Source organism: Pradoshia sp. Z3_51 (genome assembly GCF_058215915.1).
In genome coordinates, this window is record NZ_JBZAJC010000003.1 from 345104 (window position 1) to 460446 (window position 115343).

Consider the following 115343-nt stretch of genomic DNA (forward strand, 5'->3'; position numbering starts at 1 on the left):
AATTACAGATGTCATCAACCCTGCCATAAAGCTGCGCAAATAATTTGCCTTTAAATAGGCTAACTGATATGCAATTAGGCTGTAAGCGACTGCATGACTCCTATTAAACCCATAATTTGCGAACCGGACGATTAAGTCATATACTTCATTTGCCGTATGCTGTTCGTGCCCTCTAGCCATAGCCCCTTTTACAAAATGAGCTCTTTGTTCATCGAGAACGTCTTTTTTCTTCTTACTTACAGCTCTTCTCAGCAAATCAGCTTCTCCTAAGCTGAAACCGGCCATTGTCGAAGCAATCTGGATTATTTGTTCCTGATACACAATGATCCCGTAGGTAGGCTTCAGAATTGTTTCCAATTCAGTAATAGGAAAAGTAATAGGTTCAATTCCATGTTTACGATTTATGAATGTCGGGATATTATCCATAGGGCCCGGCCTATACAGGGCATTGACCGCTACCAAATCCTCAAAAACAGTGGGTTTTAGCTTTTTAAGGACATTTTGCATGCCAGCTGATTCAAACTGAAAAATCCCTGATGTTAGTCCCTTACTTAATAACTCAAATGTGGCCGTGTCATCCAATGGAATCTGACTTAACTGAATCTTCTTACCCGATGAACGATTTACCTGTCTCACAATCTGATCAAGCAAAGTTAAATTTCGGAGTCCGAGAAAATCCATTTTCAAAAGACCAATTTCTTCTAAAATTTCCATCGGGAACTGGGTCAAATAAACACCCTCATGCCCTTCCTGAATCGGAATTAAATCGGTCAGCGGTTGATCGGTAATAATTACCCCTGCGGCATGTATGGATGTATGTCTTGGAAGCCCTTCCCACTTCTTGGCGATTTCAAAAATCCGCTTATGAAGTGCAGATTCTGCAATCCATGTACGGAAACGGCTGGATTCAGAATGCGCCAATTGTATGGTCAGTCCGTTAATAGGAGGAAGCGAACGAGATAGCTGGTCCAACTCCTTCGTGTTCAATCCACAAACTCTGCCCGCATCCCGCAAAGCAGCCTTTGCTCCAAATGTACCAAAGGTTATAATTTGTGCCACATGAATGGGTCCATATTTCTTTGCTACGTACCGTATCATTTCTTCTCTGCGATTGTCTGGAAAGTCGATATCTATATCAGGCATCGTAATCCTTTCCGGATTCAGAAACCTTTCAAACAATAGATTGTATTCAATAGGATCGACATTGGTAATTCCAAGCACATAAGCAACCATCGAACCTGCAGCAGATCCACGTCCAGGACCTGTTAATATCCCTTGTTTATTAGCATGATTCATAAAGTCCCAGACAATCAGGAAATAGTCACTGAACCCCATATCAGCAATTACAGTTAATTCATATTCCAATCGTTCAAAGTGCTTTTTATCGGGAGTTGGATAACGCTTGGCAAATCCTTTTTTGCAAATCTCTATCAAATATTGATGTGCGGACAAATCATTAGGAACGGGATACTTTGGAAGTAATTTTTGATTAAACTCTAAGTTTACACAGCATTCTTTGGCTATTTGAATCGTATTTTCAAGAGCAGCCACATCGGATGAGTACCACTCCATCATTTCAGAACGGCTCGCAAAATGCTTCCTTTCATTCTCAGACAACTCGATTTTATCCAATTCTTCTATCTTTATATTATCTTTTAAACAAGTCAATGCTTGATAAGCCAGTGAATCTTCTGGCTTCAAATAACAAATATGGTGAGCTGCAACAAGCTGGGTGTTCGTTTTGTCAGCCAGTTGTTTGATCTTCGCCCTCTCCATTCCTTCCGTAGACGGTTTAGGCAATGAAAGATAAAAAGATTGATTACCAAACAAGGTTTTATATTTCAAGAGGACTTTTTCTGCAGCTTGCTCATTGTGGAAAAGTGTACTTTCAATTTCACCTTCTATTCCCGGTGTAATGGCAATGAGGCCTCTTGCATATCCTTTCAACCATCTGAATGGCAAACCATCAGGAGACTTCGTTTGAATTGCACTCGATATCTTCATTAGGTTATGATATCCTTCATTATTTTTAGCCAGCAAAATAAGAGGATAACTTTTATGCTCTTCATCATCAAATATATCTGCAGTCAAACCTATGATTGGCTTGATTCCCTGTTCCATGCATTCCTTGTAAAAAGACACAGCCCCATACATAACATTTCGATCTGTTAATGCGATACTGCTGAAACCATTATTCTTTGCCGAGGTAACGATATCCCTGATTGATAACGTACTCTCCAGAAGACTATACGCGCTATATACATGAAGATGGATTAATGACATTCTTTCGTCACATCCTTGTTATCATTTTTGTATTTAGGAGAAATTCTCTCTTATTCTCTATTATAGAAGTCCAATGCTCAAAAAGAAAATATGTTCGATGCAAGTTGAAAAACTTTTTAGCCTAATTACATATTACTCATCCCTCCCTCATATATATGTAAAAAACAAAAAGGACGAGGTAAATGAACCAGGCTTTCTTACCAGCATTTATAAACAGTTTCTTCATTTCATTTGGCGTACTGCTTGGCGGATCTTTGATCGGTGGACTGGCTGCTTTCATAACAGGTCAACCCCCATTAACTCAAGTGTTTCGCCTATCCGAGGGTTTAAGAATTTGGGCTATTGTGGCAGCTATTGGCGGAACTTTCGATGCGGTCTATTCATTTGAACGAGGAATCTTTCATGGTGCGACAAAAGATTTATTCAAACAAATCCTGATTATTATTTCAGCCCTTGGAGGAGCTCAAGCCGGTGCTCTCATTATCCAATGGCTGACACAGGAGCAGTTAAATCCATGAGAATCCCTCCATATTATCGAAATCCCTTATGGCAACGCTTTTTCGCAGGAGTTATTATAGGGGCGATCATAAGCTGGGGGCTTTTTTTGTATATGTTCGGTGATCTGCAGGAAAAGCAAATTCAGTTAATAGAAACACAGCAGGATGCTATTAAAGATTTACACGATGAGCTTGAAATATGGCAAAATGAATACGAAATTTTAAATAAAAAAAATGAGAGTAAATTACTCGTACAGGAAGTAACCGTTCATATTACAAACTATAAAAAATACAGATTGGATCCACTCAGTATTTTTGAGGTAGAGCAAAGTATTAAGAAAGATTTCGAAAGCTTATTAGGTAAGGATTTGGAAAGTGTGAGTCATGGAAAAGAACTCCTTAAAAGAGCAATTATTAATAAGAATATCAAATTAAACGGCAGGCACTATCAATTGGAAGTCCAGGAATTAATTCTATACACGCATATCGAAATTTCATTGTCGCTCAAACAAATTTAAGAACAGCCGGGTACTCCTCTGGGTACCTGGCTGTTCCACTTAATTATTTGGATCCATAGTTGGAACAAACCTGTACGAGATCTGCAAGGACATTATTCATGTCCTCCCAATTGTAAATGGTTGCGCCAGATGCTAAGGGATGCCCGCCTCCATTATATTTCATAGCTACACCATTAATAACAGGGCCTTTTGATCTGAGACGAACTCGAATTTCATCATTTTCTTCAATGAAAAATACCCATGCCTTGATTCCCTTTACAGATCCCAAAGTACTGACAAGTGAAGATGCTCCGGAGGATTTTACACCAAATCGTTCCATGACTTCCTTCGTAATTACGACTACCCCAACTCCTGAATCAATTATTTTAAAGTTTTCAAAAACATAGCCATTCAAACGAACGACCGCTTCATCAACATCATACATACCATCGTATATATCCGTGCGATTAAATCCGTACTGAATAAGCTCGCCGGCATACAGAAATGTTTTATCGGTAGTACTTGGATATAAAAATCTACCCGTATCACCTACGATTCCTGCATATAATAATCGCGCTGCCTCCTGATTCATTCGTAATCCTTTATCCTTACCGTACTCATATAATTCATAAATCATTTCACTGCAAGAGCTTGCTGATGTATCAACCCACAAAAAATCTCCGTAAGGATCCTCATTTGGATGATGATCTATTTTAATCAAAAGATCCCCCCTCGTATACCGTTGATCACAGACCCTTTCCTGATTGGCTGTATCACAAACAATCACTAATGCTCCTTCATATGCTTCATCCGGAATCACATCAAGTCGCTTTAGAAAATGTAAAGATTCCTCTTCTTGACCAACCATGAATACTTGTTTTTCTGGAAAGGAATATTTAATGATTTCTCCCAATCCACATTGTGATCCATATGCATCAGGGTCTGGCCGAACATGTCTGTGCAGAATAATCGTATTGTATTTTTTGATTGCATCTATAATCTGTTCCTTCATCACTTTTCTCCCTTTATCTTTTGTATTTTTTATGTATGGTCATGCATATGATACCCGCAACCAAGGATAAGGAATCGAATTCCAAATTGGTACAATATTTCAATATCTTGTACAATATAGGCATACAACCCAATTGGAGGCACAGTGCATGATAATATTTGTATTTTTAATTGTAATGTCTTTTTCGTTTTTTATTTACTATAAGACAAAATACTTCAGAACCAAGTTACCTATGCAAAGAGCATATCTGTCCGGTAAATCATCCATCTCTTTAGGTGTATTTGTTGCTCTTTTCGGTCTTAATCAGCTATTCCTTTTTCATACAACTGTCACCTATATCGTCGCTGCTATTTTTATCATAGTTGGCGGATGGAGTATATATGGCGGTGTAAGAATGTATAAATATTATGCTCCCCTTGCTGAGGAAGAATATCAGGCGGCACTAAAATAATCGTATCATAATCATTACGTGAATATGCAAAATTGCCTTTATAGTTCCTATAAAGGCAATTTTTTATCGTTAACTACGCTCCAATAACTGGCAGGTCATCATGGCCTTACCGACCAATTTTCCTTCATTGAAGACTTCTATATCTACTTTTCCAAACTTCCGTCCAATTTCCAGTACCTTTGGTACAATTTCGAGTTTGCTCTCAAGCTGAACAGGCTTTAAGAAATAGATCGTCATATTCTCTACAACTAAATCACCGCGTTTATATCCTCGCAGCACTCTATTCGTTGCTTCAATTACCATAGCTGTAAATACACCATACGAGATCGTTCCCAAGTAATTAGTCATCTGAGGTGTCACCTCACACTGATAACTATCATTACCCTGAACAGCCGTCATTTGATTGGCGATGACATCATCAATCGTCTCACCGACCTGTGGTTGCCGCTGGCTCATTTGCAATGCCTTTAAAACATCTTGTCTGCTTATAATTCCGATTAAAAGATTGCGGTTATCAATGACTGGCAAGAGCTCAATACCCTCCCAAACCATCATATGAGCGGCAGATGCTACACTCGTCTTTTCACCTACAAAGATAGGATTTTTAGTCATAACTTTATCAATCTGTACGGAAGCATCAACCCCAAGAATATCCCTAGATGTAACCATTCCCTGCAGGCGCAAATTATCATCTACCACCGGAAAACGGCTATGCTTTGTCGCTTTATTCAGTTCAGTCCAACGTTCAACTGTATTTCCTGCTTTCAGTACTTCTGTTTTCTCAATTGGAATAAGAATATCTTCGACAAGTAAAATCTCTTTTTTAATCAGCTGATCATAGATTGCTCTATTAATCATTGTTGCAACAGTAAAGGTATCGTAAGACGTAGAGATCACAGGCATTTGCAATTCATCCGCAAGTTTTTTAACTGAATCCGCTGTATCAAATCCACCGGTGATGAGCACAGCTGCCCCTGTGGTTAATGCAAGTTCATGTGCTTTCACACGGTTCCCGACAATCAAAAGATTGCCTGCCTCTGTGTAACGCATCATCGCCTCAAGCTCCATAGCCCCTATGACAAATTTATTCAGAGTTTTATGAAGCCCTGATCTACCACCGAGGACCTGTCCATCAACGATATTAACAACCTCAGCAAATGTCAGTTTTTCTATGTTTTCTTTTTTCTTCCGTTCAATACGAATGGTTCCAACTCTTTCAATCGTACTGACATACCCTTTATTTTCAGCTTCTTTAATTGCTCGATAGGCGGTTCCCTCACTGACGGTCAGTGCTTTTGCAATTTGCCGTACAGAGATTTTTTGGCCAATCGGTAGTTCATCAATATATGCCAATATTTGTTCATGCTTAGTAGCCAAACTATTCACCCTTTTTCGTTATCCATTATTACTATTATAATGGGAAACGTTCCAATCAATCAATGTGACCTTTTATATTGTCTGGAAATATGGGGATTTTTTGTACCTTTTGACTGCGCAATTGTTCGTTTATTACCCACACTGTACAAAATAGCTGAAAGGTTCCCTCCCAAAACACTAAATGCGAGCGCAAGCCATGCGAATGAAAAAATGGTTTCTTCCATATTACCTTCAAATGATAGATATGGAAGTGCCCATAATAACATCGCCAGGCCAATTACCAAACTGATACCACAACGAATTTTCATAGATTTATCCCTCCTATAAGATAAATATATGAATAAACGAAAAAAAAAGAAGTACACATAAAACTAACAGGTTCGGTTTTAAGAACAAAATTAATTATGGATACATGCAGAAGTTAATTCAATTCACATTGAATTTGCTCATTTTTGCGTGCAATAAAGGATTTTTTCAGTTGAATTCTAAGTGTTTTAGAAATTTATGTTAAACTATTTTAGTGATTGATTAGTAAATTATTCCATTAAGAGGGAAGCGTATGAAAAAGTACTTGGTTACATTGATTGTATTGATTACTTTAAGTATGGGTGGCTATTTTCTTATTGGACTATTAAACGTAACACCACCTTCACCAACCATAACTGTTGAAGATAAAAATGTAGAGGTCGCACAAGGCTCGTATTGCTGGAATGGACTCATAAATGCTGGTTGTGTTGATATGACTTCTCCTCCAGAAATCATTAAAGATCACGAATTTAAACCTGTGGTTGCATCACCTGAATCTGAATTGAACATAGAATTCAAAAACACACCGCAAGAAAATACATTAAATGTAAATCAATGGCTTACCAATGAAAAAACAGCGAATGTACATATTAGGGATAATAAGATCGTATTGCCAAAAGAAAAAGGCGTATATGGTTACGATGTATCGGCAAGATGGGAAAAGGGCGACTCAAGTTATGCTTTTGTAATAGAAATCCGCTAGTTAAAATAAATCAAGTTAAAAAGCATCGGCATAGTACCGATGCTTTTCTTGGTTACACTATGAAAAATGGTTAGATTTTAATGCTAATTCTAGTATTAATTATTCTGATATTTAGCATTTTCTACTTAAAAAACAATCCGTTCACATAAAACTCTATTTTTATAATTCAATAGATTCTCCCGGATTCAGAACCCGAACGAGTTCTGAATCACATAAGGAAGCAAAATAATATGGATCCTGCTTAATCGGTGGGAACGTATTATAGTGAATTGGAACAACTTGTTTAGGGTGCAGGAATTCTGCAGCCAGCGCAGCATCTTCTGGCCCCATCGTGAAATTATCTCCAATCGGCAGGAATGCTAAATCAATCGGATGACGGTCACCAATCAACTTCATATCTGAGAATAAGCCTGTATCTCCGGCATGGTAAATCGTTTTACCTTCCGCTGTAATCAACAACCCTGCAGGCATCCCTCCATATATTAATTGGCCATTATCCTCAAACCCCGTTCCGTGAAAAGCTTGGGTTAATTTCACTTTTCCAAAATCAAACTCATAAGCTCCACCGATGGACATGCCATGTGTTTTTACACCTTTCCATCCCAAGTATGTACTTAATTCAAAATTACAGATTACCAACGCATCATGTTTTTTGGCCAACTGAACCGTATCACCCAAATGATCATCATGTCCATGTGTAATTAAAATATAATCCGGATTTACATCCTCCACTGTTAAATCTGTCAATTCATTTCCCGTAATAAATGGATCAATCAGCAATTGTTTCCCCTCTGTTTCGATTTTCACTACGGAATGGCCATGAAAAGATACTTTCATCTCCTTCAGTCCTTTCATTGTTTTTTCAATAAATACCCGTTAAATTAAGTTTTCTAACAATTTACATTATCCTGCATAATTGATACTCTACTTTCATAGTAACATTTACATAAAATATTATGGAGGTCCAATATGAGTAACTTAAATCACTTGGCAAATTGGCTTACCGAAAAACAGGCTGATGCTGCTTTTATCACGTCTACAGAAAATGTTTTTTACCTAAGTGGGTTCTATAGCGATCCTCATGAACGCTTATTGGCAGTAATTACTTTCCCTACTGAAGAACCTATTTTAATTTGCCCGCAAATGGAGGTTTCAGACGCAAAACAGGCTGGCTGGGGGTATGAAGTGCTTGGCATTTCTGATACCCAAAATCCATGGGAAGTTATTAAAGAAACACTGAAAAAAAGAAACATTTCTATTCAAACTCTGGCAGTGGAAAAAGAACATTTAACTATGGAACGACTTGAAGGACTTAATTCAATTTTAAACCAGCCGACATATATATCGGCGGAAGAAAAAATGCGTCAACTGCGTATGATTAAAAGTCCATCTGAATTAAAAATCATTAAAGAAGCTTGCCGTCTTGCTGACTATGCCATAAAAATCGGAACTGAAGAAATTGCAGAGGGTAAAACAGAAATGGAAATCCTGGCTGCTTTGGAGTATCAATTGAAAAGAGAAGGCGTATCCGAAATGTCCTTTGCAACAATGGTGCTAACTGGTGAAAACGCCGCTTCCCCTCATGGAGTTCCTGGACAAACGAAAGTCAAAAAAGGTGACCTGGTTCTATTCGACTTAGGTGTTGTGGTAGATGGATATTGTTCTGATATTACACGTACAGTTGCTTTCGGACAAATTAATGAAGAACAAAGGGAAATTTACAACACTGTTCTTGAGGCTCAAATTGCTGCAGTTGAAGCATGCCGACCTGGAAAAACTTGTGCCGAAATAGATTTAACAGCACGTAATATTATTAGAAATAAGGGATATGGTGACTATTTCCCTCATCGTCTTGGTCATGGCCTTGGAATTAGCGTTCACGAATATCCTTCCTTGACCGAAATCAATACACTGTCTCTTCAGGAAGGAATGGTCTTTACGATTGAGCCGGGTATTTATGTTCCTGGCAAAGCCGGCGTTCGCATAGAGGATGATCTATATGTGACTGAAAACGGGGTAGAAATTCTTACTAAATTCCCGAAAGAACTAGTAACTATTTAAGAGCACTATATAATAAACCAACAGACAGCGGGGATGAACTGCCCCTTAAAAGTTAGACACCAATCTAACTTTTAAGGGGTGTTTTTTATGTATTAAAAAAGAATACTAATCGGATTGAGAGACATTATCTTTCTTGAATCATTAAGTATTTCAAAATAATATTCAATAAATTAAGATATTCGTTATTGTATTATTTATAATATTTATAATTCATTTCAAAATATGTTCATATAATATTCCGACTTTTCGTGTAATTTATAGTATAATATAAATATACTTAAAGGAGGAGATTAATATGGCATTAACCTATAATAATATCCTTGTGGCAGTTGACGGTTCACAGGAGGCAGAATGGGCTTTCAAAAAAGCTATTGACGTAGCAAAAAGAAATGACGCTAGGTTAGTTTTAGCTCATGTTGTCGACAACCGTACATTTGCTGCAGTTGAGGCATACAGCATTTCTATTTCTGAGAGCGCTGAGCAATATGCAAAAGACCTTTTAGAGGAATATAAACAAATTGCTCTTGATGCTGGTGTTAGAGATGTAGCTCTATCTATTGAGTTTGGATCTCCAAAAGTAAAAATTCCTAAAGATATCGCTAAATCTTTTAATGTTGACTTAATTATTTGTGGCGCAACCGGTTTAAATGCTGTTGAGCGTTTCTTTATCGGAAGCGTATCTGAACATATTATTCGTTATGCAAAATGCGACGTAATGGTTATTCGTTCCGATGATAAACCTGTGGATCAAGCTGCAGCAAAGTAAGTATACACGTAATTAACAATAAAAATCCCATGCGCCGCGCATGGGATTTTTATTGTATGAGGCTCTTATTCCACTAAACTCTTTGCTTTATCAATAGCCAGTCTTACCTGATTAAAGCCAGTACCACCAGAGCTGTTTCTTCTTCTCACAGCCTCTTCCGGTTTCAAAGCTTCATAGATATCTTCCTCAATTAGATTGGATGCTTCTTTTAATTTTTCTAATGGAAGATCGAGTAGATAGTACCCCTTTTGTATACAATATAGAACTAATTTACCGACAATTTCATGCGCTTCACGAAAAGGGATTCCCTTAGCTGCCAAGTAATCAGCCAACTCGGTCGCATTTGAAAAATCGTTATAAACTGCTTCCTTCATCACATTTGTATGAACCTTCATAGTCTCTATCATTCCATTAAAAATTTTCAAAGATCCTTTTAGTGTGATAACCGTGTCAAACATGCCTTCTTTGTCCTCTTGCATGTCTTTATTGTAAGCCAGTGGCAAGCCCTTTAAGAGAGTTAATAACCCAAAGGCATTTCCATACACACGTCCGGTTTTACCGCGAATCAACTCTGCCATATCCGGATTTTTCTTTTGTGGCATAATACTTGATCCTGTTGAAAACGTATCATCCAATTCGATAAACCGATACTCTTGGCTGGACCACAAAATAATTTCTTCACTGAATCTGGATAGATGCATCATGATCAATGATGCATTATTCAAAAACTCTGCGATGAAGTCACGATCACTTACAGCATCTAAGCTATTTTCATAGATTCCATCAAACCCCATCAGCTGAGCAGTCAATTCCCGATTAATTGGGAATGTTGTACCAGCCAACGCGCCTGCTCCAAGAGGCGAGAGATTAATCCTTTTCAGGCTGTCCTGTAAACGTTCTTTATCTCGCTGAAGCATCCAAAAATAGGCCATAAAGTGATGCCCTAATGAAATAGGCTGGGCTCTTTGTAAATGAGTATATCCCGGAACAACTGTCTCGATATGCCTTTCGGCCACCTGAATCAGCGTGTTTTGGAATTCTGTAATTCCGCCGATGATTTCATTGACCTGGGAACGTAAATATAAATGCATGTCCGTTGCCACCTGGTCATTACGGCTTCTGGCAGTATGCAATTTACCTCCAACCGGCCCAATTTCATCAATAAGTAATTTTTCCAAATTTAAATGGATATCTTCAAAATCTACAGAAAAAGAGAGCTCTCCTTTTTCCGCCTTTTCTTTTAAAGAGTACAATCCATTCTTAATTAACTCGACTTCCTCTTTCGAGAGAATCTCACAGGCTCCAAGCATTGTCACATGAGCAAGGCTTCCTTCGAGGTCTTCCATCACTAATTCTTGATCAAACGCGATGGAGGCGCCAAAGGAATCAATCCATTCTTCGGCAGTTTTCGTAAATCTGCCTCCCCACAGTTTTTTCACACTGTCACCTTCTTTTGATTGTGAACCTGACTGTTTACTTTTGTAGGCAGTCCCCATAGATTGATAAATCCAACCGCACTCGCATGGTCAAATTCGTCAGCTGAAGTATAGGTTGCCAGGTTTTCATTATAAAGAGAGTATTCAGACTTTCTACCTTCCACAATAGCATGACCTTTAAATAATTTCACACGTACTACGCCAGTCACGAAGCTTTGAGATTGTTTCAAAAAGGCAATCAAAGCATCTTTCAGCGGTGAAAACCATAGGCCCTCATAAATGAGTTCAGTTAATTTCTTCTCAATTACAGGCTTAAAATGTGCCAATTCTTTAACCATTGTTAGGTCTTCCAGTTCTTTGTGCGCTTTAATTAAAGTTAATGCACCAGGACACTCGTATACTTCCCTTGACTTAATTCCAACCAAACGGTTCTCCACATGATCAATTCTGCCAACACCATGTTTACCAGCAAGATTATTAAGATTCTGGATTAATGCGGCTAAAGGAGATTCAACTCCATTTAATGCAACAGGTACTCCTTCTTTAAACGTAATCTCAATAATATCTGGTGTATCAGGAGTATGTTCAAGAGCTGTTGTTAAATCATACGCTCCCTCCGGAGGGGCTGCCCAGGGATCCTCAAGAACTCCGCATTCATTACTGCGTCCCCATAAATTTTGGTCAATTGAGTATGGGCTATCTAAATTAATCGGTACAGGAATATTATTTTGTTTTGCATATTCAATCTCTTCCTCGCGAGACCAGCTCCAGTCTCTAACCGGTGCAAGTACCTTCAAGTTAGGGTTCAAAGCTTGAATTGATACTTCAAAACGTACTTGATCATTCCCTTTTCCTGTACAGCCATGTGCCACAGCAACAGCATTTTCTTTTTCCGCTACTTCAACAAGTTTTTTTGCAATCAATGGTCGGGATAAAGCAGAAATCAATGGATATTTCCCCTCATACATTGCATGCGCCTGAAGAGCTACTAACGCATAATCATTAGCAAATTCTTCTCTGGCATCTATAACATAGGAAGAACAGGCACCAACCTTAATAGCCTTCTCTTTTATAAAATCTAAATCTTTGCCTTCGCCTACATCCAGGCAGCATGCTACCACGTCATACCCCTTTTGTTTTAACCAGGAAATAGCAACTGATGTATCTAATCCTCCTGAATAGGCAAGTACTACTTTATTTTTATTCATGAACGTTCCCCTCCGATGTATATTTATTCAAATAAAAATGTTTTTATGCAATTAGAATATGTTATTCACTTTACCAACATTATGTGACTTTTTCAAGTATTTCCTGAAAATTTATTTTATGCCGAATCATTGTAACTTTCCGCTATTATAAATTACAAAAGAAATTCGTATATATTAGCCAGATTGTGTAAACTATTTGTATGAATGAACATTGGGAGTGAATTAAAATGGAGGATTTTTTCATATACGATGAACGTCTGGGTATACCGATTCCTCACCTGAAATTGGACTTTGCTGTCTACCCTCCTATTGTACAAAAAGCCATCCTAAACCGTTGGGAACAAATTAGAGGGGAGATCCCAGAGCGTATACAGGATATTGAACGGATTATTAATCATAAATTAAATCAGTTAAATGATGAAGATGATTTTGAGGTTTCATGTACTCTAAATTACGAAATTGCTGAACATGCCTCAATCATAAATGATTTATGGATTTGGTACAGAACTGAACAGGATTTAACAGGAAAAAAACATTTATAATTTGTGGTCTATTATCAAAAAAACCGCCCATTATTGTGGGCGGTTTTTTTGATAATATTCATAAATTATGCAATTTAATCTTCCCTTACTTCCCGATGAAATGTCCATGCTCTGGAAAGTTAATTTCTCCAATACTAATTTACAAACTTTTTTAGATCCGGGTATTTTAAATAAATCAGTTGAAATCTGCTGAAGACCTATATCAGTTACAACCATATCCATTCGAGAGCTTACTCCCTATATGTAGCTACACACGGTTGATACATCTATCAAAGGTTCTCTTTTTCACTTAAGTAACGATATTTATAAAATTTATCTGCAAAATCCGTAACTTTTTTTGTTAGACGATAATTAGCACCTGAACCGATAGCCATGCTTAGAATTGGTATTCCCTTAAATACCTTTTTCCTAAAGAAATATATAGCCATCACCTTCATCATTTGTTTAATAGGCTGATCAAACCAAAAAACATTGCTCAACTCATCTTCCCCTTCATAGAAATAAGAAGGTGAATGATCCAAATCCTCCATTAAGGTCTCCCAGAAATACTTTTGCATACGTTCTGGCATTGTACCAGCATGGAATACCTTTAGTGAAATCATAATTTCATATGGGGTGTTCATTTCAAAACCATATGAAATTCCAATCAGCTGAATACTCCTTAAATTGATCACCATTTGAGCCGGCAAATCCGCTGCTAAAGCCACCCCTCCATTTACAGCCGAAATACCTCCCTGAACGAGAGAATACATCCGATGTCTGGCCACTTGCTGTTCAGCGATATAGGCCAACTGATCAATGGAAAGCTCTTTTAAGTCTTTTAGTGTTGATATATTTTCATCAAAAACGCGGGCATTTGTAAGTATACGATTCCTTGCATCAAGTTGGAATTGAGACTCATGAATCATGGAGTGCAGGTGAAATAACCAATTATCCATTTTCGAGAAAAACTCCTGTTGTGTACTCTCCGGCAACAGCGTGAACATATTCTCTATCCACCGATCATAATATGTTTCAAAATCGGTTGGCTCACTTGCCTTCATCTCCGCTTCCCACTCTTTTATTTCCATCCAAATTTCCTGATCCCGTTTCGTCAACGCCATATAATGATCACCTCTTTAAATGGTCTGATACAAAAAGTATATCACATATCGTACCAATTCCTATATTCTCGAAAATAGCTGTACAGAAGTCCTATGAATGAACAGATATAAGAATAACGCAAGATAACATCATCCATTTGAATACTCCTGAGTGAATTTAATAGCACTAAACACAAAAAAGGAATTCAGACTAGGAGCTATAAAGCTCTAGTCCGAATTCCTTTTATCATTAAACTAAAATTATGCAAGTTATTAATGTGTTAAACGTACCACATCACGGGCAATCATTACTTCTTCATCAGTTGGGATAATGATAACTTTAACTGGTGAATATGGATGGTTCACAAATTGCTCTTTTCCACGTACATTGTTTAAAGCTGGATCCCAATATACGCCCATGAATTCTAAACCTTTTAATACACGCGCACGGATTTCAGAACTATTTTCACCAATACCAGCTGTGAAGATAATTGCATCTACCCCGTTCATTTTCGCTGCGTAGGATCCAATATATTTGTGAATACCATCAGCAAATTTAGAGATAGCCAATTCAGCGCGCTCGTTACCTTCTTCAGCCGCTTGTTCAATATCACGTAAGTCGCTGGAGAAACCGGAAACACCAAGCATACCGGATTTTTTATTAAGAATATTGATTACATCATCAGCTGTTTTACCTGTTTTAGCCATTAAGAATGGGATTAAGGCAGGGTCTAAGCTTCCGGATCTTGTTCCCATTGTTAAACCTTCCAATGGAGTGAATCCCATAGTTGTATCGATAGATTTTCCGCCTTCAATTGCGGTAATACTTGCTCCATTACCTAAGTGGCAGGAGATTAAACGCAATTGCTCAAGAGGACGTTTTAATAGCTCAGCTGCACGCTCGGATACATATTTATGAGAAGTTCCGTGGAAACCATATTTACGGATTCCGTATTCTTTATAATAGTCGTATGGCAAGCTGTACAGATAAGAGCTTTCAGGCATTGTTTGGTGGAATGCTGTATCGAAAACAGCAACCGCTGGTACGTTTGGCAATACTTCACGAAAAGCTCTGATACCAGTTGCGTTCGCACGATTGTGAAGCGGCGCTAATTCAGCCAAGTCTTCAATTTGCTCCAATACTTCATCCGTAATAACAGCAGAATCCTTAAAGATTTCTCCGCCATGTACGATTCTGTGTCCAATTCCTTCAATTTCTTCAAGGGAATTGATGATTTTATATTCAGTAAGCTTTTCAAGCAAAAGCTTTACAGCAACGGAATGGTCAGGTATTTCTGTAACCATCGTTTTCTTTTCTCCATTTACTGTAATTGTAAAAATGGAGTCTTGAAGTCCGATTCTTTCTACAATCCCTTTAGTGATTACAGTTTCCTCAGGCATCTCAAATAATTGAAATTTCAAAGAGGAACTCCCAGCATTAATCGCGATTATTTTTGACATATATTCTCTGCTCCTTACATTTATGAATAGCATCGATGTTACACGGTAACTGCTTATTTTATATGTTCTCGATTCCAATTAAAACATTGAACAAGCGTTCTCGCAAGCCGAAATTACTTTGTTACCGTTTTCACAATAATATTATTTTATTTAAACAATTCTAACTTGTCAAAAAATTTATATAACGGTAATAAAACTTTCTTTTACTTTTCTTCTTCTATCCATGCATCAATTTTACTTAACATGGAAGCTGTAGCTGCCCTGTCAGATAGCTTCGGCATATTGACGAGCAAAACCTGCTTTGGTGCTTTTATATCTTTCCCTTTTTTCTGCAGGATAAGAATACTTTTAGCCGATTGCTTCGATTGGAATAAACTTTCAGGCAGCTGAATCATCCCCTGAATATATCCCTCTTCGTTAATAAATTGATGAAGAGCCTTTGCTTCAACTGTGTTGAAAAGATCATTAGGAATCAGGAAAAATAGATATGCCCCTTCTTTTGAATACGTGAAGCTTTGTTCAATTAATAAATGATGGGCATATGACATACCATTTTCAGATTTCACTTTAAAATCGGCTGCTCTCTGATCGTTTGGATAATAGCCTACCGGTAAATCACAAACTACTGCATCTGCAGGGTTAATAAACAACGGCTGCAGGCTATCCTGATGTAAAAATTGGATAGGATGGCCGATGAGATTAGCTCCACAATAGGCGAGTCGAATTAAAGTTTCATCGACCTCAACACCTGTAGCATCTAGCTCCTTTTTATCCAGTGAATTTAAAATAGAAAACAGAAGGTTACCTGTTCCGACTGCCAAATCAGTAATCGTTAACGTATCTTGATTTTTGGTGAATTTTTCGAGCAGATAAGCAAATAGAAATCCCAAGGCATCCGGAGTCATTTGATGATTTGCCTGAACATTAGATCTGCTGGATTTCAATACTGCCAATTGCCAACCTTTACGGATATCTTCTTTACTAAACTGCTCCAAAGGTTTATCCTGATAGCTGTTTTTCAAACGTTTGACTGCCAGTTCACTCAATTCTTCCTGAAGCACGGCATTATGGAACCAATTTTCTCCTGTTTCAGCGATGGCTTCCAACTCTGTAATCCCTAGTTCGTCCTGTATTATAGTTGCGGTAGATGTTATCAATTCGTATATAGATTCAACATTTGTTGTGATCATTTTAAGTTCCTCCAGCTTTTGTGCATTTTACTTTCCCCATTGTAGTATTACGTTTCATAAAGGACAAGTCTAATCATTCAAAAAAAATACGTTCATTAAAAACGCCCCTTAAACGTTAGAAAAGCCTGTCTAACTTTAAGGGGCAGAAAGTTTATATAGAGCTTTTTACTTTGCAGCTTTAGCTGCTTCAAGCGCTGCTTCATATTGCGGATGCGTAGTGCCTTCCGGTACATATTCCACATATGTCACTTTATTATTGCTGTCAACTACAAAAACAGCACGTGCCAATAAACGTAATTCTTTCATTAGTACTCCGTAAGCCTCTCCAAAAGAAGCGTCTCGGTGATCAGAAACCGTTATGACGTTTTCTAAACCTGCTGCTGCACACCAGCGTTTTTGAGCAAAAGGAAGATCCATACTTACTGTCATTACAACAACATCCCCTGCTTTTGCTGCCTCTTCATTGAATTTTCTTGTTTGAGTATCACAAACGCCTGTATCCAAAGAAGGTACGACACTAATAATTCTTACTTTTCCATCTGTATCTTTCAATGTTACTGGGGATAAATCATTAGCCAACACTGTAAAATCAGGTGCAGTGTCACCTACTTTTACTTCCTTACCAATCAATGTAACCGGATTACCTTTAAATGTTACTGTTGCCACACCAATTCCTCCTTATATTCCGATATATTCTCTACATTCTTAAGTATAGAGATATTCAAACTCTTTGTAAAAAAATAACCACATTCGCATGGAATGTGGTTATGATAAAACTTTACTAACAATCACATAAAGCTATTCCCTGATTCATTGGAAGAGGAATCTGAAGCATCCTGAGAATTAGAGTTATTTTTTTTATTGTTTTTCCCTACCTTCGAAATCATTGATTCTACCTTATCCATAGCAATCGGAGCTGAATCAAGAATTTTTTCGATTAGATGTGTACTCTCATTAAGATGAAGCATTTTTACACCATGAGCATTAACAATTAGAAACGCAATCGGTGTGATTGAAACACCACCTGCAGCTCCTCCACCGAATGGATGACGCTTCTCCTCGCCAGTACCCTGGCTTCCTCCTCGGCTAATTTGATAGTCACTGCCTCCAGCTGCATAGCCAAATCCAACCTTTGACACAGTCATTATCACACTGCCATCAGGAGTTTCTACGGGATCACCAATAATCGTATTAACATCAATCATACTTTTTAAGTTTTCCATTGCTGAATTCATAAGACCTTCAATTGGATGATTGGACATTTTATAACCTCCTGCATAGTTTTGCTTATTTCAAATTTTCATTTCCTATTCCCTTAGCATTAAACGCGCTAGCTTCCATCCTGCAACTATAGTTTTTGCCATTCGGACACGGGCTATGCATTCGATTTTCGTTTCAAATGGTTTCTTGACTGAGAAATATGGGATAATATCGATTTTAGGAGGTATCATTAATGAAAAATACTGACTGATGATACCAATAGCTCCGCCAGTTAACCCCCATAATGCTCCGGTTGCCACTGCTGTTGTTGATGCTTCACCTGTACCGTAATGAATTTCCATTTGCAAATCTGTCATTTGTATTTTAGAGGTGAATTTTTTTACAGTTTCTTGATAACTTCTAAATTGTGAAAGCATTTCCTTCAGATTCTGAAAGGCAGCTTGAACACCATCCATAGATAAAGATTCATCAGCAGAGGATTCACTTTGGTTTGATTGATTTTGTTGTCGATAAGTACTTTCTCGATAAGAAGAAGGCTGATATTTTTCGTCAGACAGCTGTACTACTTTAGAATAGTGGATAAGGCCTCTCCATAATTGAATCTTTATAATTGCCTTATTCTTTTCCTGAGTGTGATGATATTCAATATGTATCGTTACTTTCGAAAGCAAAAAGACGGATATAAGGATTAGCACAACTATACAAATCAGTAATAAAAGCTTCATCGTTTATATCCTCCCGAGTACGTCATCAAACAAACAGTATGGTCAATCATAACTGAATCTAAACTTCTCATTGACTTTTTTAACGTCGAGATAGCAAAAAGACCCCTTCTAACAGAAGGAGTCCTTTATAACCTGTATTTATTTACCGCGCTCTTCCAACACAACAACTGTATCACTGAACATATCATGAAAGCCCTGTTTCTTTGGATTAAATGCAATAACGATATAACCGAGCATAAGTACAGCGGAGATATATCGGCCAATCCATTCTCTAAAAATTACTGTTTTCCAATCCAAAGGCGTTCCATCCAATGATACCACTCTAAGACCCATAATCATTTTTCCTAGAGATTGGGCTAAAAATTTGGAAGTAAGAATGAAATACCCGAAAAATACTATCGAATCAACTATGGTATAAGCTGAGAAGATACCCGTATTATCCATAGAAATATCAAACAGTCTGAATATCGGATTGATAAATAATCGACTTATGCTGCCAATTACTATAAGATCGATGAGATAAGCCCAGAATCTCATCCAAAATCCTGCACGCAGATGGTTTGGAATAGAGTCAGGAGGCTGTATCTGTTCGTCTAAAGTCAGTTCTTCTTGATAATCTTCCATTTTCCACCCTCCTTAATTCGCAGAATATAGATACATCATCCGTGGCGATTGATTTTCAGTCATTAGGCTTTTGATCGTGCTTACCTCATCATTCACGCCTGCCCATTGCTGCATTTTCATCGAAAATAATGAGCTTAGGCTATCTGATCCAACTAAACGAACCACTTGTGCACCTTTTAGATTTTCACTTTTTTTCATATCGGCAATTACATCCTCTAAATAACCAAGCTCATCAATTAAATTAATCTCCTTTGCTTGACGGCCATCGTAGATACGCCCATCAGCAATTTTTCTTACTTCATCCTCAGGCATACTGCGCCCTTCCGCAATGACCTTCACGAATTGATCATAGGAGCTGGTAACCATCGATTGAAGAATTTCCTTTTCATCCTCTGTCACTTCTCTAAATGGATTCATAAGATCCTTAAATTTACCGCTTTTAATAGTGACCATGTCGATTCCATACTTTTCAGCTAACCCTTCAAAGTTATAGCTTTGCATAATGACTCCGAGTGACCCTGTCATTGTTTCCGGACTGGCAAATATCTTGTCGGCCGGTGTTGAAATATAATAACCTCCAGATGCAGCCTGTGAACCCATTGATACATATATTGGTTTCTTTGTTTCCTTTTTAATTTGCATTAACTTATTATGTATTTCCGCACTTTCCACGACACCTCCACCTGGGCTGTTGACGCGTAAAATAATTCCTTTGACCGTATCATTGTCCTTAATGGCATTCAATCTTTCCATAAAGGATCGGTGATTATAGGCTTCAGCCGTAAAATAACTTTCTTCCTCACCTGTGTCCTGAATGACTCCTTCTACATCCATGACAACAATTTGACTGTTCACATCCCCTTCTTCAATGATATCCTCCTCAAATAATGTATCCTCAAACAAATTTGTCATAGCAGACTCTTCACTTGAAAATGTTGAGATAGCATTCATAAGAACGGATACAAAAAATATCACCGCTGCTATTCCAAGTGCCAACCATCTTTTTTTACTCATACAAATTGTCCCCCAATCATGCTTTAAGTAGTTTTAATGTTCTTATTATTCATGATAGAATTATTATAGCACCTTATTTTGGTAAACCTATAATCAGGAGTACCAATACTAACCTACAAGGAGGGAACAAAATGGGGGAACGCAGAAATATCTTTTTTTATTACAAGCAAGGTCAAGAAATGGTGGATCAGGTCAATAAATTAAAGGATAATGCAAGCAACTACGGATTCGAACTTGTAGATGAACATAAAGATGCTAATATTATCGTTAGTGTAGGAGATGACGGAACATTTCTTCAGGCAGTACGTAAGACAGGCTTCAGAGAGGATTGCCTGTATGCAGGCATTTCATTAAACAAGCAATTAAATATGTATTGTGATTTCTACATAAATGATACGGAAAATATGGTGGAAGCAGTCACAAAGCCCGTCATTGAAGTAAGAAAATATCCTACAATTGAAGTAACGGTTGATAACCAAATAAGTTTTGATTGCTTAAATGAATGCACATTCCGTTCTGCTTTAATTAAAACAATGGCTATCGATGTTCACATTGATGACATATTATTTGAAACATTCCGTGGGGATGGGATGATAATTTCTACACCTACTGGAAGTACTGCCTACAACAAATCGGTCAACGGTGCAGTTGTAGACCCTTTGCTTGACTGTATGCAGGTGAGCGAAATAGCATCGATGAATAATAATCATTATCGTACGCTTGGTGCTTCATTTATTTTGGCTCCAGATCGTACTCTTTCTCTTCAAGTATTAGATAATGAAAACGATTACCCGATTATCGGGATGGATAATGAAGCGATGAGTATTCATCTTACCGAACGATTGGATATTAAACTGAGCGGAAGATATATCAAGACGGTAAAGTTACGTAATAATTCTTTTTGGGAAAAAGTCCACAGGACATTCCTTTAAATTTTCATACGAAGGAAACAAAAAAGATGATTCCGCTGGTCGGAATCATCTTTTTTTGACGAAAGAGGATTTTGTTTACGCCTTATATACTTCTTTCTCCTTATTTCTTAATTCGACACGCATTATTTTGCCGCTGATTGTTTTCGGCAAATCTTCCACAAAAGTAATTTTTCTTGGATATTTATATGGGGCTGTAAGCTCTTTAACATGGTTCTGCAAGGTTTGCACCAATTGAGGATCATTGACATCAACGCTATCTTGTAAGACTACGAACGCTTTTACGATTTGCCCTCTTACCTCATCCGGACTCCCTACTACAGCGCACTCCTTCACATATGGATGTTTAACAAGTGCATCCTCCACTTCAAATGGCCCAATGGTATAACCCGAACTGATAATAATATCGTCACCGCGTCCTTCAAACCAAAAATACCCGTCCTCATCTTTTTTAGCTTTATCTCCTGTAATATAAAAATCGCCTCTAAACTGCATTGCTGTCCGTTCCGGATCCTTATAGTAATTTTTAAACAACGCGGGAGTTTTAATGTGGACAGCTATATCGCCTACTTCGCCAGGTTGGCAAATCTGCCCCTCCTCATTAATAATTTCTACGTTATTTCCAGGGGTTGGTTTCCCCATGGAACCCGGCTTCACATCCATCCCCTTCATGATACCGACCAGAAGGGTATTTTCTGTTTGCCCGTATCCATCACGAACGGTGACCCCGAAATAGTTTTGAAACGTATCGATCACTTCTCTATTAAGCGGCTCACCTGCTGAAACGGCACTATGTAGGCTTCCCAGGCTATATTGATCGAGGCTGTCTACCTTCGCCATCAATCGATATTCCGTAGGGGTACAGCATAAAACAGTAATTGAATGCTGATCAATTAATTTTAAATATTTCTCTGCTTCAAACTTTCCGTGATATACAAACCCAGTAGCTCCCGATCCAAGAACAGATAAAAAGGGACTCCAAATCCACTTTTGCCATCCAGGTCCGGCTGTAGCCCATACAACATCATCTTCACCTATTGATAACCAGTTTGAGGCAGCTGTTCTGAGATGTGCATAGGCCCAGCTATGAGTGTGGACAACTCCCTTTGGTTGCCCTGTTGTACCTGAAGTATAGGATAAAAAGGCCATATCATCTCCCATGGTTTTCACCATTTGTAACTCTTCTGAAGCGTCTTTCATTCGTTCATCCAGTTGAATCCACCCATCTTCATTTCCATTTATAACAAATGATTTCAGTGAATCCTCCGATATAATTTCTGTAAATAAAGAGGTATGAGGCTTATGAACAATTACCGCTTTTGCTTCTGCATGCTTGCTTCGATAAACAAGATCTTTTTCTCGAAGCATTTCAGAACATGGTATGACCACTGTACCTATTTTTAAAGCAGCTAAGTAAATCACATACGCTTCAATAAAGCGAGGAATCATGACGAGAATTTTATCCCCCTCCCTCAACCCTTCCTCTAACAAAATATTGCCAACTCTATTCACCCTTTTAATCAATTCTCCATACGTAATTTTTTGTGTTTCCCCGTATTCATTTTCCCAAATCAAAGCGATTTTGGTTTCGTTCTTACTGTTATTTTCTACCTCGCTGACTAGATTATATTGTTCTGGTGCGATCAGGTTCTGTTGATTCATATCCTTCTCCTTCCTTAAAACAAATAATGTTAATCAAACTCTATTATACATTGTTTTACAAATAATGGATTAAGAGAGTGGAAAAAGATTGGCTCTTACAATGGCTTTCAACATACAAAAAAAAGAAAGCGGACTAAAAATCCGCTTTCTTGTAGCCATGTTATTTAATTATCTGGAGAATCCTCCACCCAATTGTTGTTCAGCCATTTGAACAAGACGCTTAGTAATCTCTCCTCCAACAGAACCGTTAGCACGAGAAGTTGTTTCTGCTCCAAGTTGTACACCGAACTCAGAAGCGATTTCATATTTCATTTGGTCAAGAGCTTGTTCAACTCCTGGTACCAAAAGATTGTTTGAGTTATTTGACATGTGTTTTTCACCTCCTTGTGATAATAGAGTGTGTAAAAACACATATCTTCATTCCGGATTTAAAATGGTAATTGTTCACAAATAAATTTAGAATAAATCCTCTGTTTCCGATTCTTTCTCCTTACCTGTGAAAACTAACATTTCTGTTTTATCCAATGCCTCTTTAATTAAAGGTTCAAAATCGACATAGCTCTCATAATGACCGACTTTTTCTCTTTTTGGCTTAGTTTTGGGATTAGCTGGTGTAAACACCGTACAGCAATCCTCAAAAGGACGTATGGATATCTCATGAGTATCAATTTTCTCTGCAATTTCAATAATATCTGTTTTATCCATTGCTATAAGCGGCCTCAGAATTGGTGTATTTGTAACCTCATTAATTGTAAACATGCTTTCCATCGTCTGGCTGGCTACTTGGCCTAAACTTTCACCAGTCACAATCGCGAGCGCATTTTGTTTTTCTCTGATTGCATCAGTAATTCGCAGCATCAATCTGCGTGTGGTTGTCATTGTGTAGTTATCAGGTATTTGCTTTTGAATCAATTTTTGAATTTCGGTAAATGGCACAACATGCAGTACCATACGTCCATTGACTTCTGCCAGCTTATTCGCTAAATCAATTACCTTTTGTTTCGAGCGTTCGCTTGTGAAGGGAGGACTGTAGAAATGTACACATTCAATCTCTACTCCCCTTTTCATCGTTAAATATCCCGCAACCGGGCTATCAATCCCTCCAGAAAGCATGAGCATTGCTGAGCCGCTGCTTCCTATTGGCAATCCGCCAGCTCCAATAATTTTTTCACCCGTAATATAAGCAGCATCCTGGCGTACTTCGACTCTCAATTTCAAATCTGGATTGTGAACATCGACCGTTAAACCGTCTACATGCTGCAAGCAATATCCCCCTACCAAGCCATTTAAATCATATGTTGAATAGGGATAGGTTTTATCAGCACGCTTAGCATCAATTTTAAACGTACGAATTTTTGTTGTTAGATGATTTATATAAAACAAAGCTGATTCCTGAATGGCTGAGATTTCTTTATCAACCTTTAAAGCCGGACTTATCGAAGAAATGCCATATATTTTTTTGAGAATATCCATAATCGGCTTGTAATCTGCACCTTGTAAGTGAACATACATTCTCTCGTGCTGCGCCTCAATACGAACCTCCGGATAATCTGACAATGCTTTTTTTATATTTTTACGTAATTGAACAATAAAGCCTTTACGATTCCTTTTCTTCAATGTAATCTCACCATAGCGGATTACGATATGATCAAATCTTATCATTTCTTTCTTACCTCACTTAACATTTGGATTGCTCTTTCAATTTCCTTAAGTGCCTGCTCTATTTCTTCCTTCGAATGATCATAATCTAAGCTTATTCGTATGGAACTGCCGGCTATTTGCTCATTTTTTCCCATAGCGAGAAGTGTTTGGCTAACCGTTTTTTTCTTTGATGAACAAGCACTGTTTGTTGAGACATAGATTCCAAACTCACCCAAAGTATGAACGAATGTCTCTGATTTAAGTCCCGGAATTGAAAAATTAATAATATGTGGAGCTGCATGTTCTATAGGTGAATTGATGACAACATTCTCCATTTTGGATAGCTCTTGAAGTATCAGAGTACGGTACTCGTTCATTCTTCTACTGCCGTCCCTGCTCTTTTCGATTGCCAATCTCATTGCTTTTGCCAAAGATACGGCCCCAGCCAAGCTTTCCGTCCCACTGCGCATGCCTCTTTCTTGGTTCCCCCCGGCAATTAACGGTGAAAGTGTAATTCCCTCTCTGGCAAATAGAATTCCGGTGCCTTTTAATCCATGGAATTTATGTCCTGATAAAGAATATAAATCGATATGAGCATCACGTAAAGAGAGTTCGACTTTACCAAAGCCCTGAACCCCATCTACATGAAAATGTATTTTAGGATAACTCTTCAAAAAATGTCCTATTTCATAAATTGGTTGTACAGTTCCCACTTCGTTATTAACATGCATAACTGACACCAATATTGTATCTTCTCGGATTGCTTCCTTAACTTGCTCAATTTCAACTCTGCCATCTTGATTAACAGGCAAGTACGTTACGTCATAGCCAAGTTCCTTTAGCTGTTCAAACGGTCTTTTTACGGAAGGATGCTCGATTGAGGTGGTAATAATATGCTTCCCTCTGTTTCGATAATTTTCTGCTATTCCTTTTATGGCCAGATTATTGCTTTCAGACCCTCCTGAAGTAAAGATAATCTCTGTAGCCTTTACTCCCAGAAGACCCGCGACCTGTTCTCTAGCCTGTGCTAACAGTTTTTCTGACTTCCCTCCGAAGCCATGTAAAGAGGATGGATTCCCCCAGAAATCGGCAGTAACCTTTGCGAAGGAATCAATCACTTCCTTATAGGGTTTTGTTGTCGCGCTATTATCTAAATAAATCATGCTTTTTCCCCTTCCTATCAATAAGAAAATGTAGCATATCCTGTCCTGTTTATAAAGTAATTTTCTCTTATGCCTCTATCTTATGCTGGATTGAACAAAGAAAAAAACCAGACTGGTAAGTCCAGACTGGTCTATACATTGCTATGTTCAAGATACTCTTGGATTTTTTTTAACGAACCCGGTTCAACTTTTTCAATTGCCTCAGCTGCATGCTCTAAAGCATCTTGGTATTGATAATTGCGGAATTGCTTTTCTGCTTCGGTCAGGGCAATAGCAACTGAAGGGAATTTGCTTCTATATCGATTGCCGTATTGAATAACCTTCTCGGCCAACATTACTTGTTCAGTCAATTCAACAGTAGCCTCCTGAACACGACTAACCGCAACACTTGCAATATCCAGATGGTGCATGACTGCATTCATATTCAATGGTTTTTCTTCCAATTTCTCTTTTACTTCTTCAATGCTTTCTTTTGCTTGTATAACCATTAATTCATAAGAAGTTGGAAGACCCGGTAAATTGCTTCCTTTGATGATTCGTAAGGATTCCGTCATGCTTTGATGCAACTTCCTTATCGTTTCTCTTGATTCCAATTCATCCTTACGCAGAGTATTTAATTTCTCTTCAAATTCTTTTTGTAAGTCTTTCAGTTCATCCAATTTGGATTCAAGCTCAACGATGTCCTCTTTTAATACCGTATAAGCTGTCTCTCTTTCGTATATTTTCTCTTTAAGCATTTCCCATTTTGATTTCAATGTAATCAGTGTTTTATCAAGATTAGAACGTGCATCAAGTTCCTTCTCCGGCATTTGATAGATTTGTTTCACCAATTCTGTCTCTTCATCAAGTCTCTCAAGCTGATCAATTGATTTATCTAGCTTTTGCTGATACAAATCCTTAACTGATAAAACATACTGACGTGCCACAACCTCTTTTTCCAACAAATCATAATAGGATTGAATGGATTCGTTTAATTCCTCGATTCCTTTTGCAGCTTCTTCGGTGTTTATGTCAACAATATATTCCTTATATTTTTCTAGATTTTCTTCCATTTTTTCAATTTCATTTTCAAAAAACATATGACTTAACGGATATCCTTGCTCACACATTTCCGCATATCCCATTTTAAGTTCATGCAAAAGTCCCGGTATATGTATTTGGCAATGCCCAATTAAATCAGGAATCAAATCCAATTTTTCTTTCAGGTTTTGCAATTTAGCCTGGATGCCCAGTACTTGCTCTCTAGCCTCTAAGTAATCACCTGATTCTGTTTGGTTATTGAATGTGTCAAAATCCAGAGCAAGCTTATCAAATTCCTCTTCCAATTTACCCGCAGCTTCACCAAATGAATGACGGTGTGCCAATAAACGTTTCTTCTGTTCACGATAAGCTAATAAAAGCTCTTCAACTAATTTTTTATTTTGCTCCTCGCTGCCCACCAATTCATTTAATTCATGCAGCATCGCTGAAAGTGTAATTTCGATTTCTTCAATAATATGCTCAATCTTCTTTTGAACCTGCACTGATTTATTAAATCGGTACTTGTCAGCATATTCTTCTGCATCAAACAGCAGGGTCTCAACATCGGCAAGGCGATCCGTTTGGATTGTATCCCATTCGTTACGCCATCTTTCAAACATTCTCTCTGTTTGACCAGTCATATTCAAACTTTTTACCCTGGCTAATTCTTCTGCTATCGGCCTGTTCATGATGTCAATTTTTTTCTCTGCAAGTCTATCTATTTCTTTGTAGTGTTTCTTCCTTGCCAATATTCCAATAATAAAGGCAATAAAGATAATCACCAATATCCCTATTACATACTCCATATGAAGCCTCCTATTCAAAACGAGACAGATAATATATATAAATAAGTTCAATATCAATGATTTAATGATAACATGGTATAAAGTATTTTTAACTAATAAAATCTACTTTTTCTACAAAAAATTATTCAATGCCCTCTTTTAATGTCCAGAAAATATATTTTATTTAAAATATTTGTCGAAAAGGAGGCTTTCTCGATGAAATTTAAGGACGGACATGTACATACCCCATATTGTCCGCACGGAACAGATGAACCCGTTTTTGCTTATATTGAAAAAGCGATAGCGCTGGGGTACGAAGAAATCACCTTTACCGAACACGCTCCTTTACCAAAAGGGTTTATTGATCCGGCTCCAACACGGGATAGTTCCATACAAATGGATCAGTTATTCACATATATAGAGGAAATAAGGCGTTGTAAAGAGAAGTATAAGGCGAAGGTTGCTATTAATATTGGTTTGGAAGTGGATTATATAGATGGCTGGGAACAGGAAACAACAGAATTCCTGAATGAAATTGGCCCTTATTTGGATGACTCGATTCTGTCGGTTCACTTTTTAAAGAATCAAAACGACTGGTATTGCCTGGATTATAGTGAAACAGAATTCGGTCATATGATAGAACAATACCAATCTGTTGATCAACTATATAAGGCTTATTACCATACCCTTCAAAAATCGATTATAAGTGATTTGGGGACATTTAAGCCCAAACGGGTAGGCCATATTTCTCTAATTACAAAATTCCAGAAAAAGTATCCAAGCAATGCCCCATTAGAATCCTATTTACTACCAATACTTTCATTAATAAAAGAACGTGGGTATGAACTGGATTTAAACACGGCCGGCCTTTTTAAACCCTTGTGCGGTGAGACGTACCCTCCCATCCCCTTTATTCAGGCAGCCATAAAAATGGGGATCCCTCTCTGTTATGGATCTGACGCTCACCATCCGAAAGATCTTGGAAGAGGATTAGATGTACTAAAAACAAAAATCTTAACAAACGAATAATCGCTTAGCATCCAGTCAGATGGGGACAGGGCAAACACGCTCCTCAAATAAGCAGTCATTAAGAAATCGTTCAATCTCTAACTGATACTTGTTTATAAAATACAATTCGTTCGTAAATAATTGCCAAACCTCACTGAAGTATTGGGCCTGAATAAAGGGTTCATTCAGTAATGCTTTTAGCTTCATGACAAACATAGATGGATTAATCTTTTTTAATTCACCGCAATCCATACCAGCATCAAGGAATAAATTAATATAAAATTTTTCTTTCGATAAATAGGTTGTATAGATTTCTCTGTTCAGGCTTGAGTCTACTGATATTTCTCTTAATACAAGACGTGTTAATAGGAACTTTTCTCTGTAATAATGCAAGCAAAATTTGGTATACTTTAAGACACATTCTTTCGGACCAATGAGTGGGAGTTGTTCAGCGATATTTTCAATACCGCTTATATAGCCTTCGAAGAAATCTGTAAAACAATATTCAAGGAGACCTTGCTTATGCTGAAAGTGATAAGCTATATTTGCTGAATTACCTCCGGCACGGCCAGCGATATCTCTGATTGAAGTTGCTGAATAACCTTTCATATAGAATAAATAGACAGCAGCTTCAAAAATATCATCTTTTTTATTCGATAGTTTATCCATAAATTTATCTTCCCCCTTTATGATTAACATTCTCTAGGAATGTCAGATGACAAAGTGAAACCTTGCTCGGCGGGGAGTTCTTTCATCCAACACCGAGTATTCGTTGAACCAATCGGGGATATTGCGCTAAGACCTACACAGAACCGTAATAGAAGTGAAGTCTTCGTGCTAATTTGAAAGGAATAAAAGCCGTTCTAGCATAAGCTGTGCGTTCACATGTATTTTCTCTTATACATGAAGTAGTTCTTCTTTTTAGAGACTTATCCTTCTATAACTTCTCGACAAAAAAGACAGTACTGACTATGGTTAGAGGTTATTCTCTATTGAGGGTAACAATGAAAGGAGAATGATGATGTTTCAAGTCGGAAAATATAAAAAAACGAAACCAGAAAACTATCAAATGGTTAGCAAACAGCTGGAAGCCCTAATAGATGGTGAAACAAATTTAATTGCCAATTTGAGCAATGCTTCTGCCCTTTTAAATCAATTTTTGGACGACGTGAACTGGGTAGGATTCTACCTATATGAAGAGGAGCAACTGATACTTGGACCATTTCAAGGTCTCCCAGCCTGCATTCGAATTCCTTTAGGCAAGGGAGTATGCGGAACAGCGGCAGAAAAAAGAGAAATAATCAGGGTAATGGACGTACATCAATTCCCTGGACACATCGCCTGTGATGCTGCCACTCAATCAGAAATCGTTTTGCCGATTCTGAAGGATGGCCGTCTGATTGGTGTACTTGATATAGACAGTCCATCAAAGAATCGTTTTGACAAAGAAGATGAACATGGATTAAAACAATTTGTTGATATACTTGTCCAATCAATTTAAAAAACAAAAGGCTAAGCCAAAAATGAGCTTAGCCCTTTTGTATTAACAGGATACAATCACCTGATTTTTACCTGATCGCTTAGCTGTATACAGGGCATCATCTGCCCGCTTGAAAAGGTTTTTAATCGTATTGTTATTTTTCTGATTGGATTCCCAATACGATACACCGCAAGAAATGGTAACCGGAGGATTTGTTTCTTTTCTTACTTTTTCAACAAGTCTTTCCGCAACTGCTTTACCAGCCTCTATCGGTGCCTTTGGAAGGAAAATAGCCAGTTCTTCCCCGCCCCACCTTGTACCTATATCGGTGTCTCTAATACTATTTTTAATTAAATCAGCTACCTGAATAAGGACCTCGTCTCCCTTTTGGTGCCCATATGTATCATTTGTCAGCTTGAAATTATCTATATCTATTAATATAAACGTTCCCTCAGTTTCAGAATTTATCAGTTCAAGCATTCTTCCTTCAAGATAATTTCTCGAATATAGACCTGTTAAATAATCAGTTATGACCATCTTTTCAAGCTCTTCTCTTAATATTGAGTTCACAAATGCCATCGAAGAATGATGAATAAGAGACTGCATTAATTTAAACATATCAAATGTAAAATGATACGGTACTCGATGAAGAACAATACAAAAACCATCCATCTTTCCACTATGTATCATAGGGAAAGCCATAAGGGATTTATAAGGGCCATCCTGCCCGACTTTATCCGAATCCATATCCCCAATATATAAAGCCTCCCGATCCTGCTCTAAGCTGCCTTTGACATATTGGATGTAGTGTTTAGATGTCTCTTCAGTGAAAAAAGGTGAACTTCCCGGGACAAGTTTTGTCTGTCCATTCCTAATCATAAAAAAGCCTACTTCGTCTGCGAGGAATGATTTATTTATTTGTTGCTTCATATAACTAACTGTTTCACTAAGCCTCAAGGTAGAATTTAGACGATGCGATGTTTCATTAATCAGACGTAAATCCGCAATTAAGCGTTTGGATTGTTCATATAATTGGGCATTCTCCAGTGCCCCGCCTGCCGTATTCGCGAGGAGAGAGATGAATTCGATTTCCGTATCAGGAAATATGACTGCTTCAGGTGCAATAACTTGTAAAACCCCATAAACACCCTGCTTGCCTAATAAAGGCGCATACAACACAGAATTTTTCACTTCCATTGAATCCTCAAATTAAACACGACCGGAAACATATGCCTGCATGGCAGATAAATTTTCCCCATCCATTTCCAAACTTTTAATTGGAAGATTTAATGTGTTATCGCTATCCTGAGACATTAGCAAATAGTAAACAAAGGACGGATATACTTCACGCAGGGTTTCTATTACCTCCGCCAAAACGGAATGCATATTCATAGAGGAATGAAACTCTGTCGTAATCCGTTGCAATAGTTTATATCGTTTCTCTTCCTTTTTTCGTTCTGAAATTGCAATTGCCTTGTGCAGTAATTCTCCTATCACTGTCCTCAATTCAGATAAATCAATTCTATTATCATTTTTCAACTCTTTATTTTCAGAAAGAACTACAAATAGTCCCAGTAATTCTCCTTCATGATATAAAGGAATTCCCAAGGGGTATAATGTATCAGTTAATGATACACAGGCTTCCGTACATAAATCTTTCATTGAGGAGTTTAGTAAAGCATCAAGTGAAATGGTGCTAGCAAACTGATTTTGGAGTTCTGTTTTCGAAGCCGCTTTTTCCAGATAGAGCTTTTGTTTCCAAGGATCATTATAATAACAGGCAATCTCATCCACCCTTAATAATTCCAATAAGAAGTCGACCATTTTATCTGTAAATCTATCTAAAAAGAGTTCATTATCATCTTTAATCATACATTCAACAAATAGACTTTTTAAATTTGTTTCCCAGCTCAGATTTAATTGATTATCTACCATCACATTAATCAACACCTGTTGTCATATTTTATTTCGTATTTTTTATAAATTTAGATTGATTTTAAAAAAAATAATACTTTATACCTGCATTTTACCAATATATGCTAAAATAATCATTACTTTCTTTCAATATAATTACATTTTTTATTTAAACCTGTGAAGGAAGCATCATATTGTAACGATTCCATTTAAGAGAATCCCTTGACTTATGTAACAATAAATTATACAATATTCTTTGTGTAAAATATCGCAGCTTATGTTCACATCTTTATTCGTTCATTTCATTCCTCTACCATGAGGTGTATCTTGTAACCCGCTGCTGCTAGGGCGAAGGTACATGAAAATGAAATGGCAGTAATGTTTGTAAACATCAGTTTTTATTTTACAAAAATAAAAACATTCAAGGAGGAGTCTTCTTATGGCTCGTTATACAGGTCCAAGCTGGAAACTATCCCGTCGTTTAGGAATTTCCCTAAGCGGTACAGGTAAAGAATTAGAAAAGCGTCCTTACGCACCAGGACAACACGGTCCTAACCAACGCAAAAAGCTTTCCGAATACGGTTTGCAATTGCAAGAAAAACAAAAACTTCGTCACATGTACGGTGTGAACGAACGTCAATTCCGCACAATGTTCGATCGTGCTGCTAAAATGCCTGGTAAACAAGGTGAAAACTTCATGATTCTTCTTGATTCTCGCCTTGATAACATTGTTTACCGTTTAGGTTTAGCTCGTACTCGTCGTCAAGCTCGTCAGCTTGTAAACCACGGGCACATCTTGGTTGATGGACGTCGCGTTGACATCCCATCTTACCGTTTAGCTCCTGGTCAAGTAATCGGAGTACGTGAAAAATCCCGTAACCTTGATATCATCAAGGAAGCTATGGAAGTAAACAACTTCGTACCTGACTACCTAACTTTCGATGCTGACAAGTTAGAAGGTACATTCACTCGCTTACCTGAGCGTTCTGAATTACCAGCTGAAATTAACGAAGCTCTTATCGTTGAGTTCTACTCTCGTTAATTAATACGCTTTGTAAATAGCGTATTCAAAAACCCTGGAAACCTTGTTTCCAGGGTTTTTATTTGTGTAGAAAATATAATTACTAAACTTATAATCAGACTCGAAATATTATTTATAGGAATTATGAAGCAAATGACACTTAATTCTCTCTTTGTTTTTGGAAAAACGAAGACCAGGCAATACCTTAAAAATTTACCATGACATCATCTGTAAACACCATTAAACGGGACTCCAAACCTAAAACAGATCTTAGGTTTTTCATCCTAACAAGATCTGTTTTGGTGTACTTAACATAGCTGTGGACATATCTATTAAATCAATTTCTTTTGGAATACTTTTCAATCACATAAAGTAAAAGCCAGCATCAAACTCACTAAAAATCGGAAATTAAATCCCCTCTAACTTTATCTACAAATAGAAATTAGTCACCTCTTCAGATGTATTATAAAAGAACTATATTGTGGATCAAATTTATCATTCACTTATTAGACAGTACAGTAGAATAACGGTTTGTTACCTCCTTCATTTCAAGACTATCCCAACTATTAGAGTAACTGATACTTATACCAATCTATACATATTGTAGTAGGCGAGAAAATGAAAAATGAAAAAAATAAAAATCAGAAAAAATATAATAGTTTATTTAATATTTTATTAACAAACTATTCAAAAATTGTGATAATATAGTTAATTGTGTAAATTATTACTAACAAAGAGGAGGGGAATTTGTTGGCTTCTTAATTTTAATGAGGAATACCAACAACTAAGATGAAAAAATATATTGCTGGAATTTTAACTGTTTTCTTAAGTTTTACTGTACTATTTTTAACGAATAGTAATCAGGTTGAGGCTGCTTCCAAAACGATGTACGTAACTGCAGACAATTTAAATGTGAGGGAGAAAGCATCATCATCGTCAAAAATTATTACGGCCGTAAAGAAAAATACAAAATTGATTGTAACTAAAAAGAGCGGTAACTGGGGATATGTCAAAGTTAACAAAAAAAATGGATGGGTATCAATAAATTATTTAACATCCAAGGCTCCCGTAACAAATAAAACAATGTACACTACTGAAAAAACAACCCTGAAAAAGCTAGCAAAAAATAACTCCGGCACGCTGAAAACGATTAACAAAGAGGCAACAATAATTGTTTATTCAACTACTTCCGATAAATATGCCAAAGCAAAGTACGGTGGAAAAACGGGATGGATTTTAAAATCTAAAGTGAAAGATTCGAAGACAGTTACAACAACTTCAAAAGCAGCAATAAAATATAAAACAATTAAACAAAATGACAATACTTTAGCAAAAGGCACTACGAAAGTCGTCCAAAAAGGAAGCAACGGAAATCAAACGATCATATACAAGAAAACGTTAAAAAATGGAAAGCTAATTAGCACAAAAAAAATATCGTCTAAAGTAACAAAAAAAGCAGTGAATCAAATTATTAAAGTAGGTACTAAAGAAACTAAAGCATCTAATTATGCAACCGAGGTTCTTCGATTGGTTAACCAAGAACGCGCAAAAGTAAATATAGCACCTTTGAAAAATTTAAATAGTCTTTCGAAAGTTGCCGAAGTTAAATCAAAAGATATGCGTGATAACAATTATTTCAATCATACAAGCCCCACATACGGGTCTCCGGGAGAAATGGTAAAAAAATTCAATATTTCTTTCACGATGCTTGGTGAAAATATTGCAGCTGGACAAATTACTCCTGCATCTGTAGTGAACAGTTGGATGAATAGCCCAGGGCACAAAGCGAATATTCTCGATGCACGTTATACCCATATCGGAATTGGGTATGCCGAAGGTGGTTCATGGAAACATTATTGGACACAATTATTTTTAAAACAGTAAGTAAAAATACTTAATATTCATTTCAATTTTATTTCTTTCAACCATTTATAATAAAGCACAATAAGAAAAATATCTTACTATACATTAAAAGGGCTGCCTAACCGAGACAGCCCTTTCTTCTTTCTATCATGCGTACTTAATAAGCGTGTATTTCTTTTTACCGCGGCGAATTACCGTGAATTGTCCTTCTAGCTTATCATCCTCTGTCATCGTATGAGCGAGGTCTGTGACTCTTTCACCGTTGATGTAGATCGCACCATTTGTGATATCCTCACGCGCCTGACGTTTAGAAGGAGAAATTTTTGCATTTACTAGTAAATCTACCAAGAGCAGTTCCTCATTGCTGCCCACTTCAAAGCTTGGTACATCCTTGAAGCCCTGGCGAATTTCTTCTACAGATAATTGCTTAATATCACCGCTGAATAAAGCTTTAGAAATATTGATTGCTTGTTGTAAAGCTTCTTTACCATGAACAAGTTTCGTTACTTCCTCAGCAAGCGCCTTCTGAGCTGCCCGTTTTTCCGGAGCTTCAGCAACCTCTTTCTCAAGCGCTTCGATTTCTTCTTTGCTTAAGAATGTAAAGTATTTAATGTATTTAATAACATCACGGTCATCTGTATTAATCCAGAACTGGTAGAACTCATATGGAGACGTTTTTTCACGATCTAACCATACCGCTCCGCCTTCTGTTTTACCAAACTTAGTTCCATCTGATTTTGTAACTAATGGAACCGTTAAACCATAGGCTTTTGCATCTTCCTTCGTTTTACGAATTAATTCCAGACCTGCGGTAATATTTCCCCATTGATCACTTCCGCCGATTTGTAAACGGCAGCCTTGAGTTTCGTATAACTTCAGGAAATCAAGAGATTGCATGATCATGTAACTGAATTCAGTAAACGAGATACCAGACTCAATACGGGATTGTACAGAATCTTTAGCAAGCATGTAGTTGAGTCCAAAATGTTTCCCAATATCCCGAAGGAACGTAATTAAGTTCATGTTGCCAATCCAGTCATAGTTATTAGCCATGATTGCTTTATTCTCACCAGTTTCGAAGTCGAGGAAACGGGAAAGCTGATCTTTAATACGTGCAGTCCATTGGTGAACAACATCCTCTGTATTTAACGTACGCTCAGCTTTTTTACCACTTGGGTCTCCTATCATACCTGTCGCTCCGCCGACTAATGGGATTGGCTGATGTCCTGCTAACTGGAATCGTTTCAGGATTAAAATAGGTAACAAGTGACCAATATGCAAGCTATCGGCAGTCGGATCGAAGCCAGCATATAGTTTCACGCTTTCTTCCTGTAATAATTTTTCCAATCCCTCTTCATCTGTAAATTGATTCACGAGACCTCTAAAACGTAAATCATCTAAAATATTCATCCTTCTCCACCTCTTACTGTTTAGATTAGATTAAAATAAAAAACGCCCCTTCATCTAAATGAAGGGACGATTACTATCGCGGTACCACCCAACTTGCGAAACATATAACTGTCTCGCCGCTTATCCTTTTAACGGAAAGGTTCCGGCATTCGCTACACAGCTTTACATAAAGCATTCCCGAATGCTGCTCGAGGAGGTAATTCATCATTTCGCTTGTACCGGTTTACACCACCCACCGGCTCTCTTAAACATTGGCGAACTAACTACTGAAATCCTGTTATCGCATCAAATATATAATATTGGTTATGCTTTTTTTACCATAATAACAAACTGTTTGTCAAACCCAATAATTGTATTGTTTCGCTAATATAGAGAAACTATACCTACCTGAAACACTTGCTTATGCTATAATGTATGTGATTTGTTGGGGGAGTGAATGAATGAAAGATATTTTTATAAAACTTAAAGAAAGGCTTGCGCCATTGTGGGACTTTGTAAACAAACCCGTTGTACAGCGAAGAGCACGTATTTCCTATCAGGTTATCTGGAATAATCTATTAATCTTCTTAATTGTATCTGTCATCGGGATGGCATTTGCTGGCGGAGTTGGAGCTGGTTACTTTGCATCTATGGTAAAAGACGAACCAATCAGGAGCAAGGAACAGCTTAAATCAAGTGTGTCCAGTTATGAAGAAACATCTGAGATTTATTTTGCAAGCAATGTATATATGGGGAAAATGCGTTCTGATCTTGAACGTAAAGCAGTGAAACTGGAAAATGTTTCGGATTACGTTAAGACAGCATTAATTTCCACAGAAGATTCCTATTTTTATGAGCATAAGGGTGTTGTACCAAAAGCCATCATTCGAGCTTTACTTCAGGAAGTGACAAATTCTTCTGTCCAATCAGGAGGAAGCACACTGACACAACAATTAATAAAACAACAAATCTTAACGAATGAGGTTTCCTTTGATCGTAAGGCGAAGGAAATCCTGCTGGCATTACGCCTTGAAAAATTCATGAAAAAAGATGAGATTTTAGAAGCTTATCTGAATGTCTCACCGTTTGGCAGAAATTCCTCCGGCCGTAATATTGCCGGTGTCCAGGCTGCAGCGGATGGCATTTTCGGGGTAGATGCCAAAGATTTAACTCTGCCACAGGCTGCCTTTATTGCGGGATTACCAAAGAATCCATACCTTTATACACCATTTACACAATCCGGTGAAGTGAAGGAGGACCTTTCCCCAGGTATCAATCGTATGAAAACAGTTCTTAAAAGAATGTATACCAACGATGCCATTACAAAGGAAGAATATGATAAAGCATTAAAATATGATATTAAGAAAGACCTTGCAAAGAAACAAACATATCCTACTGAAAAGTATCCATACTTAACATATGAAGTAGAAAAAAGAGCAATTGAAATCATGATGCCAATATTGGCAAAGAACGATGGGCTTTCAAGCAAGGATTTAGAAAAAGACGATGACCTATATAAGCAATACTATACTCTGGCTGATCAGGCCATCCGACAAAATGGCTATCAAATTCATACAACCATAAACAAAAAAATGTATGACAATATGCAAAAAGTCACTAAAAATTACCCTTATTATCAGGGTACCCGCCAGGTGGAGAAAAAGAATCCGGATACAGGAGAAACCTATATAGAGAATGAACCAATTGAAGTTGGCGCCATGCTAATTGAAAACTCTACCGGAAAAATACTCAGCTTCGTTGGAGGCCGTGATTTTAAACGGGAGCAGCTTAATCATGCTACATCAGCTGTACGTTCAAATGGTTCAACAATGAAGCCACTACTTGTATATGCACCAGCAATGGAGTACGGAGTTTCCTATCCAGGCAAAACTTTGGTCAATGCACCTGTGAACATTCGCGGTTGGAGTCCAGGAAACTATGCTGGCGGCGGAATTACCGGTATAACCTCTGCACGTGAAGCATTAAAGAGATCCTATAATATACCGGCAGCGGTTCAATATGCGGAAATTATAAATCGCAACCCAGTAAAATATCTTGAAAAAATGGGCTTCACCTCTTTAGAAAAGCAAGATTATACAAACCTTTCCACGTCTTTGGGTGCATTAGCCAGAGGCGTAACCGTAGAAGAGAATACGAATGCCTATGCAACATTTGCAAATGGTGGACAATTCGTAGATAGCTATATGATCGAAAAAATAGTAGATTCTAATGGAAAGACCATTTACCAACATAAAAAAGCGAAGACGGATGTATTCAGTCCACAAACAGCTTATTTAACAATTGATATGATGAGGGATGTCATCACCTCTGGAACAGCAGCAGGTTTAAACAGTAAATTGAAGTTTTCAGCCGACTGGGCCGGCAAAACCGGCACTAGCCAGAACTTTCATGATGCCTGGATGGTCGCGACCAATCCAAATGTCACATTTGGAGTTTGGATGGGATATGATTCAAATGCATCTGTGGATACATATGGAATGAGTTATTCACAGCGAAATCAAACATTATGGGCACAATTAATTAATTCAGCTTATGATGTTGCACCAAACTTAGTCGGGACTTCGAAGCGACACCAAATGCCAGGTGGAATTGTATCCAGATCCTATTGCACATTGACCGGTTCCCTGGCATCCAAATCATGTATAGATGCAGGACTCGCAAAATCCGATTATTTCAATGCCAAATATCTTCCTTCATCTGAGAACGGCAATTTGGCAACATCAAGCGAAAGATATGTGTTCATAAATGGTAAGAAATATGTGGCACTGGGGTCTACTCCAGAGGAATTCACAGAAACCGGTCTTGTGATCAATGCCGACTTTTCTAACATTACAGGAGCAAAATACCTTATTGATAAATCATCTATTACGCCAAAAGGCTCTGAATTTGAAGGGGCAGTTATCGGAGCTTCGAAAATGAATGATAACGGGAAAGTACCTGGAGCACCGGCAGTTACTTCAAAGGAGAAAGTCATCAACTGGAAATCTTCTGGTGACTCTGACATAGTTGGATATCGTGTTTATAGAAATGGTGCTAAAGTAGCCAGTATCAAAGCTGACAATACACTCAGCTTTAAAACAGATGGAAATGGAAAGTACTACATTACTGCAGTGGATATAGCTGGTAATGAATCTGCTCCATCCTCTATTATCGAATATAAACCAGCTCCTAAGCCGGAACCTAAGCCTAAAGAAGTAAAAAAAGAGAAGGCAGAAGATAAAAAAGAAGACATAGAAGATAAAAAAGAAGAGAAGAAAGATCCAAAAGAAGATGAAAAACCAGTTCATGCCGAAGAACAAGAGCATGATGAAAATACAGAGGAATAAAAAAGAGGCTGTTCCAGGTCGGTATCACACTCGACTATCGGAACAGCCTTTCTCTATATCTATCAAACAACTTTTTTTTACAATCCCCGATATATATAGGATTACTAGAATCCCTTCATATATATTGAATAAGAAAATCTCTGTCCTCAGGATATGTTAACTTCAGTGTTTTTAATTCCTCAAGGTCTTTCCAGGCAATATCATAAATAAGACCGTCCGGATCCCGAATATTTCTTTCACCACCCATAATCCTCACTATATAGTAGCGAACTTCAGCAGTAATATTGTGTGTTTCATATATTACCCTTTTTACCTTAACTTCTTCAACAATTTCTGTTAAATATCCCGTTTCTTCTTCCATCTCTCTAATACAGCACTGTTCAAAACTTTCATCTACTTCTTTACCGCCCGATGGAATAGACCATAATTTTTCTCTTCAGGTTTCCCCTGCAGAACCATTAACAATTAACCATTGTCATTGATACATAGACCTGAAGAACCAAACCATTCTTTCACTTTATCAAGCCCCTTTTAAACTACAATCTTTAATTTCTATATAGCAAAATGATGTTACTTTTCTTCATCATTTAATAAAAATAACTCAACAATTTATATGCAATTGCTTTTAGGTAATTTGTTCAATAGTTTCATCGGCATCACTCCATTTCTTTTCTGGCTAATCAATTATCAATTTATCTATTTTTACTATCCTATTAAAATTAAAAAACTTATGTAATTGGTAAATGATTTTTTATAAAAGTTTACTCATAATTTCCCCTGGTAACCCATCTATCGCACAGACCTTTTCAGATTTGAATCCAAGATTAGCTAATATTTTTCTCGAAGGAATATTATTAGGGTCTATTATCGCCACTAATTTCTTCAATTCCGATTTCCTTACTTTTCCAATTAATACTTCGGCAATATCTGTCCCATACCGTTGCCCCCAATGTTCAGGTAGAATCATATAGCCAATTTCAGCTTCGTCAGTAAGTTTTTCATTTAAAATTAAAGATCCGAGTCCAATGAATCTCTGAACGGAAGCATCAAAAATTTTAAAAGTCCCAAAGTTTTCATGTTTCTTATTACGTTGCAATATCTTTTGATAGTTCAACCTTGCCTCCTCTAAAGGCAGAGCCCGTTCTGTTATTTGGGCCATAACCTTCTCATTACTTACCAAACTATAATAATCCTTAAAATCGGTTTCTTGAAACTTCATTAGGTTAATATTCTTCATTTCCCCCACTCTTCCTGCTAAATGGAATGATATGTATTCCATTTGCTCATATCCTTTGTAAAAACCAAAAAAAGGGGTGTTTATAAGGGTTAAATCACCTTATAAACACCCCTGTTTTAATCTTCCATCGTTGATAAGTCGCCTGTTGGCAATTCAAGCTCCCAAGCTTTTAATACCCTGCGCATAATTTTACCACTGCGTGTTTTCGGCAGTTTATCCTTGAACTCAATCTCTCTTGGTGAAGCATGTGCAGCAAGCCCTTGTTTAACAAATAGCCTGATATCCTCTTTCAGCTCATCCGAAGGCTCGTATCCAGACCTGAGGGCAATAAATGCTTTAATGATTTCACCCCGTACAGGATCCGGTTTGCCTATTACACCCGCTTCAGCAACCGCCGGATGTTCTACCAGCTTGCTTTCAACCTCAAAAGGTCCTACCCGTTCTCCGGATGTCATAATAACATCATCAATTCTGCCCTGGAACCAGAAGTACCCATCTTCATCCATATAAGCTGAATCGCCTGAAACATACCATCCTGATGGCATAAAATAGGATTCATACTTTTGTGGATTATTCCAGATTTGCCTCATCATGGATGGCCATCCTTTTTTAATTGCTAAATTGCCCATACGATAAGGCGGTACTTCATTCCCTTGGTCATCTACGATGGCAGCCTCGACTCCAGGAATTGGCTTACCCATAGAACCCGGTTTAATCTCCATACTTGGATAGTTACAGATTAGTTGTGCACCGGTCTCTGTCATCCACCATGTATCATGGATACGTTTGGAGAATACTTTTTGTCCCCATTTAATAACTTCAGGATTTAAAGGTTCACCTACACTTAGTAAGTGGCGAAGGCTGGATAAATCAAATTGTTTTACTACCTCATCCCCTGCACCCATCAGCATACGGAATGCAGTAGGGGCACTGTACCACACGGTTACATGGAAATCTTCAATGGTTTGATACCAAGCTTCCGGGCTAAATCGTCCACCTGTGACCACAGAAGAGGCTCCATTTAGCCACGGAGCAAATATCCCATAAGACGTTCCTGTGACCCAGCCTGGATCCGCTGTACACCAATATACATCCTCTTCTTTTAGGTCGAGTACCCATTGTCCGGTTTTCAGATGCTGAATCATTGAATTATGCGCATGCAGAACACCCTTTGGCTTACCGGTTGAACCGGAAGTATAATGTAGAATCAGACCGTCTTCCCGATCTACCCATTCTATATCTAATTTTTTAGATGCATTTTCATATTTGCTGTTAAAATCTATATATTTACCAGTTTCCTCTACATTATCTCCTACTACAAAAATATGTTTCAATGCTGGCAGGTCATCTGCAGGAATTCTAGACAATAATTCAGGGGTAGTGACGATTACACTGGCTTCACTATCTTCCAATCGATCCTTAACCGCCCCTTCCATAAATGCCTCAAATAACGGGCCGACAATAGCTCCCAATTTTATCGCACCCAGCACTGTGAAATACAATTCCGGTGATCTCGGCATAAAAATAAATACCCTGTCACCTTTTGTTACATTCCCATATTCCTTCAGAACATTTCCTGCTTTATTCGATAAATCTTTCATATCACTATATGTATACTTCTCATAGCGATTAGGGTCCTTATAATATAATGCTACCTTATTGCGCCTGAAATTTTCAGTATGCCTGTCAATACATTCGTATGCCGCATTCACTTTACCCGTTTCATTCCAAGAGAATTCCTGCTCTACATCCTTCCAGTCAAATGATCTGTAGATTTCCTCATAGTTTGCTAAATTATAATCCCCTTGCACAACAGAAAGCGCTTCCAGTTTCATAATTATTCCCCCCTGATCAAAGATAATATATTGATAGTATAGTACAAAATCCATTTTATCTCAATTTTTAAAATATTTAATAAGTTACACTAATATGTTACAATTTTTATAATTGTAGTGTTTTTAAGATAACATCCCCATTAAGTGTTTAAAATAATTATGCCAGTAAGCTTCTTAATTTCCACTACATATGACTTAAAAAGTTCATATCATGAAGCATTTATGGATTTAAAGTGCTGTATAATAGCTTTAAAATGTGACCTGGGTGGTGTATGGATGGAGCATAAAAAAACGTATAATTTGAAGGAATTGCAAACCCCATGTGGGCCGTTAGTTATCGAGGGCCCGGTATCTCGAGATCAATTAGAAAATCTTGAATTTCATGAGGGTCTCGTTGCCTTTAGGGTTCCTGAGAAGCAGCATAAGGCTTTAATTCAAATCAGCAGCCTTCCTGAAGGCCGAATTATTATTGCGAGGGCCGGCGATGTCATTGTCGGATATGTCACTTATTTATACCCAGATCCTCTTGAAAGATGGTCTGAAGGGAAAATGGATGACTTACTGGAATTGGGTGCTATTGAAGTAATCCGTGAATATCGCGGATGTGCGGTCGGGAAAAACTTGATCCGCGTGGCTATGATGGATGAGTGGATGGAAAATTACATTATTATTACCACAGAATATTATTGGCATTGGGATTTAAAAGGCAGCGGATTAAATGTATGGGAATATCGAAAAATGATGGAGAAAATGATGAGTGCCGGTGGCTTGGAATGGTATGCCACTGATGACCCTGAAATTTGCTCCCATCCAGCCAATTGTTTAATGGCCAGAATCGGGAAAAACGTTAAAAAAGAGAGTATTCAAAAATTCGATCAATTACGATTCATGAATCGATATATGTATTGAACGAACTGATTTTTGAGGAGGGCTACTTGTGATTATTGAGGATATCATGATCAAGGATGTTATTACGCTTCAAAAAAATGCTACACTCCAGCAGGCAATTGATTTAGTAAAACAAAAAAAAATCAGGCATATACCAATAGTAGATGATGAACAACGGTTAATCGGCCTGTTATGTGATGTCGATATCCGCTCTGCAACTCCATCTATCTTCCATCTTGATGAATATAAGGAAGACCTTCTAAAGCCAATAAGCGATATCATGATTACCGATATTTATACAGCACACCCACTTGATTTCGTTGAAGAGATTGCATTTGTATTCTATGAACAAAAGATATCTTGTATGCCTGTGATCAGCGACAACAAATTAGTCGGGATTATTACTGAAACAGATCTTCTGCATACATATGTAGAACTTACTGGCTCAAATCAGCCTGCATCCCAAATAGAGGTAAAGGTCACTAATAAATCAGGTACGCTCAGTGAAATAGCCGAAGTCATCAAAGGCCACAATTCCAATGTAAATAGCATTTTCATTTATCCATATAAAGAAGACCCGGCATTTAAAGTCTTGGTACTAAGGATTCAAACAATGAACCCGCTGAAAATCGTACAGGACCTACGGTCATCCGGATATGAGGTATTATGGCCAGATATACCGGAGAGCACTCTATGAAGGAAGCCTCATTTGTTTATTCAACCGATTTACTTTCCTACAAATTTAATGATAACCATCCTTTTAACCAAAAACGGCTGCAAATAACAGTAGACTTATTAAATAAAATGAATGCCCTGAAAGAGGATGACTGCATCAAACCACGAATGGCAACAGATGAGGAATTAAGCCTGGTGCATGATCCCGATTACATCAGTGCGATTAGATTAGCCGGACAAGGAAAGCTTGACCAGGATAAAGCATTAAATTATGGAATTGGGACCGAAGACACCCCCATTTTCTCTGGAATGCATGAGGCAAGCGCCTGGCTTGTGGGAGGAACATTGTCTGCCGTTGATGAAGTAATGGAAGGGCGTGCTCAGCATGCCATAAACCTGGGCGGTGGTTTGCATCATGGCTTTAGAGGGAAAGCCTCCGGATTCTGTATCTATAATGACAGCTCTGTTGCCATTAAATATATGCAAAAAAAATATAATGCCAGAGTTCTCTACGTAGATACGGATGCCCATCATGGAGATGGTGTTCAGTGGACTTTTTATGATGATCCTTCTGTTTGTACACTGTCCATTCACGAAACAGGTCGCTACCTATTCCCTGGAACTGGCAATATTACTGAACGTGGAAATGGAAAAGGATATGGTTATTCATTTAATATCCCCCTCGATGCCTTTACGGAGGATGAATCATGGCTCGAGTGCTATGAAAAATCCTTTAAATCTGTCATAGAATTTTTTCGCCCAGACGTTATTTTAACTCAAAACGGCGCTGATGCTCATTACTATGATCCATTAACGCACCTTTCTGCTACCACTGCAATCTATCAATCCATCCCAAAACTGGCCCATAAGCTTGCACACCAGTACTGTCAAGGTAAGTGGATAGCAGTTGGTGGCGGTGGATATGATATCTGGAGAGTGGTTCCGCGTGCCTGGTCCCTAATATGGCTAGAAATGACTAATAATTCGAATTGTTCAGGTGAGTTGCCTGTTGATTGGGTCAATCATTGGTCAGCATTAGCACCCGTTACATTACCCACTACATGGGAAGATCCACCTGATATGTACAAGCCCATCCCACGTAAGGCTGAGATTACTGAAAAAAATGCAAAAACTCTAGAAAAGGCATTATACACGATTCTATCCTAACCCTATGAATCTGCTGAATTTCAAATACCTGATTATTTAAATTTCTTATATAACTGGTCACAGACACCAAGTTACACACTAAAAAGATGAGGACTGGATATAATGTATACTACCTGTTTTACTAAAATAAAAAGCTGAACCATTTGTAGAACTATTCACAAAATGGCTCAGCTTTTTTTATTTTTTATTTTGTTGAATCTCTCTCTTCAATTCTGTACGGCAGAATTACGGAGGATTCATCTACCTCTTCTTTGTTCATAAGCTTTGTCAGCAAGCGCATGGAAACAGCACCAATATCATATAATGGCTGAACAACCGACGTTAGGCGAGGTCGCACCATTAAAGATAATCTCGTGCTATCCGAACTGATTACTTCAAGATCCTCCGGTATGGAGATACCTTTATCTTGTGCTGCATGAATGATACCAAGAGCTGCCTCATCTGAACATACAAAAATAGCTGTCGGTTTATTATCCAATTCCATTAGCTGGTTCAAGGCTTCGATTCCGTCATCATAGGATGCATCTGTTTCTACTAGATATTCTTCATTATAAGGAATATTAGCTGCCTCCAATGCTTTTCGGTATCCCGGCACCATTTTTTTCTCTATAATTGCATTTTGAAAAGATCCTGATACCATGGCAATATTCTTATGTCCACGATCAGCAAAAGATTTAATCGCATCCATCACTGCTTGTTCATAATCAATATTCACAGATGGAATTTGAGCAGAATCTTCAATTGTACCTGCCAATACAACAGGAACCGGTGATTTCTTGAATTCTTCAATATGCTCATCCGTAATATTTGAACTCATAAAGACAAGTCCATCGACTTGTTTGCCAAGCATCGTTTGGATTAGTCGGCTTTCTTTTTCTTCATTTGAATCCGAGTTACTTAAAATAATATTATATTTATACATGGTGGCAATATCTTCAATCCCTCTTGCTAATTCAGCATAGAAGATACTGGAGATATCTGGGATAATAACTCCGACTGTTGTTGTTTTCTTACTTGCTAATCCGCGTGCCACAGCATTCGGTCTGTAGCCAAGTCTTTCAATTACTTCATTTACTTTTTTACGTGTTGCCGGTTTAACGTTTGGATTACCATTGACAACACGTGATACAGTTGCCATGGAAACATTTGCTTCACGAGCTACATCATAAATTGTAATATTCATTTTTTACACCGCCCAAATTTCTCTATTCTAATCCTAATAGTATTCAATTAAGTACCATTTAGTATGTTATTATAATAATACTCTACCCTCTAAATTCGTGCAAATAAACACTTTATCTATTTTCTTACTATTGTATACATAACAAATCCAATTTTCACTAAGACTAACTCAGTACTTCTTTAAAATGATAGCATTTGAAAATAAATTATAAAAATTCCACTGAAAAATTCAGGGACTATTGATTCGTTAATCTATTGGAGAAAAATGAAAAAGAGTTGCCAAATAGCAACTCCATATTTATTAAATTCTGATACCTGTCTGCTTGGTAAATTGATTAATCTCGTTTACAAACGTATCAAATTGGTTTAGATCCATCTGTTGTGCGGAATCGGAAAGAGCAACTGCCGGATCCGGATGAACTTCAGCCATAACCCCATCAGCACCGATTGCCAATGCAGCTTTAGCAGTTGGAATTAGCAGATCTCTTCGGCCAGTCGAATGCGTAACATCCACCATTACCGGTAAATGCGTTTCCTTTTTCAGTATAGGTACAGCTGAAATATCCAATGTATTCCGTGTAGCTTTTTCATACGTACGAATTCCGCGTTCACATAATATGATATTTCCATTTCCCTGCGCCATTATATATTCAGCTGCGTTAATGAACTCTTCAATTGTCGCTGCCAGCCCTCTTTTTAGCAGAACGGGTTTATTTACCGCTCCCGCTGCTTTTAACAACTCAAAGTTCTGCATATTACGAGCACCAATCTGGATCACATCAATATACTTAACCGCAGTCTCAATATCCGCCGGGTTTACAATTTCGCTTATAACAGCCAAATCGAATTCATCAGCAACCCTTTTCAGGATTTTTAATCCTTCTTCACCCAACCCTTGGAAATCATAAGGGGATGTTCTCGGTTTATAAGCTCCGCCTCGAAGTAATTTATATCCTTTATCCTTAACAGCTTTTGCTACAGTCGCTACTTGTTCATAGGATTCTACCGCACATGGGCCAAACACAAAGGACGGTTGTCCATTTCCCACTTTCTCACCCTTCAAATCAATTATAGTATCATCAGGATGCTTTTTACGGGAAACAAGCAATGCTTTACGATGATCATCTTCCTGTAGTTCAAGGCTTGCTTTAAATATTTCCTTGAAAATATGTTCAATGGTTGATTTTTCAAATGGACCATCATTATTTTGGATAAGTGTATTAAGCATTTCTCTTTCTCTAACAGGATCAAAACGATACTGGCTTTGCTTACCTTTTAATTCACCGATTTGTTGTACAACTTTTCCTCGTTCATTAATAAGCTTTAATAATTGCAAATTCAAATTATCCAGTTGTTCTCTTAATACATCCAGTTCCATATTACTCAATATCACTCATCCTCTCTGTTCTGCATTGCATGTTTTAGCCTGGGTTTCATATACTTTAAAAATTTCTAAATCACTTAGTAAAATATTTTACATTTCAGTATATAATTGAAACTATTATAACGGATTAATTCGGTATTGTCACTATTAAACCTTTATCAATAAACCGCTTTTAAGTGTTAAAGCATAAAAGGAGAGACGAATCCTTGACCAAAAAAATTTTTGCTCTCGATATTGGCACTCGCTCAGTTGTAGGAATCATATTAGAAATACGCCTCGATCAATATGTCGTTACAGACGTCATCATTAGAGAACATACTGAGCGTGCCATGCTGGATGGCCAGATTCATGATGTCGTAGCTGTTTCCAACGTTATACTCGATATTAAGCTTACACTTGAAAAAAAGCACGGTCCTCTTACTAAAGTATGTGTAGCAGCTGCAGGACGTGCTTTGCGTACAGAGATTGGGAGATCATCTATTCCCATATCCGGCAAGCCTCTCCTGTCTGCCGATGACCGCATTCATCTGGAATTAGCTGCTGTACAACAAGCACAGTTTCAGGTAGCTGAAAAAGAAGACATCCAAAGTAATTATCATTATTATTGTGTAGGCTATTCTGTTCTCCATTACTATCTTGATGGTCAGGAAATCGGAAATTTACTTGACCAAAAAGGGGATGAAGCAGAAGCAGAAATTATCGCTACTTTTCTGCCGCGAGTGGTCGTTGAATCACTGTTTGCTGCACTCAAAAGAGTAAATCTTGAGCTAGAAGCACTTACTCTTGAACCAATTGCTGCAATTCATGTCCTTATTCCACCCTCTATGAGAAGGCTCAACGTATGCCTTGTTGACATTGGAGCTGGTACTTCTGATATAGCGATTACAGATGAACGAACCGTTATTGCCTACGGAATGGTCCCTGTTGCTGGAGATGAGATAACAGAGGAAATCAGTGATCAGTATTTACTTGATTTCCCGAATGCGGAAGATACCAAGAGATCCATAAATGAACAGGAGTTTGTCAAAATCAGTGATATTCTTGGTTTCGAATCAGAGATCCCAAAAGAAGAAATGATTACAGCCATCTATCCCGCCATTGAAAAATTAGCAGATTCCATTAGCCGAGAAATTTTGCAACTGAATAATGCTAAGCCTCCGCAAGCCGTTATGCTTATTGGCGGAGGTAGCTTAACACCGCGCTTACCAGATATTTTGGCAAAGAAATTAAATCTGCCTGCCAATAGAGTTGCTATACGCGGAATAGACGCTATCAAAAATTTAGTGATTGAGTCAGATTACATTAAAGGACCCGAACTCGTTACGCCCATTGGAATAGCCATTTCATCAGATGTTAATCCAATTCATTATGTTTCTGTTGAAGTAAATGGGACCCCAGTTCGTTTATTTGATCTTAAGCAACTGACTATAGGAGATGCCTTGCTTGCAGCAGGACTTCATTTAACAAAGCTATACGGTAAACCTGGAAATGCGAAGATTGTTAGTATTAACGGCAGAAATATTACCATACCAGGTACACACGGAGAGCCTCCGCAAATCAAAAGAAATAATGTGTCTTGCTCTCTTGATTCCCCATTAACCCCTGGAGATCAGCTATGGATAGATAAGGGAAAAGACGGTTCTGAAACATCTGTGATATTAAGAGAATTACTTGATGAACTGCCTATGAGGGAGATTTATATAAACGAAGAGAAATATGAAATTCCTTGTACCCTATTTATGAATGGTTTTCCTGCTGATGGCCACGAAGATATTCATGATGGTGATCGGATTGCTTTTAAAATGCCAGAGACTGTGCAGGATGCACTATTGTTCGCTGGCTTGAATTCTATACTGGACGAACTTGTCCCGTTTAATCTAGTTATCAATGGCCGGCCGGAAAGCTTCGTCTCGTTTTCAGGTGCCATATATGTTAACGGAAAAGGTGTATCTTTTAACCATCGGATAGCCGATCATGATCGCCTCACCTTAGTTCGTAGAAAAGCAATCACAGTCAAAGATTTAATAGGTGTCTATAAGGCTGAAGAGATTAATCAAATATCTGTTACGTTTAATGGTCAACCACTTACGTTGACAAATAACAGCTATACAGTCTATCGAGAAGATAAGTCCTTAAGTGATACAGATATCCTTTTTAACGGGGAGCAACTAAAAATAAACTTTAATAAAGAATCCGCTTTTATATTCCAGGATCTATTTCGGTACATAGAAATAGAACTTCCCAAGAATAATCCGGGCGGCTTTCACCTTATGCGGAATAAACAGGAAGTCACATTTTACAATGAAATCCAAGATGGTGATCAACTTGAAATTGTTTGGTTCAACTCACAGAATTATCCGACCAAAGTAAACCGGTAAGGAATTAAATTCCTTACCGGTTTCTATTTAGATATATTCTTTAAGTGCCTGTTCTAGATTTTGGGCTGTAATTCTTCCATGAGATGTATTCCACACAGCCTCACTATTTTTAAATAATATAGCTTGCGGTGACTCATGTTTAATTCCGGTTAAATCTCGAACATGCTCTGATAGTGGTTTGGCTTCCTGTACAGCTAGATAAGCTGTAGCTATAGCAGGATGCTCAGCGACAAACTGGGAATACTCATCAAAAGCTGCACCACTAATTGGACATGTAAGGCTATGCTTCAGAAGCAGAAAAACATCATGCTCTAAAAGTTGCTGTAATTCCTCTTCGTTAGTAATCTTTTTCATCCATATCCCCCCATTTGTGTTTATTCCAAACCACTTTTATTTTTTATTCGTTGTGTTTTTCGAATTGGTTGCTGAATTATTTTTATTTCCAGTTGAATTAGAAGAATTAGAACCTAAATCAACTTTTATTGTATTATTCGAGCTATTGGACGGTGTTTTACCTGAAGATGTATTTCCGCTGGCTGTAGAATTGAAACCAGTTTTTTCAGAAGCATACGTTTCTTCTTTAGCAGTATTTTTACTGTCTATGTTTTCTTCTCCAACATAAACGTCATCTGGGGAATCAACTACAACATTACTATCCATCTTCTTATCTGTTTGATTTTCCTTTGTATCAGATGATTGACTGTTGCTTTCTTCATTTGTCGTGCTTCCAAACTTTTTCTTAACCGCTTCTGTTAATGGTGCACCTTTTTCTCTTGCGACAGAAATCCATTCTGTTCCTTTTTCTTGAGCTGTTTGTTTTAGAGCAATTCCTTTTTCAGTGGCTGTTTGTTTTAAAGCAGATCCCTTTTCTGTAGCCGTTTGTTTTAAAGCAGATCCCTTTTCAATCAATGGAGTTCCTTTTTCCATTAAAACGCTGCCTTGTTCAGATAAATCATGACGAAGTTCTTTACCGGACTTAGGTGCTAAAAACAGTGCAGTAGCTGCTCCAACAAGCCCGCCTACTATTGCTCCTACTACAAAATCTTTTGTTGACATACCATTATCGTGATTAAAATTATCATTTTTATTATTCATTCTTAAACATCTCCTTTTTTATGGTTGATTAAGATTGAGAACGTTGATATCTGGTTTCTTGTGAAGGTATAGTAACATCTCTGCCTGCTTCAGATTCGGTATAGATTGCTGTACTCTGTTCAGCTTTATGCTTTTTCCACTTATTCACAAGCTCAATGCATGCATTTCCCCATTGAACTACTTGGGTAATTTTTTCGTCATTTTGACTCGCTGCTAATTGAACTCGGTTTGTAATCTGGTCAATGGTTTGATTCACACGTTGAATCGATCCTCCCACACCTTTAACTGCATCAACAACCGTATTTAGATTCTCAGATTTATGCTGAATATCTTCAGCCAAAGCATTCGTCTTATGTAGCAGCAGTGTTGTCTCGGTTGTTATGCCTTGCATCTGAGTTTCTAGGCCTGTTAATGTGCTAGATACACTCTCCATTGTTGTTTGAAGGGATTTTAATGTTCTTGAAAGATAAATAACAAGAACCAGGAACGCTATGGCAATCAATGCCACGCTTAAATATAAGATAATTTCCATCGTCTTCACTCCATCTCTAAATTATAATTAGTTTTTACCCTTTATCTCCTTATTTAAACTATATAGGAATTTATTCTGATCCACAATGTTCCTTCCACCTTAATATTATTACTAAAGTAAGATACAATTAAATTAAAGTTTAGAGATGAAAGGAGATTTTTTTTATGAGGGATCCAAGAATTCAGCAATTAGCTCATAATCTAATTAACTATTCTGTAAAATTACAAAAAGGTGAAAAAGTACTTATAGAAAATTTCGGTATACAACCAGAATTGGTTAAAGCATTGGTAAGTGAAGCATATGAGGCAGGTGGATATCCATTCGTTTCAACAAAGGATCAAACCATTGAAAGACAGTTACTATTAGGTGCAACTGAAGAACACTATAGATTAATCGCCGAATTTGAATCACAGGTTATGAGTAAAATGGATGCATACATAGGTCTTCGTGCAGGCGATAATATTTCAGAACATTCTGATGTCCCTGCTAATAAAATGAAAATCTATGGACAGACCGTACAAAATAAAGTACATAGAGACATCCGAGTTCCAAAAACGAAATGGGTGGTCCTTCGTTACCCAACCAATTCAATGGCTCAGCTGGCAAAAATGAGTACAGAAGGATTTGAAGATTTTTATTTTAATGTATGTAATCTTGATTATGCCAAAATGTCTGAGGCGATGGACAGCCTAGTCGAGTTAATGAATCAAACGGACAAAGTACGCATTACAGGTCCAGGAACAGATTTACATTTTTCTATTAAAGGCATTCCTGCCATTAAATGTGCAGGGGAGCGTAATATCCCAGATGGTGAAGTGTATACCGCACCTGTACGTGATTCTGTAAATGGCACCATTACGTATAATACCCCATCTCCATATCAGGGATTTACATATGAAAATGTATGTCTAACATTCGAAAACGGAAAAATCGTTAAGGCAACAGCGAATGACACAGAAAGAATCAATAAGGTATTTGATAGTGATGAAGGCGCACGTTATATCGGCGAATTTGCGATAGGGGTTAATCCATATATAACCAATCCAATGCAGGATATTCTATTTGATGAAAAAATTGATGGAAGCTTTCACTTTACACCGGGTCAAAGCTATGATGAGGCGCCAAATGGTAATCACTCCAGCATTCATTGGGATTTGGTTAATATCCAACGTAAAGATTATGGAGGCGGCGAAATATATTTTGATGATCGACTAATTAGAAAAGACGGCAGATTTGTTCTCCCAGAATTAGAGAAATTAAATCCTGAAAATCTAAAATAAATAAAAAACCCTTCAAGAGTACTTACTGATTACTCTCGAAGGGTCTTTATGTGCATTTATTTCGTTATAAAGCTCTCATAGGCTGCTTGCACTTTTTGAATATCTCCAGCACCCATAAATAATAATACACCATTGTGATGATTTTTAAGGATAGACGGATCTTCCTCCTGAATAATTTGAGCACCGTCCACCTTATTACAAAGATCTTTAACTGTTAATTTCCCATTCAACTCTCTTGCTGATCCGAAAATTTCACATAAGTATACTTTATCTGCTTCTTTTAAGCTTTCAGCAAAATCATCCAAAAACTTCTGAGTTCTAGAGAAGGTATGCGGCTGAAATACAGCTACAATCTCCCGATCAGGATACTTTTGTCGAGCTGAATCAATTGTTGCCTTTATCTCTGTTGGATGATGGGCATAATCATCAATTAAGATTTGATGATCAAGTTGTTTTTCAGAGAAACGTCTCTTAACGCCAGTAAATGACATTAGGCGTTCCTTAATGATCTCCACATCAATATCCTCATATTGACAAAGTGCAATAACAGCTAGCGCATTTAAAACTGTATGGCGCCCAAACATTGGAATCGTAAATGTCTCATAATAATTATTTCTTACATGCACATCGAATGTAGTTCCAGCTTCTGAAGTGACAATATTTTTAGCCTGGAAATCATTTTCTTCGTTAAACCCATAAAATATGACCGGTACTTTCGCCTGGATTTTTTGTAGCTGCTCATCATCACCACAGGCAATAATTCCTTTATTTACTTGCAGTGCCATCTCTTGAAAGGCAGAGAACACATCATCAAGATTTGCAAAATAATCCGGATGGTCAAAATCAATATTGGTCATAATGGCATAATCCGGATCGTAGGATAAAAAGTGTCTTCGGTATTCGCAAGCTTCGAATACAAAGTATTTAGAATCTGCTTCTCCCTTACCCGTTCCATCTCCAATTAAAAATGACGTTGGCTCAGCTCCGCTGATTACATGAGACATTAAGCCGGTAGTCGATGTTTTTCCATGCGCGCCTGTAACAGCTATGCTCACGAACTTTTTAAGGAAATCTCCAAGAAATCGTGGATAGCGAATGACTGGCAAACCAAGTTCTAAAGCTTGAACAATCTCATCATGACTATCAGGAAAAGCATTTCCTGCAATGATTGTCATACCTGGTTTAATATTTTCTTTATTAAATGGCAATATTTTTATACCGGCATTTTCAAGTGCGATTTGGGTAAAAAATCTTTTTTCATAATCTGAACCCTGTACCTGATATCCCATATCATTTAGGATTTGGGCTAACGCGCTCATCCCGGATCCTTTTATACCTACGAAGTGATAAACTGTCATAGAATGAACCTCCAACATACGTCAATGCTGTAAAACAGTATATGACGGTCTCTTTTTTTTGCTAATTGCAATTTGCCTGCTATGCCTGTTTAGGCTTTACTAATTGAAACAATATAAGTATTTAAAACCAGTTAGATTACTATTATAACGAGCACATGCAATCAATATCTTCATTGCGTTAAAGATATAACTTGTATGATTATAAACCTATAAATCGATTTCGTACAATTTTTCTAACTGATTTTCTCATAAATATAGTATTACCTTTTCTGGGAAATACTCATAATTAAATTATTATACAAAAATTTTTCCTCTGTTCAAAAAGGGGATTGAGATTCATGTATAGCCTCTAAATCAGATTCAGATATAAGCACATCACGAGGTTTACTTCCTTTTGATTCTGATAAAATACCTTCTTTCTCCAGCATATCAATCAGCCTCGCTGCCCTGTTATAACCAATCCTAAAGCGCCTTTGCAGACTGGATATGGATGCTCCTCCCATCTCAACCGCAAATTCACACACTTCGTAATAGAGTTCATCCTTTTCTTCTATATGTTCACTTGTTTTTACCAATTCATTTGGCTCAAACATAAAGGACGGTTTAGCCTGAGCCATTACATGTTTTACGACATCCTCAATCTCATCATCAGTTACAAAAGTTCCCTGCAGGCGAACTGTTTTAGAAGTTCCATTTTCCAAAAACAGCATATCTCCCCGTCCAAGTAATTTTTCAGCTCCACTTTGGTCCAAAATCGTACGTGAATCTACCTGTGAAGAAACGGAAAAAGCAATTCTTGTAGGAATATTTGCTTTGATTAACCCGGTAATGACATCTACAGATGGTCTTTGTGTTGCCACCAGTAAATGAATCCCGCATGCTCTGGCTTTCTGCGCAATACGGCAGATCGCTTCCTCTACGTCAGCAGGAGACATCATCATTAAATCAGCCAGCTCATCAATCACGATAACTAAATAAGGCAGCTTATGCTCCATTTGCCCGGATGATAGTGCCTTTTCATTATATCTGACAATATCTCTCACTCCTGAATGGGCAAACAACTCATATCTCCGTTCCATCTCTTCTACTGCCCATTTCAGTGCAGCTGTTGCAGCTTTTACATCAGTAATAACCGGTGCTGCCAAATGCGGAATATTGTTATATGGCGCAAGTTCAACCATTTTCGGATCAATTAATAAGAGTCTGACATCAGATGGGTGTGATTTATATAATAAACTGATTAAAACAGAGTTAATAAATACACTTTTTCCAGAACCTGTAGAGCCTGCCACCAAACCATGCGGCATTTTCTTTAAATCTGTTACAATCGGGTTTCCTGAAATGTCCAACCCAACTGCCACTGAAAGCGGTGAGGTATTCTCAGCAAAAACTTTTTCCTCCAAAACCTCACGCAGATAAACAGGACGTGTATTTATATTGGGAATTTCAATTCCAATCATTCGTTTCCCGGGAATCGGTGCTTCTATACGAATATCTTTAGCAGCCAGGCTTAGTTTTAGATCATCATTTAAATTTGTGATTTTACTAACCTTAACACCAGGATCCGGCTGAACCTCAAATCTTGTTACAGAAGGTCCTTGAGAATACGTATGTACTCTAGCCTTAACATTGAATTGTTCAAGTGTATCATCTAGCAATGCTGCTTGTTCTGCAAGCCAATCAGCATCTTCTCTAATGTCCACTCGTGGCTTCAAAATTGAAATATCCGGATATTGATAGGAATCATTCAGTTTTTTTTTAGGTTGCTCCGAAGGCTTTTCCTCTTTGCCGGCAATCGTTTTTTGATTGCGATTTGCTGCAATATGATCTTTATCATTCTTAAGCATTAAAACGTTAAAAGGAATGTGTTTTCTGCGCTCCCTAATGCGCTTTTCTCTTTCTATTTTTCGTCTCTCTTCTTCATCCATAGCATCGCTTGTCACTGTTGCTTCCATTGGACTGTTCGGCTCTGATAAAGAGACTTCTCTATCTATATGGTTCTCCGTATCATCCAGTTGCGCGGATTTCTCCAAACCATTAGTTCGATCGATTGACTGCGTTTCGAACGAAGCTATAGATTCATTCGAAACTGGCTCATTCGTTTGAATGTCCTTGATTGAAAACTCATCCTCAGTTCCGTCAAGCAAAATGATATCCTGCCCATTTTTCTCATTGTGACTGATGTCTATATTTTTCTCATCATTTCCGCTTACCTGATGATTTTCTTCTATATTCATTGCAGATTCATGGGTCTGCGTGATTAAATCATGAGCTTGCTGAATTTCATCTCTCTTGTATGGTTGGTCTTCCTCCATATCAGAATCAGCTTCCTCAATATCCTCATATACCTCACTGCCTGAAGGGGAATGGTAGTAATCTTCAACTGGTTCCTCCGGTTGTAATCCAAAGTTGTTCTCCAGATTTTCATCATCAGCTTGTTCGTCAAGATTCTGATGAATCATTGGAATCGACTGAAATTCCTCCTGCTCCATCTGTGAGCCAGAGTGCATGATCAGCTTATCTTCTTCCACGATTCCTTCTTCTTGAGTTATTTCATCTTCGTAATCAGCGTTCAAAATTGCTTCATTCATTTCCTCTATTATCTGATTCTCGCTGACTGGATTCCATGCTATTTCACTTGTGGCTGCAACCTCTGTATCTTCTGCTGAAACAGTATCCGGTAATAGCGGAGCAATCACACTCTCGATATCCTCCGTATGTCTATTTCCATCATTAGTCGAGACTTTTTGCTGTTCCTCTTTTATCTCTTCATCTGAATGCTTGAAATCGGAATTCAGCGGCAGCTCATTCTGTCTTTCCATTTCAAATGATGGTTCTTGATTGACACTCGGTGGATTCACTTTCTTTCCATGCATTAAAGCAAGAACGGAATCTAAGGTCGTTTCAGGTGGTAATTCGTATTCGACTGTTTTTTGATTTTTAGTGCCGGCCTGTCGATTTTGAAATCCATAAATAGGCGAAGGTATTTCTGTTCTTCTAAACGGCTTTTTATTCGGAACAACTTCGTTCTGTTTTGGTTCTGGCTTAGGTATTATTCTTTGATTAGACACTTTCAATTTAGGAACAGCAGCCGGGGATTTCTCAAATCTCCTCACGTGCACTTCCTTCTTCACACCCAACTCATTTTGCTTCTTTTTTTGTTCTTTTAATCTTATTAACTCTTCATCTGAGATTAATGGGAATTTGAAATTATCCTTTGGGTATCTATATTGAATTCTTGCTTCAATTTCAATTTGATTTTCTTTTTGTCTTTTTACTTGTTTAGGTTTTTTTTGAATGTTTTCATGGCTATTACGAGGTTCTACTTCTACTTCCTCTTCTACATCCTCATAGAACCAATCAATGATTTTTTTGAAAAAGCTCATAGCCTTCCTCACACTTTCTATGGTTGTTATAAATTAGTATTACAAGTATCTATTTTATCAAAAAATTTACTCATTTAAGACATATTCCTTGTAAATGGTATCAATTTCCTATTATATTATTGGTCTTCTACCGGTCGATTCTTTGCTAAAATAAAGATTGGCTCCAATTCTCCATTTTCATAAAGGAATGGCAGAGCGGTGACCGGAACATTTCCATTTGTAAAAAAGTGCATATTCATTTGTGCTAAAATGTCATAACCTGCATCATTTTGTATGTCTGCAATGATTAAGACATCCTGATGTGGAATGGCCACTGCCATTGTCCCTTTCATATCTTCCTTCCATGTTTTCATTTGTGAATCAATCAGGACTCTTGAAGCATCGTATCCATCGTTATGATTAATAAAATAAAAGTCATTTCCGCGTACACTGTCTTTTTTAGACTTAATCGGCAATGACCTGACATTAAACATAGCCATTGAACGTATGGAATCTTGATCCCAGCCTTCTTTCCTCATTAGCTCCTCATCAATCAACCTATACGTATTACCCAAATCAAGAGCATAATAAACTCTCGTTTCGGCTGTATGCTCATCTGTAATAAACGGTGTATTTTCACGGGACTCCATTGGGAAGGAAGTCGAACGGATAACAGGGTAAATTAATTTTTCATTTCCCTTCAAAGATTGTTCCGTACCCATTACTTTCGTTGATTCTTTTATATAATAAAGGACTTCATCAATCGCTTTTTGACCAGATTGCTCATACTTCGATACAAGCGGCGCCAATCCAATTGTTATTCCCTTGCCAGTTTCTTCATTTTCAATTCTTAATTCCTCTTTATCACGATTATAATTAAATTTTGAATTTGTATCAGCTAAGCTTTCCATAAGTAAAGATTTCATTTTAGTAGTCGTCATTTTCATAGGGATTCCTCCTTAACATTACTATAGCTTAATTAAACTCATGCTGCTAAATAAAGTGTAACTTTGTTGGTTGGGTTCCTTCATTCCAAAGAGCACCAACGGAGTCAATCGGGTTCATACGGGCGATTATCTCCACTTAATCGTTCTTTTTTCTGCTTTTTTTGAAGTAAGAACGGAATAAAAAAATCCCCCGAATAGGGGGGAGTATAATAGTTTATCATAATGAAGCAATGAAATCTTCAATTTGCTCTTGAGTCTTCCGGTCCTTATTTACATATCGGCCGAGCTCTTTTCCATCTTCAAATGCAATAAAGCTCGGTATTCCAAAGACATCCAGCTTTATGCACAGATCAAGAAATTGATCGCGGTCCACATAGATAAAGGTATACTCTTTATTTGCGGCCTCAATGTCACCTATAAATGGTTCGATGAATCTGCAATCCGGGCACCAATTTGCAGAAAATAAAAGCATCACTTTCCCATTTGACATCAATTCATTATAATGTTCCATACTTTCTAATTTTTTCATATCAAAATCATCCTCTCGAGTAGCCTCTTGTATGAGTTATCATACCCAAATCTACAGAGGATTGCTATTCTAACGTCACATTTTTAGTTTCCTTGCCAAGAATCAATACAGACAGCATCCCAATTATAATGGCAATGCTAAAAAGTAAGAAGATTTTATCAATAGATGTATGAGAAGCCAGTAAGTTTCCGACGGCAAGCGGGCCAAGGATACCTCCTATTCTCCCCACAGCTGCTGCCATTCCTGTGCCAGTCCCTCTTATAATAGTTGGATATTGTTCAGGTGAGTAGGCATAGAGCGCTCCCCAAGCTCCCAGGTTAAAAAAGGAAAGAAAACACCCTGAAATCATTAAGGCTGTTAATGTTTCTGCATTACCGAAGAAATAAGCACTTACAGCTGTTCCAAACAAATATGTAACCAATACAAATTTACGTCCAAATTTCTCTATAAACCAGGCAGCCGTGAAATACCCAGGCAATTGCGCCAAGGTCATCATAACAACATATTGGAAACTTTTTATGAGTGTAAAACCTTTCAAAATCATAACACTGGGAAGCCACAGAAACATCCCGTAATAGGAAAAGACAACACAGAACCACAGAATCCAGAGCATCAAAGTCTTTACCGCATAATCTTTAGTCCATAGTGTCTTAAGCGAATTTACGATTGAGATGGATTTCTTTTCCTTAACCATTTGAAACTTCTCAGAATCAGGTAGATGTATTCTTAAATAAATCGCATAAAAAGCAGGAAGTGCACTGATTAGTAAAGCAATTTGCCAGCCATAAGTTGGAATGACAAAGTATGAAATAAGCGCCGCAATCAGCCAGCCTGCAGCCCAAAAACTTTCAAGCAGCACTACTACTCTGCCTCTTCTCTCTGCAGGCACACTTTCCGACACCAACGTAGAAGCAACTGGCAATTCACCGCCAAGCCCCATTCCAATTAAAAATCTGAAAACCAGAAAAATAGATAAGCTTGTCGTCAAAGCAGAAAATCCGCTTCCTAAGGAAAATAATAATAGCGTAATAATTAATACATTTTTTCGGCCGATACGATCAGCCCAAATCCCAAACACTAAAGCACCTACTGCCATGCCGATAGAGTTCACACTTCCTATCCACCCCATTTGTTCTGAGGTTAAATTCCACTCCTTCTGCAGAGCCGCGATAATAAACGAAAGCATTCCAACATCCATAGCATCGAATAGCCAAGCGACCCCGGCAATCCCCAATAGTTTCCGTTCTTTTACCTTTCCCTTCCCCATTCATTGACCCTCCCCATCACAATCTCAATGAAAACTATTAAAATGAAATCTCTAATTTGTATATTAACTTCTGTCTTGACAGGTGTAAACAACTATTTAAATTATTTTCTAAAGAATAATACTCGTCTAAGTCTCTTTGATTCTACAAGGCTGTTATCTCATAGATTGTTCCTCCTGAATAAATAAGTTAATCACCATTCTGTGATATCGCCAGAATAAAGATAGCTTCTTAACTAAGGGCAGTGTTAATGTTTTATAAAGACATTTATTGTAGAAGGGGAATGTTATGAATAGAAAAATCCGTGTTTTTTTATTTGTTTTCTTCTGTTATTTATTGTGGCTATACTTCGCTATATATGAATCTTCAATTTATAACTGGTGGACAGTAAATGTGATAAAACACGCAACTGATGATACTGTTCAAATAGGTGTCTCATTAGTAAAGGTGTTTGTTGGTACGGTTATATTTACTCTTAGTGGATTTATATTCTATTTATTGTTGAGAAAGAGAAGTTAGTTCTTATTGACTAAGGGGGTTTTAGTTGAATATCCGAGATAGCAAAAACACTGCCTCTGTTTATGGCATTAGCAACAATCTTTACGAAAACATCCAATAGACATTCTCTAATAGGATAAACGGCTATTGAATACAAATAAGCTGGGAGAAAAATAGTTATAATTTATAAAGAAATCCCCTTTATCCTCACCACAAATATCTTCCATTCTGAAAAGGATATACACCGTTCATTGAAGAATTAATATGGAAGTAACTACAACATGCATAAAGATATAATCCTAACAGAATGGTTTTCACCCCATTATTCTGCTTTATTAGAAAGGCGGATTTATTTGTTAAACTCACTAAAATGTATTCAAGAAGTAAAGATAGGAAATACAAAGGTATTAAGAAATCATAAGTGGATACACTTTCTCTACCTTACAAAAGAACAACACGTAAATTTAGAGCAAGTAGAATCTTTAGAGAAATTGCCGCCAAATCCGGTTCTATCCTATGTAGAACGAACCCTTTGGTTATTGAACGAGATGAATCTTCCCATTAATGAAAGGTCAATTATTGAAGATGTCTTGATTTGGTCTGAGGTATCAAAAGGCGGGTTGAAGCACAAACGTAGAGAGTGGGAGAAAAAAGGATTCCAATTGGCCATTCATAATATTGGCTCAGCTCAAATTTATGCTGATGAACAAATGAACCTGCCGTTACACTCCCGCAATTTAGATAGAGAGGAACTTGTTTATCTTCTCATATTAACACATGGGTTAGCCGGTCAATTTATCAGAGGAGAAATCCATTATTCTCAATTCCGTCCCTTAATTTATTGGATTGAGGAACATAAAAACTTAGAATATAACATAGAAAGGATTCTCTATTCCCTAAATCAGTGTGTTATTCAAGCGGTTTCAGATCAGTTGTGGAACAACGTCCATAAGGAAGTAGAAGAAGTACTATCCTGGATAAACAAAGGTGAACAGGCAAAAGAGCTTCCCCTAAAAGAGCGGATGAGAAGATTAAGAAGATCTTCAATCCAGCGCGGGGAAAACTTCGATGATTTATACAATCAGTATTTTGAAAACAAACAATTAGAGAGATACATAGAGTTGTTCTTCAGTAAAATAGATATGTGGTATCTTGAATCTGCTTTACAAGAGTTTTCTTTAGAAGAGTTTTTGAAAATTTTCTTATTGATATTCCAGAAAATTAATCCCCTTACTATACAACAGGTTAGCTTTGAGTCTTTTATGAAGGATATTTACTATGATTACAAGGGGCAAAAAGTAATCAATCTATACAAAAAAAGAATTATCGAGACATTCCTGAATGAGTTTACAATTGATGATTTACTAAAAGGAAAGATGCCTGTAAACGAACACGTTCAAATTCAAATTGAACCCTCAGACTTACTAGGTCAAATTGTAGGGGTTTATTTTAGTTATTCAAGTGCCGGTCAGAAATTAATTGAATTTTGCCAGGAAGCCGAAAAGTCTCCGATCTATGAAAGAGCAATTATCTTACTTTATGACTTTTTTGGTTTCAGGAAAGATGCCTTTGATCGCTTGCAGAATGAAGAAAACTATTTAACCGATATGAATAATGGTCAAGATCATAAAAAGGTCATATCTGATTTTGCTGTAGGGAAGGTAATGCTGGACATTGGAGCCGGAGGCGGTGTGATGCTTGATATCCTATCTGAAAATCACCCAGAAGCAACTGTAATCGGAATTGATATCTCAATTAATGTAGTAGAGGAATTAAACAGGCGAAAATTCAGGGAAAATAAATCATGGCACGTAAAACAGGCAAACGCCTTGGAATTAAAAGACTATTATGAGCCAGGAAGCGTGGATACCATTGTGTTTTCTTCTATCCTACATGAAATGTATTCTTATATTCCGTACAAAGGCAGGAAATTCAATCGAGATGTAGTTATCCAAGCACTGAAAAGTTCTTTTGAAGTATTAAACAAAGGCGGAAGAATCATTATTCGAGACGGAATTATGACTGAGCCTATAGACCAATGGAGACTACTCGAATTTGAAGACCCAAAGGGCATGGACTTCTTTATGAGATATGTTCATGACTTTAGGGGAAGGACTATCAATTATGAAAGACTGGAGAGTCTTCTTATCAAACTGCCTGTTAATGATTTAATGGAATTCCTCTATACGTATACTTGGGGAGAAGAGGCTTATCCACATGAGGTACAAGAACAATTTGGGTATTTTACTCCAAGTGAATATGAAGAAGTTATTCATGTATCTTTAGGTCAAGAGGCAAAAATTATAAAACTTCATCATTATTTACAAAACGGATACGAAGAATTTCTTTTACCTAAAGTAAAAATTATGAATGAAAAAAAAGAGATTGTACCGCTACCGGACAGCACCTGTTTAATTGTAATTGAGAAAACATAAGACAAGAAAAGAGGAGAAATTATCTCTCCTCTTTTTATATGGCTGTTTTCGTAAGGATTTATATGGAAACAACTGCCTCCAGAAAGGAAGTGGCTGTACATCCGTAACTTTTATCCAGGAGCAGCAATCATGCGAAAGCCCGCTGAGTTGTAGAATCACCTTCTTCAATCAAAAGGTGATTTGGCTTTTGACTCTTAGTAGCTATGAGAGATCATATAGTATATTCCCAGCTCTTAATAGCCCTTAGAAAGGATAAAAACAAGCAACTACCCTTATTTGACAAAATTCGGCAGTCCTCAACGTTTTTAGCAGTATTTTTTTATCACCTATGTTATCATACTAGTAAAATCATAGATAAAGGTGAGAAATTACATGAAAAATAGTATTATCTCCCTCGTCGGGTTTATTATTTCGAAGCTCTTCTCTTCCAAAATAAAGAAACATGAAGAAATTCAGCGTCTATCAGAAGATGAAAAATACTAAGACTCCTAAACTCTCCTCATCACGACTTCTTTACTGTTAAATGATACTCATACTGACCAACTAATAATTCAATAATGTGCTCAAACATACGATCTCTTGTTATACGGCCGTTTGAGAATACACCAACAGCTCCTTCTGACTTCCTGATATCCTGTTTCTTTGTATATTCATCCATAACCGGCCCAAGCTCTCTGCCCGAGTATAACTCCTCAGCAATACTTTCCGGTAATTTGATACGTGCACCGCCACTGACAAAGCTTTTGCCTTCTTTCGTGACTAGTGCTCCCCAATTGCATATAAACAATCCATAAGGCGTTTTCACCACTCCGCCTTCAAGACCCAGCCCAAATTCAGCCTGAACTTCCTTCATCGCATTTCTTGCTCTATTTAAAGCACCCTCAATTGTTTCTTCATCCGAGAATGGCTGTTCATTTACCTCAGATGATACATTAACCGGAACAAGCTCAGCTGATAACTCCCGGCCCGCTAATTCTCCAGCCTTAATTTTCGCCGGATTTTTAGTGCCCAAAGCAATTTTAACCATTAATCTGCATCCTTTCTTTAAAAAAGAAGACAGATAGATGCCTCTGCCTTCTCAACTCTTTTATTAACCGTTTTGTTTAATCGTTTCAACGGTTGTTTTATCACAGCTTCTAACTAATTTAACCAATAATTCTTTTGCTGCAGCATAGTCATCAATATGAATAATGGAGGCATGCGTATGGATATACCGTGAACATATACCAATTACGGCACTTGGTATACCGCGATTTGTAATATGTACTTTCCCTGCATCTGTCCCCCCATTTGGAGCAACAAAATATTGATATGGAATATGATTCGATTCCGCAGTATCCAAGATAAATTCTCTCATCCCTTTATGCATGACCATTGTACGGTCATATATTCTAAGTAATGGACCTTTTCCGAGATAACCGAATACAGATTTACTGCCTGACATATCATTTGCAGGACTTGCATCACATGCAAAGAAGATATCAGGATCAATCATCGTCGCCGCTGTACCCGCGCCTCTCGTACCGACTTCTTCCATAACAGTAGCACCGCTGTATAGGATATTAGGCAATGTCTCATTTTGAAGCTCTTCCAGTAGTTCAATCGCCAATCCGCAGCCATACCGATTGTCCCATGCTTTTGCCAGAATTTTTTTAGGATTGGCCATTTGAGTGAATTCACTATATGGGATGATTTGCTGACCTGGTTTCACTCCCATTGCAATTGCATCCTCTTTATCATCAGCACCAATATCAATCAGCATATTACCGATTTCCATAGGTTTGGACCTTTGGGCCTCACTCAGCAAATGTGGCGGAATCGAACTGACAACACCGATAATAGGGCCTGATTCAGTATATACCTGCACTCTTTGTGCCAGCAACACCTGACCCCACCAGCCTCCAAGCGTTTGAAAACGAAGTAACCCCTCAGGAGTAATAGAGGTTACCATAAAACCAACCTCATCCATATGTCCGGCAACCATAATTTTTGGTCCTTGGTCATTTCCGCGTTTCACACCAAAAATACTGCCAAGGCCGTCCTGAATGATTTCATCTGTGTATTTGGATAATTCCTTTTTCATAAACGAACGAACTTCATGTTCAAATCCAGGTGCTCCTGGAATCTCGGTAAGAGTCTTAAATAAATCTAGAGTAGATTGCTTCATATATGTATCCCCTTTACCATGTTATTTTCTATAATCTCTATTCTCATTCTACAGAATCATACTTCCAAATACCACATACATGGAGTTTGTTGGTTAAAAGATGGCACTATTTAAGCTTAAAATGTATAATGAACGGGAATAGATTAACCAAGCAAATGTTAAATAACAGCTATTACCCATTTGATTGGAGGAATATAAGTGAATTGGAAAACATTTATTTCAGGTGTTGCAGCAGGATTTGCAGCAGGTTATGTCGTTAAAGAATTAACAAATCAAAGCAATATTACTTCTCCTGAAAAGATTTTGTCCACTATTAAAAGTACACTTGGACAAGGCGGAGAGACCATCAGAGGCTCATGGATTATGATGAAGCCTGAAAAGTATACAAAAAATGAATTGGATTATGATGTATACAAAGGTGGGCTTACAAAGCAAGAAGGCCTTGAATCTACGCAGTATGAATTTATAGCGGATGCAACAACAGGAACAATCATCGATTTTTACGAACAAGTACATTAATTAAAAATGGTAGAAGGAGGAAAATCACTTTTCCCCCTTCTATTTTTTTATTTCATTAGGCGTTTCAATAAGATAGTAGTAATTTTGAAGGAGAATTATATGTTTTCCCTATTTTATGCGCGAAATCAGGAATTATTGAGCGATTTCCCTTTTTTAAGAGCGAAAACAGTGATTATTGAGCGATTTCCCCTTTTTATGAGCGAAAGCAAGGTTTATTGAGCGATTTCCCCTATTTTATGCGCGAAAGCAGAATTTATCGAGCGAATTTCCCCTCTTATGAGCGAAAAAGATATTGATTGAGCGGGAATTTTAGATATTGGATGCCTCATAACCGCAGCATACCACCACATTAAACTAATAGCCCGTAAAAAAAAGCGCCGATAAGTCACCAACAAGTGACCTACCGGACAGCCTTTATTCTGGTCGATTTCGCTCAACTTTTTCGATTATTCCTTTTCCGTCTGCATCCCATTTGATGGCACGGTAAGCATAATCATGATAAAAAGTGAACCATGCTTTATTTTCAATTCCTTGTTTAATCCATTTCTCTTTTGCATGTATGGAATCCATCGGGTAATCATCATAAGCCAGCACCCATAGAGGATTCTGATGGGCATGCGTTGGCATAAGGTCTCCCATATGAATTAATTGTTGATTATTGTCCTCGAGCACGATAATGCTGTGACCGTCACTGTGGCCGCCTGTATGAATCATCCTCAGTCCTTCAGTGATTAATACTTCACCTTCAAATGTTTCGACCTGTGTAACAATTGGCTTCCAATTTTCTTCCCAGTAGGTATTACGGGAACGAATATTGGGATTCTGAAGTTCTTCCCATTCAATTTTCGAGGTATAAATCGTTGCCTCAGGAAATAGGCTGATCAATTCGCCTTCCTGATAACCAGTCAGCCCACAGGCATGATCAAAATGCATATGAGTCATCAGAATTGCATCGATATCCGAATAGGTCATTCCGAGCCTGCTCAAGGATTCCTCGAGCTTGGACTCTTCACTGACACCATAATTTCTAATTTGTTTTTCCGACAGCTTCCCTTTGCCGAGGCCAGCTTCGATTAAATAATTTTTATGATCTGTCTGTACTAAGATGGGGTCCGACCTTAACTCTATTTGGTTCAATTCATTAACAGGATAACGTTTTGACCATAATGGTTTCGGAACCACTCCAAACATGGCTCCACCATCCATATGAGTATCTCCGCCATTCAACCAGGTTAATGTAAACTTACCAAATTGCAAAGTTTCCATAATCTATAAGCCCCTTTTTATAAGTGTGTTGACAGATCAAAAAACCATAGGATTAAAAGGAGACTTCACAACGATAAATTGGATTGCCCTTTGCTGAAAATTTTTGTTCATATTCAGTCATAATATTGCCTTCCATATCACTGTTGTGTAAATCCAAGCTCACTTCATTTAATGTCATCCCATAATGCGAGAAGCTTACAAGTGAGTATTCAAATAATCCTCTGTTATCTGTCTTAAAATGAATTTCGCCATGCTCCGGCAAAATTCCTTTATATAGATCAAGGAATGTCTTATACGTCAATCTTCTCTTTTCATGACGTTTCTTAGGCCATGGATCAGAGAAATTCAGATAAACACGGGAAACTTCTCCCTCTGCAAAAATATTTGGAAGCTCTTCGGCATTCACATTCAGCAACTTCACATTTGGAAGATTAGAATCCAGCAATCGATCTAGTGCTGTAACAATCACACGCTCTGCCAATTCAATACCGATATAATTAATATCCGGATTTTGTGCAGCCATACCATTAATAAATTGTCCTTTACCAGTACCTACTTCTATATGAATCGGATTATTATTCCCAAACACTTCATTCCATGAACCCTTTTTAGTAGTCGGCTCCTGAATGCAATAATAAGGATTGGCCATTAGCTTATCCTTAGCCCATGGTTTATAACGTTGTCTCAAATTTGTGCACCTCCGCTAAAATACGTAAAAAAAGAGTAGCATAACATTTCATAAAATACCATGCTTATTAGTTAAAACATAATAAAAACCGGCATATGCCGGTTAAATATGAATAAATTTGGCTAAACTTTCACAACCTAAAATTGAATATGAAGAGAAGGGTTGTGGATAATTTGCCATTATCACAAAATCATCATTGGATGTTAGTAAAAGATATTTTAAATAATCATCAAGAAGATTGCTGCGGTTCACAATCAGAAGTTGAACAGCTTGAGAGAACTGTTAAATCCCTGATGGTTCAACCCGGTCTTGATGTAAATACAAAAGCTGTACTTGATGAGATTTACCAATACAGCCAAAGCGGTATACATGCCGCCAACCTAGAAAGTCATATAGAAGCACACCAGCAGCAACTCTCTGGCTGGGTTCGAGACATTGATCAATATTCCTGAGCAAATTTTAAATATTCGATATACCGGTTCATTTCATGCAACCGGTTTTTTCGTTTGTGCAAGACTATATTTTGTATAACCTGTGCAAGCACATGCCATTTCATCCTTAACTTAAGGTCTTCAGTGAGCTCTAATCCGTATTTGGATAGCCATTCCTTCCAATGCTCTTGTTTAACATAGGAATATAATAGCATACCGATATCCATAGCCGGATCTGCGATAATTGCACCGTCCCAATCAATCAAATATAGATCACCATTGTCAGAAATAAGGAGATTATTATGATTAATATCACCATGGCATACAACTTGCTGGTCACTGTTGACATCCTGTATATGTCTTTCCATAAATTCAATCGTATTTTGAATACTTGGATGATTTTCTAATTCCTTATCAAGGGAATTTTTTACGGACATTAGGATTTGTGTAGGTGTTTGGGCTGTCTTACCTAGGCGTCGAAGCATGTTTAATAAAGGTTTAGAAAGATGGATTTTCTGAAGCAATTCAGCAACCGCTTCTTCACTCATCTCAGTAGGATGTAATTCTCTACCATTCATCCATTCCTGAGCAGTAATCACGTCTCCATTTTCAAGCCTCTTGGTCCAGATCAGTTTTGGCACTATTCCTTCAGCGGAAAGCACAGCTAAAAAAGGAGACGAATTCCTTTTTAAAAATAGTCTTTGCTCATCATGCCTGGCAATAAACGCTTCACCTGTTGCTCCTCCGGCAGGGGTTATCTCCCACTCTTGCCCTAAATAATCCATGGTATTCACCTTCAATAATCTAATCTATTCTGGCATGGTTGTATGTAAAAATAAAAAAGACAGCCATTGACTGCTTTTTTCCAATAGCCATCTTATTAAATTTTAGTAGGTTAGGGACACATTCGTCAAGTGTTCCTGACTATTATTCCTGAACAAACACATATGTTCGCAAAGGTTCAAGGGTATAATCTCTTATGCTTTTCCTGATTATACGGTCTCCTTGTCCATCAGCACAACTATCACAAAGAATATCCCATTCAGTATCATTTGGCAGAGTGATTGCTGTTTCCTTTTCAGCATGGTGGAAGATTACTAAAATATTTTTCCAGCTTCCATATTCACCGACATTTTCATACATCAGGGCATGACAATTAACATGAATATCGACAATTTTCATATGTCTTTCTATTTCTTCACGTGTTCGAAAACGGAATGCACCATGGCTTTTTCGAATTTGTATCAAGCATTTTAAATAAGATATTGTTTCATCATGTTGCTCTCTTAGATCCCAATTAAGTTCATTTATCCAATCCGGTGAACAATAACTATTTTCGATTCCTTGTTTTGTTCTAAAAAATTCCTGTCCACTATGCAAAAATGGAATACCTTGTGAAAGCAAGACAATACTTGTAGCAAAAAGATGACGGCGCTGCCTTAATTCATTTGACTCCAACCCATTAGCCACCTGAAGGCGATCCCATAATGTGTGATTATCATGACATTCCACAAAATTGACTGATTGTACCGATGTCAATGGATATTCGGTACCTGTATTGGTCACAAGCTCAAAGAAATCATGCGGCTCTACTCTTTTACCGGAAATATAGCCGATATCTTTTAAATCAAAATTACTTCCTTTAATCGTATCTCTAAAGCGATCATTAAAGAATCCAATACCCGTTAATTTATGAGCATTTGCAATCGTTGATTTTTGCTCAGCAGGGAGTGCTGTGTGTAAATCCCAGCCTTCTCCGATGAGAATGGCATCCGGTCTTATTTCTCTTACCACACGTTCTATTTCCTTCATCGTATCCAAGTCTAGTAAGCCCATTAAATCAAATCTAAATCCATCAACCTGAAAATACTCCAACCAATATTTAATGGAGGCTATAATGAATTTTCGGACCATAAATCGTTCTGATGCTACATCATTTCCACAGCCGCTGCCATTTGAAGGCATTCCGTTTGAATCATAGCGGAAATAATAGCCAGGTACGATTTTCTCAAAGTTAGACAATTCCTTTTGAAATACATGATTATAAACAACATCCAAAATAACGCCAAGTCCATTTTTATGAAGACTCTTAATCAATTCCTTTAATTCTTCTATTCGATTGAACGGCAGATGCGGATTTGTGCTGTAGACTCCTACTGGAGAATTAAAATGACGCGGATTATAACCCCAATTATACTCCTTACCAATGACTGTTTCATCAACCCCTGAGAAATCATTAACCGGCAAGAGTTCAATATGAGTAACTCCAAGTTCCTTTAAATAACTGATCCCGGTTGAATATCCTTTGTTTGTTTTCGTATTTTCTTCTGTAAACGCCAAGTATTTCCCCTTGGCATCCATGCCGCTGTTGTTATGATGAGAAAAGTCGCGTACATGTGTTTCATAGATAATTGCATCGACATGGCTGTCTAACGTAGGAATTTTATAGGAATGTCTTTCGATTTTTTCGGGATCTATAATAGCGCTGTATTGGCCATTTACAGAAACAGCCTTCGAATATGGGTCGGTTGCTTCTCTCCAAATATAATTGACACGAACCAAATAAGAATAAAAATAACCCTTTAAATCATTATGAATCGTTAATGACCATACTCCTCTTTCCCCCCGCTGCATCGCCACAGTTCCTTTTTCGGCCCCAAAATCATTGATTAGCTTAACCTTTACACTGGTAGCAGTTGGTGCCCATAGCTTAAACACTGTCTTTTCTTTTGTATAGACAGCGCCTAAATCATTTCCATCATAATGATAATGTTCATCAAATTCAGGAGTCCGGATTACTGCACCTGTCCGAAGTCCAAAGGCTATTCCTTTATCATCCTCTATTTGATACTCTTCACCGAGCGGTATTTCAAATGGAGCCGTACATATATATTTAATGTAATGCTCTATTCGAACGACCTCTTCAACCTTTAATACGCCAATTTTTTGACCTTCGAAATAAATCGTAAAGGTCGGGGTTTCGTTATCACGATAATTAAGTGGAATTAAGATGGTAATTTTGTTTAATGCGTCCAAAAAAGCTGAAAACCTATCTGAATACACAATACTCACTCTCCTAAAGCTGCAATATTTACTTTATGATGATGCATATTAACGACTACCTTATCATTGCCAATATAATCGCCATCTGCATGAATAAATGCTGGTTGCTCAGAAGAAAGTTTTATATTCTTCCCTTGTAATTCCTGTACTCCCCTTATTTTGAGATGGCCGCCCCAAACTACTGTGACGAACATAAGTATCAGTTTCCATTTGGAAATATTATGTACGATTATGATATGAAAAAGCCCGTCATCTGGTTTCGAGTTTGGTGAAATCTTTATTCCTCCACCAAAATAGGGCTGATTGGATGTCGTAACAAGCCAAACATTTTTATAGTTGAGGTCCCGGCCATCTATCGAAAGAGAAACATCAATTGGTCTATATGTTAACCATTTAATAAAAAAGAAATATAAATAAACAAGCTTTCCAGCGCCTATTTTATTAAAGTAATATTTTGATTTCGACTCATTTACAGCTTTTGTAACTGCTGCATCCAATCCCATACCCAAACTGTTCATAAAATACCCTTGTTTGTCAGTTTTATAGGATCCTAGATCGATTGGTGTCATTTTTTCACTATTTAGACACAATTTTTTAAATGCTTTAGTCGGATTTTTATCAATCTGGTATCCTCTTGAAAAATCATTTCCGGATCCTGCAGGAATATAAGATATCCTGGCTTCTTTATATCCGACAGCACCATTAATGACTTCATGAATCGTCCCGTCTCCACCTACAGCAATAATTAACGAATCACTCTCCTTTTCCAAAATTTCTCTAGTGATTTTACAGGCATGTCCTTCATATTCTGTATACCTATATTGGTAATGGATATTTTCACGTTCTAGGTATTTTTTTACCTTTTTCCAAATTTTTAAGCTTCCCCTATTCTTCGCGGCAGGATTTATAATGAAATTGAACTTCTCCTTGCTCATTAAAGCTTCCCTATAAACCGCTCTCTCTATCAAGCTCCTCCAACTCCTCTTCCAAATCCATTCTAATAGTGTAGGCTGTACTGCAGTAGTCCAATAGAGCCTGACCTGACTTAAGCTGTTGGTTTTTTATAGGAGACTGATTATTACGTATGCCCTCAAACCATCTTGCATAAGAACGCTTGTAGATGATTATCTCTGTATGGTTGGCATTTACATCATCGATATATCCATTACGACAAATGATTCCTTTCCTGATTGGCATATCAATCTCCTTGCTTTCTAAGATCCTCTTAATGATTCTTTCCATACGATTTATGGATATATACGGGTTTAACACTTTTTTGTCTGCCCGATTATGATGTTTTCTTGTCCAAAATCTTCCCCTGTCCGCCAAAAATACGGCATCCTCTTCTGCTTCAAGAAAAGTTAAGCACCATATTTCCGTAGGCGTCATAAGCAGAATATCCAATTCGACCGGTGCATTTTTAAACTGAAAGACAGGCTTGTAAAGAATTAAGCAGTTATCAGGAAAGCATTGCAAAAAATAACGCAGTTTCTGGTCATATACATAATTGGCATTTACTTACAGATTTTTCTCTTAAGGTTGAACTCGCCCATTTAAGCTGAAAATTAAAAATCCGATCTAAAAATTGCCGTTTTAAATCGCTCTCTATTCGTGGGGGGAATTTCAAAAACCGTCCCAATTCCTGTTCTCTGTTTGAAACAGTTTGCCCTTCATGAACGTGAAAAGGTTCGCTTTGTTCTCTTTTAGTAAATATCTTCTTAAACGTCTCCGAGAGAGTTCTCTTTTTAATGGGATCATCCTGATTTTGATATATCTCATTGTTTTCTCCGCCAATCAGCCAGTCATTGATATCTCCTTCTTCATAAGCCTGCTTTAGTTTAGTCCACTGCTGTTTTTTTAAGCGGACAAACTGAGAGGAATAATGATAAATATCCTGTTCATAACGGGATACATAATCCTGCAGTTTAATTAATTGTCCCATCCCGTTTCCCCTGCCCTTTTCTAGTCTCTTTAAAATCTATATGGTCATTTTAGATGTGCATAATCATGACCAATAAAGCCTTCATGTTTTAATCAATTCAACCTACCATTACGTTTATGAATATCTTACACCAATGGAAATTTAATGATCGGTTCATATTTAGGAATAGATTGGCTATTGGTTTGATATAGAACGAGATGCTGTACCTGAAATTCTGGTATAGATGGGAGAGAGTCTTCTAGTTGTCTTAGACTGTCTTTTTCCATTGCCTCCATACATCTTCTTGCTATCGTAGCATGCGGTGTAAACGGCTTTGTATCCAACTTAAAGCCGATACTTGTACAAGCATTCCATACGTTCTTCTGCACTTCATATAAGATCGGCTGTTTCCTCACATCTGCCCATAGAATTCTTGGCTGATTCACCATACCAAATGTACCCAATCCTTTAATCGTTAATGGAAATGAAACAAGTTGCTCTGCTCTTGACTTCAATAAATTCACAGCACCATCCAACATACTATGAGAGGCACTGCCAAGGAATGCTAAAGTAATATGATAATCGCTTGGATGAACCCAGCTTTTAAATGCATACATACGTTCTAATTCAGCAGCCCATTGGTGCAATGATTCTTTAATCTCCTTAGGTAATTCAATTGCAAAAAAATAATGATTCTGTCTATTCATCGGCCTATCTCCTTCATATTTTAACATAATGTCCATCCTTCTATTTTAACTATTTAGACGATTTTGAATAAAAATGTTTATTCAAAAAAGAGTTCAGGGTTAGTATTCCCTGAACTCTTTTCCATTTACTTTAATCTTCCGCATTCATTTTCAATTTTAGCAAGGAAGGCTTTCTGAAGCTTTCTTGTTGTAGTATATGGGGCTTTTCCAACCGCTTGTCCGTTGGTTTTTACAACGGGTATAATTTCTAATGTGGTACCAGACAGAAATACCTCATCAGCCGACATTAATTCCCCAGGTGTAAATGGTCTTTCTTCGTAAGGAATTGAAAGCTCCTCACAAAGCATTAAAACCAACTGCCTGGTAATCCCATTTAAAATTAGATTGTTTGCAGGATGAGTAATCAGAATACCATCCTTTATAATCGATACATTCGTATGACTGCCTTCTGTTATCATGCCATCTCTGTTTAAAATCGCTTCCTTACATCCCTGTTTAACCGCCTCTTCAAAGGCTAGGATATTACCGAGAAGGTTCAAGCTTTTAATATCGCAATTAAGCCACCGTTTATCTTCAATAATACAGACTTCAGCACCTGACTCCATCAGTACAACAGGACGTTCAGATTCTCTTGTATAAGCGATAAAGGTCGGTACCACCTCTTTACCTGGAAAAGCATGATTCCGCGGTGAAACCCCCCGTGTAAATTGCAGATAAACAGTACCGGTAGTCAGCTCATTTTTAAGAACCAATTCCTCAATAATCTCCTTAAGGCGTTTCGGACTGTAGGGTATCTCTATGCCGATCTTTTGTGCGCTTGCAAACAGACGCCTGCTATGCCCTTCCCACGCAAATAGCTTTCCATTATAAATCCGTATAACCTCGTAGATACCATCCCCAAATTGATACCCACGATCTTCTATATCGATGGCAATTGTTTCTCTTTTCGAAAGGACGCCATTGTGAACAATATAATCCATTTCCCCCAACTCCCCTTGTGATAGATTATCTTGTTAATTCATAGATAGCTTGTGCATACATAGCTGTTGCTTTTAATAAATCGTCAATCATGATGTATTCGTCTTTTTGATGAGCTACATCTTCCCTCCCCGGAAATAAAGGGCCAAAGGCAACCGCATTTTTCAGCGCACGCGCATACGTCCCGCCGCCAATTGCCAATAGCTCAGGTTCTTCCCCTGTGTGCTCGTGATAAATTTTTTGCAAAGTTTTAACCAATTGGCTATTTGCATCCACATGGTGAGGTCCCAAATGGGTTTTTATAGTCGCAGTAAATTGATGCTTATCAGCGATTTGCTCAATCGTTTTCCATCCATTCTCAAAATCATATGTCACAGGATAACGCATATTGAAGGCAATCTTACCTAATTCGCCATTTCTATATGTAATAATTCCATAATTAATGGTTAAATCACCGGTAATATCATCCGAATAAGCTACACCAAGTTTTCTTCCTCTGGATTCACTGCTCAAATACTGATGGATGAATTCAAAAAATGCACGGTCATCCCCACGTAAAGGCATGGTGAATAGAAAATCCGCCAGCTTAAGACCTGCATTAAGTCCAAGATCAGGCTCCATACCATGGACAGATATCCCTTCCATCGTTAAGATGACCTCATTATCTAACATGGAATATGTACCTTTTAAATTATGATCTTTCAAGTACATTGCAAATTTTTCTTTCCACTCTTTCGCCTCATCGAAATTAAGAGAAATAGTTGCTTTAGCTGCCTCTGGTACCATATTAAAACGCTGGCCCGCTTCAAAGCTTTTCACAACAAAGGATTCAGCCGGTATACTTTTTGATTTCATATCCATTGTGAAATCTGCTATCCCCTTTTCTGCATAGATAATTGGAAAATCAGCATCCGGCACGAACCCTACCGTTGGCATTTCTTCTTTTTCAAAATAATAATCCATACAGCGCCAGTCACTTTCTTCATCCGTACCCAAAATCAATCGAACTCTTTTATTTAAATCGATGCCCATTTCTTTAATGATCTTCATCGCATAATAGGCAGCCATCGTTGGTCCTTTATCGTCGATCGCGCCACGTGCAAATATTTTTCCATCCCGAATATCTGCTGAATAAGGGTCGCTGGTCCAGCCCTCTCCCTCAGGCACTACATCCAAATGTCCAAGTATACCGAGGAGCTCATCTCCGTTTCCCATTTCCAAATGAGCTCCATAGTTATCAACATTTTTAGTGGTAAAACCGTCTTTTTCTCCAAGCTGAAGCATAAAATCAAGCGCTTCCTTTATTCCAGGACCAAAAGGAATATCAGTAGTTGATGCAGATTCATCCAGTGTACTTTTAATTCGAAGTAATTTCTGGGTGTCGGCAATCAAATCATTTTTTCTCATTTCCACTTCTTTTTGCCAATTAAGATCCATAAAAGTGACCCTCATTTCTTTGTCATATCATTTATCGTTATTATATCGAATTTCAGCATGATTAGCATTTTTTGTTGAACCACATGACTGTGCCGTTCATATTTTATAGTGTAATAAATAAAATATATCGTATTGTTGTCATAGTGCCTGTATCGCAAAAATAGATATAGTTAAGTGAATTTTCATTTTATTTTATTGGAAAATATGGATTTAAAATTTAGAGAGGGGTATTATAGTACTAGAAGGACTTGTATTTTGAAGTCCTAAAAAAGGAGTGCTGTATAGGTGATAACTTAGTTAAGTGGGATGGTTAACAGCCTTTATACCTTGCAGGTTGGAATGTTGCCATTGGAAACTATCCATAAGGAGTGGTTTTTTGAAACCTTCAACAAACCGTATGCTTACCAGAATTAAGTCCATTTATATGTTCATCGTCCGCAACGGCACGGTAACAACCCAAGAATTAGTGGATGAATTTGGAATTACTCCACGCACCATTCAGAGGGACTTAAATGTGTTGGCTTATAACGAACTTGTTGTCAGCCCCAGTCGTGGAAAGTGGACCACCACTCAAAAGAAAGTTAAATTAACCTCGTAATGATTTAAACAGTTTTTCCTACAAAAAGAAGACCGCTTTTTAACGGTCTTCTTTTTCCGGAGTACGTGTATTCAATAGGTTGATCTCTTCTTCAGTCATTTCTCTGTACTCTCCTGTTTTCAAGCTCTCATCCAACTCAAGCTCGCCCATCTTAATTCTTTTCAAATACACTACTTTTTTTCCTACAGCTTCAAACATCCGTTTAACCTGATGATATTTTCCTTCTGTTATGATGACTTCTATTTCAGATCTTGGACCACTTGTAAGAATCCTTAATTTTCCCGGTTTCGTTACATATCCATCATCCAATGTAACTCCCTTAGCAAACTGTTCAATATCTTCCTCGGTTACAATCCCCTGAATAACTGCGTAATAGGTTTTAGGAACATGTTTTTTGGGAGCAAGCACCTCATGAGCAAGCTGCCCATCATTTGTAAGAACCAACAGCCCTTCAGTATCCCGATCCAGCCTTCCAACAGGGAATGGTTTTTTACTTGCATCTTCAGGTTCCAATAAATCAAGCACCGTTTTCAGCCTGTCATCTTCTGTGGCAGATATGTATCCGGCCGGTTTATTCATTAACAAATAAATGTATTCCTTATAGTTGACTTGCTCTCCATAAACGGTAATTACATCCTCATCCGGATTGACATGCTTTTTAGCATCGCTTATTTTTACATCATTACAAAGAACTGCCCCTGATTTAAGTAATTGTTTAACCTCTTTCCGGCTTCCATAACCGGAGTTAGCCAATAATTTATCAATTCTCATCCTAAAATCACCCATTTTCCTTTTTTGAATAGACTAATGCTGAATATAAATTGAAGGAGTGTTCTAAATTTATGGATTATCAACAACAACCCTCTAACGAACAAGATGATAGACAATTGCCACAGCCAGCCGGTTTTCCTGGACCAGGAGGCCTATTTCCTGGCTTAGGTGGAGTTAATGCCCGTATAGATCGGCTTGAAAACCGCTTTGAACGTCTGGAGCGCCAATTTGAACGCCTTGATCGACGTGTATCCCGGATTGAACGAGCACTTGGAATGCGATACTAATTATGAGAATGGCCTGCTTTAAATAATAAGCAGGCCTTAAAGTTAAACTTTCACATTTTAATTTGATTAATTCCCTCTCGTGAAACGGCTCAATTTTAGCTTGCGCAATAGTCCATCCGTTCGCTCTCCAAAAATGACATGTAATAGACCACTTTTAATGGATAAGAAAAAGTAGATTAGGACCCCGACTGGAACAGTAATCGCCACCCTGAAAACCGCATCCATCTGACCTTTTGAACCTATCCAGGAAGACAGGACCTGATCCAGACTCCATACAACCAAGGCCATAACCCCAGCAAATATGAGTGATAATAATCCCCTTCTCAGCACAGATTTTATTCGATAACCAGTAAAGTAATAAATTACATATAAATTAATAAGTGTACTGACCGTATATCCAATTGCAGTCGCATAAACTGCCCCATTCGTTTCAAACATTTTTATAAACGGAATATTAAGGCTCAGTTTTATTAATATCCCAGTCAATAAACTAAGGACTGTAAAACGCTGCTGGCTTATTCCCTGCATGATTGCAGCTGTAACAGAAAATAAAGCAAATAGAATAGCAACCGGTGCATAAACTTTCAATACTTCTGACCCTAAATCAAGAAATCCATAAAACGATCCATATACGCTCTCAGATAAAACACTGATTCCTACAACTGCCGGTATCAAAATAAACAGCAAAGTTTGGAACGTTTCTGTTAATTGTTGTTTGTATAGCTTCCAATTCTTTTCAACAAACGATTTCGTTACACTAGGAACAATGGACAACGAAAAGGCTGTAGCAAGTGTCATTGGAATAAGGACAAGCTTTTGAGTCGATACATTTAAAACACCAAAAGCCACATCTGTTGTTGCCTTTTCTCCAATTGATACCATCGCTCTGTTAAAAGTAACCGTATCAACTAACTGGAATAGAGGCATAGCCAAACCAACAAAAATAAATGGTATTGAGGAAACAATGATTTCTTTATAGATCTCTTTAAGAGATATATCTATTTCATTTTTACTTTCGCTCAAAAGTTTATCGAGATGACGTTTCCGCTTTTTCCAATACCATAAGAGAACAAGAAATCCGAAAACCGCTCCAATAAAGGCTGAAAATGTTGCCACACTCATAGCCTGTACGACATCTCCGCCCATTAAATTCAGGACAATATATGCACCGCCCAGCAGGAATATAATTCGTGCTATCTGCTCGATAACCTGGGAAACAGCTGTCGGCCCCATTGACTCATTTCCTTGAAAGAACCCACGCAATATACTTTGCGAAGGTACAAGGATCAGAGCAAAGCTAACAGCCCGTATAACCGATGTAACATCCTCAACGGAAAATTTTTGCGTATCCATCATGGCAGCCAATCCAGGGGCGCTAACATACATAATGAGAAAAGCCGAAATCCCCGTTAACATCATTATTTTTCGGCTTGATTCAAATAGCTTACGCCCAACTGCATATTCACCCATTGCATTATATTTGGCCACAAATTTGGCCACCGCGAGGGGAATCCCTCCCGTTGATATACTGATGAAAATCGTATAGGGGATATACGCAAAGCCGTATAACGCCATTCCTTCTTTGCCGACAATTTGATTAAAAGGAATAACATAAAACAATCCGAGTATTTTCGATAAAACCATACCAACTGTTAGAATAAAAGTGCCTCTAATAAGTTTCGATGACATGTAACAATCCCTTTCACTCTTTCCCTTAACCTGTAAGAAATATATTTTCATGAGTCTTTTTGTTTATTTGTTCACTATTCTGTAGTTTACTCTTTTCTATCCTTTTTGACAATTGAACTTCAATTTGTTTACGACTTTTGCCTTATTCATAAAATCACTTATAATAGAACATATTAGCATGTTTTAGAAAAGAGATGGAATAATGAAATACGATGTAATAATTATAGGCGGAGGCCCCTCCGGTTTAATGGCTGCCATAGCAGCTGCAGAAAACGGCGCTTCCACCTTATTAATAGATAAAGGATCCAAGCTTGGCCGAAAGCTGGCCATTTCAGGCGGAGGCCGATGCAATGTCACAAACCGTCTGCCGATTGATGAGATTATCAAGCATATTCCCGGTAATGGCAAGTTCCTGTACGGTGCATTCTCTGAATTTGATAATGAGGGAATTATTTCTTTCTTTAAGAAACTGGGAGTTGAATTAAAAGAGGAAGATCACGGAAGAATGTTTCCAGTTAATGACAAAGCTCAATCCGTTGTGGATGCAATGATGAATCGTTTGAAGCAATTGGGTACCGATATACGCACAAACTCACCTATAGCTGATGTTTTGTATGATTCAGGGAAAGTAATTGGCGTTCGGACACAAACAGGCGAAACGATCGAAGCTGACTCCGTTGTCATTGCTGTTGGCGGTAAATCCGTTCCTCACACCGGGTCAACCGGTGATGGCTATGCTTGGGCGGAAAAAGCTGGACATACTGTTACAGAGCTATTCCCAACTGAGGTTCCGCTCACGTCAGCTGAAAATTTTATCAAACAGAAAACATTACAGGGTCTTTCACTTCGCGATGTCGCAATCAGCGTAATGAATCCTAAAGGAAAACCATTAATTACCCATCGTATGGATATGATTTTCACACATTTTGGTCTATCAGGTCCAGGTGTCCTGCGATGCAGCCAATTTGTTGTAAAGGCCCTCAAAAAATGGAATCTTAAAGAGGTCGTTGTCCAAATTGACGCGCTCCCTGATTTAAATGAAGAACAGGTATTCCAACAGATTATTAAAATTATTAAATCGGATGACAAAAAAGCTGTCAAAAACAGCTTAAAAGGTTTAGTGCCTGAAAGATATTTATTATTTTTACTGGAGCGTAACCAGATTGACCCTTCTTCCCAGGGGGCAGTCATCGCCCATGAGAAATGGCGTTCTTTAAGCAAAGATATTAAAAAATTCCCTGTCCGTGTTAATGGAACACTTTCTTTAGAGAAAGCATTTGTGACTGGCGGAGGAGTATCGGTTAAAGAAGTTGAACCAAAAACAATGGCCAGTAAATTCATGAATGGCTTATATTTCTGCGGAGAAATTTTGGACATTCACGGATATACGGGCGGCTATAATATCACTTCAGCTTTGGTAACCGGCCGTTTAGCAGGATTAAATGCTGCAGCAAAGAATAATTTCCTGGCATAAGAAAGGATGGTATAAGTGCAGGATATAGCCCAAACGATAAAAAACAATAAGCTGTTTTCGCCGCTTATTTACATGTTGTTTTTCATCTATTTAGCCATCCTTTCCTATCTTTTGTTTTTTGGATACTACAGACAAGAAGACAGGATAGAATCTTATAATCTTGTTCCCTTTAAAACAATCAATATGTATATTACGTTTGCTGATTACTTCAAATTTAAAATATGGTTTTCGAATCTATTCGGTAATATTATCGCTTTTATGCCATTTGGATTTTTTCTGCCAATCGCCTTTAAAAAGCTGAGAAATTTACTGATTATCACATTTCTGTCCTTCTTGTTTTCTTTATTTGTGGAGACGATGCAGCTTACCTTCCATGTCGGTGGATTTGATGTAGATGATATTCTATTAAATACAATCGGAGGTTTCTTTGGCTACATGGTTTTCAAGCTCATGTATAAGCTTTTCAAAAAACCCGTAACCTAATAAGTTCAAACCTAAAAATAAGTGGAGAAACAAGTTTGTTTTCTCCACTTATTTTTACTATATTCAATTGTAATTTTAGCTGTAACGATTGAGTTAGCAAAAATTAAATTCATCAACCTATGGATTATTTCTTAGATGTTCCGCTTCATCTGGGAATAGACTTGTTCCTACGGGTAAATATGAACCAAGAATTAATTTTACCAAAAATGATAACTACTCATTTTTTATAGATAACCATTGCGCTAAAACAATAGATTTGGTCTTCCTCATCCTCTTCACCGAAAGCTGCTATATTATATTTTATATCTACAATGCTGTCCTCATCTATTTTTCCGAGAAAATGATTCATCCCTTTTTCCAGGTCTTTTTCATGTTCATAATCAAACATTTTTACTTGGATCACGGCAAAGACTCCTCCTGTTTTTATATATCTTTGCCAGACTTTTATATTTTTATACTATTCAGAATACCATTTCCCCTTGCCAATGCATCATACCGCCCTCCATTGAGGCTGTCTTATATCCCTTCTCCTGCAGAAAATAAGCCACATTTTCACTTCTTACTCCTGCATGACAGATTAGAATATACTCCTTTTCTTTATCAAGCTCATCAAGCCGATCGGGTATTTCTCCCATTCTCATATGAATAGCACCTGGTACCATGCCATTTATAACTTCATAATCCTCCCGTACATCAATGATGGATAATTCCTCTCCATTTTCAATTCTGATCTGCAGCTCTTCGGGTTGGATAATTTTTATTTCTTCCATCTCCATTTTCCCCCTTTATAAAAAAGCCGTCTTACGTTTTATTAAACGTAAGACGGCCACACTTGTTAGTTTGCAACGATATTTACTAATTTTCCTGGAACAGCAATAACCTTACGGATTGTTTTACCGTCAATTTGCTCTTGGACCTTTCCGTTCTCCATTACGATTTTTTCCATTTCTTCTTTCGTAATGCCGGCCGGTACCTGAAGTTTTGCTCTCATTTTACCGTTTATTTGAATAACAATTTCAATTTCATCATCAACCAATTTGGACTCATCATATGCAGGCCATGAAGTATAGGCAAGTGTTTCATTGTTGCCCAGTCTGCTCCAAAGTTCTTCACTGATATGAGGGCAAATAGGTGACAAGAGCTTCACGAATCCTTCCATATATTGAATTGGAAGGATTTCCGCTTTATACGCTTCATTAATAAACACCATCATTTGAGAAATAGCTGTATTAAAGTGAAGTGCTTCCAAATCTTCTGTTACCTTTTTAACCGTTTGATGATAGATTTTCTCAAGGTGAGTATCATTGGATTCAGTGATCTTATCATTTACTGTACCGTCATCGGTAATAAACAATCTCCAAACACGGTCAAGGAAACGTCTGGAACCATCAAGTCCGTTTGCAGACCAAGCAATGGATGCATCAAGCGGTCCCATGAACATTTCATAGAGACGAAGTGTATCCGCACCATGGCTTTCTACGATATCATCCGGATTTACTACATTTCCTTTGGATTTACTCATTTTTTCGTTATTTTCTCCAAGTATCATTCCTTGGTTAAATAGCTTTTGGAAAGGTTCCTTTGTAGGAACAACACCAATATCATACAAGAATTTGTACCAGAATCTTGCATAAAGCAAGTGAAGTACAGCATGTTCTGCTCCGCCAATATACGTATCTACTGGCATCCAATGCTTAAGCTTTTCAGGATCAGCAATCGCGTTTGGATTTTTCGGATCGATATAGCGCAGGAAGTACCAGCAGCTGCCCGCCCATTGAGGCATTGTGTTTGTCTCGCGTCTTCCTTTACGGCCGTTCTCATCTACTACATTTACCCACTCTTCAATGTTGGCAAGAGGAGATTCACCTGTACCTGATGGTTTAATTTCGGTTGTTTTCGGAAGCATAAGCGGGAGCTCAGATTCAGGTACAGCTGACATAGTACCATCTTCCCAATGAATAATTGGGATAGGCTCTCCCCAGTAACGCTGACGAGAGAAGTTCCAGTCACGCAAGCGATAGGTTACTTTCTTCTCACCAATTCCTTGTTCTTCAAGCCATTCGATCATTTTGCCAATTGCTTCTTCTTTATTCAAGCCATTCAAGAATTCAGAGTTTACATGTTCTCCTTCTCCTGCATAAGCTTCTTTTTCAATATTTCCGCCCGCTACAACCTCACGGATTGGCAAATCAAATTTCTTAGCGAATTCATAGTCACGTTCATCATGAGCCGGAACTGCCATAATTGCACCTGTACCATAGCTCATCAATACATAATCAGCAATCCAGATCGGAATCTCTTCCCCATTTGCCGGGTTGATTGCATATGCTCCTGTGAATACACCTGTTTTCTCTTTAGAAAGCTCTGTTCTCTCAAGATCGCTCTTAGATTGAATTTCCTTTTTATACGCTTCAACTGCTTCTTTTTGCTCTGCTGTTGTAATTTTATCCACAAGCGGATGCTCTGGTGACAGGACAGAATATGTTGCCCCGAACAAGGTGTCAGGACGTGTCGTGAATACCGTGTAGGATTCGTTCGTACCTTTAATCTTAAAAGTTACAGATGCTCCCTCAGAGCGTCCGATCCAGTTACGCTGCATATCCTTAATGCTTTCAGGCCAATCCAATTCATCCAAATCCTCAATCAAACGATCTGCATAAGCCGTAATTTTCAAAATCCATTGGCGCATAGGCTTACGGATAACCGGATGTCCGCCCCGCTCACTTTTCCCATCAATAACTTCTTCGTTAGCCAAAACTGTTCCGAGTGCCGGACACCAGTTAACCGGTATTTCAGCCATATAGGCAAGTCCTTTTTCATATAGCTTTAAGAAAATCCACTGCGTCCATTTATAGTACTCTGGGTCGGTTGTATTGATTTCCCTGTCCCAGTCATAGGAGAACCCAAGTGATTTAATCTGACGTGTGAATGTACCGATATTTTTAGCTGTAAACTCTTCCGGATCATTTCCTGTATCAAGAGCATATTGCTCGGCAGGCAATCCAAATGCATCCCAGCCAATTGGATGAAGGACATTATATCCCTGCATACGTTTCATGCGAGATAGAATATCTGTTGCTGTATATCCTTCAGGATGCCCTACATGAAGGCCGGCTCCTGATGGATAAGGAAACATATCCAAAGCGTAAAATTTACGCTTCCCTACATGATCAGTCGTTTTGAATGTTTTGTGTTCTTCCCAATAAGATTGCCATTTCTTTTCAATCTCTACATGATTGAAACTCATCCTAATTCCTCCTACATGGTTCAAAATTGCTGTGCTTAAAAGCTTAAAACAATAAAAAAAGCCACTCATCCCTAATAAGTAGGGACGAGAGGCTTGTTATTAACTTCCCGCGGTACCACCCTGATTGATGCAGTAAATATGCATCCGGCTCGACTCTTTAACGCAGATGTACGGCAAACCTTACTCTTAGTTCAGGCTTGCAACTCCAGGGTGAGTTCATAATGTGTCCTGTTGACTTGCAGCGACCGTCAACTCTCTAAAAAGAACAACAATTACTACTAATCCCTCTCAAAGTTATTCATATGATTCAAAAAATATATACATTCATTGTATGTAAATCCGCTAAAAAGTTCAAGTCAATTTAGACTGTTTTTTCAATCATTGACAAATATAGCATCGATTATACAGGTTTGATAAAAATTTATGTGTGATTGGCGAGGGAAACTGGGGGCTGGATTAATCTCAATTTTGGCCGGATTAATCCTTTATTTGGCTGGATTATGGGCATATCCGGCTCTATTCCTTTGTCGATGGCTGGATTCCTCTCATTTTGCTGATCTACTCACTCATCTGGCTGAATTAGTCTTTCATCCGGCTGGATTCTCCGCTGCATTCATTATCCCCATAACTCACTTGTATACAAATAAACCAACAAGCACAGCCATATAGACTGTGCCTGCTGGTTTATTTGTATTGCTTTGGATGAACTGTTGCTTTAGTTTGTTGGCCTCCAGATGCTTCGTTCATCTTTTTAGCCTTCTTTATAATATCTTGATCTTCACCAGCCTCGATATCTTGATTATTAATGCCATTACGAGTCTTTTGTTCCGGATTATTATGTTTAGAACGTTTCCGCATAGTGAATACCCCCTTAGCGCCTGCGTACAACCATTGCATGCTGAATATCCTGAACCTGTATTTTCATACGGTTCAACATATCACGCTGTTGATCATTTGCACTGTGATCCATTGCTTCTAACTCATTAAATGAGTTTTCCAATCTGACCAATGCCTCGGTATATCCTGCTTCATTGTAGTGCTCCTGTTTTGCAGACTCCTTATATTGCTCTTCTGCGAATTCAATTGCATTAGTACATCGTTCCATACACTCACCCATGGATTTTCGTGTAGCCAAAGATACCCTCTCCTTTTTTCATTGGATTGGTTTACAAAAGCTCATCCATTATCCATTATGCCCCTTTGAAATTAAAAAGATTAGTGATTTTTAAAGCTGCTAATAATAGTCAATTGGAAAGTATACATCAGCGTGGTAAAATGGAGTTTATGTTCTTGAAATCTAAACAGGGGGTTTTTGTAATGAAACAGGTTAACCCTTTTCAATATGCAAGTGACGACAAACGTTATCATACATGGAATTATCATCTACGCAATCAATTTGGTCACAAAGTATTTAAAGTAGCTCTTGATGGTGGATTTGATTGTCCGAATCGTGATGGCACGGTAGCTTTTGGTGGTTGTACATTTTGCAGTGCCGCTGGATCCGGCGATTTTGCCGGCAATCGTGCTGAAGATTTGCAAAAACAATTTGCCGATATAAAAGCAAAAATGCATCAAAAATGGAAGGACGGCAAGTATATGGCCTATTTCCAGGCTTATACAAATACCCATGCACCAGTCGAGGTGTTACGGGAAAAATTTGAAACTGTCATGAACGAGGAAGGTGTAGTCGGATTATCCATTGCCACTCGTCCAGACTGTCTGCCTGATGATGTTGTAGAATATTTAGCTGAATTAAATGAACGTACTTACCTGTGGGTTGAGCTTGGTCTGCAAACTGTTCACGAGAAAACAGCTAATATCATAAACCGTGCACATGATTATCCAACCTATGTAGAGGGCGTAAACAAACTTCGGAAACACGGTATACGCATTTGCAGCCATATTATTAATGGACTGCCGCTTGAAACTCCAGAAATGATGATGGAGACAGCTAAAGAAGTTGCTAAACTGGATGTACAGGGAATTAAAATTCACCTATTGCATCTCTTAAAGGGCACTCCAATGGTAAAACAATACGAAAAAGGAATGCTGGAATTCCTTTCGTTAGATGAATATGTCAATCTTGTCTGTGATCAGTTGGAGATCCTTCCGCCTGAAATGATTGTCCATCGTATTACCGGTGACGGTCCGATTGATTTGATGGTTGGACCAATGTGGAGCGTTAATAAATGGGAAGTATTAAATGCTATCGATGCTGAATTAAAGCGTCGCAATAGTTATCAAGGTAAATTTTATGTGCCAAGTAAGGATGCTGTCATAAATGAAGCTTGATCGTATCCTTCCCTTCGCAAGACTATTGCTTGAAAAAGCAGTTAAACCTGGTGATATAGCCATTGATTGTACGATGGGCAATGGGCATGACACCGTATTTTTAGCAAATTTAACTGGTCCGGATGGACATGTATACAGCTTCGACATTCAGGAATCTGCCTTGCAAAAAACGGAAGAGAGACTGATGACAAATGAGCTTCAGGAGCGGGTAACACTAATTCACGCAGGTCATGAGCGTTTACAGGAATTTATCCCAACTGGCAAATCTGTTACAGGCGCAATCTTTAATTTAGGCTATTTGCCTGGCGGCGATAAAGAAATTATTACAACCGCTCCTACTACGATTCAGGCTGTAACGTCATTACTCAAAATTATGGAGCCTGAAGGCATCATAGTTCTTGTCATCTATCACGGTCATCCCGGCGGAGACATTGAACGTGACGAATTAATCAAATTCGTTACAGAGCTTCCACAGGATACGGCCCATGTGCTGGAATACCGATTTATGAATCAAAAAAACAATCCGCCATTTATTATCGCTATCGAAAAACGTTAAAAAAGTGTGAGCTTATGGATGCTCACACTTTTTATATATAATCATTTATAGTTCTCAGGGGTAAAAAAGATCTGCGGTGTTCCCGTAATAGGATGAGGGCGACTTACCAAATCTACCTCGTATACAGATGAAAGCAATGTTTCATCATAAAGTAAATCTATTCCACCCTCCGCCACCTTCCTTCCATCCTTAAGCAAAGCACATCTATCTGCATATAAAGCTGCCATGTTTAAATCATGGAGGATGGCGACAATCGTCAGCCCATTTTGAAGCTGGAGCCTCTTTAATAAATTTAACAATTCGATTGTATGCTTTACATCCAGATGATTTGTAGGTTCATCGAGAAACAGGAGCTTTGGCTGCTGGGCCAAAGCCTTTGCTAAAAGGACACGTTGCTTTTCCCCTCCGCTTAATGACGAAAAGTATGTATACTTAAATTTCAGCGTGTTTGTCTGAGCAAGACACTCATCAACAATTGCGTAATCCTCACTACGGTAATGATTAAAAAATCCCTTCTCCTGATAAGGATACCTGCCTAATAGTACGATTTCTTCCACCGTAAAATCTATACCCACCATATGTTCCTGACTTAACACGGCAGCAATTTTAGCCAATTCTCCGGTTTTATAGGATGAGGTCCTTTTCCCATTAATGATTGAAGTCCCTTCTTTATATTCCATTTTTCCCAATATACTTTTAATCAATGTCGTCTTACCGCTTCCATTTGGACCAAGAAGAGCAAAAAATTCTCCGCTCTCAACCTTAATAGAAAAGTCCTGAAGCACTTGCTTATTTTTATGATAGCCTGCACTGAGGCTCTCTACGGTTAACATGTCAAATTCCTTCTTTTTATGCGTTCTTTAATCAGTAAGATTGTAAATACAGGTGCACCGATTAAGGCAGTAATGACACCGATTGGTAATTCCTGCGGGTTGATAATCGTACGTGCAATCAAGTCAGCCAATACGAGATATCCACCTCCAATAATCATGGATAATGGCAGTAAGTGGCGATGATCAGCACCAGCAAGAAGGCGAACAAGATGTGGAATAACCAGTCCAACAAAACCAATAGCTCCTGATACGGCAACTGCTGCACCCGTTAATAGTCCAGCCCCGATAATAATGATTATTTTCTTTCGTTTCACATCGATACCATTATATTGAGCGGATTGATCTCCAAGAGCCATCCCATTTAGTTCACGATAATGATATAAAATTATGGAAGCTCCTATAATAAAAAAGGGAATCAATATACTGACGTGTCCCCAATTTTTCATAGCCACACTGCCCATCAGCCAGTTTAATACCTCCCTCATTTGATCTCCTGAGGATAGCGCAATGATAAGTGAGACCACAGCGCCAATGAATGAATTCATAATTATACCGGCTAAAATAATGGTCTCATTTGCATAGGTAACACTAGCTGCCTTTGTAATACCAAATACAATAAACAAGGTTATAAAACTAAACACGATTGCAACAAGCGGCAATGTGAACTGACCAAAAAGAGCAAATTCGATATTAAAGAATAGAACAATCACTGCCCCAACCGATGCACCGGAAGAAATTCCGATAGTATATGGATCAGCGAGTGGATTTTGCAAAAGCCCCTGAAAGGCAGCACCGGCAAGTGCCAGTGAGGCACCTACAAATAAAGCGATTAATACCCGGGGTAATCGTATATTCCAAATAATCATTTCTATATTTTTTGGACCTGTATAGAAGGATTCCTGGCCGGTCACGTTCTTCAAGAGAATCCCAAGTATATCTTTAAATGACATGTCCACGCTGCCTATAAACAGGCCGAGCAACGCAGCGAGCAGCAAAAACAGGATACTCCCAAAATAAATACCGGTTGTTCTATTTTTATTATTCATAACTTATACTTCAATTCCTCTTTACTCCTGGCGGCGAACCTCGGATTATTCATGCACTTTAAAACAAGATTATAAGCTACAACACATAAAAAATCCTTAGCTCAGGATGATATTGAGCTAAGGATTCACTTTTTCACGCCTGTGAATACAATAAGCCTACTTCTCCCTCCGAAAAATAAGTACTAAAACTCTAAAAGCAGGTTTCCTGGCTTTTACTAAATCAGACTTGTGATTTAGTAAGTACAGTAGCGGGGGCTGCAACGGATTTGAACCGTTTTCCCTTTTACCCTCGTGTACCGAGGCACTTTTAAAGTGATTTATTAGATTTTATTCTTATTCTAATAGATTGATTGACTAATGGCAAATCCACTATTATTTCAACAGTTCTTTGGCAATTAATCTGAAGGAGTTCTCTTTAGCCTCGTATGAATGGGTGATTGTCACAAGCATAATTTCATCTGTAAAGAAGCGTTCACTCAGCTCTCTAATTTTTTCTCCAATCATTTTAGGAGAACCGATAATCATCTTGCTTCTGTTGTAATCAATTCGAGCTTTCTCAAACTGCGATAATGACATTTCATTAATTTCTTTTGGGTGAGGTGTTCCCTCTCTTATAATTCCCTGTGAAAGAAACAGCATCGATAAATCCAGTGAACCAGCCAGATATTCTGCCTCTTCGTCCGATTCTGCACAAACTGTAAATACAGTAACCATACCTGATGGATTCTGTATTAACTCTGTAGGTCGAAATGCTTCATGGTAATGCTTCATATTTTCTTCAGCATATTCACTGTTAATAAACAAAGCAAAATTATAGGGTATACCCTTATGGGCTGCAAGAGCTGCGCTGGATGAACTAGATCCAAGCATCCACAATTCCGGCGGAGATGTAATGGTAGGTGTCGCCGATAACCCATATAGAGGATGCAATTCCGGTATTTGATCATAGAGATACCAGGATAACTCATCTACCTGGTCAGGAAAACGATGCAGTTCTTGTACTCTCCCCTCCTGCAACGCTCGCGTTGCTCTTGGCATCCCTCCAGGAGCCCTGCCTATTCCCAAATCTATTCTTCCTGGAGCTAAACCAGATAATACTCTGAAGTTTTCAGCTACTTTATAAGCACTGTAGTGAGGCAGCATAACACCGCCAGTTCCAACTCTTATTTTATCTGTTTGAGCAGCAATCCATGTAGCCAATATCTCAGGCGAAGATCCTGCCAAGCCTTGACTATCATGATGCTCGCTGACCCAAAATCTTGAGTATCCCCACTCCTCAGCCAATTTTGCCAGTTTGACCGTATTAGCAAGTGCCTGCTCTGAAGGCTCTCCAACAGAGCGCGGTGACTGGTCTAGAATACTTAATTTCACCATTCTGCTCCATCCCCTTAGTATTGAATGCTAGACTCGCCTATTCTTTTTCATTCTCTTAAACGCATGATACAGCTTACTATTCCAATAAAAGAAATACGCTGAACGGCCACCCAGGCTTAACATTTTTTTAGTATATTGCTTAACCGACAACTGGTCTTTCACCTTGGAATCGGCTAGATAAATACCCAATAATCCCTGGTTAATCATGCTGTGGAACTTGCTGTCCGGTATTTTTGTGACATCTAAATTGGCTTTTTCAACAAAATAACAAAGTCTATCAATCAGTTGCTCTTCCGTTTCGTAATAAAAACAGAAATTTAAATCGTCGCCTTGGCGATCCTCCTCCTGATCAATAAAATAGTCCAACATAATATGCAATCCTTGCACATAAGGAAAATAAGATTCATATATGTCTTTCCCCAAATGTTCAGTAAAATTATCACGCACTGCATATGAAACTAAACAAAAGATGCCCAGAGTAGATCCTGCACAAGCACTGAATTCATACCATGACAAACCTTCTGGAAGCTGCTGTTTATTTTCATTGAACCAGGTTTCTAATCTATGTACCCGTTCTTCCCACGTAACATGCTTATGTATTTGTAAATCACAATAAAAGGTGCAAAGCTTTTTCAAAAAAGGCTCGATATGTTGATAATGCACCATATTTGAAAGAACAGATTGACAGGTTTTTACTAACTCGACTAAATACCCGCCATCTTCCTGCTCCTCTCTGAGTTCATAATAATTTCTCGTCAGGGCCTCCGGATTAAGAGCATCCTTCATAGATTGATGCAATAGCGTAAAATCATTAGGATCAAGTGAGGTACTGCGGTCACATAGATTATCAAGATAATCACTGATTGTTTGATACGCAACAATAAATCGAATGACATCATCTTTTTTTTCACCTGCTGCGAGAGCTAATATAGAACCACCCTCGCAATGAAAAGTTTTGTGGGCAATACTGGATAAGGCCTGTGTACGCAGCTCTTCATTAGGGATTTTTTCTGCCTTTGCCTGCCAACTCGCGAGTTCCCGATGAACAACTGGAAATACATTTCTGTATACATTCTTTACTAAGCTGATATCACTAGTGGGTAATTTCATTTGTGTCCCATCTCCTAACCCCTTAAACGATATACCCTATATTGCGCAATCTCGCTTCAATAAAGCTCTTTGCATATAGAAATACATCTTCTCTCTCTGGCTCATTAAATATTTCATGATACAGCTTAGGCCATTCTTTATAATGCTTTTCGGATGCCGGAAAGTAGTTAAACCATTCTCTAACCATAGCCTTGTCCACTATTTTGTCGTCCCCTGCCTGCATAACAAGAACAGGAATATCCGGGAAATCCTCATCAAAATCAAAGGCATCCTTCATAGCTGAAATTAATTCACGATACCATCTGACTGATACACTTGTGATGTAGAGTGAATCGTTCAAATCAAATTCAATAACTTCTGGATTTCTCGTTGCCATTTCAACCGTTAATCCTGAAGGTTTTTTATATGTAGGATAAACAAGATTTAAAACCTTTGACATGGATTCAAGTAATTTTGGAGGATGAATTAATGTTCCAAAGCATGGTGAAGATAGGATAATACCCGCTAAATTATATTCTTTAAGTTGAAGCATGTTAATGATGATGAGTCCTCCCATGCTATGACCCAGCATGAATACAGGCAAACCAAATGTATAAGCCTCGTTCACCCATGAATCAACCTCATCAATATAATCCTCAAATGAATCAATATGCCCTCGATTTGCACGTGAAGTCATTCCCTGACCTGGCAAATCTCCAATAATTACGTGATACCCTTCTGATAGCCATCTTTCAATTAACCATTTATATCTGCCTGAATGCTCCATGGCGCCGTGAACAATCACGATTACACCATAGGCTTTCCCCTCAGCTTCCCACTTTTTCATAGATGAACTCCTCCTGTATGATGTTTAGCTTTATTTTATTTACACTGTACCGCTTTATATGTACACTTTTATTAACTATCTATTTTACAGTAGAAAACGGAGGTTTTGTAATGAAATTATATCAATATATAGATAAAATTCCTTCCATCGATCAAACTGCTTATTTAGCGGATCATGTAGTTATCAGTGGTGATGTCACAATCGGTGAAAATTCAAGTGTTTGGTTTAACACAGTCATTAGAGGTGATGTCGCTCCTGTGATTATCGGTAAAAATGTTAATATTCAAGATAACTCAGTCCTCCATCAAAGTCCCAACAACCCATTAGTACTGGAAGATAATGTAACGATAGGCCATCAAGTCATTCTCCATAGTTGCCATGTGGAGAAAAATGCTTTGATTGGGATGGGCTCCATTATTCTTGACGGAGCTGAAATAGGAGAAGGTGCCTTCATCGGTGCAGGCAGTTTAGTATCTCAAGGTAAAAAAATCCCACCAAACACACTCGCTTTCGGCAGACCTGCTAAAGTAATTCGTGAATTAACAGATGATGATCGTAAAGACATGGAAAGAATAAATAAGGAATACGCAGAAAAAGCACGCTATTATTCAAGTATACAACCTTTAAAAGAGAATAACTAATTATCATTCCTCATTAGGGTATACTCTTTATTGTATACCCATTCCCTTTATTATTTAGCTATAAATGATACACCTTTTTAAAATCAATTTCAGGAGTAGGATTATGAATACTTTCATTTTGATTTTCATGTTATTTAGTATCATTTCAATCATTTTGGTCCTATGGCGTCAATATCAGCCACTATCTATTTTGATTGTTATCTCTTTGATAGGCACTTTCCTGTATACTGGCTGGAAGGTCTATAACTCAAATTACTCCTTTGCTCATCAAATTAATAATATGATTGATAAGTCAGTAAGCTTAACAACTTCTATTACCAAAGATAATCGACTTGCAAAACCTCCTGCCAAAGATAAAGTACTTCTTGATGTGCCGATCGTTAAACAGCAGCCCGAGCTCCCAAGAGGATGTGAAGTAACCAGCCTGGCTATGCTTCTTCAATATTCCGGATTGGATGCTGATAAATTAAAACTTGCCCAGCAAATAAAAAAAAATCCAGCTAAAATAAAAAAAATAAATGGTGAAATCCATTACGGTGATCCTAATGATGGATTTATTGGAGATATGTATTCAACTAATAAACCTGGCCTCGGAGTGTATCATAAGCCTATAAAAAAACTTGCTGAGCATTATATGCCTGGCAAAATAATCGATTTTACCAATGGAGATTTCAACCAAATCAAAAAGTATCTCTCAACCAATCGGCCCGTCTGGGTTATCATAAATACAGCCTATGAAAAACTGGATCCATCCTATTTCCATACTTGGAAAACACCAAATGGGAAAATATCGATTACTTATAAGGAGCATTCTGTCGTAGTGACGGGATATGATCAGCATTATATTTATTTTAACGATCCCTTAACAGGAATTAAAAATAAAAAAGCACCCTCCGCTGATTTTGAAAAAGCGTGGGTGCAAATGGGAAAACAGGCTATAACCTATAAAGATTAATGGATTGGGTCACTTATCATATCCTTTTCAGCTAATGCCTGGAAAGGATATTTTTCTTCGACATATACAGAGTACCATATCATAAATACCAATACAGTCCATAGTTTACGGCTATTATCCGCTTTACCTGTAACATGATTATTGAACAGATTCATAATGACTTGCTTATCCAGCAAATGATCTGTTTGGCTTTCTTTTATTATTGTAATCGCCCATTCATACATTTCATTTTTTAACCAATGACGGATAGGGACTGGAAAACCAAGTTTCTTACGATTTAATACATGGTCAGGAATGATTCCCTCTGCAGCTTTTCTAAGTATATATTTGGTCGTTCCATGAGCAGTTTTTAAATCAGTTGGAATTCCGGATGCCACCTCAAATACTTTTTTATCAAGGAATGGCACTCGAAGCTCAAGAGAATGTGCCATCGTCATCTTATCAGCTTTTACTAATATATCTCCGCGCAGCCATGTATGAATATCAATATACTGCATTCTGCTCACATCATCATATTCGGGTGTTTCTGCGTAGAACGGATGTGTTATCGTAGTATAATCCAGCTTTGATTTATATAATTTGAATAATTGCCCCTTCTCTTCCTCCATAAACATCTTGGCATTTCCAAGATAGCGTTCTTCAATCGGCGTACAGCCGCGCTCTATAAAACTTTTGCCTTTTACCCCTTCAGGCATCATGGCAGCAATTCTTTTTAGCGCTCTTTTCATAAGTACAGGAATTTTATTAAATATGGCTAAGGATTGAGGCTCACGGTAAATATTGTATCCTCCGAATAATTCATCCGCTCCTTCACCTGACAGAACAACCGTTACATGCTTTTGCGCTTCCCTTGCCACGAAATATAAAGGAACACAAGCGGGGTCTGCCAACGGGTCATCCATATGCCACATAATTTTCGGCAGTTCCCTCATATATTCCTGCGGCGATATAATATAGCTGATATTCTCTACCCCAAGCTTGTCAGCTGTTTCTTTAGCTACATCAATTTCACTGAAACCATTCTGTTCAAATCCAACTGAGAATGTTTTAATTCCAGGATGAAATTCTTTAGCTATGGATGCGATGATTGTAGAATCAATTCCACCTGAAAGAAATGAACCAACGGGTACATCACTGCGCATATGCATGCTGATACTGTCATACATCACATCTTGAATTTCTTTAATCCAATCTGGTTCACTGCGCAGAATAGGTTTAAATTCCGCTTTCCAATATTGGCGGATTTCCATAGGTTCTCCAATTTTCTTTGTAAAGCAATGTCCAGGCAATAATTTTTTCACATACTTTGTCATCGTTGCTGGTTCTGGAGTAAATTGAAAGGTAAGATAATGCTGCAGAGACACATGATCCAATTCTTGTTTTTCTATAGCGTGTATAATACTTTTCTTTTCAGAAGCAAAATAGGTCTTATCCCCATCTTCCTTATAAAAAAATGGTTTAATCCCAAATGGATCACGGGCACCAAAAACAGATTTCTCCTGTTTATCCCAAATCACGAACCCAAACATCCCACGAAGCATTTCAACTGCCTTTTCCCCATATTGAACAAATGCCGCCAGGATTACTTCAGTATCTGAATTTGTAGAAAACGCCATGCCTTCCTTTTCCAGCACTACTTTCAATTCCAAGTAGTTGTATATTTCTCCGTTAAAAACAATCCAATAGCGTTCATTTTCATACGTTAAGGGCTGATGTCCACATTCAATATCAATGATGCTTAGTCTTCTGAAACCAAGCTGGATATGTTCATCTATATAATACCCCTCGTCATCCGGCCCTCTATGCGTAATCAAGTCATTCATACTTTTAATTAGTTCTGAATCCTGATTCGCTTGTTGGTGATCATGCATACATCCTACAAATCCACACATTATTATTCACTCACTACCTTTACTTTCGACTGTTTTTCATTTAAAAATATCAAAGAATTAGATTTTAGATATGAGCTAGGGTCCCGACAAAATACGATCCATTATACCCGATTTCATAGTTTCCTAATATTACCATATTTAGACAAAAAAAGAAAGAGGGGTTATCCCTCTTTCTAGAAATGTTTATGCTGTTTATCTTAGATGTTAGCTTCCGCACGCAGTACTTCCACTTTATCTGTTTTCTCCCAAGGAAGATCTAAATCATTGCGTCCAAAATGTCCGTAAGCTGCTGTTTGTTTATAGATCGGACGTCTTAAATCAAGCATTTTTATGATCCCTGCTGGGCGTAGATCAAAGTTAGCACGTACTAATTCAATTAATTTTTCCTCTTCAATTTTCCCTGTACCGAACGTATCAATAGAAATAGATACTGGTTGCGCTACACCAATCGCGTAAGCCAGCTGAACTTCCGCTTTATCTGCAAGACCTGCTGCTACAATATTTTTAGCTACGTATCTGGCTGCATAGGCAGCAGAACGGTCTACTTTTGTAGCGTCTTTACCAGAGAATGCTCCGCCACCGTGACGTGCGTATCCACCATACGTGTCTACAATGATTTTACGGCCAGTCAAGCCTGCATCCCCTTGTGGACCTCCAATAACAAAACGGCCCGTTGGGTTAATAAAATATTTAGTTTGTTCATCAATAAGGTGAGCAGGAACAACCGGTTTAATTACTTGTTCTTTTAAGTCTTTCTTAATTTGCTCCAGTGTTGTTTCCGCGTCATGCTGAGTAGAGATAACGATTGTATCAATTCTTACCGGATTTTTATTTTCATCATATTCCACTGTGACTTGTGTTTTTCCATCAGGGCGCAAGTATGGAAGAACTTCTTGTTTACGAACCTCAGCCAGCTTTCTAGATAATTGGTGAGCAAGAGAAATAGGAAGAGGCATTAATTCTTCTGTTTCGTTGCAGGCAAAACCGAACATAAGACCCTGATCTCCCGCCCCAATAGCTTCAATCTCTTCATCTGACATCGTGCCTTCTCTTGATTCCAAAGCTTGGTCTACACCTTGGGCGATATCTGCAGATTGTTCATCAATAGAGGTTAAGACAGCGCATGTTTCTGCATCGAAACCATATTTAGCACGTGTATAACCGATCCCTTTGATTGTGTCACGTACAATTTTTGGAATATCCACATACGTAGAAGTAGTGATTTCTCCCGCTACTAAAACTAATCCAGTGGTAACAGATGTTTCGCAGGCTACCCTTGCATTTGGATCCTTTGCTAATATTTCATCCAAAATGGCATCAGAAACCTGATCGCAAATTTTATCCGGATGACCTTCTGTTACAGATTCTGATGTAAACAAATGTCTCTTATTAGACATGTATATTTCCTCCTTCAGTTTCCCTGTTTATGGCTACTCATTATCTTTAATTATCTCCTGATTATACGAAAAAAGACCTTTCCCCTTTATAAAGAAAAGAGGAAAGGTCTGAGTCTCAGAAATCTGCCTTTCACTCTCATCGTTCAAGGCATTATAACCTTGCATCAAGTTAGCACCTTTGCGTGATTTCCATTATAAGGAATCAAACTGCAGGTTGCCCCGGCTTCATAGAGCTCGTCTCTCCACCGAGTCTTGATAAGAGTATCCATATCAAATGTATATATTATCTTATCCATCATTTTCTGTCAATAAATAAACAGGAATATATTGTTAAGATAAAACTTTAGCTTCATCCTTTTTCTAAAAGAAGTACAGTCAGAACTTAAAATTCGCATTTCAATTATGATATTGATATAATTAATTTACGAATATTCAAATAAATATACTTTATTATTTATCCATCAATATTGACTAATATCCCTATTCTTTCACCAATGAAAACAATAATAATTATTCTTATATACTATATTAAACCATATTTTTGAAAATTAACACAATTAGTATGGATAAATCGATTAAATGTGTTATACTATTTTCCATATAATATGCTTACCAAAATTCTGGAAAAGGATGATACCTTATGAACAGTGTAGGAGTTTCCAATGAATTGAAACAATTACTTACTCATGATAATATTCACATTCAGCTTTCAGTGCCACAATTAGTTGAAAAAGTATTAACCAGAAAAGAGGGCATCCTCACATCTACTGGAGCGATTAAAGCCGAAACAGGTAAATATACCGGCAGATCTCCAAAGGATAAATATATTGTAGAGGAAGCTGCCACTAAAGATAAAATAGCCTGGGGAAGCGTCAATCAAGCAATATCTGAAGACGCATTCTCTAAATTATATGATAAAGTTATCGATTACCTCGAAAAACGAGATGAATTATTTGTATTTAATGGGTTTGCTGGGGCTGCAACAGACTACCGCCTTCCTATACAAGTAATCAATGAATATGCCTGGCACAATTTATTTGTACATCAGCTGTTTATCCGCCCCACTAAAGAAGAGCTTGAAAATCATTCTCCTGAGTTTACTATTATCTCAGCACCAGGTTTTAAAGCAAACCCTCTCGTGGACGGTACACAATCTGAGACGTTTATCATCATTTCTTTTGAGAAAAAAGTCGTCTTAATTGGAGGCACCGAGTATGCAGGTGAAATGAAAAAATCCATTTTCTCAATCATGAATTACCTGTTGCCTGAGAAAAATGTGTTCTCTATGCATTGTTCAGCAAATGTAGGTTTCGAGGGAGATGTAGCTCTTTTCTTTGGCTTATCCGGCACTGGAAAGACTACTTTATCAGCCGATCCAAATCGCCGCCTTATAGGTGATGACGAACATGGCTGGTCTCCTGATGGTGTATTTAATATTGAAGGCGGCTGTTACGCAAAATGCATCAATCTCACACAGGAAAAAGAGCCTCAAATTTTTAATGCCATACGCTTTGGTTCTGTACTAGAGAATGTGGTTGTAGATGAAGATACGAGAATTGCTGACTATGATAATGGAATGTTAACTGAAAATACCCGGGCAGCTTACCCTATCGAAGCCATGCAGAACATCGTCACACCTAGTATAGCGGGCCATCCCAATACAATCATCTTTTTAACTGCTGATGCTTTTGGTGTTCTGCCTCCAATCAGCAAGTTAACCAAAGAACAGGCAATGTATCATTTTCTAAGCGGTTATACGAGTAAATTGGCAGGGACTGAACTCGGAATCACTTCACCACAGGCTACGTTTTCTACCTGCTTCGGTTCACCATTCTTACCATTGCATCCAACTAAATATGCTGAGATGCTTGGCAAAAATATTGAGGAACATCAAGTTCAGGTATATCTGGTTAATACCGGTTGGACTGGAGGAGAGTATGGGACAGGTAGCCGCATGAAGCTTTCTTATACACGATTGATGATTCAAGCTGCATTGGAAGGAGAACTAGCCAATATCGAAACGGTACAAGACAGAATATTTGGCTTAGCGATTCCTTTACACGTACCTGGAGTACCTGATGAAGTTTTACAGCCGCAGAAAACGTGGAAAGATCCAGAAGCCTATTATGAAAAGGCGAATGAGCTTGCACATAAATTCAGAGAAAATTTCAAGGAATTTAAAAATATCAGTTCTGAAATTGAATCTAAAGGTGGACCAATTACCTTTTAAAGAACTAGCGGTGTCTTAGGAAGCCAAAAAGAAATGGCTTTCCTGAGGCACTATTTTATTTGTCTAAATTTAAAAACAAACCCACCGCCCAATGTAATTCTGGATGAAGGTTTGTTTTCTTTAGTTTCTATTCAATTTAGTTACTGGAATTTAAAGAAATCAACTCATATGTAATGGTTGTGCAGTTATTTTCCCATTCCACTTTTTTTATCCGTGCCGTTCCTCTCGATTCTCCATCCAGAGTTTTTCGGATATCAATCGGAATTTCAATTGGATATAGGCGGTATCCTTCTTTTTTTAGGACGAATAGATTTTCCTCAACCCTTTTTTCATTAGCCTTTGTCACTATAAGAGTATTCAATTCCATTGGCATACCCAATTCTCTCACTCCCCTGCTTCATTTATTTATTTCAATGGTATCATTTGAAGCGGCTTCTTTCATCCATTTCGTTAAATCCGTGACGATTTGCCGATTTATTCTAGGAGGTAGATAATGTGTATAGTCCTTAAGGTACCACACATCGACGCTCTTGCCGAGATCCTGCAGTCTGTTTCTTAATAGATTGGCATGTTCAACCGAAACGTTCTTATCCTTCTCGCCATGAATAATTAGAACATTACATGGTATTTTTTCAATTTCATACAAGGGTGTACGGGCTTTATATTCATCCGGCACCTTGTTTGGCGTACCTCCAATGACCCTTTTCAGCATTCTTCTTAAATCAATTCTCTCTATGTAGGTCAGAACCATATCGGAAACTCCCCCCCACGTGACAAGTGAAGCAGCGTCCTGGCAGTATATAGCTGTCCACAAGGCCATAATCCCGCCTCGAGAAAATCCAAAAATATGGACCTTTTTTGGATTAACCTTGGGATGTTGCTTTAAAAGTTCAAAACCTGCAATAGCATCCCAACGATCTTCTCCTGCAAAATCTTCCTCTCCTTCTCCACCCTGGTTGCCACGATAAAAGGGGGCAAAAACAACAAACCCCTGACTTGCGAATTGAATGATACGCCCTGGACGGACCTTCCCAACATTTTTAATGCCTCCGCGTAAATATAAAAATCCGTCCATTATTTCATCATTTTTTTTTGGCTCAGCTAATAGCCCCTTAACCCTTAACCCATTCGATAAATACGTGACAATATATAGATTTATATCCGGATGTGGCGATGGATATCGACTTCTATCTACGATACTACCTAGCGATGATTTTACTTCATCCATAATCCGGGCTCCTTTACAAAGTTCTATAGGCATTCACACAAATATATACCACACATACAATACGATTAACTACACTTTGGCATACATACTGCCTACTAAGGAGGAAATTCCCTTGAAATATTATCTTAAAACCAGCTTCTTCTGTATGCTGTCCATTCTGCTCATCTTTAGTTTATCGGCCTGTAAAGAAAATAAGTCGACTGAAGAATTGACAAAAGTCAAAGTAGCAGAAGTCACACGCTCTATTTTTTATGCACCTGAATATGTCGCCCTGGCCAAAGGATTTTTTAAGGACGAAGGGCTTGATGTAGACCTGCAGACTGCATGGGGCGGTGATAAGACAATGACTGCTCTACTATCAGGCGGAGCTGATATCGTGCTTGTTGGCTCAGAAACTTCTATTTATGTTCATGGACAAAATTCAAGAGATCCTGTTATTAATTTTGCCCAATTAACTCAAACAGATGGAACTTTTCTTGTATCCAGAGAAAAAATAGAGGAATTTAACTGGAACATGCTAAAGGGCAGTACATTTCTCGGACAGAGGAAAGGCGGTATGCCACAAATGGTTGGAGAGTTTGTACTGAAAAAACACAGCATTGATCCTCAAAAGGATTTGAAATTAATTCAAAATATTGATTTTGCCAATGTCGCCAATGCCTTTGCATCAGGAACAGGTGATTATGTACAGCTATTCGAACCTCAGGCAAGTGTTTTTGAAAAAGAAGGAAAAGGACATATTGTCGCTTCCTTTGGAAAAGAATCCGGCCATGTTCCATACACCACCTTCATGGCAAAGGAAAGCTATATGAAGGAAAATGAAGATATCGTTAAACGTTTTACAAAAGCGATTTATAAAGCACAAAAATGGGTTGAAGAAACAGATTCCGCTGAAGTAGCAAAAGCTATTCTCCCATATTTTGAAGATACAGACGTAGAGATTATTGAAATGGCCATTGACCGTTACAAGTCACAGGAGTCCTTTGCCTTAAATCCAATTCTTGATGAGGAAGAATGGTTAAATCTGCAGGATATCATGAAAGAAGCAGGAGAAATCGATTCCTATATCGATCATAAAACACTCGTAAATACAGAAATCGCTGAAGAAGTTTCAAAATAGGAGCTAAGGAGGCAGGGATTATGCCTTTATTGTCGATAGAGAATGTATCTCATCTCTATTTATCTAAATCGCAAACATCAATTGCTTTAGAGAATATATCAATGAGTATTGAGGAGGGAGAATTCATCTCCTTCCTTGGCCCAAGCGGCTGCGGTAAAACAACCCTTCTATCCATTATATCTGGCCTTTTTAAGCCAACCGAAGGAAGTGTTAAGCTATACGGGAAGGATGTCCTCATCCATCGCCAGGATATTGGATATATGCTGCAGCAGGATTATTTATTTCCCTGGAAGACCATTAAAGAAAATATATTGATAGGATTAAAATTATTAAAGCAGCTCGACCAAAAGCACGAAGAACAAACCATATCACTATTAGAAGAAATCGGCCTGAAGGATGTATTGACTAAATTTCCAAGGGAGCTATCAGGAGGAATGCGCCAACGAGTTGCCCTAGTTAGAACTTTGGCCACTAACCCTACTCTGCTCCTCTTAGATGAACCTTTTTCTGCTTTAGATTTACAAACCAAACTAAAGCTTGAAGATATCGTATCAAGTACATTAAAATCGTTTAAAAAAACGGCTATTTTAGTTACTCACGATATAGGAGAAGCAGTAGCCATGAGTGATCGTGTCTTCCTCCTCTCTCCAAAACCAGGAAAAATTCACAAAGAATTTGATATTCCAAACGAGTTAAAAGGGCTATCCCCATTTAATGCAAGAAATCATCCAGCCTTTTCAGATGTGTTCCAGCTTATATGGAAGGAGATGGAGCAGCTTGACGGATAATAAACTTAAAATTAATACCCTTCACAAGAACTATATCCAACAATTAAAAACCAACCAGCATAAAGTATGGCTGTATCAGGGTGTTATCTTTGTTTTATTTTTTGCTCTTTGGGAAATAGCCAGCCATTTTTACTGGATAGATCCCCTCCTGTTCAGTTCACCTTCCAATGTCGTTGAAATGCTGATTGAAAAAATACAGGATGGCAGTTTGCTCAGCCATCTCGGACTTACCTTGTTCGAAACAGTCATCAGCTTTATTTTAGGCACTCTACTAGGGACACTGCTAGCTGTTGCCTTGTGGTGGTCTCCAATGCTTTCAAAGGTCCTGGATCCCTATTTAGTCATCTTCAATGCTATGCCTAAGGTAGCCCTTGGACCCATTATTATTGTGGCGATGGGCCCTGGATTAATATCCATTATCACCAATGGAATCATTATCTCAGTTATCGTTACGACTATAGTCGTCTACACGAGCTTCAAGGAAATCGATCCCAATTATATAAAGGTAATGGAAACGTTTAATGCTCGCCGCATGCACATCTTCAAGGAAGCTGTCTTGCCGTATTCCTTTCCAGTCATTATATCGACACTAAAGGTTAATGTTGGTTTAGCCTGGGTTGGTGTCATAGTTGGAGAATTTCTTGTTTCTTCACAAGGACTTGGCTATCTAATCATTTATGGATTCCAGGTATTTAATTTCACCCTTGTTTTAATGGCATTACTCGTTATAGCTGTATTTGCAACGATTATGTATAAAATGGTCGAGTTTGTTGAAGCTAAGTTAATCCGCGACCGCTTATCATAAAAATTTTAACCGGCTTATTTTATCCAGACATTTCAAAACAACCTGATCCTTCATAATGAAGCTATATTGGGTGCTCGTTTGAAAATCATGTGGCAGTTCTGACAGTAAAACGGGCCCTTCTGTTTCCAGATAATCTTCTTTCTTCGTAAGGGCAGTAAGCTCGGCATAAAATACTGCTTTAACAAAGGAACCCGCTGGGTCGAGTACTTTATACTCGCCAATTGGAATTAACTGCTTTGCTTCTCCCCCTGTTTCCTCATATACTTCACGTATGGCAGCCTGAACAGGGGTTTCATTGTTTTCCACCTTGCCTCCGGGAAATTCAAGCCCTCTTTTGGAATGGTTGGTAAGAACCCATTTCCCTTTATAGCGGCATATGACGAATACATGACGAGCTTCTTTTTCAAATTGACCTTGTTCATCATGAAAATAGACATTATTTCCATGGATATCCTTAAATATGTCCATCTATCTCTACACTTCTCTCTTAATTGTTTCTTTCAATTATAGCAAAACTGGCTCTTATATAATTTATAAGGAATAAATCAATTAGAAGCTTACTTTTACAACACACTTTCTTAAAAATATAACAAATATAGTCATGAAGGATGGAATCAATAATATTTTCAATATAAGTAGAGTACATTTATAAAGGTTGGGGTAAATAATTACTATATGAATCGTGATCTAAAAATTGAAAGGAGTTCTTAGCAGTGAATTTCATTGATGAACTATACCAATTGTATCGAGATAAACTAACTGGCGATGATGAAGATATTGATATTTTGGCTTTAGCCGTTTTAGAACAGCTTGATCGTAAGGATGTTATGCAATTAATTAATGAACTGGAAGATCGGGAGCTATATAATTTAATGGGGATATACATAATTGATAGCCTTAAAAAGCGATTTGCAAATGATGATGTACAGCCGCCTGTATCAAAATATTTGCACTAAGATAGGATTACATAGCGAAACCTTCTAAAAATAGGAGGTTTTTTTAGTTTTTTAAATAAATTCACAGAGACCCCGAAAAACGATATGGTAAGATATAGGTCATTTCTATGTAACAGCAATGATATAATAGAGGTCATAAAGACTGGGGGAAAGCATATGGGGATGACAGGAATATTTATAATAGGGGCAATTATTATAGTCCTAATAATAGGGGTTACTGCACTTGTCACAACAAAAGCATACGAATACAAGCACACTATTGATCCATTAGATCAAAATCCGCATTTGAGTGGTAAAGAAGAGGTTCGCACATCTGAACCACATGAATAAGCGCAAAAAAGAATCCCCAGATAAAAAGGGGATTCGACTTTGTTTATGCAAATACTTGTTTTAAATCTTCTTTGCTTTGTGTCAGCCAAAATCTCATCAACTTTTTTGCACCTTCAAGGTCATGAAGCTTGGCTTGACCGCATTGTTTTTCGTTAGCCGCAGGAATATCAGTTATCTCAACAGCTTCTTTCATGGTTTTATCAAGCACATCTATGATTTCTTCAACAGTTGGCTCACCGCTGACCACCAAATAAAATCCAGTTTGGCATCCCATGGGTGAAATATCAATGATATCAAAGTGAGAATAACCCTCAGAATATTTCCTGATATTAAACGCCAACAGATGCTCTAAAGTGTGAATCGCATCTGGCTTCATGGCCTGTTTATTTGGCTGGCAGAAACGAATATCAAATTTGTTAACAACTCCATCGCTTCCTACTTTATGAACACCACAATGACGAACATACGGGGCCTTAACAGCATTATGGTCCAAATCAAAACTTTCAACAGATGGCATTATAAAACCTCCTTTTAAACTTATTACTAATTTTACCTTTTCTCCATCAATATTTCATCTCTAAAGTTTGAAGTTTGCCCTTTCAGGCATTATGATATGGTTGTATCTAAACATTCTAATTAAGGAAGTTCATATTATGAAAAAAATATTACTAAAACTAGTCCGTTTTTATCAAGTGGCCATTTCACCTATGAAGCCGCCAAGTTGTAGATTTTATCCAACATGTTCTCAATATGGCCTTGAAGCAATTGAGCGTTTCGGACCAGTAAAGGGGACCTGGCTAACCATAAAACGAATCTCTAAATGCCATCCACTGCATGCCGGCGGGTTTGATCCTGTACCTGAAAAACAAGAAAAAAAAGACTCTTGATTTACAAGAAAAAGCCGTGTATCATACTAGATATGCAAATCGTAATCTTTTCGATTTATATTTTTGCTTAACAAATCGTAATGAATACGATTAACAGGAGGATACTACATTGAAAAAAATATCATTTATATTCGCACTCATACTTGGTGCATCTATTTTTCTTTCCGGATGCAACAGCGATAATAGCACGGCTGATACTAAAAATGAAAACCAGCTTTCTATTTATACAACTGTTTATCCATTACAGTATATGGCTGAGCAAATAGGTGGTGAACATGTAAATGTATCTTCTATCTATCCGGCAGGTGTAGATGAACATACATTTGAACCAACACAAAAGGATATTATCAATATCGCAGAGTCTGATTTATTTTATTACGTTGGATACAATTTAGAAGGCTTTGTAAATAACGTGACCAAAACATTGGGAAACGAAAATGTGGAAATGATAGCTATTGGTGAAAAAGTAAATCTTGATACTCATGGACATGAAGAGCACGAACATGAAGATCATGAGCACGAAGACGACGGCCATAATCATGGTACAGTCGATCCGCACTTATGGATAGATCCACTATATGCAAAAGAAATGGCTGAACATATTAAAGACACACTGATTGAGAAAATGCCTGAACAAAAAAGTGCCTTCGAGGAAAATTACGAAACACTGGCTAAAAAGTTCGATGAGTTAAATACAGAATATACAAAGGTATTCAGCGAAGCACCTCATGATGAATTCCTTGTTTCTCATGCTGCGTTTGGATACTGGGAAGAACGTTATGATGTAGATCAAATAAGCGTCTCCGGTATATCTACATCCGAAGAGCCTACTCAAAAATCACTTGAGAAGTTAGTGGATACTGCCAAGGAACATCAACTTAAATATATTTTAGTTGAACAGAATATAAATAGTAAATTAACGGATATTATTAAAAAAGAGGCTAATTTGACTGCATTGCCTATTCATAATCTATCTATCCTGACTCAGGATGATATTGATTCAGAACGCGATTATTTTTCAATCGCGAAGGATAATTTAGACTCACTGCAAAAAGCTTTAAATGATTAATCACGTAAAAGCCCGAATTCTTTTGGATTCGGGCTTTTTTCTTCCTGTATTTACTTTACATATAAGAGGTGAAAAGAAGCATTCTAACAAAAGAAAGGAGAGATTTTTATGCCAAATGGTGTTAAATGCTCTGTGAATTCCTGCCACTTTTGGAAACAAGGGAATAAATGTGCAGCAGAAAAAATTCAAGTAAATATGTATTCAGAGGAACGTGCTTATAAAAGTGGCGATACTGGATGCAAAACCTTTCGCCCAGCTGACTTTTTATAAACGAAAGGCTGTCATAAATGGATATCAATCACATACTCCGAAATTTTAACGAGGATTTACAAAATTCCAATTCCTTAACATTTCCTATATGCGTGGACTCTTTTACGAATTATTGGAGTACCGAATTCGGATCCCTTGATGAATTACCGAAGGAAGTAGACCGGCTTATAGCTAAACGGGGATTGGAATTAGGTTTACTGGAAGAAGAAATAAATCAATAAAGAAAAGCGCCCTGTGACCCAGGCGCTTTTCCCTTAGTAACTTTTCTTTACTAATTCGACAACTTCTTTTTCTGCCACATTTGTTATTGCGGTTATAACTGATAATGGGAGTCCGCGACGCAACAAGATCTCAGCAATCAAGTATTGTTTTTTCGAACGAGCCATTTCTTCCCCGCCTTCTTATGTCTTTTTTTCCATTATACAGGATTTGATAGCCGAATTGAATAAGTCCAACACCCAATATTCAGAATTAACTAAAAAAATTAATTAACTCTCTTCTCACTATTTTGTTTGAAGCATTACGGGGTAACTCCTTACCCATCACTACTTTTTTAGGAATTTTATATCGCGCCAGCCTGGATTCACAAAATTCGATGATCTCTGTCTGTTGTAAATGGCTCGCTGGATGGGGGACTATTACGGCTGCTGGAACGGCTCCCCATTCATCATCGCTAAGACCAATGACTCCCGCTTCTTTTACGAAAGGATGCTCCATCAAAACGGATTCTATTTCAGCCGGATAAATGTTTTCTCCACCAGAAATAATTAAATCAGAGCGTCTATCAATGACAAACAAATACCCTTCCTCGTCGATATAACCGATATCACCTGTATAAAACCAGCCATCCTGGAAAGATTCCGGTGCCCTTCCATGAAGATACCCCGGAGTTACATTTGGGCCTTTTACTGCAATCTCTCCCGGTACACCAACTGCAGCAATCCTTCCATCCACAATAATTTTTATCTCACATGGCAATAATGGCTTACCGGCAGAGCCCAGTTTTCGCGTTGCATCTTCAGGAGCCAGCGTGACGATTTGAGAGCATGTTTCTGTCATACCATATGTTTGAAAGACAGGTGTGTTTTTATCCGTAGCCTTTTTCAACAACGCCATAGGTGCTGAGCCGCCCCCTAACAGCATACAGCGAAATTCCTCAGGGTATGTCCTTTCTCCTAAATCTTCAAGCATTCTTGTCAAAGTATTCGTCACAACCGAGCAAATCGTAATCTTCTCTTTCCAAATAGCTTCATTTGCTTGTACAGGGTCGAATCCTCTTTGCAAAACAGTCTCTATCCCATAAATGACTGATCTTAAAAGGATAGATAAACCACTTATATGGAATAGCGGCATAAAGCAAAGCCATTTATCATCATCGCGCAACCCTAAATTTAGAGCAGACCCAATCGCACTCCAATAATGGTTTCCCATCGTTTGCTGAACGGCCTTAGGCTTACCAGTCGTACCTGATGTGTACATAATAGTTGCCGTTTGATTAAACGATAAGTTCTTCTTTTCTTCAAATGACTTTGCCTTAGCCTTCTCTAATTGTTCCAGCCTTAGCACGGAAATATCCAGTAACATTTCGTTTTCTGATATGAGAAAATCAGCCTGAGCATCTTCTAATTGCCACTCTTTTTCCCGATCTGTTAAACGAGTATTCAATAGGACAATTTTGGCGCCAATCAGGAGAAGAGCATGTATCGTAAAGACCATCTCCGGCCGATTCTTCATGTTAATTCCAATTACATGACCTTCCGCAACACCCAACTCCGTCAATTTTTGAGCGTATAAATGGGCCATTTCATATAACTCTCTAAACGTCCACTTCTCTCCCTCAAATGAAAGAGCCGTACGCTCCGGAGTCACATACGCCCGTTGAATCAAAAACTGCGGAACAACCGTATCATGCATCAACATCTTTTCAACCTTCCCTCTGAACTCCTTCATGATCTCTCTGACCATCAAAGCGTTTTTAAGTACAAATACAAATTAACCTCTATCACTCTAACTGATACTTACATGTACATAAAAACAGCCTGACGGTAGGCGTCAAGCTGTTTTTCGTTCTCCATTAAGGGAATCGTGGGAATTGGTCAAAGTCTGGATTGCGCTTTTCTTTAAAAGCATCGCGGCCTTCTTTGGCTTCATCTGTTGTATAATAAAGCAATGTTGCATCGCCTGCCAACTGCTGAAGTCCAGCCAGTCCATCTGTATCCGCATTGAAAGCTGCTTTTAGGAAACGAAGGGCAGTTGGGCTCTTTTCAAGCATTTCCTCGCACCATTGCACCGTTTCTTTTTCAAGTTGCTCCAATGGAACTACTTTGTTTACCAAGCCCATATCAAGTGCTTCCTGCGCATCATATTGACGGCACAAGAACCAAATTTCTTTTGCTTTCTTATGGCCTACGATTCGAGCTAAATATCCTGCACCATAACCTGCATCAAAGCTTCCAACCTTAGGACCGGTTTGGCCAAAACGTGCATTTTCAGCAGCAATTGTTAAATCACATACAACATGCAGTACGTGACCTCCGCCAATAGCATAGCCTGCTACCATTGCCACAACAGGTTTTGGAATAACACGGATCAAGCGTTGAAGATCAAGAACATTCAGACGAGGAATTTCGTCTTCACCCACATATCCGCCATGACCGCGAACCTTTTGGTCACCGCCAGAACAGAATGCCATGTCACCTGCGCCTGTTAAAATAATAGCACCTATTTCTTTATCATCCCTGGCACGGGAAAAAGCATCAATCAATTCCATTACTGTTTTTGGACGAAATGCATTGCGTACCTCTGGACGGTTGATGGTAATTTTAGCAATACCGTTATATCTTTCATATAAAATATCTTCATATGTACGAATGGTTACCCAATCAAAAGCCATTTCTAATTCCTCCCTCTAATAAACTCACTTACTATTCTACCAAATATTTTGGGTTCTTCCACGTGTATTGCATGGCCAGTGTCATTTATTGTTTCAAATTGGCATCTATTAAGGCAATTCTGCATTTTTAAGGCCAATTGAACGAACTTTTTATCCAATGCTCCCGCGAGCAATAAAACGGGAAAATCCAACTCCTTTAATTCACTCCAAAATGAGGGCTGTGAGCCTGTACCCATTCCCATTAAACTATTTTGCAAGCCAATACTGGTATGGGATACTCTCTCCTGCCTAATTTCTGCTTTCTTGCCATTCGACAGTCTTTCTTGTGAAGCAAATAACGGAATCTTCTCCCAATCATCTACAAAACTATCTATCCCATATTCTCTGATACGTTCTGCCAATTGTGCATCACTATGTGCCCTCGACAGTCGTTCGCCTTCATGTTCCAGGCCTGGTGATGAGCTTTCTAAAATGAGAGTCCGAACAAATTCAGGATATAAAACAGCAAACCCCAATGCCAGTCTCCCTCCCATCGAATAACCAAGAATATGTGCACTTTGGATATTTAAAGCGATTAAAATGTCCTTAATATCTTTAGCAGCCTTTTGCATTTCATATCTATCAGGATCAATAGGCGCTTCTGTCAGACCATGCCCTAATAGATCCAGACTGATAAACTGAAAACAATGTTTGTAATCCTGAATAAATGTATTCCACGTATTCATGGAACCCGTAAATCCATGCAAAAGAAGTACAGGCTGTCCTACTCCTTGCAATTGCACGTGATACTTTACTCCATTAATGGATAACATGAGTTTATTCGCCATCATTCATCATTCTTATTTCCCGGGAAACATGCTGAACGACTTCCCTGTATCTTTTCACATCATAGGAACGACTTGTACAAACTTCAACAATACAGAAATCCGGATTGGCTACCCAGTCCTGAATGGAATCAGTCACTTCTTCCCAAGTTTCCGGATTTTTATAGTTTGCTCCATACAAAGCAGCTGTATGATTAAAGTGTAAGCCATGAGGCGTACCAAAAAGCTCTTCAAAATGTTTTTCTTCAGCAGACTGAGGCAGGTAAGAAAAGATTCCACCGCCATCATTATTCACAACCAAAACCAGAAGCTTTAATTGATACATTTTAGCTGCCAGGAAACCATTCATATCATGAAATAAGCTGAGGTCTCCAAGTGCCAGTACAGTTGGTATTTCAGAGGAAGCGCTGATTCCTGCAGCAGTTGAGATAAGGCCATCTATCCCGTTAGCTCCCCTGTTTGCCAATATCCTAATCTGCTTAGTTGTTTGAAAGAAAAATGAATCTACGTTTCGAATAGGCATGCTATTGCCAACTACTAAGTTAGCTTTTTCCGGAAGTAAACTTTCCAATAGAGAAAATAATTTACCTTCCTGCATCCCTGTTTCATCCTGTATAGTCAGCAGCCCTTCTTTCGCCACTTCATTCATTCCTTGCCAAAGAGAAAGCCAATCTCTTCTTTCTGTATTTGCATGTACAGTAAGATTTTCTCTAACCGAGTGACAGAAAGCGGCCTCATCACAATAAACCATATGGGTACTTACTCCCGCTGGCTCTCTCCAGCCGCTGCCCCCATCTACTACAATATGATTTGTCTGTTTACACTTTTTCACAAATTGCAATACTGGTTTAGAAACTGGCATTGCACCAAACCGAATAATTAAATCTGGTGTAATTTTCCCGTGTATTGCTTCTTCCTTCAGAAAAGTATCATAGGTTTCAATTACGTGCTGATTTCCACCTGCCCTTAATTGCGATAAAGGATCAGCAAGAATCGGATATCCCGTTGCTTCAGCGAAATTCAAAACAGCTTCCTTAAAATCAGGTTGGTCAATAGGACCGCAAATAATAATCCCTTTTTCGCTTTCCTTAATTAAACGAAGATATGTATTCAACTGAGAATCAGCCAGCTTACGGTGTCCATGTGCAATATCGATACACGCATTTGAATGGTCCGTTCTACGAATCCACTTTTCCATTTCGCTTAAGATTGGAATGAGTGGCTCTCGTAAAGGGAAATTAACATGAACAGGTCCGGCAGGCTCCAGAATTGTATTACTGATGGCTCTGCTTGCTACAGTGCGTGCATACTGGAGCATCATTTCTCCGGAATCAGGCAGAGACATTTCTACAAACCATTTCACATGCTTCCCATAAAGGTTTATTTGGTCGATGGCCTGTGGTGCTCCAACATCTCGTAATTCATGCGGACGGTCAGCAGTAAGAACAATTAATGGCACTCTTGAATAATAGGCCTCTACGATAGCAGGAAAGTAGTTTGCAGCCGCTGTACCTGATGTACATAACAAAGCGACAGGCTTTCTCTTTTCCTTAGCCATCCCAAGCGCAAAAAAGGCGGCCGATCTTTCATCGATATTAATATGAACATTCATATCCGGATGTTCAGCCATACAATAGGCGATTGGTGTAGATCTGGATCCCGGACTAATGACAACATCATTCACTTCCGCTCGGGCTAGTTCATCTACAAAGGATGCTATAAAAGCAGTTAGCTCTTCTTGGTGATTCATATATTCCTTCCCTCCAAAGCAGAAAGCATGGGTTTAAATTTCACTTTTGTCTCCATATATTCACTTTCGGGATTTGATTTTTCTACAATCCCACAGCCCGCATATAGAGATGCTTTATCCTTCTTTAATAAACCTGAGCGGATTCCTACAGAAAAGTCACCGTTTCCGTATATATCCATCCACCCTATTGGAGCAGCATAAAATCCTCTATCCATACCTTCATATTTTTCTATTTTCTCCATAGCAATATTTCTTGGCGAACCTCCCAAAGCAGGTGTTGGATGAAGCAATTCCACAAAGTCCAAAACAGAAGTGCCGGGCAGACTCACACAATTTACCGGTGTATAAAGATGCTGTATATTTTTTAGCTTCATTAATACGGGAGCATCAGGAATATTAATCTCGATGCAATGCTCTTCCATCGCCTCTTTAATCATATTGACCACAAACTGATGCTCGGATCGATTTTTATCATCATTTAATAATTCATTTCCTAGGGCTGAATCAATTTCTTCATCTTCATTTCTTGGCGTTGACCCTGCCAAACATGCAGAAAATACAGCCGGCCCCTCTTTTTTAATCAGCCTTTCCGGAGAAGCACCTATAAAACAATCATCCCCTGATTCAAGCCCAAAAATAAAGCTTCCGTTTTGCTGAATCATTAAATTCTCAAGTACTTTATAAGATGGAACTTCATCTTCAAATTGCAAACTTAATTCACGGGCCAGGACGATTTTCTCCATCTGTCCGTTTCGGATATCCTCGACAGATTTTAGTATAGCCTGTTTCCACTCTTCCACAATATGTTCTTGCCGTTCTATGATAGCTGGCATTTCTTTTTGGCCAGAATCAGACATAGACAAAAAAGCATCTCTATCTTCGATAAATTGGCGTACCTCTTTATCTGACATATGAGGAGTCAAATATATAGAGGAAGTTAAGTATGAACCATGATTTGTTTCTGTAATTAAAAACTTAGGTATATAAAATAAATAACTGCCAAATTGGCTCCAATTGGAACCCGGCTCTGTATTTTTAGAGTTAAAGGAAAAACCGCCAAAGCATAAAGGTCCTGTGCCTTTTCCAGAGTTAACCCCATTCACAATGGCTGACTCCATTAGGGCAGTCCATTTATCCTTAATATCTTTAAAACGTTTTTCTCCATTAGTAAGAGATTGTAGCTTACGTGCTGTTCCAATCCCGGCTAAATACAATTCATTATCCGGATCTTTCCAGTAAAATCGCTCACCTTTATATAAACACTCACTTGATTGATAGATATCGATCGGTTTCTTATTGGTAACGGCCTCAACATGACTGAATAAGATTGGCATAGCAATCCTTTTTACTGTATGTAAGGCTTCAGTCAATTCCTGTTGAATATCTGTCATTTGCTTTATTGCCATTCAAATCCCTCCGTTGCTCCTATTTCCAATAAACCTATTTAAAGATACACCTGTAGAAATTAAGCTGTCAATTTTTGTAGTTTCTTAATTTTCATTTTAAAGCTTATATTCTCATCATCATTTGATAGCGATTCCATTCCGCTTGCTCCCTGTATGGTATCTTCTATCCACAAGAATGCAGTTTATTCCAATAAACAAACCATCATACTTATTTTCCCTATTAATACGGATCCTTACTATTATAATATCTTTTTCTTAAAGCCTGAACCATTATGACTTTCTAACAGGTCTACTATAGAGGATAAATGTATTGACACTTACTATAACATTTACCTACACTGATTTAGTATAGTAATAATAGTGGGAATGATATGAGTTGTAGAACTCTTAAAATATTATATTTTATACTAA

Annotated in this window: 114 protein-coding genes, 2 riboswitches and 2 other annotated features (1 of these 118 cut by a window edge); of the genes, 40 read left to right on the plus strand and 74 right to left on the minus strand. The window is 38.0% G+C overall.

What is annotated here, in order from left to right; translation table 11 throughout:
- Positions 1 to 2283 carry the 5' portion of a DNA polymerase III subunit alpha gene (dnaE, locus tag AC4BHA_RS08785; RefSeq protein WP_066108931.1) on the minus strand. Its footprint begins 1074 nt before the window's first position, so 2283 of the gene's 3357 nt are visible here — the first part of the coding sequence; its start codon is at positions 2281 to 2283; its stop codon lies off the left edge, out of view.
- 182 nt (positions 2284 to 2465) lie between these two features.
- Between dnaE and ytrH the strand changes: the two genes are divergently transcribed.
- Both ytrH and ytrI read left to right on the plus strand, forming a co-directional pair.
- On the plus strand, positions 2466 to 2801 hold the full coding sequence (gene ytrH, locus AC4BHA_RS08790) for a sporulation membrane protein YtrH (protein WP_066108934.1): 336 nt from the start codon (positions 2466 to 2468) through the stop codon (positions 2799 to 2801).
- Positions 2798 to 3298 (plus strand): sporulation membrane protein YtrI, encoded by a 501-nt coding sequence (ytrI, locus tag AC4BHA_RS08795; protein ID WP_066108937.1) that lies wholly within the window; start codon positions 2798 to 2800, stop codon positions 3296 to 3298. The genes ytrH and ytrI overlap by 4 nt, the downstream gene beginning before the upstream one ends.
- A gap of 43 nt (positions 3299 to 3341) precedes the next feature.
- On the opposite strand, the gene AC4BHA_RS08800 is transcribed toward ytrI, so the two are convergent.
- Positions 3342 to 4289, minus strand: coding sequence for a DHH family phosphoesterase (locus AC4BHA_RS08800; RefSeq protein ID WP_066108940.1), 948 nt, complete (start codon positions 4287 to 4289; stop codon positions 3342 to 3344).
- Positions 4290 to 4437: 148 nt separating this feature from the next.
- On the opposite strand from AC4BHA_RS08800, the gene AC4BHA_RS08805 reads away from it, so the two are divergent.
- The gene (locus AC4BHA_RS08805) at positions 4438 to 4740 is read left to right on the plus strand and encodes a YtpI family protein (protein WP_066108943.1); all 303 of its coding nucleotides are present in this window, start codon (positions 4438 to 4440) and stop codon (positions 4738 to 4740) included.
- A 69-nt stretch (positions 4741 to 4809) separates the two neighbouring features.
- Here the strand turns inward: AC4BHA_RS08805 and AC4BHA_RS08810 are convergent, their stop codons facing one another.
- A complete protein-coding gene (locus AC4BHA_RS08810; RefSeq protein ID WP_066108946.1) occupies positions 4810 to 6117 on the minus strand; it encodes a CBS domain-containing protein in 1308 nt (435 codons plus the stop codon).
- A gap of 59 nt (positions 6118 to 6176) precedes the next feature.
- The gene (locus AC4BHA_RS08815; protein ID WP_066108949.1) at positions 6177 to 6425 is read right to left on the minus strand and encodes a hypothetical protein; all 249 of its coding nucleotides are present in this window, start codon (positions 6423 to 6425) and stop codon (positions 6177 to 6179) included.
- A gap of 251 nt (positions 6426 to 6676) precedes the next feature.
- On the opposite strand from AC4BHA_RS08815, the gene AC4BHA_RS08820 reads away from it, so the two are divergent.
- Complete coding sequence (locus AC4BHA_RS08820) at positions 6677 to 7126, plus strand: hypothetical protein (protein WP_490558452.1); 450 nt, start codon at positions 6677 to 6679, stop codon at positions 7124 to 7126.
- Between the two features lie 159 nt (positions 7127 to 7285).
- On the opposite strand, the gene AC4BHA_RS08825 is transcribed toward AC4BHA_RS08820, so the two are convergent.
- Positions 7286 to 7963: a metal-dependent hydrolase gene (locus AC4BHA_RS08825; protein WP_490551051.1), complete on the minus strand. Its 678-nt coding sequence runs from the start codon at positions 7961 to 7963 to the stop codon at positions 7286 to 7288.
- Positions 7964 to 8095: 132 nt separating this feature from the next.
- Between AC4BHA_RS08825 and AC4BHA_RS08830 the strand changes: the two genes are divergently transcribed.
- Positions 8096 to 9187 (plus strand): M24 family metallopeptidase, encoded by a 1092-nt coding sequence (locus tag AC4BHA_RS08830; RefSeq protein ID WP_066108958.1) that lies wholly within the window; start codon positions 8096 to 8098, stop codon positions 9185 to 9187.
- Positions 9188 to 9482: 295 nt separating this feature from the next.
- On the plus strand, positions 9483 to 9953 hold the full coding sequence (locus AC4BHA_RS08835) for a universal stress protein (protein WP_066108961.1): 471 nt from the start codon (positions 9483 to 9485) through the stop codon (positions 9951 to 9953).
- Between the two features lie 65 nt (positions 9954 to 10018).
- On the opposite strand, the gene argH is transcribed toward AC4BHA_RS08835, so the two are convergent.
- Positions 10019 to 11392, minus strand: coding sequence for an argininosuccinate lyase (gene argH / locus AC4BHA_RS08840; RefSeq protein ID WP_139892799.1), 1374 nt, complete (start codon positions 11390 to 11392; stop codon positions 10019 to 10021).
- Positions 11389 to 12597: an argininosuccinate synthase gene (locus tag AC4BHA_RS08845; RefSeq protein ID WP_066108966.1), complete on the minus strand. Its 1209-nt coding sequence runs from the start codon at positions 12595 to 12597 to the stop codon at positions 11389 to 11391. Before AC4BHA_RS08845 ends, argH begins: the two co-directional genes overlap by 4 nt.
- A 227-nt stretch (positions 12598 to 12824) precedes the next feature.
- Here AC4BHA_RS08845 and AC4BHA_RS08850 point away from each other — a divergent pair, with 227 nt between their 5' ends.
- On the plus strand, positions 12825 to 13139 hold the full coding sequence (locus AC4BHA_RS08850) for a hypothetical protein (RefSeq protein WP_066108968.1): 315 nt from the start codon (positions 12825 to 12827) through the stop codon (positions 13137 to 13139).
- A 30-nt stretch (positions 13140 to 13169) separates the two neighbouring features.
- Here AC4BHA_RS08850 and AC4BHA_RS08855 read toward each other — a convergent pair whose 3' ends face one another.
- From AC4BHA_RS08855 to sppA, 9 genes are all read right to left on the minus strand, one after another.
- On the minus strand, positions 13170 to 13361 hold the full coding sequence (locus AC4BHA_RS08855; protein WP_139892798.1) for a hypothetical protein: 192 nt from the start codon (positions 13359 to 13361) through the stop codon (positions 13170 to 13172).
- Between the two features lie 47 nt (positions 13362 to 13408).
- Positions 13409 to 14242 carry an EcsC family protein gene (locus tag AC4BHA_RS08860; RefSeq protein WP_139892797.1) on the minus strand — a complete coding sequence of 278 codons (834 nt, stop codon included), beginning with the start codon at positions 14240 to 14242 and terminating at the stop codon, positions 13409 to 13411.
- A 252-nt stretch (positions 14243 to 14494) separates the two neighbouring features.
- On the minus strand, positions 14495 to 15682 hold the full coding sequence (locus tag AC4BHA_RS08865) for an acetate kinase (protein ID WP_066108974.1): 1188 nt from the start codon (positions 15680 to 15682) through the stop codon (positions 14495 to 14497).
- Positions 15683 to 15885: 203 nt separating this feature from the next.
- A complete protein-coding gene (locus AC4BHA_RS08870) occupies positions 15886 to 16872 on the minus strand; it encodes a class I SAM-dependent methyltransferase (RefSeq protein ID WP_139892796.1) in 987 nt (328 codons plus the stop codon).
- Between the two features lie 165 nt (positions 16873 to 17037).
- Positions 17038 to 17538, minus strand: a complete 501-nt coding sequence (tpx, locus tag AC4BHA_RS08875) for a thiol peroxidase (protein WP_066108980.1) — start codon at positions 17536 to 17538, stop codon at positions 17038 to 17040.
- Positions 17539 to 17660: 122 nt separating this feature from the next.
- Complete coding sequence (ytfJ, locus tag AC4BHA_RS08880) at positions 17661 to 18134, minus strand: GerW family sporulation protein (RefSeq protein WP_066108985.1); 474 nt, start codon at positions 18132 to 18134, stop codon at positions 17661 to 17663.
- Positions 18135 to 18179: 45 nt separating this feature from the next.
- Positions 18180 to 18818, minus strand: coding sequence for a DUF2953 domain-containing protein (locus AC4BHA_RS08885; protein ID WP_139892795.1), 639 nt, complete (start codon positions 18816 to 18818; stop codon positions 18180 to 18182).
- A 138-nt stretch (positions 18819 to 18956) separates the two neighbouring features.
- On the minus strand, positions 18957 to 19442 hold the full coding sequence (locus tag AC4BHA_RS08890) for an RDD family protein (RefSeq protein WP_077248180.1): 486 nt from the start codon (positions 19440 to 19442) through the stop codon (positions 18957 to 18959).
- 12 nt (positions 19443 to 19454) lie between these two features.
- Entirely contained in the window at positions 19455 to 20456 is a 1002-nt protein-coding gene (gene sppA, locus AC4BHA_RS08895; protein ID WP_066108993.1) for a signal peptide peptidase SppA, read from the minus strand.
- A 131-nt stretch (positions 20457 to 20587) separates the two neighbouring features.
- On the opposite strand from sppA, the gene AC4BHA_RS08900 reads away from it, so the two are divergent.
- On the plus strand, positions 20588 to 21388 hold the full coding sequence (locus AC4BHA_RS08900; protein WP_066108994.1) for an NAD kinase: 801 nt from the start codon (positions 20588 to 20590) through the stop codon (positions 21386 to 21388).
- A gap of 75 nt (positions 21389 to 21463) precedes the next feature.
- On the opposite strand, the gene mbcS is transcribed toward AC4BHA_RS08900, so the two are convergent.
- The 5 genes from mbcS to ezrA form a co-directional block, all read right to left on the minus strand.
- Positions 21464 to 23047: an acyl-CoA synthetase MbcS gene (gene mbcS, locus AC4BHA_RS08905; protein WP_066108997.1), complete on the minus strand. Its 1584-nt coding sequence runs from the start codon at positions 23045 to 23047 to the stop codon at positions 21464 to 21466.
- Between the two features lie 168 nt (positions 23048 to 23215).
- On the minus strand, positions 23216 to 23416 hold the full coding sequence (locus tag AC4BHA_RS08910) for an alpha/beta-type small acid-soluble spore protein (RefSeq protein WP_066109002.1): 201 nt from the start codon (positions 23414 to 23416) through the stop codon (positions 23216 to 23218).
- An 87-nt stretch (positions 23417 to 23503) separates the two neighbouring features.
- Positions 23504 to 24706: a tRNA uracil 4-sulfurtransferase ThiI gene (thiI, locus tag AC4BHA_RS08915; RefSeq protein WP_066109256.1), complete on the minus strand. Its 1203-nt coding sequence runs from the start codon at positions 24704 to 24706 to the stop codon at positions 23504 to 23506.
- A complete protein-coding gene (locus AC4BHA_RS08920) occupies positions 24706 to 25851 on the minus strand; it encodes a cysteine desulfurase family protein (protein WP_066109005.1) in 1146 nt (381 codons plus the stop codon). Before AC4BHA_RS08920 ends, thiI begins: the two co-directional genes overlap by 1 nt.
- A 131-nt stretch (positions 25852 to 25982) precedes the next feature.
- Positions 25983 to 27677, minus strand: coding sequence for a septation ring formation regulator EzrA (gene ezrA / locus AC4BHA_RS08925; RefSeq protein WP_139892793.1), 1695 nt, complete (start codon positions 27675 to 27677; stop codon positions 25983 to 25985).
- A 195-nt stretch (positions 27678 to 27872) separates the two neighbouring features.
- Here ezrA and hisJ point away from each other — a divergent pair, with 195 nt between their 5' ends.
- Complete coding sequence (gene hisJ / locus AC4BHA_RS08930) at positions 27873 to 28685, plus strand: histidinol-phosphatase HisJ (protein ID WP_490558453.1); 813 nt, start codon at positions 27873 to 27875, stop codon at positions 28683 to 28685.
- Between the two features lie 15 nt (positions 28686 to 28700).
- Here the strand turns inward: hisJ and refZ are convergent, their stop codons facing one another.
- Positions 28701 to 29333: a forespore capture DNA-binding protein RefZ gene (refZ, locus tag AC4BHA_RS08935; RefSeq protein WP_066109013.1), complete on the minus strand. Its 633-nt coding sequence runs from the start codon at positions 29331 to 29333 to the stop codon at positions 28701 to 28703.
- A 352-nt stretch (positions 29334 to 29685) separates the two neighbouring features.
- On the opposite strand from refZ, the gene AC4BHA_RS08940 reads away from it, so the two are divergent.
- The gene (locus AC4BHA_RS08940; protein WP_066109018.1) at positions 29686 to 30165 is read left to right on the plus strand and encodes a GAF domain-containing protein; all 480 of its coding nucleotides are present in this window, start codon (positions 29686 to 29688) and stop codon (positions 30163 to 30165) included.
- A 42-nt stretch (positions 30166 to 30207) separates the two neighbouring features.
- Here the strand turns inward: AC4BHA_RS08940 and AC4BHA_RS08945 are convergent, their stop codons facing one another.
- Positions 30208 to 31335, minus strand: coding sequence for a sensor domain-containing diguanylate cyclase (locus AC4BHA_RS08945; protein WP_490558454.1), 1128 nt, complete (start codon positions 31333 to 31335; stop codon positions 30208 to 30210).
- Positions 31336 to 31353: 18 nt separating this feature from the next.
- Entirely contained in the window at positions 31354 to 32082 is a 729-nt protein-coding gene (locus AC4BHA_RS08950; protein ID WP_490558455.1) for a hypothetical protein, read from the minus strand.
- A gap of 415 nt (positions 32083 to 32497) precedes the next feature.
- Here AC4BHA_RS08950 and rpsD point away from each other — a divergent pair, with 415 nt between their 5' ends.
- Complete coding sequence (gene rpsD / locus AC4BHA_RS08955; RefSeq protein WP_066109019.1) at positions 32498 to 33100, plus strand: 30S ribosomal protein S4; 603 nt, start codon at positions 32498 to 32500, stop codon at positions 33098 to 33100.
- 768 nt (positions 33101 to 33868) lie between these two features.
- Entirely contained in the window at positions 33869 to 34963 is a 1095-nt protein-coding gene (locus AC4BHA_RS08960; protein WP_139892791.1) for a CAP domain-containing protein, read from the plus strand.
- Positions 34964 to 35089: 126 nt separating this feature from the next.
- Here AC4BHA_RS08960 and tyrS read toward each other — a convergent pair whose 3' ends face one another.
- Entirely contained in the window at positions 35090 to 36352 is a 1263-nt protein-coding gene (gene tyrS, locus AC4BHA_RS08965; RefSeq protein WP_490558456.1) for a tyrosine--tRNA ligase, read from the minus strand.
- Positions 36353 to 36411: 59 nt separating this feature from the next.
- Positions 36412 to 36642: a binding site (T-box leader), on the minus strand.
- A 150-nt stretch (positions 36643 to 36792) separates the two neighbouring features.
- Here tyrS and AC4BHA_RS08970 point away from each other — a divergent pair.
- Complete coding sequence (locus AC4BHA_RS08970; protein ID WP_490558457.1) at positions 36793 to 39678, plus strand: transglycosylase domain-containing protein; 2886 nt, start codon at positions 36793 to 36795, stop codon at positions 39676 to 39678.
- Between the two features lie 115 nt (positions 39679 to 39793).
- Here AC4BHA_RS08970 and AC4BHA_RS08975 read toward each other — a convergent pair whose 3' ends face one another.
- From AC4BHA_RS08975 to acsA, 3 genes are all read right to left on the minus strand, one after another.
- The gene (locus tag AC4BHA_RS08975) at positions 39794 to 40096 is read right to left on the minus strand and encodes an NUDIX domain-containing protein (RefSeq protein WP_490558479.1); all 303 of its coding nucleotides are present in this window, start codon (positions 40094 to 40096) and stop codon (positions 39794 to 39796) included.
- Between the two features lie 333 nt (positions 40097 to 40429).
- Positions 40430 to 40915: a GNAT family N-acetyltransferase gene (locus AC4BHA_RS08980; RefSeq protein ID WP_139892788.1), complete on the minus strand. Its 486-nt coding sequence runs from the start codon at positions 40913 to 40915 to the stop codon at positions 40430 to 40432.
- Between the two features lie 116 nt (positions 40916 to 41031).
- The gene (gene acsA, locus AC4BHA_RS08985; RefSeq protein WP_066109033.1) at positions 41032 to 42750 is read right to left on the minus strand and encodes an acetate--CoA ligase; all 1719 of its coding nucleotides are present in this window, start codon (positions 42748 to 42750) and stop codon (positions 41032 to 41034) included.
- Positions 42751 to 43026: 276 nt separating this feature from the next.
- Between acsA and AC4BHA_RS08990 the strand changes: the two genes are divergently transcribed.
- Genes AC4BHA_RS08990 through AC4BHA_RS09000 form a run of 3 tightly spaced genes read left to right on the plus strand, consistent with a single transcriptional unit; the run spans position 43027 to position 45480 of the window.
- Positions 43027 to 43659, plus strand: a complete 633-nt coding sequence (locus AC4BHA_RS08990; protein WP_066109036.1) for a GNAT family N-acetyltransferase — start codon at positions 43027 to 43029, stop codon at positions 43657 to 43659.
- 28 nt (positions 43660 to 43687) lie between these two features.
- On the plus strand, positions 43688 to 44335 hold the full coding sequence (locus AC4BHA_RS08995) for an acetoin utilization AcuB family protein (protein ID WP_139892787.1): 648 nt from the start codon (positions 43688 to 43690) through the stop codon (positions 44333 to 44335).
- The gene (locus AC4BHA_RS09000) at positions 44332 to 45480 is read left to right on the plus strand and encodes an acetoin utilization protein AcuC (protein WP_139892786.1); all 1149 of its coding nucleotides are present in this window, start codon (positions 44332 to 44334) and stop codon (positions 45478 to 45480) included. The genes AC4BHA_RS08995 and AC4BHA_RS09000 overlap by 4 nt, the downstream gene beginning before the upstream one ends.
- A gap of 184 nt (positions 45481 to 45664) precedes the next feature.
- Here the strand turns inward: AC4BHA_RS09000 and ccpA are convergent, their stop codons facing one another.
- Positions 45665 to 46663: a catabolite control protein A gene (gene ccpA / locus AC4BHA_RS09005; protein ID WP_066109047.1), complete on the minus strand. Its 999-nt coding sequence runs from the start codon at positions 46661 to 46663 to the stop codon at positions 45665 to 45667.
- A gap of 300 nt (positions 46664 to 46963) precedes the next feature.
- Positions 46964 to 48049, minus strand: coding sequence for a bifunctional 3-deoxy-7-phosphoheptulonate synthase/chorismate mutase (locus AC4BHA_RS09010; RefSeq protein WP_066109050.1), 1086 nt, complete (start codon positions 48047 to 48049; stop codon positions 46964 to 46966).
- Positions 48050 to 48252: 203 nt separating this feature from the next.
- On the opposite strand from AC4BHA_RS09010, the gene AC4BHA_RS09015 reads away from it, so the two are divergent.
- Complete coding sequence (locus AC4BHA_RS09015; RefSeq protein WP_148631023.1) at positions 48253 to 50424, plus strand: cell division protein FtsA; 2172 nt, start codon at positions 48253 to 48255, stop codon at positions 50422 to 50424.
- A 27-nt stretch (positions 50425 to 50451) separates the two neighbouring features.
- On the opposite strand, the gene ytxJ is transcribed toward AC4BHA_RS09015, so the two are convergent.
- From ytxJ to AC4BHA_RS09030, 3 genes are read right to left on the minus strand one after another with little or no spacing between them, the layout of a single operon-like run.
- The gene (gene ytxJ / locus AC4BHA_RS09020) at positions 50452 to 50778 is read right to left on the minus strand and encodes a bacillithiol system redox-active protein YtxJ (RefSeq protein ID WP_066109056.1); all 327 of its coding nucleotides are present in this window, start codon (positions 50776 to 50778) and stop codon (positions 50452 to 50454) included.
- 36 nt (positions 50779 to 50814) lie between these two features.
- Positions 50815 to 51519, minus strand: a complete 705-nt coding sequence (locus AC4BHA_RS09025; RefSeq protein WP_490558458.1) for a YtxH domain-containing protein — start codon at positions 51517 to 51519, stop codon at positions 50815 to 50817.
- Positions 51520 to 51547: 28 nt separating this feature from the next.
- Positions 51548 to 52051 (minus strand): DUF948 domain-containing protein, encoded by a 504-nt coding sequence (locus AC4BHA_RS09030; protein WP_490558459.1) that lies wholly within the window; start codon positions 52049 to 52051, stop codon positions 51548 to 51550.
- Positions 52052 to 52215: 164 nt separating this feature from the next.
- On the opposite strand from AC4BHA_RS09030, the gene AC4BHA_RS09035 reads away from it, so the two are divergent.
- Entirely contained in the window at positions 52216 to 53331 is a 1116-nt protein-coding gene (locus AC4BHA_RS09035; RefSeq protein WP_066109065.1) for an aminopeptidase, read from the plus strand.
- Positions 53332 to 53387: 56 nt separating this feature from the next.
- Here the strand turns inward: AC4BHA_RS09035 and murC are convergent, their stop codons facing one another.
- From murC to AC4BHA_RS09060, 5 genes are all read right to left on the minus strand, one after another.
- The gene (murC, locus tag AC4BHA_RS09040) at positions 53388 to 54689 is read right to left on the minus strand and encodes a UDP-N-acetylmuramate--L-alanine ligase (protein ID WP_066109068.1); all 1302 of its coding nucleotides are present in this window, start codon (positions 54687 to 54689) and stop codon (positions 53388 to 53390) included.
- A 317-nt stretch (positions 54690 to 55006) separates the two neighbouring features.
- Positions 55007 to 58075 carry a DNA translocase FtsK gene (locus AC4BHA_RS09045; protein ID WP_490558460.1) on the minus strand — a complete coding sequence of 1023 codons (3069 nt, stop codon included), beginning with the start codon at positions 58073 to 58075 and terminating at the stop codon, positions 55007 to 55009.
- Positions 58076 to 58191: 116 nt separating this feature from the next.
- A complete protein-coding gene (locus tag AC4BHA_RS09050; protein WP_066109073.1) occupies positions 58192 to 59001 on the minus strand; it encodes a DUF1444 domain-containing protein in 810 nt (269 codons plus the stop codon).
- A 217-nt stretch (positions 59002 to 59218) separates the two neighbouring features.
- Positions 59219 to 59530, minus strand: coding sequence for a thioredoxin family protein (locus AC4BHA_RS09055; protein WP_066109075.1), 312 nt, complete (start codon positions 59528 to 59530; stop codon positions 59219 to 59221).
- A 64-nt stretch (positions 59531 to 59594) separates the two neighbouring features.
- Complete coding sequence (locus AC4BHA_RS09060; protein ID WP_139892784.1) at positions 59595 to 60797, minus strand: MFS transporter; 1203 nt, start codon at positions 60795 to 60797, stop codon at positions 59595 to 59597.
- Positions 60798 to 61574: 777 nt separating this feature from the next.
- Here AC4BHA_RS09060 and AC4BHA_RS09065 point away from each other — a divergent pair.
- Positions 61575 to 63728 (plus strand): class I SAM-dependent methyltransferase, encoded by a 2154-nt coding sequence (locus AC4BHA_RS09065; protein WP_490558461.1) that lies wholly within the window; start codon positions 61575 to 61577, stop codon positions 63726 to 63728.
- Positions 63729 to 64230: 502 nt separating this feature from the next.
- Here AC4BHA_RS09065 and AC4BHA_RS09070 read toward each other — a convergent pair.
- Together AC4BHA_RS09070 and AC4BHA_RS09075 are read right to left on the minus strand one after the other, a co-directional pair.
- The gene (locus AC4BHA_RS09070; RefSeq protein ID WP_066109087.1) at positions 64231 to 64755 is read right to left on the minus strand and encodes a DUF84 family protein; all 525 of its coding nucleotides are present in this window, start codon (positions 64753 to 64755) and stop codon (positions 64231 to 64233) included.
- Between the two features lie 63 nt (positions 64756 to 64818).
- The gene (locus tag AC4BHA_RS09075) at positions 64819 to 65895 is read right to left on the minus strand and encodes a M42 family metallopeptidase (RefSeq protein WP_066109090.1); all 1077 of its coding nucleotides are present in this window, start codon (positions 65893 to 65895) and stop codon (positions 64819 to 64821) included.
- Positions 65896 to 66093: 198 nt separating this feature from the next.
- On the opposite strand from AC4BHA_RS09075, the gene AC4BHA_RS09080 reads away from it, so the two are divergent.
- Positions 66094 to 66414 (plus strand): hypothetical protein, encoded by a 321-nt coding sequence (locus AC4BHA_RS09080; protein WP_139892783.1) that lies wholly within the window; start codon positions 66094 to 66096, stop codon positions 66412 to 66414.
- A 414-nt stretch (positions 66415 to 66828) separates the two neighbouring features.
- Here the strand turns inward: AC4BHA_RS09080 and AC4BHA_RS09085 are convergent, their stop codons facing one another.
- Positions 66829 to 67680 (minus strand): YtnP family quorum-quenching lactonase, encoded by an 852-nt coding sequence (locus tag AC4BHA_RS09085; protein WP_066109096.1) that lies wholly within the window; start codon positions 67678 to 67680, stop codon positions 66829 to 66831.
- Positions 67681 to 67732: 52 nt separating this feature from the next.
- On the minus strand, positions 67733 to 68368 hold the full coding sequence (gene trmB / locus AC4BHA_RS09090; RefSeq protein WP_490558462.1) for a tRNA (guanosine(46)-N7)-methyltransferase TrmB: 636 nt from the start codon (positions 68366 to 68368) through the stop codon (positions 67733 to 67735).
- A 149-nt stretch (positions 68369 to 68517) separates the two neighbouring features.
- Between trmB and AC4BHA_RS09095 the strand changes: the two genes are divergently transcribed.
- Positions 68518 to 68820 (plus strand): YtzH-like family protein, encoded by a 303-nt coding sequence (locus AC4BHA_RS09095; protein WP_077248185.1) that lies wholly within the window; start codon positions 68518 to 68520, stop codon positions 68818 to 68820.
- Here the strand turns inward: AC4BHA_RS09095 and AC4BHA_RS09100 are convergent.
- The 8 genes from AC4BHA_RS09100 to pepV all read right to left on the minus strand — a co-directional run bounded on the left by AC4BHA_RS09100 (position 68808) and on the right by pepV (position 76905).
- Positions 68808 to 69584 carry a phosphotransferase family protein gene (locus AC4BHA_RS09100; RefSeq protein WP_066109102.1) on the minus strand — a complete coding sequence of 259 codons (777 nt, stop codon included), beginning with the start codon at positions 69582 to 69584 and terminating at the stop codon, positions 68808 to 68810. The genes AC4BHA_RS09095 and AC4BHA_RS09100 overlap by 13 nt on opposite strands.
- Positions 69585 to 69726: 142 nt before the next feature.
- Positions 69727 to 71862 carry a type I pullulanase gene (gene pulA / locus AC4BHA_RS09105; RefSeq protein WP_490558463.1) on the minus strand — a complete coding sequence of 712 codons (2136 nt, stop codon included), beginning with the start codon at positions 71860 to 71862 and terminating at the stop codon, positions 69727 to 69729.
- A 5-nt stretch (positions 71863 to 71867) separates the two neighbouring features.
- Positions 71868 to 72797, minus strand: coding sequence for a diacylglycerol/lipid kinase family protein (locus AC4BHA_RS09110; protein ID WP_148631032.1), 930 nt, complete (start codon positions 72795 to 72797; stop codon positions 71868 to 71870).
- Positions 72798 to 72807: 10 nt separating this feature from the next.
- Positions 72808 to 73251: a hypothetical protein gene (locus AC4BHA_RS09115; protein ID WP_490558464.1), complete on the minus strand. Its 444-nt coding sequence runs from the start codon at positions 73249 to 73251 to the stop codon at positions 72808 to 72810.
- 106 nt (positions 73252 to 73357) lie between these two features.
- Entirely contained in the window at positions 73358 to 73804 is a 447-nt protein-coding gene (locus AC4BHA_RS09120) for a hypothetical protein (RefSeq protein WP_490558465.1), read from the minus strand.
- Positions 73805 to 73929: 125 nt separating this feature from the next.
- Positions 73930 to 74490, minus strand: coding sequence for an RNA 2',3'-cyclic phosphodiesterase (gene thpR / locus AC4BHA_RS09125; RefSeq protein WP_066109270.1), 561 nt, complete (start codon positions 74488 to 74490; stop codon positions 73930 to 73932).
- Between the two features lie 125 nt (positions 74491 to 74615).
- Positions 74616 to 75470, minus strand: coding sequence for a D-amino-acid transaminase (dat, locus tag AC4BHA_RS09130; protein ID WP_066109109.1), 855 nt, complete (start codon positions 75468 to 75470; stop codon positions 74616 to 74618).
- Between the two features lie 25 nt (positions 75471 to 75495).
- Positions 75496 to 76905: a dipeptidase PepV gene (pepV, locus tag AC4BHA_RS09135; RefSeq protein WP_066109114.1), complete on the minus strand. Its 1410-nt coding sequence runs from the start codon at positions 76903 to 76905 to the stop codon at positions 75496 to 75498.
- 376 nt (positions 76906 to 77281) lie between these two features.
- Between pepV and AC4BHA_RS09140 the strand changes: the two genes are divergently transcribed.
- A complete protein-coding gene (locus AC4BHA_RS09140; RefSeq protein ID WP_049669825.1) occupies positions 77282 to 77503 on the plus strand; it encodes a DeoR family transcriptional regulator in 222 nt (73 codons plus the stop codon).
- A 39-nt stretch (positions 77504 to 77542) separates the two neighbouring features.
- On the opposite strand, the gene AC4BHA_RS09145 is transcribed toward AC4BHA_RS09140, so the two are convergent.
- The gene (locus AC4BHA_RS09145) at positions 77543 to 78274 is read right to left on the minus strand and encodes a pseudouridine synthase (protein WP_066109117.1); all 732 of its coding nucleotides are present in this window, start codon (positions 78272 to 78274) and stop codon (positions 77543 to 77545) included.
- Positions 78275 to 78345: 71 nt separating this feature from the next.
- On the opposite strand from AC4BHA_RS09145, the gene AC4BHA_RS09150 reads away from it, so the two are divergent.
- Positions 78346 to 78561, plus strand: coding sequence for a hypothetical protein (locus AC4BHA_RS09150; protein WP_066109121.1), 216 nt, complete (start codon positions 78346 to 78348; stop codon positions 78559 to 78561).
- A gap of 66 nt (positions 78562 to 78627) precedes the next feature.
- On the opposite strand, the gene AC4BHA_RS09155 is transcribed toward AC4BHA_RS09150, so the two are convergent.
- Positions 78628 to 80250, minus strand: a complete 1623-nt coding sequence (locus AC4BHA_RS09155) for a putative polysaccharide biosynthesis protein (RefSeq protein WP_066109124.1) — start codon at positions 80248 to 80250, stop codon at positions 78628 to 78630.
- Positions 80251 to 80452: 202 nt separating this feature from the next.
- Here AC4BHA_RS09155 and AC4BHA_RS09160 point away from each other — a divergent pair, with 202 nt between their 5' ends.
- Both AC4BHA_RS09160 and AC4BHA_RS09165 read left to right on the plus strand, forming a co-directional pair.
- Positions 80453 to 81724 (plus strand): BaiN/RdsA family NAD(P)/FAD-dependent oxidoreductase, encoded by a 1272-nt coding sequence (locus AC4BHA_RS09160; protein ID WP_139892780.1) that lies wholly within the window; start codon positions 80453 to 80455, stop codon positions 81722 to 81724.
- A gap of 15 nt (positions 81725 to 81739) precedes the next feature.
- On the plus strand, positions 81740 to 82207 hold the full coding sequence (locus AC4BHA_RS09165; protein WP_225983619.1) for a VanZ family protein: 468 nt from the start codon (positions 81740 to 81742) through the stop codon (positions 82205 to 82207).
- Positions 82208 to 82424: 217 nt separating this feature from the next.
- Here AC4BHA_RS09165 and AC4BHA_RS09170 read toward each other — a convergent pair whose 3' ends face one another.
- The 3 genes from AC4BHA_RS09170 to leuS form a co-directional block, all read right to left on the minus strand.
- Entirely contained in the window at positions 82425 to 82610 is a 186-nt protein-coding gene (locus AC4BHA_RS09170) for a sporulation protein Cse60 (protein ID WP_066109131.1), read from the minus strand.
- A gap of 58 nt (positions 82611 to 82668) precedes the next feature.
- Positions 82669 to 82977 carry a rhodanese-like domain-containing protein gene (locus AC4BHA_RS09175; protein ID WP_066109134.1) on the minus strand — a complete coding sequence of 103 codons (309 nt, stop codon included), beginning with the start codon at positions 82975 to 82977 and terminating at the stop codon, positions 82669 to 82671.
- A gap of 65 nt (positions 82978 to 83042) precedes the next feature.
- Positions 83043 to 85454 carry a leucine--tRNA ligase gene (leuS, locus tag AC4BHA_RS09180; protein WP_066109137.1) on the minus strand — a complete coding sequence of 804 codons (2412 nt, stop codon included), beginning with the start codon at positions 85452 to 85454 and terminating at the stop codon, positions 83043 to 83045.
- 77 nt (positions 85455 to 85531) lie between these two features.
- Positions 85532 to 85755: a binding site (T-box leader), on the minus strand.
- Positions 85756 to 85877: 122 nt separating this feature from the next.
- Between leuS and AC4BHA_RS09185 the strand changes: the two genes are divergently transcribed.
- The gene (locus tag AC4BHA_RS09185) at positions 85878 to 86123 is read left to right on the plus strand and encodes a hypothetical protein (RefSeq protein ID WP_490558466.1); all 246 of its coding nucleotides are present in this window, start codon (positions 85878 to 85880) and stop codon (positions 86121 to 86123) included.
- Between the two features lie 15 nt (positions 86124 to 86138).
- Here the strand turns inward: AC4BHA_RS09185 and AC4BHA_RS09190 are convergent, their stop codons facing one another.
- Together AC4BHA_RS09190 and AC4BHA_RS09195 are read right to left on the minus strand one after the other, a co-directional pair.
- Positions 86139 to 86312 (minus strand): glycogen biosynthesis protein GlgD, encoded by a 174-nt coding sequence (locus AC4BHA_RS09190; protein ID WP_066109140.1) that lies wholly within the window; start codon positions 86310 to 86312, stop codon positions 86139 to 86141.
- Positions 86313 to 86325: 13 nt separating this feature from the next.
- Positions 86326 to 86589: a YtzC family protein gene (locus AC4BHA_RS09195; RefSeq protein WP_066109143.1), complete on the minus strand. Its 264-nt coding sequence runs from the start codon at positions 86587 to 86589 to the stop codon at positions 86326 to 86328.
- Positions 86590 to 86771: 182 nt separating this feature from the next.
- Here AC4BHA_RS09195 and mnmL point away from each other — a divergent pair, with 182 nt between their 5' ends.
- The gene (gene mnmL / locus AC4BHA_RS09200) at positions 86772 to 87746 is read left to right on the plus strand and encodes a tRNA modification radical SAM protein MnmL/YtqA (RefSeq protein ID WP_066109146.1); all 975 of its coding nucleotides are present in this window, start codon (positions 86772 to 86774) and stop codon (positions 87744 to 87746) included.
- Positions 87736 to 88302 carry a tRNA 5-(aminomethyl)-2-thiouridylate-methyltransferase MnmM gene (mnmM, locus tag AC4BHA_RS09205; RefSeq protein ID WP_066109149.1) on the plus strand — a complete coding sequence of 189 codons (567 nt, stop codon included), beginning with the start codon at positions 87736 to 87738 and terminating at the stop codon, positions 88300 to 88302. Before mnmL ends, mnmM begins: the two co-directional genes overlap by 11 nt.
- 41 nt (positions 88303 to 88343) lie before the next feature.
- Here mnmM and AC4BHA_RS09210 read toward each other — a convergent pair whose 3' ends face one another.
- The 5 genes from AC4BHA_RS09210 to AC4BHA_RS09230 form a co-directional block, all read right to left on the minus strand.
- A complete protein-coding gene (locus AC4BHA_RS09210) occupies positions 88344 to 89135 on the minus strand; it encodes an ABC transporter ATP-binding protein (RefSeq protein WP_490558467.1) in 792 nt (263 codons plus the stop codon).
- Complete coding sequence (locus AC4BHA_RS09215) at positions 89129 to 90181, minus strand: FecCD family ABC transporter permease (RefSeq protein WP_066109155.1); 1053 nt, start codon at positions 90179 to 90181, stop codon at positions 89129 to 89131. Before AC4BHA_RS09215 ends, AC4BHA_RS09210 begins: the two co-directional genes overlap by 7 nt.
- 178 nt (positions 90182 to 90359) lie before the next feature.
- Positions 90360 to 90505, minus strand: a riboswitch (cobalamin riboswitch).
- Positions 90506 to 90553: 48 nt separating this feature from the next.
- Complete coding sequence (locus AC4BHA_RS09220; RefSeq protein ID WP_490558468.1) at positions 90554 to 91555, minus strand: LLM class flavin-dependent oxidoreductase; 1002 nt, start codon at positions 91553 to 91555, stop codon at positions 90554 to 90556.
- Between the two features lie 27 nt (positions 91556 to 91582).
- Entirely contained in the window at positions 91583 to 92665 is a 1083-nt protein-coding gene (locus tag AC4BHA_RS09225) for a tetraprenyl-beta-curcumene synthase family protein (RefSeq protein ID WP_066109162.1), read from the minus strand.
- A 22-nt stretch (positions 92666 to 92687) separates the two neighbouring features.
- Positions 92688 to 93491: an alpha/beta hydrolase gene (locus AC4BHA_RS09230; RefSeq protein WP_066109165.1), complete on the minus strand. Its 804-nt coding sequence runs from the start codon at positions 93489 to 93491 to the stop codon at positions 92688 to 92690.
- A gap of 110 nt (positions 93492 to 93601) precedes the next feature.
- On the opposite strand from AC4BHA_RS09230, the gene AC4BHA_RS09235 reads away from it, so the two are divergent.
- Complete coding sequence (locus AC4BHA_RS09235; RefSeq protein WP_490558469.1) at positions 93602 to 94132, plus strand: gamma carbonic anhydrase; 531 nt, start codon at positions 93602 to 93604, stop codon at positions 94130 to 94132.
- A 103-nt stretch (positions 94133 to 94235) separates the two neighbouring features.
- Entirely contained in the window at positions 94236 to 95087 is an 852-nt protein-coding gene (locus tag AC4BHA_RS09240) for a C39 family peptidase (RefSeq protein WP_490558470.1), read from the plus strand.
- On the opposite strand, the gene asnB is transcribed toward AC4BHA_RS09240, so the two are convergent.
- Both asnB and metK read right to left on the minus strand, forming a co-directional pair.
- Positions 95084 to 96979, minus strand: coding sequence for an asparagine synthase (glutamine-hydrolyzing) (asnB, locus tag AC4BHA_RS09245; protein ID WP_490558471.1), 1896 nt, complete (start codon positions 96977 to 96979; stop codon positions 95084 to 95086). The genes AC4BHA_RS09240 and asnB overlap by 4 nt on opposite strands.
- Before the next feature lie 197 nt (positions 96980 to 97176).
- Positions 97177 to 98376 carry a methionine adenosyltransferase gene (gene metK / locus AC4BHA_RS09250; protein ID WP_490558472.1) on the minus strand — a complete coding sequence of 400 codons (1200 nt, stop codon included), beginning with the start codon at positions 98374 to 98376 and terminating at the stop codon, positions 97177 to 97179.
- Positions 98377 to 98509: 133 nt separating this feature from the next.
- Positions 98510 to 98638, minus strand: a riboswitch (SAM riboswitch).
- Between the two features lie 378 nt (positions 98639 to 99016).
- On the opposite strand from metK, the gene pckA reads away from it, so the two are divergent.
- Complete coding sequence (gene pckA, locus AC4BHA_RS09255) at positions 99017 to 100606, plus strand: phosphoenolpyruvate carboxykinase (ATP) (protein ID WP_139892774.1); 1590 nt, start codon at positions 99017 to 99019, stop codon at positions 100604 to 100606.
- A 136-nt stretch (positions 100607 to 100742) separates the two neighbouring features.
- Here pckA and AC4BHA_RS09260 read toward each other — a convergent pair whose 3' ends face one another.
- Both AC4BHA_RS09260 and AC4BHA_RS09265 read right to left on the minus strand, forming a co-directional pair.
- Positions 100743 to 100985, minus strand: a complete 243-nt coding sequence (locus tag AC4BHA_RS09260) for a DUF2584 domain-containing protein (protein WP_066109181.1) — start codon at positions 100983 to 100985, stop codon at positions 100743 to 100745.
- An 18-nt stretch (positions 100986 to 101003) separates the two neighbouring features.
- The gene (locus AC4BHA_RS09265) at positions 101004 to 101834 is read right to left on the minus strand and encodes an alpha/beta hydrolase family protein (protein WP_066109183.1); all 831 of its coding nucleotides are present in this window, start codon (positions 101832 to 101834) and stop codon (positions 101004 to 101006) included.
- Positions 101835 to 101979: 145 nt separating this feature from the next.
- On the opposite strand from AC4BHA_RS09265, the gene AC4BHA_RS09270 reads away from it, so the two are divergent.
- From AC4BHA_RS09270 to AC4BHA_RS09280, 3 genes are read left to right on the plus strand one after another with little or no spacing between them, the layout of a single operon-like run.
- Positions 101980 to 102954, plus strand: a complete 975-nt coding sequence (locus tag AC4BHA_RS09270) for an ABC transporter substrate-binding protein (protein WP_066109273.1) — start codon at positions 101980 to 101982, stop codon at positions 102952 to 102954.
- A 20-nt stretch (positions 102955 to 102974) separates the two neighbouring features.
- Positions 102975 to 103742, plus strand: coding sequence for an ABC transporter ATP-binding protein (locus AC4BHA_RS09275; RefSeq protein ID WP_066109186.1), 768 nt, complete (start codon positions 102975 to 102977; stop codon positions 103740 to 103742).
- Entirely contained in the window at positions 103732 to 104547 is an 816-nt protein-coding gene (locus AC4BHA_RS09280) for an ABC transporter permease (RefSeq protein ID WP_066109189.1), read from the plus strand. The genes AC4BHA_RS09275 and AC4BHA_RS09280 overlap by 11 nt, the downstream gene beginning before the upstream one ends.
- Here the strand turns inward: AC4BHA_RS09280 and ytkD are convergent.
- Positions 104542 to 105015 (minus strand): RNA deprotection pyrophosphohydrolase, encoded by a 474-nt coding sequence (gene ytkD / locus AC4BHA_RS09285; RefSeq protein ID WP_066109192.1) that lies wholly within the window; start codon positions 105013 to 105015, stop codon positions 104542 to 104544. The genes AC4BHA_RS09280 and ytkD overlap by 6 nt on opposite strands.
- Before the next feature lie 245 nt (positions 105016 to 105260).
- On the opposite strand from ytkD, the gene AC4BHA_RS09290 reads away from it, so the two are divergent.
- Positions 105261 to 105503 (plus strand): DUF6154 family protein, encoded by a 243-nt coding sequence (locus AC4BHA_RS09290; RefSeq protein ID WP_066109196.1) that lies wholly within the window; start codon positions 105261 to 105263, stop codon positions 105501 to 105503.
- 156 nt (positions 105504 to 105659) lie between these two features.
- Positions 105660 to 105833 (plus strand): YtzI protein, encoded by a 174-nt coding sequence (ytzI, locus tag AC4BHA_RS09295; RefSeq protein ID WP_139063879.1) that lies wholly within the window; start codon positions 105660 to 105662, stop codon positions 105831 to 105833.
- A gap of 43 nt (positions 105834 to 105876) precedes the next feature.
- On the opposite strand, the gene AC4BHA_RS09300 is transcribed toward ytzI, so the two are convergent.
- Complete coding sequence (locus tag AC4BHA_RS09300; RefSeq protein ID WP_066109199.1) at positions 105877 to 106350, minus strand: S-ribosylhomocysteine lyase; 474 nt, start codon at positions 106348 to 106350, stop codon at positions 105877 to 105879.
- A gap of 136 nt (positions 106351 to 106486) precedes the next feature.
- Here AC4BHA_RS09300 and yidD point away from each other — a divergent pair, with 136 nt between their 5' ends.
- The 4 genes from yidD (at position 106487) to AC4BHA_RS09320 (ending at position 108280) form a co-directional block, all read left to right on the plus strand.
- Entirely contained in the window at positions 106487 to 106720 is a 234-nt protein-coding gene (gene yidD, locus AC4BHA_RS09305) for a membrane protein insertion efficiency factor YidD (RefSeq protein WP_066109201.1), read from the plus strand.
- Positions 106721 to 106829: 109 nt separating this feature from the next.
- A complete protein-coding gene (locus tag AC4BHA_RS09310) occupies positions 106830 to 107789 on the plus strand; it encodes a metal ABC transporter solute-binding protein, Zn/Mn family (RefSeq protein WP_066109202.1) in 960 nt (319 codons plus the stop codon).
- 108 nt (positions 107790 to 107897) lie between these two features.
- Positions 107898 to 108059: a DUF1540 domain-containing protein gene (locus tag AC4BHA_RS09315; protein ID WP_077248189.1), complete on the plus strand. Its 162-nt coding sequence runs from the start codon at positions 107898 to 107900 to the stop codon at positions 108057 to 108059.
- A 17-nt stretch (positions 108060 to 108076) separates the two neighbouring features.
- Positions 108077 to 108280, plus strand: a complete 204-nt coding sequence (locus tag AC4BHA_RS09320; protein ID WP_490558473.1) for a hypothetical protein — start codon at positions 108077 to 108079, stop codon at positions 108278 to 108280.
- A gap of 33 nt (positions 108281 to 108313) precedes the next feature.
- On the opposite strand, the gene AC4BHA_RS09325 is transcribed toward AC4BHA_RS09320, so the two are convergent.
- From AC4BHA_RS09325 to AC4BHA_RS09350, 6 genes are all read right to left on the minus strand, one after another.
- Positions 108314 to 108445 carry a hypothetical protein gene (locus AC4BHA_RS09325; protein ID WP_257469186.1) on the minus strand — a complete coding sequence of 44 codons (132 nt, stop codon included), beginning with the start codon at positions 108443 to 108445 and terminating at the stop codon, positions 108314 to 108316.
- An 85-nt stretch (positions 108446 to 108530) separates the two neighbouring features.
- Positions 108531 to 109973, minus strand: a complete 1443-nt coding sequence (locus AC4BHA_RS09330; RefSeq protein ID WP_066109274.1) for an o-succinylbenzoate--CoA ligase — start codon at positions 109971 to 109973, stop codon at positions 108531 to 108533.
- Between the two features lie 160 nt (positions 109974 to 110133).
- The gene (gene menB / locus AC4BHA_RS09335) at positions 110134 to 110952 is read right to left on the minus strand and encodes a 1,4-dihydroxy-2-naphthoyl-CoA synthase (RefSeq protein ID WP_066109208.1); all 819 of its coding nucleotides are present in this window, start codon (positions 110950 to 110952) and stop codon (positions 110134 to 110136) included.
- A gap of 2 nt (positions 110953 to 110954) precedes the next feature.
- Entirely contained in the window at positions 110955 to 111764 is an 810-nt protein-coding gene (gene menH / locus AC4BHA_RS09340; protein ID WP_139892836.1) for a 2-succinyl-6-hydroxy-2,4-cyclohexadiene-1-carboxylate synthase, read from the minus strand.
- Between the two features lie 4 nt (positions 111765 to 111768).
- Complete coding sequence (gene menD, locus AC4BHA_RS09345) at positions 111769 to 113526, minus strand: 2-succinyl-5-enolpyruvyl-6-hydroxy-3-cyclohexene-1-carboxylic-acid synthase (protein WP_066109215.1); 1758 nt, start codon at positions 113524 to 113526, stop codon at positions 111769 to 111771.
- On the minus strand, positions 113523 to 114932 hold the full coding sequence (locus tag AC4BHA_RS09350; protein WP_066109218.1) for an isochorismate synthase: 1410 nt from the start codon (positions 114930 to 114932) through the stop codon (positions 113523 to 113525). Before AC4BHA_RS09350 ends, menD begins: the two co-directional genes overlap by 4 nt.
- Positions 114933 to 115343: the final 411 nt, after the last annotated feature.

Bases quoted from the DNA above. Each gene is read 5' to 3' on its own strand.
- ytrH (WP_066108934.1), top strand. From the start codon at position 2,466: ATGAACCAGGCTTTCTTACCAGCATTTATAAACAGTTTCTTCATTTCA.
- ytrI (WP_066108937.1), top strand. From the start codon at position 2,798: ATGAGAATCCCTCCATATTATCGAAATCCCTTATGGCAACGCTTTTTC.
- AC4BHA_RS08800 (WP_066108940.1), bottom strand. From the start codon at position 4,289: ATGAAGGAACAGATTATAGATGCAATCAAAAAATACAATACGATTATT.
- AC4BHA_RS08805 (WP_066108943.1), top strand. From the start codon at position 4,438: ATGATAATATTTGTATTTTTAATTGTAATGTCTTTTTCGTTTTTTATT.
- AC4BHA_RS08815 (WP_066108949.1), bottom strand. From the start codon at position 6,425: ATGAAAATTCGTTGTGGTATCAGTTTGGTAATTGGCCTGGCGATGTTA.
- AC4BHA_RS08820 (WP_490558452.1), top strand. From the start codon at position 6,677: ATGAAAAAGTACTTGGTTACATTGATTGTATTGATTACTTTAAGTATG.
- AC4BHA_RS08825 (WP_490551051.1), bottom strand. From the start codon at position 7,963: ATGAAAGTATCTTTTCATGGCCATTCCGTAGTGAAAATCGAAACAGAG.
- AC4BHA_RS08830 (WP_066108958.1), top strand. From the start codon at position 8,096: ATGAGTAACTTAAATCACTTGGCAAATTGGCTTACCGAAAAACAGGCT.
- AC4BHA_RS08835 (WP_066108961.1), top strand. From the start codon at position 9,483: ATGGCATTAACCTATAATAATATCCTTGTGGCAGTTGACGGTTCACAG.
- AC4BHA_RS08845 (WP_066108966.1), bottom strand. From the start codon at position 12,597: ATGAATAAAAATAAAGTAGTACTTGCCTATTCAGGAGGATTAGATACA.
- AC4BHA_RS08850 (WP_066108968.1), top strand. From the start codon at position 12,825: ATGGAGGATTTTTTCATATACGATGAACGTCTGGGTATACCGATTCCT.
- AC4BHA_RS08855 (WP_139892798.1), bottom strand. From the start codon at position 13,361: ATGGATATGGTTGTAACTGATATAGGTCTTCAGCAGATTTCAACTGAT.
- AC4BHA_RS08860 (WP_139892797.1), bottom strand. From the start codon at position 14,242: ATGGCGTTGACGAAACGGGATCAGGAAATTTGGATGGAAATAAAAGAG.
- AC4BHA_RS08865 (WP_066108974.1), bottom strand. From the start codon at position 15,682: ATGTCAAAAATAATCGCGATTAATGCTGGGAGTTCCTCTTTGAAATTT.
- AC4BHA_RS08870 (WP_139892796.1), bottom strand. From the start codon at position 16,872: ATGATCACAACAAATGTTGAATCTATATACGAATTGATAACATCTACC.
- ytfJ (WP_066108985.1), bottom strand. From the start codon at position 18,134: ATGTCCAATCATCCAATTGAAGGTCTTATGAATTCAGCAATGGAAAAC.
- AC4BHA_RS08885 (WP_139892795.1), bottom strand. From the start codon at position 18,818: ATGAAGCTTTTATTACTGATTTGTATAGTTGTGCTAATCCTTATATCC.
- AC4BHA_RS08890 (WP_077248180.1), bottom strand. From the start codon at position 19,442: ATGGAAGATTATCAAGAAGAACTGACTTTAGACGAACAGATACAGCCT.
- sppA (WP_066108993.1), bottom strand. From the start codon at position 20,456: ATGAGTAAAAAAAGATGGTTGGCACTTGGAATAGCAGCGGTGATATTT.
- AC4BHA_RS08900 (WP_066108994.1), top strand. From the start codon at position 20,588: ATGGGGGAACGCAGAAATATCTTTTTTTATTACAAGCAAGGTCAAGAA.
- mbcS (WP_066108997.1), bottom strand. From the start codon at position 23,047: ATGAATCAACAGAACCTGATCGCACCAGAACAATATAATCTAGTCAGC.
- AC4BHA_RS08910 (WP_066109002.1), bottom strand. From the start codon at position 23,416: ATGTCAAATAACTCAAACAATCTTTTGGTACCAGGAGTTGAACAAGCT.
- AC4BHA_RS08920 (WP_066109005.1), bottom strand. From the start codon at position 25,851: ATGATTTATTTAGATAATAGCGCGACAACAAAACCCTATAAGGAAGTG.
- ezrA (WP_139892793.1), bottom strand. From the start codon at position 27,677: ATGGAGTATGTAATAGGGATATTGGTGATTATCTTTATTGCCTTTATT.
- hisJ (WP_490558453.1), top strand. From the start codon at position 27,873: ATGAAATTTAAGGACGGACATGTACATACCCCATATTGTCCGCACGGA.
- refZ (WP_066109013.1), bottom strand. From the start codon at position 29,333: ATGGATAAACTATCGAATAAAAAAGATGATATTTTTGAAGCTGCTGTC.
- AC4BHA_RS08940 (WP_066109018.1), top strand. From the start codon at position 29,686: ATGTTTCAAGTCGGAAAATATAAAAAAACGAAACCAGAAAACTATCAA.
- rpsD (WP_066109019.1), top strand. From the start codon at position 32,498: ATGGCTCGTTATACAGGTCCAAGCTGGAAACTATCCCGTCGTTTAGGA.
- AC4BHA_RS08960 (WP_139892791.1), top strand. From the start codon at position 33,869: ATGAAAAAATATATTGCTGGAATTTTAACTGTTTTCTTAAGTTTTACT.
- tyrS (WP_490558456.1), bottom strand. From the start codon at position 36,352: ATGAATATTTTAGATGATTTACGTTTTAGAGGTCTCGTGAATCAATTT.
- AC4BHA_RS08970 (WP_490558457.1), top strand. From the start codon at position 36,793: ATGAAAGATATTTTTATAAAACTTAAAGAAAGGCTTGCGCCATTGTGG.
- AC4BHA_RS08980 (WP_139892788.1), bottom strand. From the start codon at position 40,915: ATGAAGAATATTAACCTAATGAAGTTTCAAGAAACCGATTTTAAGGAT.
- acsA (WP_066109033.1), bottom strand. From the start codon at position 42,750: ATGAAACTGGAAGCGCTTTCTGTTGTGCAAGGGGATTATAATTTAGCA.
- AC4BHA_RS08990 (WP_066109036.1), top strand. From the start codon at position 43,027: ATGGAGCATAAAAAAACGTATAATTTGAAGGAATTGCAAACCCCATGT.
- AC4BHA_RS09000 (WP_139892786.1), top strand. From the start codon at position 44,332: ATGAAGGAAGCCTCATTTGTTTATTCAACCGATTTACTTTCCTACAAA.
- ccpA (WP_066109047.1), bottom strand. From the start codon at position 46,663: ATGAATATTACAATTTATGATGTAGCTCGTGAAGCAAATGTTTCCATG.
- ytxJ (WP_066109056.1), bottom strand. From the start codon at position 50,778: ATGAAAAAGATTACTAACGAAGAGGAATTACAGCAACTTTTAGAGCAT.
- AC4BHA_RS09025 (WP_490558458.1), bottom strand. From the start codon at position 51,519: ATGAATAATAAAAATGATAATTTTAATCACGATAATGGTATGTCAACA.
- AC4BHA_RS09030 (WP_490558459.1), bottom strand. From the start codon at position 52,051: ATGGAAATTATCTTATATTTAAGCGTGGCATTGATTGCCATAGCGTTC.
- AC4BHA_RS09035 (WP_066109065.1), top strand. From the start codon at position 52,216: ATGAGGGATCCAAGAATTCAGCAATTAGCTCATAATCTAATTAACTAT.
- murC (WP_066109068.1), bottom strand. From the start codon at position 54,689: ATGACAGTTTATCACTTCGTAGGTATAAAAGGATCCGGGATGAGCGCG.
- AC4BHA_RS09045 (WP_490558460.1), bottom strand. From the start codon at position 58,075: ATGAGCTTTTTCAAAAAAATCATTGATTGGTTCTATGAGGATGTAGAA.
- AC4BHA_RS09050 (WP_066109073.1), bottom strand. From the start codon at position 59,001: ATGAAAATGACGACTACTAAAATGAAATCTTTACTTATGGAAAGCTTA.
- AC4BHA_RS09055 (WP_066109075.1), bottom strand. From the start codon at position 59,530: ATGAAAAAATTAGAAAGTATGGAACATTATAATGAATTGATGTCAAAT.
- AC4BHA_RS09060 (WP_139892784.1), bottom strand. From the start codon at position 60,797: ATGGGGAAGGGAAAGGTAAAAGAACGGAAACTATTGGGGATTGCCGGG.
- AC4BHA_RS09065 (WP_490558461.1), top strand. From the start codon at position 61,575: ATGCATAAAGATATAATCCTAACAGAATGGTTTTCACCCCATTATTCT.
- AC4BHA_RS09070 (WP_066109087.1), bottom strand. From the start codon at position 64,755: ATGGTTAAAATTGCTTTGGGCACTAAAAATCCGGCGAAAATTAAGGCT.
- AC4BHA_RS09075 (WP_066109090.1), bottom strand. From the start codon at position 65,895: ATGAAGCAATCTACTCTAGATTTATTTAAGACTCTTACCGAGATTCCA.
- AC4BHA_RS09085 (WP_066109096.1), bottom strand. From the start codon at position 67,680: ATGGAAACTTTGCAATTTGGTAAGTTTACATTAACCTGGTTGAATGGC.
- AC4BHA_RS09095 (WP_077248185.1), top strand. From the start codon at position 68,518: ATGAAGAGAAGGGTTGTGGATAATTTGCCATTATCACAAAATCATCAT.
- AC4BHA_RS09100 (WP_066109102.1), bottom strand. From the start codon at position 69,584: ATGGATTATTTAGGGCAAGAGTGGGAGATAACCCCTGCCGGAGGAGCA.
- AC4BHA_RS09110 (WP_148631032.1), bottom strand. From the start codon at position 72,797: ATGAGCAAGGAGAAGTTCAATTTCATTATAAATCCTGCCGCGAAGAAT.
- AC4BHA_RS09115 (WP_490558464.1), bottom strand. From the start codon at position 73,251: ATGACGCCTACGGAAATATGGTGCTTAACTTTTCTTGAAGCAGAAGAG.
- AC4BHA_RS09120 (WP_490558465.1), bottom strand. From the start codon at position 73,804: ATGGGACAATTAATTAAACTGCAGGATTATGTATCCCGTTATGAACAG.
- thpR (WP_066109270.1), bottom strand. From the start codon at position 74,490: ATGAATAGACAGAATCATTATTTTTTTGCAATTGAATTACCTAAGGAG.
- dat (WP_066109109.1), bottom strand. From the start codon at position 75,470: ATGGATTATATTGTTCACAATGGCGTCCTTTCGAAAAGAGAAACAATT.
- pepV (WP_066109114.1), bottom strand. From the start codon at position 76,905: ATGGATCTTAATTGGCAAAAAGAAGTGGAAATGAGAAAAAATGATTTG.
- AC4BHA_RS09145 (WP_066109117.1), bottom strand. From the start codon at position 78,274: ATGAGAATTGATAAATTATTGGCTAACTCCGGTTATGGAAGCCGGAAA.
- AC4BHA_RS09150 (WP_066109121.1), top strand. From the start codon at position 78,346: ATGGATTATCAACAACAACCCTCTAACGAACAAGATGATAGACAATTG.
- AC4BHA_RS09155 (WP_066109124.1), bottom strand. From the start codon at position 80,250: ATGTCATCGAAACTTATTAGAGGCACTTTTATTCTAACAGTTGGTATG.
- AC4BHA_RS09160 (WP_139892780.1), top strand. From the start codon at position 80,453: ATGAAATACGATGTAATAATTATAGGCGGAGGCCCCTCCGGTTTAATG.
- AC4BHA_RS09175 (WP_066109134.1), bottom strand. From the start codon at position 82,977: ATGGAAGAAATAAAAATTATCCAACCCGAAGAGCTGCAGATCAGAATT.
- leuS (WP_066109137.1), bottom strand. From the start codon at position 85,454: ATGAGTTTCAATCATGTAGAGATTGAAAAGAAATGGCAATCTTATTGG.
- AC4BHA_RS09185 (WP_490558466.1), top strand. From the start codon at position 85,878: ATGTGTGATTGGCGAGGGAAACTGGGGGCTGGATTAATCTCAATTTTG.
- AC4BHA_RS09190 (WP_066109140.1), bottom strand. From the start codon at position 86,312: ATGCGGAAACGTTCTAAACATAATAATCCGGAACAAAAGACTCGTAAT.
- mnmL (WP_066109146.1), top strand. From the start codon at position 86,772: ATGAAACAGGTTAACCCTTTTCAATATGCAAGTGACGACAAACGTTAT.
- mnmM (WP_066109149.1), top strand. From the start codon at position 87,736: ATGAAGCTTGATCGTATCCTTCCCTTCGCAAGACTATTGCTTGAAAAA.
- AC4BHA_RS09210 (WP_490558467.1), bottom strand. From the start codon at position 89,135: ATGTTAACCGTAGAGAGCCTCAGTGCAGGCTATCATAAAAATAAGCAA.
- AC4BHA_RS09215 (WP_066109155.1), bottom strand. From the start codon at position 90,181: ATGAATAATAAAAATAGAACAACCGGTATTTATTTTGGGAGTATCCTG.
- AC4BHA_RS09220 (WP_490558468.1), bottom strand. From the start codon at position 91,555: ATGGTGAAATTAAGTATTCTAGACCAGTCACCGCGCTCTGTTGGAGAG.
- AC4BHA_RS09225 (WP_066109162.1), bottom strand. From the start codon at position 92,665: ATGAAATTACCCACTAGTGATATCAGCTTAGTAAAGAATGTATACAGA.
- AC4BHA_RS09230 (WP_066109165.1), bottom strand. From the start codon at position 93,491: ATGAAAAAGTGGGAAGCTGAGGGGAAAGCCTATGGTGTAATCGTGATT.
- AC4BHA_RS09235 (WP_490558469.1), top strand. From the start codon at position 93,602: ATGAAATTATATCAATATATAGATAAAATTCCTTCCATCGATCAAACT.
- AC4BHA_RS09240 (WP_490558470.1), top strand. From the start codon at position 94,236: ATGAATACTTTCATTTTGATTTTCATGTTATTTAGTATCATTTCAATC.
- asnB (WP_490558471.1), bottom strand. From the start codon at position 96,979: ATGTGTGGATTTGTAGGATGTATGCATGATCACCAACAAGCGAATCAG.
- metK (WP_490558472.1), bottom strand. From the start codon at position 98,376: ATGTCTAATAAGAGACATTTGTTTACATCAGAATCTGTAACAGAAGGT.
- pckA (WP_139892774.1), top strand. From the start codon at position 99,017: ATGAACAGTGTAGGAGTTTCCAATGAATTGAAACAATTACTTACTCAT.
- AC4BHA_RS09265 (WP_066109183.1), bottom strand. From the start codon at position 101,834: ATGGATGAAGTAAAATCATCGCTAGGTAGTATCGTAGATAGAAGTCGA.
- AC4BHA_RS09270 (WP_066109273.1), top strand. From the start codon at position 101,980: ATGCTGTCCATTCTGCTCATCTTTAGTTTATCGGCCTGTAAAGAAAAT.
- AC4BHA_RS09275 (WP_066109186.1), top strand. From the start codon at position 102,975: ATGCCTTTATTGTCGATAGAGAATGTATCTCATCTCTATTTATCTAAA.
- ytkD (WP_066109192.1), bottom strand. From the start codon at position 105,015: ATGGACATATTTAAGGATATCCATGGAAATAATGTCTATTTTCATGAT.
- ytzI (WP_139063879.1), top strand. From the start codon at position 105,660: ATGGGGATGACAGGAATATTTATAATAGGGGCAATTATTATAGTCCTA.
- AC4BHA_RS09300 (WP_066109199.1), bottom strand. From the start codon at position 106,350: ATGCCATCTGTTGAAAGTTTTGATTTGGACCATAATGCTGTTAAGGCC.
- yidD (WP_066109201.1), top strand. From the start codon at position 106,487: ATGAAAAAAATATTACTAAAACTAGTCCGTTTTTATCAAGTGGCCATT.
- AC4BHA_RS09315 (WP_077248189.1), top strand. From the start codon at position 107,898: ATGCCAAATGGTGTTAAATGCTCTGTGAATTCCTGCCACTTTTGGAAA.
- AC4BHA_RS09320 (WP_490558473.1), top strand. From the start codon at position 108,077: ATGGATATCAATCACATACTCCGAAATTTTAACGAGGATTTACAAAAT.
- AC4BHA_RS09325 (WP_257469186.1), bottom strand. From the start codon at position 108,445: ATGGCTCGTTCGAAAAAACAATACTTGATTGCTGAGATCTTGTTGCGT.
- AC4BHA_RS09330 (WP_066109274.1), bottom strand. From the start codon at position 109,973: ATGCATGATACGGTTGTTCCGCAGTTTTTGATTCAACGGGCGTATGTG.
- menB (WP_066109208.1), bottom strand. From the start codon at position 110,952: ATGGCTTTTGATTGGGTAACCATTCGTACATATGAAGATATTTTATAT.
- menH (WP_139892836.1), bottom strand. From the start codon at position 111,764: ATGTTATCCATTAATGGAGTAAAGTATCACGTGCAATTGCAAGGAGTA.
- menD (WP_066109215.1), bottom strand. From the start codon at position 113,526: ATGAATCACCAAGAAGAGCTAACTGCTTTTATAGCATCCTTTGTAGAT.
- AC4BHA_RS09350 (WP_066109218.1), bottom strand. From the start codon at position 114,932: ATGGCAATAAAGCAAATGACAGATATTCAACAGGAATTGACTGAAGCC.